General features: G+C 60.8%; 106 protein-coding genes (2 of these 106 running past the window's edge). 57 read left to right on the top strand and 49 right to left on the bottom strand.

Going from position 1 to position 112854, the window contains the following annotated elements; translation table 11 throughout:
- Positions 1–1582, bottom strand: partial view of a TonB-dependent siderophore receptor gene (locus tag CWC48_RS28625; RefSeq protein WP_100490980.1) — the 5' portion only. It extends 572 nt beyond the left edge of the window; 1582 of the gene's 2154 nt are visible here — the first part of the coding sequence; it begins with the start codon at positions 1580–1582; its stop codon lies beyond the left edge, outside the window.
- Between the two features lie 184 nt (positions 1583–1766).
- Between CWC48_RS28625 and CWC48_RS28620 the strand changes: the two genes are divergently transcribed.
- Positions 1767–2546, top strand: a complete 780-nt coding sequence (locus tag CWC48_RS28620; RefSeq protein WP_058425756.1) for an acetoin reductase — start codon at positions 1767–1769, stop codon at positions 2544–2546.
- A gap of 121 nt (positions 2547–2667) precedes the next feature.
- Here the strand turns inward: CWC48_RS28620 and CWC48_RS28615 are convergent, their stop codons facing one another.
- Complete coding sequence (locus CWC48_RS28615; protein ID WP_100490979.1) at positions 2668–4530, bottom strand: sigma-54-dependent Fis family transcriptional regulator; 1863 nt, start codon at positions 4528–4530, stop codon at positions 2668–2670.
- 298 nt (positions 4531–4828) lie between these two features.
- Here CWC48_RS28615 and CWC48_RS28610 point away from each other — a divergent pair, with 298 nt between their 5' ends.
- The 3 genes from CWC48_RS28610 to CWC48_RS28600 are packed head-to-tail and all read left to right on the top strand — an operon-like array spanning position 4829 to position 7952.
- Positions 4829–5809, top strand: a complete 981-nt coding sequence (locus tag CWC48_RS28610; protein WP_078048017.1) for a thiamine pyrophosphate-dependent dehydrogenase E1 component subunit alpha — start codon at positions 4829–4831, stop codon at positions 5807–5809.
- A 23-nt stretch (positions 5810–5832) separates the two neighbouring features.
- Positions 5833–6852: an alpha-ketoacid dehydrogenase subunit beta gene (locus CWC48_RS28605; RefSeq protein WP_071490080.1), complete on the top strand. Its 1020-nt coding sequence runs from the start codon at positions 5833–5835 to the stop codon at positions 6850–6852.
- The gene (locus CWC48_RS28600) at positions 6849–7952 is read left to right on the top strand and encodes an acetoin dehydrogenase dihydrolipoyllysine-residue acetyltransferase subunit (protein ID WP_099493795.1); all 1104 of its coding nucleotides are present in this window, start codon (positions 6849–6851) and stop codon (positions 7950–7952) included. Before CWC48_RS28605 ends, CWC48_RS28600 begins: the two co-directional genes overlap by 4 nt.
- 54 nt (positions 7953–8006) lie before the next feature.
- Here the strand turns inward: CWC48_RS28600 and CWC48_RS28595 are convergent, their stop codons facing one another.
- Positions 8007–8903 carry a helix-turn-helix domain-containing protein gene (locus CWC48_RS28595; RefSeq protein ID WP_100490978.1) on the bottom strand — a complete coding sequence of 299 codons (897 nt, stop codon included), beginning with the start codon at positions 8901–8903 and terminating at the stop codon, positions 8007–8009.
- A 139-nt stretch (positions 8904–9042) separates the two neighbouring features.
- Here CWC48_RS28595 and CWC48_RS28590 point away from each other — a divergent pair, with 139 nt between their 5' ends.
- Genes CWC48_RS28590 through CWC48_RS28580 form a run of 3 tightly spaced genes read left to right on the top strand, consistent with a single transcriptional unit; the run spans position 9043 to position 12802 of the window.
- A complete protein-coding gene (locus CWC48_RS28590) occupies positions 9043–10401 on the top strand; it encodes a glutamine synthetase family protein (protein WP_078048020.1) in 1359 nt (452 codons plus the stop codon).
- Positions 10402–10424: 23 nt separating this feature from the next.
- Entirely contained in the window at positions 10425–11513 is a 1089-nt protein-coding gene (locus CWC48_RS28585) for a polyamine ABC transporter substrate-binding protein (RefSeq protein WP_078048021.1), read from the top strand.
- The gene (locus CWC48_RS28580; protein ID WP_100490977.1) at positions 11510–12802 is read left to right on the top strand and encodes an FAD-binding oxidoreductase; all 1293 of its coding nucleotides are present in this window, start codon (positions 11510–11512) and stop codon (positions 12800–12802) included. The genes CWC48_RS28585 and CWC48_RS28580 overlap by 4 nt, the downstream gene beginning before the upstream one ends.
- A gap of 120 nt (positions 12803–12922) precedes the next feature.
- On the opposite strand, the gene CWC48_RS28575 is transcribed toward CWC48_RS28580, so the two are convergent.
- The gene (locus CWC48_RS28575; protein WP_100490976.1) at positions 12923–13816 is read right to left on the bottom strand and encodes a LysR substrate-binding domain-containing protein; all 894 of its coding nucleotides are present in this window, start codon (positions 13814–13816) and stop codon (positions 12923–12925) included.
- A gap of 113 nt (positions 13817–13929) precedes the next feature.
- Between CWC48_RS28575 and CWC48_RS28570 the strand changes: the two genes are divergently transcribed.
- From CWC48_RS28570 to CWC48_RS28560, 3 genes are read left to right on the top strand one after another with little or no spacing between them, the layout of a single operon-like run.
- A complete protein-coding gene (locus CWC48_RS28570) occupies positions 13930–14934 on the top strand; it encodes an aldo/keto reductase (protein WP_100490975.1) in 1005 nt (334 codons plus the stop codon).
- Positions 14935–14951: 17 nt separating this feature from the next.
- Positions 14952–15749 (top strand): SDR family NAD(P)-dependent oxidoreductase, encoded by a 798-nt coding sequence (locus CWC48_RS28565; RefSeq protein ID WP_100490974.1) that lies wholly within the window; start codon positions 14952–14954, stop codon positions 15747–15749.
- A 29-nt stretch (positions 15750–15778) separates the two neighbouring features.
- A complete protein-coding gene (locus tag CWC48_RS28560) occupies positions 15779–16195 on the top strand; it encodes an SRPBCC family protein (RefSeq protein ID WP_078048026.1) in 417 nt (138 codons plus the stop codon).
- A 159-nt stretch (positions 16196–16354) separates the two neighbouring features.
- Here CWC48_RS28560 and CWC48_RS28555 read toward each other — a convergent pair whose 3' ends face one another.
- Together CWC48_RS28555 and CWC48_RS28550 are read right to left on the bottom strand one after the other, a co-directional pair.
- Positions 16355–17746 (bottom strand): HAMP domain-containing sensor histidine kinase, encoded by a 1392-nt coding sequence (locus CWC48_RS28555; RefSeq protein WP_078048027.1) that lies wholly within the window; start codon positions 17744–17746, stop codon positions 16355–16357.
- Complete coding sequence (locus CWC48_RS28550) at positions 17724–18407, bottom strand: response regulator transcription factor (RefSeq protein WP_010564812.1); 684 nt, start codon at positions 18405–18407, stop codon at positions 17724–17726. The genes CWC48_RS28555 and CWC48_RS28550 overlap by 23 nt, the downstream gene beginning before the upstream one ends.
- Before the next feature lie 437 nt (positions 18408–18844).
- Between CWC48_RS28550 and CWC48_RS28545 the strand changes: the two genes are divergently transcribed.
- Entirely contained in the window at positions 18845–19750 is a 906-nt protein-coding gene (locus CWC48_RS28545; protein WP_099493444.1) for a hypothetical protein, read from the top strand.
- A gap of 598 nt (positions 19751–20348) precedes the next feature.
- Here CWC48_RS28545 and CWC48_RS28540 read toward each other — a convergent pair.
- Positions 20349–21257, bottom strand: coding sequence for a MurR/RpiR family transcriptional regulator (locus CWC48_RS28540; protein ID WP_012723775.1), 909 nt, complete (start codon positions 21255–21257; stop codon positions 20349–20351).
- Between the two features lie 284 nt (positions 21258–21541).
- Between CWC48_RS28540 and iolC the strand changes: the two genes are divergently transcribed.
- From iolC to CWC48_RS28475, 14 genes are all read left to right on the top strand, one after another.
- Positions 21542–23479 (top strand): 5-dehydro-2-deoxygluconokinase, encoded by a 1938-nt coding sequence (gene iolC / locus CWC48_RS28535; RefSeq protein WP_100490973.1) that lies wholly within the window; start codon positions 21542–21544, stop codon positions 23477–23479.
- 165 nt (positions 23480–23644) lie between these two features.
- Complete coding sequence (gene iolE / locus CWC48_RS28530) at positions 23645–24538, top strand: myo-inosose-2 dehydratase (protein WP_100490972.1); 894 nt, start codon at positions 23645–23647, stop codon at positions 24536–24538.
- Entirely contained in the window at positions 24535–25323 is a 789-nt protein-coding gene (gene iolB / locus CWC48_RS28525) for a 5-deoxy-glucuronate isomerase (protein ID WP_078048031.1), read from the top strand. Before iolE ends, iolB begins: the two co-directional genes overlap by 4 nt.
- Positions 25324–25349: 26 nt before the next feature.
- Positions 25350–26171 (top strand): TIM barrel protein, encoded by an 822-nt coding sequence (locus CWC48_RS28520; protein ID WP_099493440.1) that lies wholly within the window; start codon positions 25350–25352, stop codon positions 26169–26171.
- A gap of 130 nt (positions 26172–26301) precedes the next feature.
- Positions 26302–28233, top strand: a complete 1932-nt coding sequence (gene iolD, locus CWC48_RS28515; protein ID WP_100490971.1) for a 3D-(3,5/4)-trihydroxycyclohexane-1,2-dione acylhydrolase (decyclizing) — start codon at positions 26302–26304, stop codon at positions 28231–28233.
- 18 nt (positions 28234–28251) lie between these two features.
- Positions 28252–29262: a Gfo/Idh/MocA family protein gene (locus tag CWC48_RS28510; RefSeq protein WP_100490970.1), complete on the top strand. Its 1011-nt coding sequence runs from the start codon at positions 28252–28254 to the stop codon at positions 29260–29262.
- A gap of 153 nt (positions 29263–29415) precedes the next feature.
- Complete coding sequence (locus CWC48_RS28505) at positions 29416–30444, top strand: Gfo/Idh/MocA family oxidoreductase (protein WP_100490969.1); 1029 nt, start codon at positions 29416–29418, stop codon at positions 30442–30444.
- A 127-nt stretch (positions 30445–30571) separates the two neighbouring features.
- On the top strand, positions 30572–30748 hold the full coding sequence (locus CWC48_RS30440) for a hypothetical protein (protein ID WP_163033238.1): 177 nt from the start codon (positions 30572–30574) through the stop codon (positions 30746–30748).
- A gap of 48 nt (positions 30749–30796) precedes the next feature.
- Positions 30797–31726 (top strand): sugar ABC transporter substrate-binding protein, encoded by a 930-nt coding sequence (locus tag CWC48_RS28500; protein WP_078048036.1) that lies wholly within the window; start codon positions 30797–30799, stop codon positions 31724–31726.
- Positions 31727–31791: 65 nt separating this feature from the next.
- Positions 31792–33345, top strand: coding sequence for a sugar ABC transporter ATP-binding protein (locus tag CWC48_RS28495; RefSeq protein ID WP_078048037.1), 1554 nt, complete (start codon positions 31792–31794; stop codon positions 33343–33345).
- Between the two features lie 26 nt (positions 33346–33371).
- A complete protein-coding gene (locus CWC48_RS28490) occupies positions 33372–34394 on the top strand; it encodes an ABC transporter permease (RefSeq protein WP_016975559.1) in 1023 nt (340 codons plus the stop codon).
- 338 nt (positions 34395–34732) lie between these two features.
- Entirely contained in the window at positions 34733–35137 is a 405-nt protein-coding gene (locus tag CWC48_RS28485) for a TraR/DksA C4-type zinc finger protein (RefSeq protein ID WP_010564800.1), read from the top strand.
- 137 nt (positions 35138–35274) lie between these two features.
- Positions 35275–36915: a methyl-accepting chemotaxis protein gene (locus CWC48_RS28480; protein ID WP_371857057.1), complete on the top strand. Its 1641-nt coding sequence runs from the start codon at positions 35275–35277 to the stop codon at positions 36913–36915.
- A gap of 115 nt (positions 36916–37030) precedes the next feature.
- Entirely contained in the window at positions 37031–37234 is a 204-nt protein-coding gene (locus CWC48_RS28475; protein ID WP_028615868.1) for a hypothetical protein, read from the top strand.
- 7 nt (positions 37235–37241) lie between these two features.
- On the opposite strand, the gene CWC48_RS28470 is transcribed toward CWC48_RS28475, so the two are convergent.
- From CWC48_RS28470 to CWC48_RS28460, 3 genes are all read right to left on the bottom strand, one after another.
- Complete coding sequence (locus tag CWC48_RS28470) at positions 37242–37478, bottom strand: DUF2789 domain-containing protein (protein ID WP_078048039.1); 237 nt, start codon at positions 37476–37478, stop codon at positions 37242–37244.
- A 67-nt stretch (positions 37479–37545) separates the two neighbouring features.
- On the bottom strand, positions 37546–37776 hold the full coding sequence (locus CWC48_RS28465) for a hypothetical protein (protein ID WP_078048040.1): 231 nt from the start codon (positions 37774–37776) through the stop codon (positions 37546–37548).
- Between the two features lie 110 nt (positions 37777–37886).
- On the bottom strand, positions 37887–38162 hold the full coding sequence (locus CWC48_RS28460; RefSeq protein ID WP_100490967.1) for a hypothetical protein: 276 nt from the start codon (positions 38160–38162) through the stop codon (positions 37887–37889).
- Positions 38163–38580: 418 nt separating this feature from the next.
- Between CWC48_RS28460 and CWC48_RS28455 the strand changes: the two genes are divergently transcribed.
- Both CWC48_RS28455 and CWC48_RS28450 read left to right on the top strand, forming a co-directional pair.
- Positions 38581–39030: a hypothetical protein gene (locus tag CWC48_RS28455; RefSeq protein ID WP_177409513.1), complete on the top strand. Its 450-nt coding sequence runs from the start codon at positions 38581–38583 to the stop codon at positions 39028–39030.
- Positions 39031–39163: 133 nt separating this feature from the next.
- The gene (locus CWC48_RS28450; protein ID WP_100490966.1) at positions 39164–40180 is read left to right on the top strand and encodes an ABC transporter substrate-binding protein; all 1017 of its coding nucleotides are present in this window, start codon (positions 39164–39166) and stop codon (positions 40178–40180) included.
- 129 nt (positions 40181–40309) lie between these two features.
- Here the strand turns inward: CWC48_RS28450 and CWC48_RS28440 are convergent, their stop codons facing one another.
- Positions 40310–42436 carry a TonB-dependent siderophore receptor gene (locus tag CWC48_RS28440; protein WP_100490965.1) on the bottom strand — a complete coding sequence of 709 codons (2127 nt, stop codon included), beginning with the start codon at positions 42434–42436 and terminating at the stop codon, positions 40310–40312.
- Positions 42437–42531: 95 nt separating this feature from the next.
- Positions 42532–42921, bottom strand: a complete 390-nt coding sequence (locus tag CWC48_RS28435) for a DUF2946 domain-containing protein (protein WP_078048045.1) — start codon at positions 42919–42921, stop codon at positions 42532–42534.
- 93 nt (positions 42922–43014) lie between these two features.
- Here CWC48_RS28435 and CWC48_RS28430 point away from each other — a divergent pair, with 93 nt between their 5' ends.
- Positions 43015–43452 (top strand): DUF3995 domain-containing protein, encoded by a 438-nt coding sequence (locus tag CWC48_RS28430; protein WP_078048046.1) that lies wholly within the window; start codon positions 43015–43017, stop codon positions 43450–43452.
- 7 nt (positions 43453–43459) lie between these two features.
- Here the strand turns inward: CWC48_RS28430 and CWC48_RS28425 are convergent, their stop codons facing one another.
- The 6 genes from CWC48_RS28425 to CWC48_RS28400 all read right to left on the bottom strand — a co-directional run bounded on the left by CWC48_RS28425 (position 43460) and on the right by CWC48_RS28400 (position 50844).
- A complete protein-coding gene (locus tag CWC48_RS28425; RefSeq protein WP_100490964.1) occupies positions 43460–43843 on the bottom strand; it encodes a hypothetical protein in 384 nt (127 codons plus the stop codon).
- Positions 43840–44256, bottom strand: coding sequence for a hypothetical protein (locus CWC48_RS28420; RefSeq protein ID WP_100490963.1), 417 nt, complete (start codon positions 44254–44256; stop codon positions 43840–43842). The genes CWC48_RS28425 and CWC48_RS28420 overlap by 4 nt, the downstream gene beginning before the upstream one ends.
- Positions 44257–44412: 156 nt before the next feature.
- Complete coding sequence (locus CWC48_RS30995) at positions 44413–44955, bottom strand: hypothetical protein (protein ID WP_371857056.1); 543 nt, start codon at positions 44953–44955, stop codon at positions 44413–44415.
- Between the two features lie 60 nt (positions 44956–45015).
- Positions 45016–45309, bottom strand: a complete 294-nt coding sequence (locus CWC48_RS28410) for a hypothetical protein (protein ID WP_100490962.1) — start codon at positions 45307–45309, stop codon at positions 45016–45018.
- 365 nt (positions 45310–45674) lie between these two features.
- The gene (locus CWC48_RS28405) at positions 45675–46091 is read right to left on the bottom strand and encodes a hypothetical protein (protein WP_100490961.1); all 417 of its coding nucleotides are present in this window, start codon (positions 46089–46091) and stop codon (positions 45675–45677) included.
- A 7-nt stretch (positions 46092–46098) separates the two neighbouring features.
- Positions 46099–50844: an RHS repeat-associated core domain-containing protein gene (locus CWC48_RS28400; protein WP_100490960.1), complete on the bottom strand. Its 4746-nt coding sequence runs from the start codon at positions 50842–50844 to the stop codon at positions 46099–46101.
- A 253-nt stretch (positions 50845–51097) separates the two neighbouring features.
- On the opposite strand from CWC48_RS28400, the gene CWC48_RS28395 reads away from it, so the two are divergent.
- Positions 51098–53602: a TonB-dependent siderophore receptor gene (locus CWC48_RS28395; RefSeq protein ID WP_099493950.1), complete on the top strand. Its 2505-nt coding sequence runs from the start codon at positions 51098–51100 to the stop codon at positions 53600–53602.
- 59 nt (positions 53603–53661) lie between these two features.
- On the opposite strand, the gene CWC48_RS28390 is transcribed toward CWC48_RS28395, so the two are convergent.
- Positions 53662–54243, bottom strand: a complete 582-nt coding sequence (locus CWC48_RS28390; protein ID WP_100490959.1) for a TIGR00730 family Rossman fold protein — start codon at positions 54241–54243, stop codon at positions 53662–53664.
- Between the two features lie 80 nt (positions 54244–54323).
- Positions 54324–55709, bottom strand: a complete 1386-nt coding sequence (locus CWC48_RS28385; protein ID WP_100490958.1) for a PLP-dependent aminotransferase family protein — start codon at positions 55707–55709, stop codon at positions 54324–54326.
- Between the two features lie 183 nt (positions 55710–55892).
- Between CWC48_RS28385 and CWC48_RS28380 the strand changes: the two genes are divergently transcribed.
- Both CWC48_RS28380 and CWC48_RS28375 read left to right on the top strand, forming a co-directional pair.
- Positions 55893–56333, top strand: coding sequence for a carboxymuconolactone decarboxylase family protein (locus CWC48_RS28380; RefSeq protein WP_100490957.1), 441 nt, complete (start codon positions 55893–55895; stop codon positions 56331–56333).
- A 91-nt stretch (positions 56334–56424) separates the two neighbouring features.
- Positions 56425–56754, top strand: coding sequence for a hypothetical protein (locus CWC48_RS28375; protein WP_078050907.1), 330 nt, complete (start codon positions 56425–56427; stop codon positions 56752–56754).
- Between the two features lie 4 nt (positions 56755–56758).
- On the opposite strand, the gene CWC48_RS28370 is transcribed toward CWC48_RS28375, so the two are convergent.
- Positions 56759–57658, bottom strand: coding sequence for a LysR family transcriptional regulator (locus CWC48_RS28370; protein ID WP_078048052.1), 900 nt, complete (start codon positions 57656–57658; stop codon positions 56759–56761).
- 109 nt (positions 57659–57767) lie between these two features.
- On the opposite strand from CWC48_RS28370, the gene CWC48_RS28365 reads away from it, so the two are divergent.
- From CWC48_RS28365 to CWC48_RS28345, 5 genes are all read left to right on the top strand, one after another.
- Entirely contained in the window at positions 57768–58820 is a 1053-nt protein-coding gene (locus tag CWC48_RS28365) for an AbrB family transcriptional regulator (protein WP_100490956.1), read from the top strand.
- Positions 58821–58886: 66 nt separating this feature from the next.
- Entirely contained in the window at positions 58887–59582 is a 696-nt protein-coding gene (locus CWC48_RS28360; protein WP_100490955.1) for a fumarylacetoacetate hydrolase family protein, read from the top strand.
- A gap of 36 nt (positions 59583–59618) precedes the next feature.
- Positions 59619–60527 (top strand): AraC family transcriptional regulator, encoded by a 909-nt coding sequence (locus tag CWC48_RS28355; protein WP_099493944.1) that lies wholly within the window; start codon positions 59619–59621, stop codon positions 60525–60527.
- Positions 60528–60601: 74 nt separating this feature from the next.
- Complete coding sequence (locus CWC48_RS28350) at positions 60602–61048, top strand: GNAT family N-acetyltransferase (protein ID WP_078048056.1); 447 nt, start codon at positions 60602–60604, stop codon at positions 61046–61048.
- A gap of 4 nt (positions 61049–61052) precedes the next feature.
- Positions 61053–61313 (top strand): hypothetical protein, encoded by a 261-nt coding sequence (locus CWC48_RS28345; RefSeq protein WP_100490954.1) that lies wholly within the window; start codon positions 61053–61055, stop codon positions 61311–61313.
- A 258-nt stretch (positions 61314–61571) separates the two neighbouring features.
- Here the strand turns inward: CWC48_RS28345 and CWC48_RS28340 are convergent, their stop codons facing one another.
- Complete coding sequence (locus CWC48_RS28340) at positions 61572–62516, bottom strand: sensor domain-containing diguanylate cyclase (protein WP_100490953.1); 945 nt, start codon at positions 62514–62516, stop codon at positions 61572–61574.
- 247 nt (positions 62517–62763) lie between these two features.
- Between CWC48_RS28340 and CWC48_RS28335 the strand changes: the two genes are divergently transcribed.
- Positions 62764–63012, top strand: a complete 249-nt coding sequence (locus CWC48_RS28335) for a DUF1652 domain-containing protein (RefSeq protein ID WP_078048059.1) — start codon at positions 62764–62766, stop codon at positions 63010–63012.
- Here the strand turns inward: CWC48_RS28335 and CWC48_RS30435 are convergent.
- On the bottom strand, positions 63009–63149 hold the full coding sequence (locus CWC48_RS30435) for a hypothetical protein (RefSeq protein WP_177409459.1): 141 nt from the start codon (positions 63147–63149) through the stop codon (positions 63009–63011). The genes CWC48_RS28335 and CWC48_RS30435 overlap by 4 nt on opposite strands.
- A gap of 213 nt (positions 63150–63362) precedes the next feature.
- On the opposite strand from CWC48_RS30435, the gene CWC48_RS28330 reads away from it, so the two are divergent.
- The 5 genes from CWC48_RS28330 (at position 63363) to CWC48_RS28310 (ending at position 66164) form a co-directional block, all read left to right on the top strand.
- Positions 63363–63674, top strand: a complete 312-nt coding sequence (locus tag CWC48_RS28330) for a YXWGXW repeat-containing protein (protein WP_078048060.1) — start codon at positions 63363–63365, stop codon at positions 63672–63674.
- A 15-nt stretch (positions 63675–63689) separates the two neighbouring features.
- On the top strand, positions 63690–64274 hold the full coding sequence (locus CWC48_RS28325; protein WP_100490952.1) for an RNA polymerase sigma factor: 585 nt from the start codon (positions 63690–63692) through the stop codon (positions 64272–64274).
- A complete protein-coding gene (locus tag CWC48_RS28320; RefSeq protein ID WP_100490951.1) occupies positions 64264–64695 on the top strand; it encodes a hypothetical protein in 432 nt (143 codons plus the stop codon). The genes CWC48_RS28325 and CWC48_RS28320 overlap by 11 nt, the downstream gene beginning before the upstream one ends.
- Positions 64692–65159 carry a periplasmic heavy metal sensor gene (locus CWC48_RS28315; RefSeq protein ID WP_099493938.1) on the top strand — a complete coding sequence of 156 codons (468 nt, stop codon included), beginning with the start codon at positions 64692–64694 and terminating at the stop codon, positions 65157–65159. Before CWC48_RS28320 ends, CWC48_RS28315 begins: the two co-directional genes overlap by 4 nt.
- 291 nt (positions 65160–65450) lie before the next feature.
- The gene (locus CWC48_RS28310; protein WP_078048064.1) at positions 65451–66164 is read left to right on the top strand and encodes a transporter substrate-binding domain-containing protein; all 714 of its coding nucleotides are present in this window, start codon (positions 65451–65453) and stop codon (positions 66162–66164) included.
- Here the strand turns inward: CWC48_RS28310 and CWC48_RS28305 are convergent.
- Entirely contained in the window at positions 66150–66512 is a 363-nt protein-coding gene (locus CWC48_RS28305) for an NUDIX hydrolase (protein ID WP_078048065.1), read from the bottom strand. The genes CWC48_RS28310 and CWC48_RS28305 overlap by 15 nt on opposite strands.
- Before the next feature lie 127 nt (positions 66513–66639).
- Here CWC48_RS28305 and CWC48_RS28300 point away from each other — a divergent pair, with 127 nt between their 5' ends.
- Positions 66640–67620: a Gfo/Idh/MocA family protein gene (locus CWC48_RS28300; protein WP_099493936.1), complete on the top strand. Its 981-nt coding sequence runs from the start codon at positions 66640–66642 to the stop codon at positions 67618–67620.
- Between the two features lie 37 nt (positions 67621–67657).
- Positions 67658–68287, top strand: a complete 630-nt coding sequence (locus tag CWC48_RS28295; RefSeq protein WP_100490950.1) for a ribonuclease T2 — start codon at positions 67658–67660, stop codon at positions 68285–68287.
- On the opposite strand, the gene CWC48_RS28290 is transcribed toward CWC48_RS28295, so the two are convergent.
- Positions 68284–68721, bottom strand: a complete 438-nt coding sequence (locus tag CWC48_RS28290; RefSeq protein WP_078048068.1) for an Rrf2 family transcriptional regulator — start codon at positions 68719–68721, stop codon at positions 68284–68286. The genes CWC48_RS28295 and CWC48_RS28290 overlap by 4 nt on opposite strands.
- 144 nt (positions 68722–68865) lie before the next feature.
- Between CWC48_RS28290 and CWC48_RS28285 the strand changes: the two genes are divergently transcribed.
- Positions 68866–69738, top strand: a complete 873-nt coding sequence (locus CWC48_RS28285; protein WP_100490949.1) for an NAD(P)/FAD-dependent oxidoreductase — start codon at positions 68866–68868, stop codon at positions 69736–69738.
- Here the strand turns inward: CWC48_RS28285 and CWC48_RS28280 are convergent.
- Entirely contained in the window at positions 69728–70426 is a 699-nt protein-coding gene (locus CWC48_RS28280) for an SDR family oxidoreductase (protein WP_078048070.1), read from the bottom strand. The two genes, CWC48_RS28285 and CWC48_RS28280, sit on opposite strands and share 11 nt — an antisense overlap.
- A 118-nt stretch (positions 70427–70544) precedes the next feature.
- Here CWC48_RS28280 and CWC48_RS28275 point away from each other — a divergent pair, with 118 nt between their 5' ends.
- Positions 70545–70979 (top strand): helix-turn-helix domain-containing protein, encoded by a 435-nt coding sequence (locus tag CWC48_RS28275; RefSeq protein WP_078048071.1) that lies wholly within the window; start codon positions 70545–70547, stop codon positions 70977–70979.
- Positions 70980–71032: 53 nt separating this feature from the next.
- Positions 71033–72721 carry a phospholipase D-like domain-containing protein gene (locus CWC48_RS28270; protein WP_100490948.1) on the top strand — a complete coding sequence of 563 codons (1689 nt, stop codon included), beginning with the start codon at positions 71033–71035 and terminating at the stop codon, positions 72719–72721.
- Here the strand turns inward: CWC48_RS28270 and CWC48_RS28265 are convergent.
- From CWC48_RS28265 to CWC48_RS28255, 3 genes are all read right to left on the bottom strand, one after another.
- On the bottom strand, positions 72714–73307 hold the full coding sequence (locus CWC48_RS28265) for a TetR/AcrR family transcriptional regulator (protein WP_100490947.1): 594 nt from the start codon (positions 73305–73307) through the stop codon (positions 72714–72716). The two genes, CWC48_RS28270 and CWC48_RS28265, sit on opposite strands and share 8 nt — an antisense overlap.
- Positions 73308–73371: 64 nt before the next feature.
- Positions 73372–74214 carry an alpha/beta fold hydrolase gene (locus CWC48_RS28260; protein ID WP_078048074.1) on the bottom strand — a complete coding sequence of 281 codons (843 nt, stop codon included), beginning with the start codon at positions 74212–74214 and terminating at the stop codon, positions 73372–73374.
- A gap of 132 nt (positions 74215–74346) precedes the next feature.
- Positions 74347–74595 carry a hypothetical protein gene (locus CWC48_RS28255; RefSeq protein ID WP_177409458.1) on the bottom strand — a complete coding sequence of 83 codons (249 nt, stop codon included), beginning with the start codon at positions 74593–74595 and terminating at the stop codon, positions 74347–74349.
- Positions 74596–74726: 131 nt separating this feature from the next.
- Between CWC48_RS28255 and CWC48_RS28250 the strand changes: the two genes are divergently transcribed.
- On the top strand, positions 74727–75314 hold the full coding sequence (locus CWC48_RS28250; RefSeq protein WP_078048075.1) for a LysE family translocator: 588 nt from the start codon (positions 74727–74729) through the stop codon (positions 75312–75314).
- Here the strand turns inward: CWC48_RS28250 and CWC48_RS28245 are convergent.
- The 11 genes from CWC48_RS28245 to gloB form a co-directional block, all read right to left on the bottom strand.
- The gene (locus CWC48_RS28245; RefSeq protein ID WP_252994033.1) at positions 75256–76149 is read right to left on the bottom strand and encodes an AraC family transcriptional regulator; all 894 of its coding nucleotides are present in this window, start codon (positions 76147–76149) and stop codon (positions 75256–75258) included. The two genes, CWC48_RS28250 and CWC48_RS28245, sit on opposite strands and share 59 nt — an antisense overlap.
- A gap of 133 nt (positions 76150–76282) precedes the next feature.
- Complete coding sequence (locus CWC48_RS28240) at positions 76283–78745, bottom strand: TonB-dependent receptor (RefSeq protein ID WP_100490946.1); 2463 nt, start codon at positions 78743–78745, stop codon at positions 76283–76285.
- Between the two features lie 96 nt (positions 78746–78841).
- Positions 78842–79792, bottom strand: coding sequence for a FecR domain-containing protein (locus tag CWC48_RS28235; protein WP_100490945.1), 951 nt, complete (start codon positions 79790–79792; stop codon positions 78842–78844).
- Positions 79789–80310 (bottom strand): sigma-70 family RNA polymerase sigma factor, encoded by a 522-nt coding sequence (locus CWC48_RS28230; RefSeq protein ID WP_078048079.1) that lies wholly within the window; start codon positions 80308–80310, stop codon positions 79789–79791. The genes CWC48_RS28235 and CWC48_RS28230 overlap by 4 nt, the downstream gene beginning before the upstream one ends.
- Before the next feature lie 185 nt (positions 80311–80495).
- On the bottom strand, positions 80496–82097 hold the full coding sequence (locus tag CWC48_RS28225; RefSeq protein ID WP_100490944.1) for an ABC transporter ATP-binding protein: 1602 nt from the start codon (positions 82095–82097) through the stop codon (positions 80496–80498).
- A gap of 1 nt (position 82098) precedes the next feature.
- A complete protein-coding gene (locus CWC48_RS28220; protein ID WP_012723835.1) occupies positions 82099–83118 on the bottom strand; it encodes an ABC transporter permease in 1020 nt (339 codons plus the stop codon).
- Between the two features lies 1 nt (position 83119).
- Positions 83120–84196 (bottom strand): microcin C ABC transporter permease YejB, encoded by a 1077-nt coding sequence (locus CWC48_RS28215; protein ID WP_078048081.1) that lies wholly within the window; start codon positions 84194–84196, stop codon positions 83120–83122.
- Complete coding sequence (locus tag CWC48_RS28210) at positions 84197–86035, bottom strand: extracellular solute-binding protein (RefSeq protein ID WP_099493926.1); 1839 nt, start codon at positions 86033–86035, stop codon at positions 84197–84199.
- Positions 86032–87861 carry an extracellular solute-binding protein gene (locus tag CWC48_RS28205; protein ID WP_099493925.1) on the bottom strand — a complete coding sequence of 610 codons (1830 nt, stop codon included), beginning with the start codon at positions 87859–87861 and terminating at the stop codon, positions 86032–86034. The genes CWC48_RS28210 and CWC48_RS28205 overlap by 4 nt, the downstream gene beginning before the upstream one ends.
- Positions 87862–88155: 294 nt before the next feature.
- Positions 88156–89571, bottom strand: coding sequence for a lytic transglycosylase domain-containing protein (locus tag CWC48_RS28200; RefSeq protein ID WP_100490943.1), 1416 nt, complete (start codon positions 89569–89571; stop codon positions 88156–88158).
- 98 nt (positions 89572–89669) lie between these two features.
- The gene (gloB, locus tag CWC48_RS28195) at positions 89670–90437 is read right to left on the bottom strand and encodes a hydroxyacylglutathione hydrolase (RefSeq protein WP_078048085.1); all 768 of its coding nucleotides are present in this window, start codon (positions 90435–90437) and stop codon (positions 89670–89672) included.
- Between the two features lie 65 nt (positions 90438–90502).
- Here gloB and CWC48_RS28190 point away from each other — a divergent pair, with 65 nt between their 5' ends.
- The 5 genes from CWC48_RS28190 (at position 90503) to CWC48_RS28165 (ending at position 95599) form a co-directional block, all read left to right on the top strand.
- Positions 90503–91261, top strand: coding sequence for a class I SAM-dependent methyltransferase (locus CWC48_RS28190; protein WP_078048086.1), 759 nt, complete (start codon positions 90503–90505; stop codon positions 91259–91261).
- Positions 91262–91291: 30 nt separating this feature from the next.
- On the top strand, positions 91292–91744 hold the full coding sequence (gene rnhA, locus CWC48_RS28185; RefSeq protein ID WP_003173571.1) for a ribonuclease HI: 453 nt from the start codon (positions 91292–91294) through the stop codon (positions 91742–91744).
- A gap of 82 nt (positions 91745–91826) precedes the next feature.
- Positions 91827–92567, top strand: a complete 741-nt coding sequence (gene dnaQ / locus CWC48_RS28180; protein WP_177409512.1) for a DNA polymerase III subunit epsilon — start codon at positions 91827–91829, stop codon at positions 92565–92567.
- Between the two features lie 186 nt (positions 92568–92753).
- Entirely contained in the window at positions 92754–95009 is a 2256-nt protein-coding gene (locus CWC48_RS28170) for an Orn/Lys/Arg decarboxylase N-terminal domain-containing protein (RefSeq protein WP_078048088.1), read from the top strand.
- An 8-nt stretch (positions 95010–95017) separates the two neighbouring features.
- The gene (locus CWC48_RS28165; RefSeq protein ID WP_099493921.1) at positions 95018–95599 is read left to right on the top strand and encodes a GNAT family N-acetyltransferase; all 582 of its coding nucleotides are present in this window, start codon (positions 95018–95020) and stop codon (positions 95597–95599) included.
- Positions 95600–95655: 56 nt separating this feature from the next.
- Here CWC48_RS28165 and CWC48_RS28160 read toward each other — a convergent pair whose 3' ends face one another.
- Positions 95656–96564 carry a LysR substrate-binding domain-containing protein gene (locus tag CWC48_RS28160; RefSeq protein WP_078048090.1) on the bottom strand — a complete coding sequence of 303 codons (909 nt, stop codon included), beginning with the start codon at positions 96562–96564 and terminating at the stop codon, positions 95656–95658.
- A 109-nt stretch (positions 96565–96673) separates the two neighbouring features.
- Between CWC48_RS28160 and CWC48_RS28155 the strand changes: the two genes are divergently transcribed.
- Entirely contained in the window at positions 96674–97015 is a 342-nt protein-coding gene (locus CWC48_RS28155; protein WP_078048091.1) for a hypothetical protein, read from the top strand.
- A gap of 61 nt (positions 97016–97076) precedes the next feature.
- Here CWC48_RS28155 and CWC48_RS28150 read toward each other — a convergent pair whose 3' ends face one another.
- A complete protein-coding gene (locus CWC48_RS28150; protein ID WP_016979714.1) occupies positions 97077–97313 on the bottom strand; it encodes a hypothetical protein in 237 nt (78 codons plus the stop codon).
- Between the two features lie 227 nt (positions 97314–97540).
- Between CWC48_RS28150 and CWC48_RS28145 the strand changes: the two genes are divergently transcribed.
- A complete protein-coding gene (locus CWC48_RS28145; RefSeq protein ID WP_100490941.1) occupies positions 97541–98098 on the top strand; it encodes an NADPH-dependent FMN reductase in 558 nt (185 codons plus the stop codon).
- Positions 98099–98212: 114 nt separating this feature from the next.
- Here CWC48_RS28145 and poxB read toward each other — a convergent pair whose 3' ends face one another.
- Both poxB and CWC48_RS28130 read right to left on the bottom strand, forming a co-directional pair.
- Positions 98213–99937, bottom strand: coding sequence for a ubiquinone-dependent pyruvate dehydrogenase (poxB, locus tag CWC48_RS28135; protein ID WP_078048093.1), 1725 nt, complete (start codon positions 99935–99937; stop codon positions 98213–98215).
- A gap of 77 nt (positions 99938–100014) precedes the next feature.
- Entirely contained in the window at positions 100015–101247 is a 1233-nt protein-coding gene (locus CWC48_RS28130; RefSeq protein ID WP_100490939.1) for an NADH:flavin oxidoreductase/NADH oxidase family protein, read from the bottom strand.
- Positions 101248–101318: 71 nt separating this feature from the next.
- Between CWC48_RS28130 and CWC48_RS28125 the strand changes: the two genes are divergently transcribed.
- Positions 101319–101723, top strand: coding sequence for a MerR family transcriptional regulator (locus CWC48_RS28125; protein WP_100490938.1), 405 nt, complete (start codon positions 101319–101321; stop codon positions 101721–101723).
- 40 nt (positions 101724–101763) lie between these two features.
- Here CWC48_RS28125 and CWC48_RS28120 read toward each other — a convergent pair whose 3' ends face one another.
- From CWC48_RS28120 to CWC48_RS28105, 4 genes are all read right to left on the bottom strand, one after another.
- Positions 101764–102258: a DUF934 domain-containing protein gene (locus tag CWC48_RS28120; RefSeq protein WP_048727764.1), complete on the bottom strand. Its 495-nt coding sequence runs from the start codon at positions 102256–102258 to the stop codon at positions 101764–101766.
- Positions 102242–103900 carry a nitrite/sulfite reductase gene (locus CWC48_RS28115; RefSeq protein ID WP_100490937.1) on the bottom strand — a complete coding sequence of 553 codons (1659 nt, stop codon included), beginning with the start codon at positions 103898–103900 and terminating at the stop codon, positions 102242–102244. Before CWC48_RS28115 ends, CWC48_RS28120 begins: the two co-directional genes overlap by 17 nt.
- A 404-nt stretch (positions 103901–104304) precedes the next feature.
- A complete protein-coding gene (locus CWC48_RS28110; RefSeq protein ID WP_099493915.1) occupies positions 104305–104523 on the bottom strand; it encodes a DUF2970 domain-containing protein in 219 nt (72 codons plus the stop codon).
- A gap of 94 nt (positions 104524–104617) precedes the next feature.
- On the bottom strand, positions 104618–109333 hold the full coding sequence (locus CWC48_RS28105; RefSeq protein WP_256581766.1) for a dermonecrotic toxin domain-containing protein: 4716 nt from the start codon (positions 109331–109333) through the stop codon (positions 104618–104620).
- Positions 109334–109789: 456 nt separating this feature from the next.
- On the opposite strand from CWC48_RS28105, the gene CWC48_RS28100 reads away from it, so the two are divergent.
- Positions 109790–110239 carry an NEL-type E3 ubiquitin ligase domain-containing protein gene (locus tag CWC48_RS28100; RefSeq protein WP_157806789.1) on the top strand — a complete coding sequence of 150 codons (450 nt, stop codon included), beginning with the start codon at positions 109790–109792 and terminating at the stop codon, positions 110237–110239.
- 97 nt (positions 110240–110336) lie between these two features.
- On the opposite strand, the gene metH is transcribed toward CWC48_RS28100, so the two are convergent.
- On the bottom strand, positions 110337–112854 hold the 3' portion of the coding sequence (metH, locus tag CWC48_RS28095) for a methionine synthase (protein WP_099492623.1). It continues 1193 nt past the right edge of the window; only the last 2518 of its 3711 coding nucleotides appear in the window; its start codon lies off the right edge, out of view; the stop codon is at positions 110337–110339.

Genomic DNA, 112854 nt, shown 5'->3' with positions numbered 1-112854 from the left:
TCACCCCGGCTTCGATTTGACGTGAGGTGGTGGGCGCCAGGGTTTCGCCGTCGTTGGTGGTTGTCCACGGCGCCTGGCCGCCCAGGGACAGGCCTTTGTTGTAGCTGGTGTAGAGCGAGATATTTTCGACCGGCTTATAGATCAACGACGCCTGCGGCAGGAACACGTATTGCTGGGTGTGGCGTACCTGGGCGCCAGAGGTGCCGTCGAAGGCTTTTTCGTCCAGGCGCACTTCGCGGCCACCGAGGATGGTTTGCCATTGCTCGTTGAGGCGGATGCGGTCGGTGACGAACAGGCCGTACTGGCGACTGTCGAGGTTGCGATGGCTGTCGTTCAGCGGCTTGTCGGTGGGGGTGAAGGTTGGGGCGTCGACGTTGATGTTGGTGCTGCCGATGTATTCGTTGACCGACTTTCGCTTGTCGACCACTCGGCGAAAAGCGCTGGTGCCAAAGGTCAGTTCATGGCCCAGGTTGCCCGTGTTGAACAGCCCGGTCATGGCTGCCTGCACTTCGTCGTCGCGGCGGGTGTCGTCGGGGCTGCGGTAGTCGTAGACGTCATAGTCGCCGGTGGGGCTGAAGAAGGCGGTGCCGCAATCGGCCACGTAGAAGCAACCATAGGCAAACGAACTGTAGTCATCGATCACCACCTTGCTGCGCGCTGCGCTCACGCTGCCTTTCCACTGATCATTGAAGCGGTATTCAAACTTGCCGTTGAGGTTCAGCGAGTCGATACCCACTTGCCTGGACCCACTCTGGTGGCCCAGCAATTTCTTCGGCGAGGCATCGTGTGGCACCTCGGTGCCGCCCAGCAGTTGGTAGCCCGGCACCGAGCGTTGCTGTTTGTCCTGGTATTCGGCGTCCAGTTGCAATACGGCATCGGGGCTGATGTTCCAGTCAAAGGCCAGGGACACAAAATCGCGCTGGCCATTGGCGTGTTCCACATAGGAATTGAGGTCTTCATGGGCCACATTGGCGCGCAGGCCGAACTGTTGCTCGCTGCCAAACCAGCCGCCGACGTCGGTTGCGATATAGCCGCTGCCGCGATCGTCGGTGGAGACGGTCACCGAACGCACATCTTCCGGGCGCTTGGTCACGTAGTTGATCACGCCGCTCGGCTCGGAAATTCCGCTCTGCAGGCCCGCCAGGCCCTTGAGCACTTCCACCTGCTGCTTGTTTTCCAGGGCAACGTTCTGCTCGCCGGTGATGGTGCGCCCATTGATCTTGTAGCTGCTGGCCGCATTCAGCGAAAAGCCGCGCACCACAAAGTTTTCGTAGTAACCGATGGGCGCATAGCTGTCGCCCACCGAGGCGTCGTTGCGCAGCACTTCACTGAGCAGGCGCGCCTGCTGGTCCTTGATCAGTGCGGCGTTGATCACGCTGATCGAGGCCGGCGTATCGAGCAGCGGCGTATCGTCGAAGCCGCCCACCGAAGCGGTTTCACTGCGGTAGCCGGACTCATCCTGGCCTTGGACCTTGACCGCCGGCAGTTCGATTTCAGCCGCCAGGCTGTTGCCGATGCCGCCGCTGAGCAGCAGACCGAGGGCGAAACGTGAGGTGACGACGGGACGAAAACGCAAAACCATGGGGGCAGGGCCTTAAAGCGCGGGCGGGGGGCGCATAAGCTAGGCATAAGTGCGCACTTTTACAAGAATGATTCGCACCTTGAGACATCCCGTCTCAGGCCGCATGCCAATCCATGTGCACCTCGACAGCCCGCAGCGCACCTGCGATAGACAAGGCTTCCCTCATCAATTGCAGGAGAACGCCATGAGTATTGCTGGAAAAGTCGCGCTGGTGACCGGCGCCGGGCAGGGCATTGGCCGGGCCATCGCCTTGCGCCTGGCACAGGACGGTGCCGATATCGCCCTGGTGGACATCAATGGCGCCAAGCTCGAAGCCGTGGCCGCCGAAGTCGTCGCGCTGGGCCGCAAGGCCTCTGTGTTCGTCGCTGACGTGTCCAAGCGCGAACAGGTGGTGGCGGCGGTGGAGCATGCGCACCTGACCCTGGGTGGCTTCCACATCATCGTCAACAATGCCGGTGTGGCGCAGATCGATTCGCTGTTGGACGTCAGCCCGGAACAGGTCGAGCGCACCCTGGGCATCAACGTGCAGGGCGTGTTGTGGGGCATCCAGGCCGCCGGTAAGAAATTCAAGGCGCTCAAGCAGAAGGGCAAGATCATCAACGCCTGCTCCATCGCCGGCCATGAAGGTTTTGCGTTGCTGGGGGTGTACTCGGCCACCAAGTTTGCCGTGCGTGCCTTGACCCAGGCGGCGGCCAAGGAGTTGGCGAGCGCCGGGATTACCGTAAACGCCTACTGTCCGGGCGTGGTGGGCACCGATATGTGGGTCGAGATCGACAAGCGCATGGCCGAGATCACCGGCGCCGAAGTCGGTGCGACCTACAAGAAGTATGTGGATGGCATCGCCTTGGGCCGGGCGCAGACGCCGGAGGATGTGGCGGGGCTGGTCGCGTACCTGGCCGGGCCGGATGCGGACTACATGACCGGGCAATCGCCGCTGATCGACGGTGGCCTTGTCTACCGCTGACAGGTACTCAGTCCAATGTGGGAGGGGGCTTGCCCCCGATAGCAGTGTGTCAGCGCTGGAAGTATTGACTGATTCACCGCCATTGGGGCAAACCCCCTCCCACCGTATTGACCCCGTTGAATCAGCGAGTTTTGTTGGGCATGTCGATGCCCAGTCGGGTGACGCGGCGGTACAGCGTTGCACGGGAAATCCCCAGCGCCTGCGCGGTCGGTAACGGCTTCCAGCGATGGCGAATCAGCGCATCCAGCACCACCTGGCGCTCGGGGCTCACGCTCGCTTCAACCATCTCCAGTACCCGTTCCCCACGCACTTCCACCGGCAAATCCGCCACCTGCACCGTCCCGCCCTCACACACCGCACAGGCATACGCCAGCACATATCGCAGTTGCCGCACATTGCCCGGCCACGCGTACCCCAACAGCAACTCCAATGCCGCCTGGCCGATACCCACCGTGATACCGCTGTTGCGCGCTTCCTGTTCCAGCAAACGGTTGATCAGCGCCAGTTTGTCGGTGCGCTCGCGCAGCGGCGGCAGGCAGAAGCGCGCGCAGCCGAGGCGAAAGTACAGGTCCTCGCGAAAGCGGCCCTCATTGACCAACACCGACAAATCGCGGTGACTGGCGCAAATCACCTGGATATCGACGGTGCGGGTTTTCGCCGCGCCCAACGGTGCCACTTCACCTTCGGCCAGCACCCTCAGCAGGCGCGTCTGCAGGGCCAGAGGCATGTCGCCGATTTCATCGAGGAACAAGGTGCCGCCATCGGCCCGCACCAGCAGCCCGGGCATGCCTTTGCTGGCGGCGCCGGTAAAGGCGCCGGCCACATAGCCGAACAGCTCGCTCTCAATCAGGTTTTCCGGAATCGCCGCGCAGTTCACCGCCACGAACGGCCCACCGCGCCGGGCGCTGCGCTCGTGCAGTTGGCGGGCGAAGACTTCCTTGCCGGCGCCGGTTTCGCCTTGCACCAGTACCGGCAGGTTGCGGTCCTTGACCCGCACGGCCAGGCGCAGGTGTTCTTCGACACGGGCATCCACCAAGGGCACCAGCGGCGCTCGCGCCTGTTTGCGTCGGGGCGCGTTGACCCGCACGTGCAGCGCACCCGGTTCTCCCAGCCAATGCAGTTGCTGGGTGGACTGGTCGGTGACGGCGCGCAAGGCGCTCAGGTCGAACACCTCGCCGATGTGCGCCGGCACCTGGCCAAAGCGCCGGCGCAAGGCCTGGCGCGCCTTGCTGTTCAAGGCCAGCAGGCGGCCGTCCTGGTCCCAGGCCAGCAGCAGGTCGGGCTGGCTGTCCACATAACCCGGTGTGCTGTGGGCTTGCAGCACCCAGTGCTGCTGGGCGCTGTGCATGAAGAAGGCGTTCTCGATGGCCTCGGCACTGTGCGCCACCAACTGGCGTATCAGGTGCTGGCTGCGGCGGTCATCCGGCGATTTGAGCGCCGAGGCGTCCATCACTCCCAGCAGGTTGCCCTGGGGATCGAAGATCGGCGCGGCGGAGCAGGTCAGGCCGATGAAGGCTGCACGGAAGTGGTCGCGTTTGTGCACCGTCACCGCCGATTGACTGGTGAGCACGGTGGCCACGCCGCAGGTGCCTTCTTCGGCTTCCGACCAGCAGGTGCCGAGGTACAGGCCAGCCTTGCGGCAATCGCTGCGGATCGAGGCGTCCACGCGGTGGTCGATGGTCTGGCCCTGGGCATCGGTGAGCATCACGCAGTAGTCGGCCTGGCGCACACGGTGATGCAGTTGCCCGACGGCTTCGCCGGCAATGCGCATGAACAGTTCGGCGCGTTCGCGGCATTCCTTGAGCAAGGGTTCGCTGAGGATGCGTGGCCCCTGCAGGGAGCCGGGGTCCAGGTGGTGTTGCTCCATGGAGCGCCGCCACGAATCGAAGATCAGCGACGGCACCGGCGCCTGGGGCAGGCGGTCGGCATTGCGGACCACGCGACTGACGCAGTCGACGTGCTCCCTGGAGTTCGCGGCGAGCATAAGGCCTCCGGTTCTCGGTCTTTGTTGTTATGCCCGCCATTAAGCGCGCATGCGTCGGGCGCGACAAGCGCGGCCTGACCAACAGCCCGGCATGAGACGCAGCGTCTCAAACCGGCTGAGATGCCGCCTTCGAGTCGCAATGCCGCGTCTCATTCTGCGATCCCGGCCGGGTTGCGACAACCGCTCTGGATCAAGGTTATGCCAGGTTTTTTACAGCCTTGGCACAGGCTGTGCTGAAGGCCCTGTAGCTGACCACGATCAGCCTTCTGTGTGCCGAGACAACCTGGAGAACAACAAGATGTCCACTCACCTGTCCACCGATCAACTGCTGCATGCCTACACCGTGATGCGCACCATTCGTGATTTCGAAGAACGCCTGCACGTGGAATTCGCCACCGGCGAGATCCCCGGTTTTGTGCACCTCTACGCCGGCCAGGAAGCCAGTGCCGCCGGAGTCATGGCTCACCTCAACGATGAAGATTGCATCGCCTCCAACCACCGTGGCCACGGCCATTGCATCGCCAAGGGCGTGGATGTGTTCGGCATGATGGCCGAGATCTACGGCAAGAAAACCGGTGTGTGTGGCGGTAAAGGCGGCTCCATGCACATTGCCGACCAGGAGAAGGGCATGCTCGGCGCCAACGGCATTGTCGGCGCGGGTGCGCCGTTGGCGGCCGGTGCGGCGCTGGCCTCCAGGCTCAAGGGCAGCCAGGGCGTGGCCGTGGCGTTCTTTGGCGACGGTGGCTCCAACGAAGGTGCGGTGTTCGAAGCGATGAACCTGGCCTCGATCATGAAACTGCCGTGCCTGTTCGTTGCGGAAAACAACGGCTATGCCGAGGCCACCGGATCCGGTTGGTCGGTAGCGTGCAAGGACATCGCCGAGCGTGCCGTGGGGTTTGGCATGCCGGGGGTGATTGTCGATGGCAATGATTTCTTCGCCGTGCACGCAGCGCTTGGTGTTGCCGTGGAACGTGCGCGCAAGGGCGACGGGCCAACCTTGGTCGAAGTGAAATTGAGCCGCTTCTACGGCCATTTCGAAGGCGATGCACAAACCTATCGCGGCCCCGATGAAGTGAAGAACCTGCGGGAGCACGCCGATTGCCTGGCGCTGTTCCGCCAGCGTTGCAGCACTGAAGGCTGGCTGGACGCGGCGCAATTCGAGCGCATCGATGGCGAGGTCGCCCAGCTCATCGACGACGCCGTGCGCCTGGCCAAGTCGGATCCCAAGCCCCAGGCCGCCGACCTGCTCAGTGATGTCTACGTCGCCTACCACTCATAACAACAATTCGTGGAGAGAATTTCATGGCTCGCAAAATCAGCTACCAGCAGGCAATCAACGAAGCCCTGGCCCAGGAAATGCGCCGCGACCAGAGCGTGTTCATCATCGGCCAGGACGTGTCCGGCGGCACCGGTTCCCCTGGCGAGCAGGACGCCTGGGGCGGTGTGCTTGGCGTGACCAAGGGCCTGTACCCGGAGTTTCCCGACCGCGTGCTCGATGCGCCGCTGTCCGAAGTCGGCTACGTGGGCATGGCCGTCGGCGCTGCCACCCGTGGCATGCGCCCGGTGTGCGAACTGATGTTCGTCGACTTTATCGGCTGCTGCCTCGACCAGTTGCTCAACCAGGCCGCCAAGTTCCGCTACATGTTCGGCGGCAAGACCACCACGCCGCTGGTAGTGCGCGCCATGTACGGCGCCGGGCTGCGGGCGGCCGCCCAGCATTCGCAGATGCTCACCTCGATGTGGACACACATTCCCGGCCTCAAGGTGGTGTGCCCGGCCACGCCCTATGACGCCAAGGGCATGTTGATCCAGGCGATCCGCGACAATGACCCGGTGATCTTCCTCGAGCACAAGATGCTCTACAGCCTGCAGGGCGAAGTGCCCGAAGAGCTGTACACCGTGCCTTTCGGTGAAGCCAATTTTGTCCGCGAGGGCAGGGATGTGACCCTGGTGACCTACGGGCGAATGGTGCACATCGCCCTGGAAGCCGCGACCAGCCTGGCGCGACAAGGCATCGATTGCGAGGTGCTGGACCTGCGCACCACCAGTCCGTTGGATGCCGACAGCATCCTCGAAAGCGTGGAAAAGACCGGGCGCCTGGTGGTGATCGACGAGTCCAACCCGCGTTGCTCGATTGCCACCGATATCAGTGCATTGGTCGCCCAGCAGGGTTTTTCTTTCCTGCGCGCGCCAATCGAAATGGTCACCGCGCCGCACACGCCGGTGCCGTTCTCCGATGCGCTGGAAGACCTGTACATCCCCAACGCCGCGAAGATCGAAGCCGCGGTGCTGAAGATCGCCGACAAGAGGAATGCCGCATGATCCATACCTTGACCATGCCCAAGTGGGGGCTGTCGATGACCGAGGGGCGCATCGATGTCTGGCTCAAGCAACCCGGCGACCGGGTGGAGAAGGGCGAAGAAGTGTTGGACGTGGAGACCGATAAGCTCTCCAGCAGTGTCGAGGCGCCGTTCAATGGCGTGCTGCGCCGTGTGTTGGCACTGAGCGACGAAACCCTGCCGGTGGGCGCGTTGCTGGGGATTGTGGTGGAGGGCGAAGCCACCGAAGAGGAAATCGATGCGGTGATCGACAGCTTCAATGCCGGGTTTGTCTCCAGCAGTGCCGAAACCGAAGCTTCGGGACCGAGTGCGCAGAAAGTCGAGATAGGCGGGCTTCTGTTGCGCTATCTCGAGCTGGGCGAGGGTGGCACGCCGTTGGTACTGATTCACGGATTCGGGGGGGATCTGAACAACTGGCTGTTCAATCAACCGGTATTGGCCGCCGAACGCCGGGTAATCGCCCTGGACCTGCCAGGGCATGGCGAGTCGGGCAAGCAACTGCGTAGCGGCGATGCCGAGGAACTGAGCCTTGCGGTGCTGGCCTTGCTCGATCACCTCAGGCTCGACCGCGTACACCTGGCCGGGCATTCCATGGGTGGGCTGGTCGCACTGACCGTTGCCGACCAGGCGCACGCGCGTGTTGCCTCATTGACCCTGATCGCCAGCGCCGGCCTCGGCCAGGAGATCAACGGCGATTACTTGCAAGGGTTTGCCGACGCCAGCAACCGCAATGCCCTCAAGCCGCCACTGACCCAACTGTTCAGCGACCCCGCGCTGGTGACGCGGCAGATGCTGGAGGACATGCTCAAGTTCAAGCGCCTGGAAGGGGTAGACAAGGCGCTGCAGCAGCTCAATACCGCGTTGTTCGAGGGCGGACGACAGAAGCTGGACTTACGTCATCGCGTGGGCCGGCAGCCGAGCCTGGTGATCTGGGGCAGTGACGATGCGATCATCCCCGCCCGGCATGCCGAGGGGTTGGATGCCCAGGTGGAAATTCTGCCGGGGCAGGGGCATATGGTGCAGTTGGAGGCGGCGGAGCGGGTCAACCAGGTGATGGCCGCTTTTCTCAAGTCCCAACCTTGAAATACAGCCCAATGTGGGGGGGGGTAAGCCCCTTCCCACCATTTGGATTGGGTTTCAAACGCAACGCTTCAGGGTTTCGCTTGGAAGCTCTTTGAACAGGGCGCGGTAGCTGCTGGAAAACCGCCCCAAATGCCAGAACGACCAATTCATCGCCACCTCGGCCACGGTGGTCCCGGTTGAATTGAGCAACTCCCGCCGCGCCCCATTCAACCTGCGCAAGCGCAACCACTGCGCCGGGCTCATCCCGGTGTAGGTCTTGAACCCCTGTTGCAATTGGCGCAACGGCACCCCGGCGATCTGCGCCAGTTCCAGCAGGTTGACCGTTTCGTCCGGCGCGTCTGCTGCCCATTCGCCGATGCGCGCCATCAACCGGCGCTCTTCACTGCGCCGCTGCAACGAGTGACGGTCCAGGCACACGCAGGCGTTGTCGAGGATAAACAGGCAATCGTCGAGCAGTTGCTGGGTGAGGGCGTCGCGGCTGGCGGGGTCGATCTCGGCGGACAGGCGGGTGAGGGTGCCACTCAACCAACGGCTGAACAGCGCGTTCTGCTGGCAGGTCAGCGGCGCCATGAACAAACCTTCGAGTTTCGCCACATCCAGGCCGTGGCGCTGCACGAACTGCGGCCCGAACACCACCGCCACTTCACGGTAGTTTTCCGGGGTGATCCAGGTGTTGCGGCTTTCGCCATTGAGCAGGTATAGCGCGTTGTCGCTGCCGTCGAAACAGAACGCCAGAGCGCCGGCAGGCGCGTTGAAATGCTGCTCCACGCGGGTGTTCATGCACTCTTCGTACACCTCCACACCTTGCAGGTCGAGGTAGCGGATTTGCCCGGCAAAATGCCCGGGAGACATCTGCTGGTACTGCTGCACCCAGCCGGGGGTCGCACTGCATTGGGCGGCCACATCACCGGTGGTGAAGGCCTGTACGCGCAAAGCTGTTGCCTGTGTCATGGGAAACCTGGGCGCACTCTATTGGTGCGTTGTGGGTCGTGCAAAGTGGATAGATGCTGCCGTGCGGCGGCCTCAAGATAGACCTCAATGCGCCAGGAGTACAAGCCGGCGCATGCCCCCCACCCATGACGAGGTCCTTATGAACGCCCCCTTCGATCAGCTGTCCGCCTGGCTGAAAGAACACAAGATTACCGAAGTCGAATGCGTGATCAGTGATTTGACTGGCATCGCACGCGGCAAGATTGCGCCCACCAACAAGTTCCTGCATGAGCGAGGCATGCGCCTGCCGGAAAGTGTGCTGCTGCAAACGGTAACCGGGGACTTTGTCGACGACGATATCTACTACGACCTGCTCGACCCGGCCGACATCGACATGATCTGCCGCCCGGTGTCCAACGCCACCTACGTGGTGCCATGGGCCATCGAGCCCACCGCGATTGTGATCCACGACACCTTCGACAAGCAGGGCAACCCCATCGAGCTGTCGCCGCGCAACGTGCTGAAGAAAGTCCTGCAGCTCTACACCGACAAAGGCTGGCAGCCGATTGTCGCGCCGGAAATGGAGTTCTACCTGACCCAGCGCTGCGAAGACCCGGACCTGCCGCTGAAAACACCGATTGGTCGCTCCGGCCGCGCCGAGACCGGGCGCCAGTCGTTTTCCATCGACGCGGCCAACGAATTCGACCCGTTGTTCGAAGACGTCTACGACTGGTGCGAAGCCCAGGGCCTGGACCTCGATACGCTGATCCACGAAGACGGCCCGGCGCAGATGGAAATCAACTTCCGCCACGGTGACGCCCTCGACCTGGCCGACCAGATCACCGTGTTCAAGCGCACCCTGCGCGAGGCCGCGCTCAAGCACAACGTGGCCGCGACCTTCATGGCCAAACCCGTGGCCGACGAGCCGGGCAGCGCCATGCACCTGCACCAGAGCGTGGTCGACATCGCCACCGGCAAGCCGGTGTTCGTCGACGCCGAGGGCAACAAGAGCCAATTGTTCCTGCACCATATCGGCGGCCTGCAGAAGTACATCCCCAAGCTGCTGCCGATGTTCGCGCCCAACGTGAACTCGTTCCGCCGCTTTTTGCCGGATACCTCGGCACCGGTGAACGTGGAGTGGGGCGAAGAAAACCGCACTGTCGGCCTGCGCGTACCCACCTCCAGCCCCGACGCCATGCGTGTGGAAAACCGCCTGCCCGGCGCCGATGCCAATCCCTACCTGGCGATTGCCGCTAGTCTGTTGTGTGGCTACCTGGGCATGGTCGAGCAGATCGAACCGAGCGCACCGGTGGAGGGCCGCGCCTACGAGCGCCGCAACCTGCGCCTGCCATTCACCCTCGAAGATGCGCTGGCACGCATGGAGGACTGCGACACGGTCAAGCAGTACCTGGGCGATAAATTCGTGCGTGGCTACGTCGCGGTCAAACGCGCCGAGCACGAGAATTTCAAGCGGGTGATCAGTTCCTGGGAACGTGAGTTCCTGCTGTTGAGCGTCTAAAAAACCAATAAAGGGGTGTCGATATGCGTCTTGTGAAACAGCTTCTCCCGCTGGCCCTGGTGGCCGCGTTCAGCAGCACCAGCCAGGCAGCGCCGACGGTCAGCGTCTACAACTGGACCGACTACATCGGCGAGACCACCCTGGCCGACTTCCAGGCCAAGACCGGGATCAAGCCGATCTACGACGTGTTCGATTCCAATGAAACCCTGGAGGGCAAGTTGCTTGCCGGGCGCACCGGCTATGACGTGGTAGTGCCGTCCAACCACTTCCTGGCACGCCAGGTAAAGGCCGGTGCGTTCCTCAAACTCGACCGTGCGCAGTTGCCCAACTTCAAGAACCTCGACCCCAAGCTGCTCAAGCTGCTGGAGAAAAACGACCCAGGTAATGCGCACTCGGTGCCCTACCTGTGGGGCACCAATGGCATCGGCTACAACGTCGACAAGGTCAAGCAGGTGCTGGGCATCGACCACATCGATTCGTGGGCGGTGCTGTTCGAGCCCGAGAACATCAAGAAGCTCAACCAGTGCGGCGTGGCCTTTCTCGATTCGGCGGATGAGCTGTTCCCGGCGATCCTCAACTACATGGGCAAGGACCCGCGCAGCGAGAATCCCGAGGACTACAAGCAGGCCGAAGCCAAGCTGCTGACGCTGCGGCCGTACATCACCTACTTCCATTCCTCCAAGTACATCTCGGATTTGGCCAACGGTGATATCTGCGTGGCATTCGGTTATTCCGGCGACGTGTTCCAGGCCGCCAACCGCGCCAAGGAAGCCAAGAACGGCGTGAACATCGCTTATTCGATTCCCAAGGAAGGCTCCAACCTGTGGTTCGACCTGCTGGCGATTCCCGCCGACGCGAGCAACCCGAAAGAAGCCCACGCCTTCATTAACTATCTGCTCGACCCTGAAGTGATCGCCAAGGTCAGCGCCTCGGTGGGTTATGCCAACGCCAACCCCGCCGCCAAGGCCTTCATGGACCCGGAACTGGTGAACAACCCCGAGGTGTACCCGCCGCAGGAAGTACTCGACAAACTCTATATTTCCACCACGCCGACCCCGGCGACCATGCGCCTGATGACCCGCGCCTGGAGCAAAGTGAAGACCAACAAATGATTCAATCGACTGACCACGCCCGGTCCTACTACCGGGCCACGGCCAACGCCCTGGTGGAGCGCCCGGCACTGGGCGCCGACCTGACTGCCGACGTGTGTGTGATCGGCGGCGGGTTCACCGGCGTCAACACCGCCATCGAACTGGCCCAACGTGGGCTCTCGGTGATCCTGCTGGAGGCCCGGCGCATCGGCTGGGGCGCCAGCGGGCGCAACGGCGGGCAACTGATTCGCGGCATCGGCCATGACGTGTCGGGGTTTGCCAAATACGTGGGCGAGGAGGGCGTGCGCTACCTGGAACGCGCTGGCATCGAGTCGGTGGCGCTGGTGGGCGAGCGCATTCGCGAGCACAGCATCGACTGCGACTTGCGCTGGGGCTTTTGTGAGTTGGCGAATACGCCGGCGCAGTTCGCGGCGTTCAAGGACGAGCAGGCGCACTTGGCGCAACTGGGGTACACCCATGAAACCCGCCTGGTCGGTGCGCAGGACCTGCAACAGGTGGTCGGTTCGACCGTGTATGCCGGGGGGCTGGTGGACATGGGCTCCGGGCATTTGCATCCGCTGAACCTGGTACTGGGTGAGGCGCGGCTGGCCGAGTCCCTTGGGGTGCGGATCTTCGAGCACACCGAGGTGCTGGAACTGCTCCACGGCGACACGGTTCAAGTCCGTTGCGCCGGCGGTACGGTGCGCGCCGCCAGCCTGGTGCTGGCCTGCAATGCGCACCTGGAGGAACTGGAACCGCGCTTGAGCGGCAAGGTGCTCCCGGCGGGCAGCTACATCATCGCCACCGAGCCGTTGTCGGAAGACGTGGCCAACCAGTTGATCCCGCAGAACCTTGCGCTGTGCGACCAGAAAGTCGGCCTGGATTACTATCGATTGTCCGCTGACCGCCGCCTGCTATTCGGCGGCGCCTGCCATTACTCCGGGCGCGATCCGGTGGACATCGCCGCCTATATGCAGCCGAAAATGCTCAAGGTGTTCCCGCAACTGGCCCATACCGCCATTGAGTTTCAGTGGGGCGGGAAGATCGGCATTACCGCCAACCGCTTTCCGCAGGTGGGGCGCTTGAAGCAATACCCGAATGTGTTTTATGCCCAGGGCTATTCCGGGCATGGGTTGAACGTGACCCACTGGTGCGCAAAGTTGCTGGCCGAAGGTATCCACGCCGGCCACAGCACGGGCCTGGATATTTTCAGCCAGGTGCCACACATGACCTTTCCCGGCGGCAAGGCGTTGCGTTCGCCGCTGCTGGCGTTGGGGATGTTGTGGTATCGCCTGCGGGAGGTGATCTAACCGACACCACCATCCTAATGTGGGAGCGGGCTTGCTCGCGAAAGCGATCTTTCAGTGACACATGCACTGACTGATCCACCGCATTCGCGAGAAAGCCCGCTCCCACAGTTTTGAACGGCGTCAGGCCTTGGGTTCGGTTAGCACTTTGCGGAAGGTTTCCACCAGTGGCCGCAGGTTGATCCGATGCCACGCTGCCCACAATGGTGTGGTGTAGCTCAGCCACGGCAACTCCCGCAACACCACACCGGGTGGGGCATTGCGGCTCAGGCCTTTTTGTACCATCGCCACGCCCAACCCCGAAGCCACCAGGCCCAACGCGGTAAACGGTTCACCGGCTTCCATGGGGATCTGCGGGGTGAAGCCGGCGCGAATGCAGGCGGCCACAAAGTCGTCGGCGGGGTTGGCGCCAGGTTTGCGTTGCACGCCGATCCACTCCTGGCCGGCCAGGTGCTCGGGCAACAACTCGCTTTGATGGGCCAATGGATGGTGCTCGGGCAACGCCAGCAGCATGGGCTCGTCCAGCACTTGCCGTGCGATCAGGTCCGGGTCGTCGGCAGCCGGTGGTTCGCCGACCAGGGCGATGTCCAGGCTGCGTTGGCGCAGGCCTTCGAGTTGTTCCAGCGACGGCAGGTTATACAGCTTGATATGCACGGTGGGGCGGTCGTCGCGCAGGATGCGCAGGGCATTGGGCAATACACCGGCATGCATGGCGTTTTCGATATAGCCGATGCACAGGCCACCTTCTTCACCACGGCCCAGGCGCTTGCCCAGGGATTCCAGGCGATTGGCGTGGGTCAGCAAGGCCCTGGTTTCAGCCAGGAAAGTCTGGCCGTCGCGGGTCAGGCGGATGCGTTGCTGGCTGCGTTCAAACAGGGTCAGGCCCAGGCGTTCTTCAAGCTGGGCGATCTGCCGGCTCAGCGGCGACTGCGAGATGTGCAGGCGTTCGGCTGCACGGCCGACGTGTTCTTCTTCGGCGACCACTTCGAAGTAGCGCAGTTGGCGGAGATCGATCATGTTAGACCTACGAGGACTCAAGTTGGTCGCAGTATGTCTTGGACGGTCCGATCTCTGCAATCTAGGATCTGCTCAACGGTCACAGCGACCCCTGCACCCATTGAGGATCCACCATGAGCTTGAAAGATAAACTACCCGGCCAACTCGGCTTTGGCACCGCACCGCTGGGCAACATGTTCCGCGCCATTCCTGAAGACGAGGCCCAGGCCACCGTGGAGGCTGCCTGGAGCGCCGGCGTGCGCTATTTCGACACCGCGCCGTTCTACGGCTCGGGCCTCTCTGAAATCCGCCTGGGCCAAGCTCTGTCGCAGTACAACCGCGATGATTTCGTGCTCAGCACCAAGGTCGGCCGGGTGATTCTCGACGAAATCGAAGCAAGCCCCCGTGACCTCGGCGAAAAAAGCGGTGTGTTCGAACACGGTCGCCCGAACAAGATGGTCAACGACTACAGCGCCGACGCGACGATGCGCTCGATTGAAGACAGCCTGGCCCGCCTGAAAACCGATCGCCTCGACATCGTGTGGATCCATGACATCGCCCAGGACTTCTACGGCGACCAGTGGCTGGAGTACTTCAACCAGGCCCGTACCGGTGCGTTCAAAGTGCTGACTCGCTTGCGCGAAGAGGGCGTGATCAAGGCCTGGGGCCTGGGTGTGAACCGCGTCGAGCCGTGCGAGCTGACCCTGGACCTGACTGAAGCGCAACCCGACGGCTTTTTGCTGGCCGGCCGCTACACTTTGCTGGACCACGACCGCGCCCTGCAACGCTTAATGGATGCGGCCCTGGCACAGAACGTCGAGATCGTCGTCGGTGGCCCCTACAGCTCCGGCATCCTCGCCGGTGGCGCGCACTTTGAGTACCAGCCAGCCAGCCCGGCGATCATCAGCAAGGTTGAGCAGATCAAGGCGATTGCCCAGGCGTTTGGCGTGAGCGTAAAGGCCGCCGCGCTGCAATTCTCCCTGGCGCATCCGGCCGTGGCTGCGGTGATCCCAGGCGCCAGTCGTCCGGGGCGGATTGCCGAAGACGTTGCGGCGTTGTCAGAGAAGATCCCGGCAGCCTTCTGGCAGGCCCTGCGCGATGGCCGATTGATTTCGGACCGTGCACCACTGCCGCTTTAACTTCAGGAGTTCAACCCATGAAAATCGATGTAAGCGGCAAAGTGGCCATCGTCAGCGGCAGCACGGCTGGCATAGGCCTGGGCATCAGCCAGGCACTCGCGGCATCCGGCGCTACTGTGGTGGTAATCGGGCGTGAGGCCGGCAAGGTCGATGACGCACTGGCGAGCATCCGCCAGGCCGTCCCCGATGCGGACCTGCGTGGGCTGGTGGCTGACCTTGGCACAGCCGAGGGCGCAGAAAAACTCTTCGCCGCCGAACCGCGTGCCGACATCCTGGTCAACAACCTGGGCATCTTCAACGATGTGGATTTCTTCGAGGCCCCGGACAGCGAATGGACACGCTTTTATGAGGTCAATGTGATCTCCGGTGTACGCCTGGCGCGGCATTACGTGCCGGGCATGGTCGGGCAGGGTTGGGGGCGGGTGATCTTTCTGTCGTCGGAGTCCGGCGTGGCGACACCGGCGGACATGATCAATTACGGCGTGACCAAGAGCGCCAATCTGGCGGTGTCCCATGGCTTGGCCAAGCGCCTGGCGGGCACCGGTGTGACGGTAAACGCGGTGTTGCCTGGCCCGACCTTTACCGACGGCCTGGAGCAGATGCTCAAGGACGCGACACAAAAATCCGGGCGCAGTGCGCGGGACGAGGCGGATGTGTTTGTACGTAATGCGCGGCCGACGTCGATCATCCAGCGCGCGGCGAATGTAGATGAAGTCGCCAACCTGGTGGCGTACATTGCTTCACCCCTGTCGTCTGCAACCACAGGTGCTGCATTGCGGGTCGACGGCGGTGTTGTCGACAGCATGGCCATCTGAATTGTTTTCTATTTTCTGGAGTAATTAACGTGGCAACAGCGTCTTCTGTAATTGAAATCCCGGTCTCGGCCGATCAGGTCTGGCAATTGGTCGGTGGCTTCAACAGCCTGCCGGACTGGCTGCCGTTTATCGTCAAGAGCGAGCCAAGCGATGGCGGCCGCGTGCGTCACCTGCAAACCGCCGACGGTGGCGTGGTGGTGGAGCGGTTGCAGAGCTTTGATAACGTTGGGCGCACCTACAGCTACACCATCGAGCAGTCACCGTTCCCGGTGAGTGCTTACCTGGCGACATTGCAGGTTGAGGCCTTGACCGAAACGTCGGCGAAAGTGACCTGGTCGGGTGTGTTCACGCCGGCGACGGGGACTACGGATGCGGCGGTGGAGGAATTGTTTGCCGGTGTCTACAGCGGTGGGCTTGAGGCGTTGCGCGCCAATTTCCCAGACTGAAACCGAACCTGTGGTGACTGGGTTTTGTGGTGAGCGGGCTTGCCCCGCGCTGCCCCGCGCAGCAGCCCCAAAAATCTTGGGAGCGCTACGCACTCCAGCGCGAGCAAGCTCGCTCACCACAGCAAGCCCGCTCACCGAAGTAAATCTCAACAGCGCAAGCTATTCGGGCATGAGCTGCTGGCGGCATTCCAGGACTAATCTGGCACCGCCTTGTTCACTGGTACCCACTTCCAACTTGAACCCATGCAAGTTGATGATCGCCGCCACAATCGACAAGCCCAACCCGAAACCGCCTTGCTGGTCGCTTTCATCCACGCGATAGAAGCGCTGGAACACTGCGTCACGTTCCGCCGCCGGGATGCCCGGTCCGGAGTCGTGCACTTCGATGCGTGTGCTGCCGGCGTCATTGACCCCACGCAGAATCACCTCGCCGCCCGGTGGGGAGAACTTGATCGAGTTGCTCAGCAGGTTGGACAGGGCTTCGAACAACAGGGCGCGGTCGCCGGTGATCCACGGCAGGGATTCCGGGGTTTCGAGGCGCAGTTGCAGTTCGCCTTCTTCGGCCAGCGGCAGGTAGAAGTCGTGCAACTCGCGCAACAGCGGCAGCGGGTCCATGACCAAAAAGCCTGAGCGGCGCTGGTGGTCTTCCAGTTCGGAGATACGCAACAGCCCGCGAAAGCGCGCCATCAGCGTATCGGTTTCGGCAATCGCGTCATCCAGTTTCACCGCGTAGTCCGACTCCGCCTCGGCCTCCTGCTTGATCCGGTACAACTGCGCGCGCAAGCGTGTCAGCGGGGTGCGCAGGTCGTGGGCGATGTTGTCGCACACGCCCTTGACCTCGTTCATCAGCTTTTCGATGCGGTCGAGCATGGCGTTGACGATGGCGGCGAGCATGTCCAGTTCGTCGCGCCGATTGGACAGCGGCAGGCGGTGGGTGAGGTCGCCGGCCACGATGGCTTCGGCACTCGCCTGAATCCCACGGATGCGTCGCAACGGACGGCGGCGCAACAAGTGCCAGCCGGCGGCGCCGGGGATAATCGTCAGGGACAGTGCCCACAGTAATGCGTGCCAGATGATGCGGGTTACGCCGAACAACGAACCGTTGGCCCGCACCAGCACCAGCCAGCGGCCGTCGTCGGTATGGGTGGCCACGGCGTCGCAGCTGTCCTTGGGCAGTTTGGGGTCGTTGGATTCCACGCAATTGGCCAGGGCGTGGATTTTGCCGTCCAGGGGAAGGTCCGGCGGAATCGCGCGGATCGGCCCACTGAGCGGGCGGAACTGCTCATCGAACAGCCCGTAGGCGTCCACGCCCTTCATGTCGAAGGTCATGCTGGTGGTCAGGGCTTCCACCAGTTCCTCGCCGTCGAAGCGCTGGAACAGGTGCTGGCGCTGCATCAGCGAATGGCGCGACAGGTCGCCCAGGTAACCCGACACCTCGTAATACAGCACCCCCATGAGGATGCAGCTCCAGGCCACGAACAACGAACTGTACAGCGCCAGCAAGCGGCTGCTGGAGGAGCGCCAGCCTTTAGAGGGGTTCAGCAATGACATAACCGGAACCTCGTACCGTGCGGATCAGCGGCGTGAGGCCTGGTGGGTCGATCTTCTTGCGCAGGCGACCGATGTGCACGTCGATCAGGTTAGTGCCGGGGTCGAAGTGATAGCCCCAGACTTCTTCGAAGATCATCATCCGCGACAGGATCTGCCCGGTGTTGCGCATCAGGAATTCCAGCAACTTGTATTCGGTGGGCAGCAGGCTCAGGGGCTGATCGGCGCGACTGGCTTCGCGGCTGATCAGGTTCAGCTCCAGGTCCGCGACACGCAGGGCGGTTTCGAATTCCTTGACCGTGCTTTTGCGCCGTAGCAGCACTTCGACGCGGGCCGCCATCTCGTCCGAGGCGAACGGCTTGGTGAGGTAATCGTCACCACCGGCGCGCAGGCCGCGCACGCGCTCGTCAACGTCGGAGAGGGCGCTGATCATCAGGATCGGCGTGGAGACGCCAATGGTGCGCAGTGTCGTGACGATGGCGAGGCCATCGAGTTCCGGCAGCATGCGGTCGAGGGTGATCAAGTCGTAGTCCCCGCTCACGGCGCGGACCAGGCCTTCGCGGCCGTTGTCTACCCAGTCTACGTCCAGTCCATGGCTACTCAGCTCGGCGACGATCTCGCGGGCCGTTACGGCGTCATCCTCGATGGTCAAAATACGGGTCATGGGATTACCTTTCACACTGGAAGACCGCATTCGCCGGCAAGCCGGCGCCTACAGAAGTACGGGCATTTTGCCAAGAAATGGCTGAACGCTTCCTAAATAAAACTTCATGTTGGCAAAACTGACACAGATTTCATCCATTGGCACAGGTCACTGTGGGAGACGGCTTGCCGGCGATCGCGGTCTATCGCTCAACTATCGGGTCGGTTGGAATGGCGCTAGCACCGGCATACCGGCCCCTGCAGGTTGGTGGCTGGCGTGAGATTGCATTACGCCCGCCTTTTGCGGTGATTTCTTGCAAGTTGCATGGTGTAGGTTAGTTCAATTTACTTAAGTTATTGAAATATAAGGACTTTAAATTTTGCGCCGACTGGCATGGTGCCTGCACTGTCCCTTTTGAGACTTGTAACACTATTTTTCTGCCTTGGAGCAAAACAACAATGATCACATCCTCATCCACGCTGCAAGAATCGAGCTCGCTCTCCGGGGTTTCCTGGGGGGCGATTTTTGCCGGGGCTGCCGCCGCGGCCGCGCTGTCGCTGATCCTGGTATTGCTGGGTTTCGGCCTGGGCTTTTCGGCGGTGTCGCCGTGGGCTGACAGCGGTATCAGTGCCAAGGGCCTTGGCATTTCCACGATTGTCTGGCTGGCGTTTACCCAGATCGTCGCGTCCGGGCTGGGCGGTTATATCGCCGGCCGGTTGCGGGTGAAGTGGGCCAACATGCACGGTGATGAGGTGTACTTCCGCGACACTGCCCATGGCTTCCTGGCCTGGGCGGTTGCCACGCTGATCACCGCGGTGCTGGTGGTGGGCTCGGTCAGCAGTGTTGTCAGCGGTGGTGTGAAAGCGGGTGCCAGTGTTGCCGCCGGCGCGGCCAGCGGTATCACTCAAGCCGCTGGCAGTGCAGCCAAGGGCGTCAACGGTGGCGATTTCGACTATTACGTCGACAGCCTGTTCCGTGATGATCGCCCGGTTGCCGTCAGTGATGACGCCGCCCATGGCGTGGTTGCCCGCATCTTTACCCGCACCCTGAGCAACGATGGCCAACTGGCCCCTGAAGACCGTGCCTACCTGGCCCAGTTGATCAGCCAGCGCACCAACCTCAGCCAGGCGGACGCCGAAGCGCGTATCGACAAGGTCTATGGCGATGCCCGTAAAGCTGTCGAAGACGCCAAGCTCAAAGCCAAGCAAGCCGCTGACACCGCCGCAAAAGTCGCTGCCTATACCTCGCTGTGGACCTTTGTTGCGCTGTTGATCGGTGCATTCTTCGCCAGCTTCGCAGCCACCTTTGGCGGTCGCCGTCGCGATGCCGTGGTGTATGTCGAAACCGAACACTTCGTACGTTAATTCAAGGAGAACATCATGCGCTCATTACTGCTTTGGTTCCTCGGTGTGCCTATTCCGGTGATCATTTTGATTGCGATCTTTATGCACTGATAGCACGTCTTAATCGGTAGAAAATGTGGGAGTGGGTTTGTTTGCGAAAGGCGTGTATCAGCGACTCATGAGTTGGCTGATACGGCGCTTTCGCGGGCAAGCCCGCTCCCACATTTGGTTTTGTGCAGGGTCAGCCAGCTTGTGACCAGTAGGGGGATCCAGATGTTCGTCAGGCCCTTACGCGGTGTGCGGATAATCACCTGCACATCCGAGAGGCGCGGCTAAGCCGTTATTAACCATTGGGCCAGCACGCGGCCGTGATAGCGGATCTGTGCCAGGGTCAGCGCGGTGTAGCCAATGATCACCGCAGGCGGTTGCCCAGCATACCAAGCGGCGAAACAGGTTCGCGCCGAGCATGTAGGCGCTGATGGTAGCGGCGAACACCAGGGCGTACGCGGTAGCCGTCAGATGGAAGCCCCGTTGCAGCGCACGTTCAGGCCTGTCCCGGCAGCGTCATCCCAACCCCTAACGCTGAGCAATAAATGTGGGGACCTTCAGAGGCCCATGCTCAGTCATCAAATCCAACCTGCTCATGAATCTCATCCACCTTCAATTCCAACCGATACGCCACCGCAATAAACAACGCCTGGCACAAGCACAACGTGGCGCTCAACGAACGAAACGCAAACGACGACCCCTCATTCACCAACAGCACGGCGTTCGCCCGCTTGGCCAGTGGCGATAGATTGCTGTCGGTGATGATCAGGGTCTTGGCCTGATGGTGCTGGGCGATGCGCAGGCAGTGCTGGGTCTCTTTTCCATACGGCGTAAAGCTGATCGCAATCACTAGGTCATTGGCGCGCACGCTGCGCATCTGCTCGCGGTAGCTGCCGCCCAGGCCTGAAATCAGGTGGATGCGCTTGTTGGTGTGCTGCAGGTTGTAGACCAGGTAATCGGCCACCGCAAAAGAGCGGCGCACGCCGACTACGTAGATATTGTCGGCATTCACCACCAGGTCCACGGCTTTGTCGAACGCGACATCATCCAGCTCCAGCCCCAGACGCTCGATGCCGGACAAGGTCGCGTTGACGCATTCGCGCGCCAGGTCACCGCCGCTGGCCTTCTGCGATTTGTTGGCGATCATGCTGCGGATGCGTTGCTGGTAGTTCTGCACCGGCGTGGTCTTGTGGGTGTAGGCCTCGCGGAACAACGCCTGCATCTCACTGAAGCCACTGAACCCGAAGCGTTGCGAGAAACGCACGATGGCCGACGGGTGCACTTCGCACTCGCGGGCGATGTCGCTGATGCGGTCGACCATGATCCGGTCGCTCTGCTGGCTCATGTAGCTGGCGATGCGCTTGAGCTGGCGCGGCAGGCTTTCGTATTCGTCGGTGATCAGCTGCAACAGGCGCTCGGCATTGATCGGAGGGCTGGCGATAGAGTCTTCCAGGGTGGTCTCGGGATCGGTGCGGGACATGGGCAATCCTTCTGGCGTTGTTGTCTGTTGCGCTGATGGGTGGCGCAAGTCTACAGGGTAGGCGCAAAAAAATACCCCGGCATCACGGCCGGCGTGGCCTGCTGAAACGATGCACTGCGGTGGGAGTGCCGTTGTACAAGCTTAATGGAAAAAATATTCCAATGAAAAAATATCTGGAATAAATATTGATTGGCGTCGCCGGACGTTCTAGTCTGCTCCCACCAAGAGCGTTTGCCATCGCCACGGCGGCACAACGCAGGCTGATAAAAATAACAGGAGCCAGCATGGGCCAGACTCGTTTTGCCAGTGGGCGTCAATTGGATCTGATTTGCCTCGGGCGCCTGGGCGTCGACCTCTATGCACAGCAAGTGGGTGCGCGGCTTGAGGACGTGTCCAGCTTCGCCAAGTACCTCGGCGGGTCCTCCGCCAACATCGCCTTTGGCACCGCACGGCTTGGGCTCAAGTCGGCGATGCTGAGCCGGGTGGGCGACGACCACATGGGGCGTTTCCTGGTGGAGTCCCTGGCCCGCGAAGGCTGCGATGTCAGCGGCATCAAGGTCGACCCGGAACGCCTCACCGCCCTGGTGTTGCTCGGCCTCAAGGACCGCGAAACCTTCCCCCTGGTGTTCTACCGCGAAAACTGCGCCGACATGGCCCTGCGCGCCGAAGACATCAGCGAAGCCTTTATCGCCTCCAGCAAGGCGCTGCTGATCACCGGCACGCATTTCTCCACCGACGGCGTGTACAAGGCCAGCATCCAGGCACTGGATTACGCGGCCAAGCACAACGTCAAGTGCGTGCTGGATATCGACTACCGCCCAGTGCTGTGGGGCCTGGCAGGCAAGGCCGACGGCGAAACCCGCTTTGTGGCCGATCAGAATGTCAGCCAGCACGTGCAGAAAATCCTGCCGCGCTTCGACCTGATCGTCGGCACCGAAGAAGAATTCCTGATCGCGGGGGGCAGTGAAGATTTGCTCAGCGCGTTGCGTAACGTGCGTGAGCTGACCCCGGCGACCCTGGTGGTCAAGCTCGGCCCGCAGGGCTGCACGGTGATTCACGGCGCCATCCCCGCACGCCTGGAAGACGGCGCCATCTACCCCGGTGTGCGCGTGGAAGTGCTCAATGTGCTGGGGGCCGGCGATGCGTTCATGTCGGGGTTCCTCAGTGGTTGGATCAATGACGCCAGCGATGAGCGCTGCAGCCAGTTGGCCAATGCCTGTGGCGGCCTGGTCGTGTCGCGCCATGCGTGTGCTCCGGCCATGCCGACACCCGCGGAGCTGGAGTACCTGTTCAACAGCCCGGTGCCGATTACCCGTCCGGACCAGGACGTGACCCTGCAACGCCTGCACCGCGTGACAGTGCCGCGCAAGGCCTGGAGGCAGCTATTCGTGTTTGCCTTCGACCACCGCTGGCAACTGGTGGACCTGGCACAGAAGGGCGGCCAGGACCCGGCGCGCATCAGCGATGCCAAGCAACTGTTTATCCAGGCCATCGAACGCGTCGAGAAAAAACTCGCCGAGCAAGGTGTAGAAGCCGATGTCGGTCTACTGGCCGACCAACGCTTCGGCCAGGACGCGCTCAACGCCGCCAGCGGTCGCGGTTGGTGGATCGCACGCCCGGTCGAGGTGCAGAACTCTCGGCCGCTGGCGTTCGAACACGGTCGCTCGGTGGGCAGCAACCTGATTGCCTGGCCCCAAGAGCAAATCATCAAATGCCTGGTGCAATTCCACCCGGATGACGAGCCGATGCTGCGCCTGGAGCAAGAGGCACAACTCAAGGCGGTATATGAGGCGTCGATTGTCAGTGGCCATGAACTGCTGCTGGAAGTCATCCCGCCCAAGGATCACCCGTCCACCTACCCGGATGTGCTCTACCGCAGCCTCAAGCGCCTGTACAACCTGGGTATCTACCCGGCGTGGTGGAAGATCGAGGCGCAATCGGCCGAAGACTGGAAAAAGCTCGACGAACTGATCCAGGAGCGCGACCCGTACTGCCGTGGCGTGGTGTTGTTGGGCCTGAATGCGTCGGCGGAATTTCTCGCTGACGGTTTCCAGCAGGCCAGCCAGAGCACCACCTGCCGTGGCTTTGCCGTGGGCCGCACGATCTTCCAGGAACCGAGCCGCGCGTGGATGGCCGGGGAGATTGATGACGAGACCTTGATCCAGCAAGTCCAGGCCACCTTCGAACAGCTCATTAACGCCTGGCGCAGTGCTCGGACCTAAGCACAGCTCCAGATAGGGAATGCAATCAAATGTGGGAGCGGGCGTGCTCGCGAATGCGGTGCATCAGCTACAAATTCTTTAACTGATACACCGCATTCGCGAGCACGCCCGCTCCCACATAAAGCAGCTCTCATGCAACTTTGAAAAACAATAAAAGGTGCAGCCATGCCCGCAATCCGAATTGGCATCAACCCGATCTCCTGGAGCAACGACGACCTGCCGGCCCTGGGCGGTGAAACCCCCTTGAGCACCGCCCTGAGCGAAGGCAAGGAAATCGGCTACGAAGGTTTTGAACTCAACGGCAAGTTCCCCAAGGACGCCAAGGGCGTCGGCGACGTATTGCGCCCTTATGATTTGGCGCTGGTTTCCGGCTGGTACTCCAGCCGCCTGGCCCGGCGCTCGGTGGCTGAGGAGATCGAGGCCATCGCCGCGCATGTCCAGTTGCTCAAGCAGAACGGCGCGACGGTGCTGGTCTACGGCGAGGTGGCCGATTCAATCCAGGGCTCGCGCATTCGCCTGATCGAACGCCCACGTTTTCACAGCGAACAAGCCTGGCAAGACTACGCCGACAAGCTCACTGAACTGGCGCGCTTCACCCTGTCCCAGGGCGTGCGCCTGGCGTACCACCACCACATGGGCGCCTATGTCGAATCCCCGGAAGACATTGACCAACTGATGCGCCGCACCGGTCCTGAAGTCGGCCTGCTGTTTGACTCGGGTCACTGCTACATGGGCGGCGGCGAACCTATAGAGGTGCTGCGCAAACACATCGACCGCATTTGCCACGTGCACTTCAAGGACGTGCGCAAACCGGTGGTGCAACTGGCGCGCAACCAGATGTGGAGCTTTCCCGACTGCATCGTCAACGGCACCTTCACCGTGCCCGGCGACGGTGATATCGACTTCGCCGAATTGCTCGATGTGCTGCTGGCCGCCCAGTACCAAGGCTGGCTGGTGGTGGAGGCCGAGCAGGACCCCGCCGTGGCCCCCAGCTATATCTATGCGAAAAAAGGCTACGACACCTTACGTGCGCTTCTGAACGAGAGGGCCGGACAATGAGCTTGTTGGTCAAAAGCAGCAAACGCGGGAAAACCATGGTCGCCCTCGAAGCCGGGCGCCTGGAGTACGTGGGCTTTGCCGCCTACCGCCTGAGCCTGGGCGAAACCCTGCCGGTCAGCGCCGGCGACCAGGAGCTGTGCCTGGTGCTGCTCAGTGGGCGGGTGAACATCGAAGGCGAAGGCTTCAACTGGCAGAACCTCGGGGATCGCCATTCGGTGTTTGAAGAAAAATCCCCCTTCGCCGCCTACCTGCCGCCGGGCACCGATGCCCAGGTCACGGCCTTGAGCGATGTGCAGATTGCCGTGTGCGCCGCCCCGGGCGGCGAGGGCTACGAGCCACGCCTGATCCGTCCGGAAAACTGCAAGCGCAGCGTGCGTGGCAAAGGTGCCAACACCCGCTACGTGTGCGACATCCTGCCCGACAGCGAGCCGGCCCATTCGCTGCTGGTGGTGGAGGTGCGTACTCCGTCCGGGCATTCGTCGAGCTACCCGCCGCATAAGCACGACACCGACGACCTGCCGCACCAGAGCTTCCTTGAAGAGACCTACTACCACCAGATCAACCCACCCCAGGGCTTTGTGTTCCAGCGGGTGTACACCGACGACCGCAGCATCGACCAGGCCATGGCTGTGGAAAACAGCGACCTGGTGGTGGTGCCCAAGGGGTATCACCCGGTCAGCGTCCCGTATGGCTACGAGTCCTATTACCTCAATGTCATGGCCGGCCCCAAGCGCGCCTGGCACTTCCACAACGACCCGCAGCACAGCTGGCTGCTGGACCTCTAATCAGCGGTTTTGGACGGAGAACAACAATGAAGTCGCCTCTACGTTTTGCCCTTAACCGCATGGTCGCCCCCCATTTGTCCCTGCCGGATTTCATTCAGTTGGCCGCCACGCTCAAGTGCGATGCGATCGAGATCCGCAACGACCTGGCGGACAAACAAATCGAATTCGGTACCCCGGCCAGCCGCGTGCGCGAACTGTGCGCGGTGCAGGGCATCACCGTGCTGTCGATCAACGCGCTGTACCCCTTTGATGTGTGGAACGACGAACGCCGGGCCCAGGCGATCAAACTGGCGACCTATGCCCGTGAATGCGGCGCACAGGGCCTGGTGATGTGCCCGTTCAATGAGCCGGGCGACACGCGCAGCGAAGCCCAGCGCGCGGCCGGGTTGCGCACGGCCTTGAGCGAATTGGCGCCGATCCTGCGCGAGTACGGGGTTCTCGGCTTTATCGAGCCCCTGGGTTTTGAAGAGTGTGCCCTGCGGCGCAAGCGCGTGGCGGTGGAGGCGATCAAGTCCATTGGTGGGCTGGATGTGTTCCGCCTGGTGCATGACACCTTCCATCATCATCTGGCCAGCGAGCATGAGTTCTTCCCGGAACTGACTGGCCTGGTGCATATCTCCGGCGTGGAAGATGCCGAGGCGCCGCTGAACGCGATTCGCGACGGCCACCGCGTGCTGGTGGGCGAGGGTGACATCCTCGGCAACGCGGCGCAGATCGACACCTTGCTTAGCACCGGCTACAGCGGCTACCTGTCATTTGAGCCGTTTGCCGAGAGCGTGCACGGCCTGGCCGATATCCAGCAAGCGTTGGGCGCGAGCATTGCCCACCTGGAAAAGTCCCTGGCATAACGCTAACCAAAGGTAGGCGCTGGCTTGCCGGCGATAGCGATCGATCAGATATGAATTCATTGTCTGACCCACCGCTATCGCAGGCAAGCCAGCTCCCACACTGGAGTTGTATTCACTCAAGGTGCAAGTGATGACCACAACACGATTGACCATGGCCCAGGCCCTGGTGAAGTTCCTGGATAACCAATACATCGAAGTCGATGGCGTGCAGAGTAAGTTTGTCGCCGGGGTGTTCACTATTTTCGGCCACGGCAACGTGCTGGGCCTGGGCCAGGCCCTGGAGCAGGACAGCGGCGACCTGGTGGTGCACCAGGGCCGCAACGAGCAGGGCATGGCCCATGCTGCCATCGGTTTCGCCAAGCAGCACCTGCGCCGCAAGATCTACGCGTGCACCGCCTCCGTAGGCCCGGGCGCCGCCAACATGCTCACCGCCGCTGCGACCGCCACGGCTAACCGCATCCCGTTGTTGCTGTTGCCCGGCGATGTCTACGCCAGCCGCCAGCCCGACCCGGTGCTGCAACAGATCGAACAGTTCCATGACCTGAGCATCAGCACCAACGATGCCTTCCGCTCAGTCAGCAAGTACTGGGACCGCATCAACCGCCCCGAGCAGTTGATGACCGCCGCGATCCACGCCATGCGCGTGCTCACCGACCCGGCCGAAACCGGCGCCGTGACCCTGGCATTGCCCCAGGATGTGCAGGCCGAGGCCTGGGATTATCCGGATTATTTTCTGCAGAAACGCGTGCACCGCATCGAGCGTCGCCCGGCGACCGCCGCGATGATCGGTGATGCATTGGCGGCGTTCCGCGGCAAGCGCAAGCCGCTGATCATCTGCGGTGGCGGCGTGAAGTACTCCGGCGCCAATGCCGCGCTGCAAGCCTTTGCCGAACGGTTTGATATTCCCTTCGCGGAAACCCAGGCGGGCAAGAGCGCCGTGGTCTCCAGCCACCCGCTGAACGTCGGCGGGATCGGTGAAACCGGCTGCCTGGCGGCGAATCTGCTGGCGCCCGAAGCGGACCTGATCATTGGGATCGGCACGCGCTACACCGACTTCACCACCTCGTCCAAATCGCTGTTCAAGCACGCAGACGTGAAGTTTCTCAACCTCAATATCAGCCCCTGCGACGCGCTGAAACTCGACGGTGTGCAGGTGCTTGCCGACGCGCAGGTCGCCCTGGAAGCGCTTGCCGATGCCCTGGGGGATTACCGTTCCGGCTGGGGCGAGCAGATTGTTGAGGCCAAGGCGCAGTTGGAGGCCGAAGTGGACCGTGTGCATCAGGTCGAATATGCCGGCGACGGGTTTGTGCCCGAGGTCGACGACCACCTGGATCGCGCGGTGCTGCGTGAATTTATCGAGCTGACGGGCTCGTGCCTGACCCAAAGCCGCGTGCTGGGTGTATTGAATGAAACCCTGGCCGACGACGCCATCATCGTCGCCGCCGCCGGCAGCCTACCCGGCGACCTGCAGCGCGCCTGGCGCAGCAAGGGCGTGAACACCTACCACGTCGAGTACGGCTATTCGTGCATGGGCTACGAGATCAACGCCGCCCTCGGCGTGAAACTCGCCGAGCCGAGCAAAGAGGTCTACGCCTTGGTCGGCGACGGCTCCTACATGATGCTGCACTCGGAGCTGGCCACCTCGATCCAGGAGCGGCGCAAGATCAACGTGGTACTGCTCGACAACATGGCGTTCGGCTGCATCAACAACCTGCAGATCGGCAATGGCATGGACAGCTTCGGCACCGAGTTCCGCTTCCGCAACCCCGAGAGCGGCAAGCTCGACGGCGGCCTGGTGCCGGTGGATTTCGCCATGAGCGCGGCGGCCTACGGCTGCAAGACCTACAAGGTCAGCACCGTGGAGCAACTCGAAGCGGCGCTGGCGGATGCGCGTACTCAAACGGTTTCGACGCTGATCGATATCAAGGTGCTGCCCAAGACTATGGTCCACGGCTACCTGTCGTGGTGGCGGGTAGGCGTGGCGCAGGTGTCCACCAGCGAACGCACGAATGCCGCCGCGAAAAAACTCAACGAACACCTGGCGAAGGCCCGGCAGTACTAATAACAAGAGGAGTGTTGTATGTCTTTGAAGCTTGGAGTGATTGGTACGGGCGCCATTGGCCGGGACCATATTCGTCGTTGCAGTCAGACCCTGCTCAACAGCCAGGTCGTCGCCGTGACCGACATCAACCTTGAACAGGCCGCCAAGGTGGTGGCGGACTTGAAGCTGGACGCCGAGGTGTACCCCGACGGCCATGCGTTGATCAACTCGCCGCAGGTGCAAGCGATCCTGGTGACCTCCTGGGGCCCGAGCCACGAAGAGTTCGTGCTCGCCGCCATCACCGCCGGCAAACCGGTGTTCTGCGAGAAACCCCTGGCGGTCACTGCCGAGGGCTGCCGCAAGATCGTCGATGCCGAGGTGGCCTACGGCAAGCGCCTGGTGCAGGTCGGTTTCATGCGCCCCTACGACGAAGGCTATCGCGCCCTCAAAGCCGTGATCGACAGTGGCCAGATCGGCGAGCCGTTGATGCTGCATTGCGCGCACCGCAACCCCACGGTAGGTGAGAACTACAAGACCGACATGGCGATCACCGACACCCTGATCCACGAGCTGGATGTGTTGCGTTGGCTGCTCAACGATGACTACGTGTCGGTGCAAGTAGTGTTCCCGCGCAAATCCAGCAAGGCCCTGGCGCACCTGCGTGACCCGCAGATCGTGCTGCTGGAAACCGCCAAGGGCACGCGCATCGATGTGGAAGTGTTTGTGAACTGCCAGTACGGCTATGACATCCAGTGCGAAGTGGTGGGGGAGACCGGCATCGCCAAGCTGCCGGAGCCGTCCCAGGTGCAATTGCGCAGCGGGGCGAAGCTGTCCAACGCGATTCTGATGGACTGGAAGGACCGGTTTATCGGGGCCTATGACGTGGAGTTGCAGGCGTTTATCGACAGCGTTCGCGCCGGCCAGGTGGGTGGGCCTTCGGCGTGGGATGGCTTTGCGGCGGCAGTGGCGGCGGATGCGTGCATCGAGGCGCAGAACAGTGAGCAGATTGTGAAGGTGAGCCTGCCGGATCGCCCGCACTTCTACGGCTGATTCACTGAAGAAACCCGGTTAAAAACTGTGGGAGCTGGCTTGCCTGCGATGGCGGTTCATCAGTGTCAGATTCATTGCCTGACACACTGCTATCGCAGGCAAGCCAGCTCCCACAGTTGAATTGGGTTTCCAGTTTAAATTAGGAGTGTATGTATGCGAATTGGACTGGTTGGCTACGGCCACGGAGGGCGCTTCTTTCATGCGCCGCTGATTGCAACACTGCCCGGCGCCACGTTTGTTGGCGTAGTAACTCGCTCACCTGAACGCCGCCAGCAGTTGGCGACTGACCATCCCGGCCTCAAGGCTTTCGATTCCATCGGCCAGATCGTCGAGGCGGGTGTCGACGCCTTGGTTATTTCCACCACCCTCAAAGGCCGCCCGGCCCTGGTGCTGGAAGCCATCGAACACGGCGTTACCGTGGTCAGCGACAAACCCTTCGCCGCCAACGCCGAACAGGCCCAGGCGCTGATCACCGCGGCCGAGCGCCAGGGCACGCTGCTCAGCGTGTATCAGAACCGGCGCTGGGATTCGGACTACCTGACCCTGCGCAAGCTCATCGACGCCGGGGCACTGGGCAAAATCAGCCGCTTTGAATCCCGCGTGGAACGCTACAGCCCGCAAGCCGTAGGTAACGCCAGCGGTGGTGGCTGGCTGCGCGACTTGGGCAGCCATTTGGTCGACCAGGCGTTGCAACTGTTCGGCCCGGTAGATCGAGTGTTCGCCCAGCTGCATTACACCGCCGAACACCCCACGGTGGATCACGGCTTCTTTGTCTCCCTGACTCATGCCAACGGCGTGATCTCCCATCTGTGGGGCAACGCCTTGCAAAACAGCCAGGCACCGCGTTTTCGCGTCAGTGGCTGCGCAGGCTGTTACACCGTCGAAGGCCTGGACGGTCAGGAGGAGGCGCTAATGGCCGGCAAGTCGCCGAAAACCGAAGGTGAGCACTGGGGTGCCGAAGAACATCGACGCTGGGGCTGGTTCGAACAAGGTTCTGAGCGTGAGCGAGTACCCTCGGAAAAGGGCTGCTGGACGCAGTTCTATCGGCAGTTGCAACTGGCCGTGCAAGGGCAGGGGCCGTTGCCGGTGGACGCCTATGACGCGCTGGAAACCACCCGTATATTGGACGCCGCACGCCTGAGCGCCGAGCGCCAGCAGGTGGTTTCAACAAAAATAGAATAAAATTCTAAAACAGGTTGATATGGAAATTATTTTCCAATAAAGTCTTTTCCAGGTTGCATAAAGTACGTTCGGACTCGATCCGCACGGCTCAACAAAAACAAGATCAAAAACAACCAGGTACCGTCAGATGAAAATCTTCAACGCTGTACTGCGAGTTTTACGCCCTGCCCACACGCCACGCGGTCTGCCCCGCGCCCGGCCGTTCTACTTCTCCTTCCTTAATGTGCTGTGCGTCGAAAACCAAGGCGCGCTGGTCTGCTGTATTCCAGGTGCACCGGTGGTCCGGCTGCCTGCTGAGCTCTGATAAACGCAACGTCCAAAAAACCAACAAGAAAGTGGAGACAGACCGTTCATGAAGACCCCGATCCGTTTTACCGCGCTGGCCTTGTCCATGCTGCTCGCCAGCGGTGTTGCCTCGGCTGCCGACCTGAAGATAGGCGTGAGCATGTCCGCCTTCGATGACACCTTCCTCACCTACCTGCGCGAAGACATGGACAAGCAAGCCAAGTCCTATCCCAAGGGCGATGGCGTACAGCTGCAGTTCGAAGACGCCCGCGCCGATGTGGTCAAGCAGTTGAGCCAGGTCGAAAACTTTATCAGCCAGAAAGTCGACGCGATCATCGTCAACCCGGTGGATACCGCGTCGACGGCCAACATCATCAAGGCCGCCACCGCAGCGAAAATCCCGCTGGTGTTCGTCAACCGTCGTCCTGACAGCCCGACACTGGCACCAGGCGTCGCGGCGGTGACCTCCGATGACGTCGAGGCCGGCAAGCTGCAGATGCAGTACATCGCCGAAAAGCTTGGCGGCAAAGGCAACATCGTGATCCTGCTGGGTGACTTGGCAAACAACTCCACCACCAACCGTACCAAGGGTGTGAAGGAAGTCCTGACTAAGTACCCAGGCATCAAGATCGAGCAGGAACAGACCGGTATCTGGCTGCGTGACAAGGGCATGACCCTGGTCAACGACTGGCTGACCCAGGGCCGCGACTTCCAGGCGGTGCTGTCGAACAACGACGAGATGGCGATCGGTGCCGCCATGGCGCTGAAATCGGCGGGCAAGAAGGGCGTGTTGATCGCCGGTGTCGACGGCACGCCGGACGGCCTGAACGCAATCACCAAGGGGGACATGACCGTGTCGGCCTTCCAGGACGCCAAGGGCCAGGCGGACAAGTCGGTCGAGACGGCGCGCAAGATGGCCAAGAACGAGCCTATCGAGCAGAACGTAGTGATCCCGTTCCAGCTGATCACCCCGGACAACGTCAAAGACTTCAAGTAGCCCCTACATAACAACAATAAGCCGGCAGGGCGGTCGTGCCCGCCTTGCCGATGGAGTACCTCCTTATGCTCGCTCAAGCCGCTGTCTCACAGCCCCCCGGCATCCAGCCGTTGCCGCTGGACGAACCCTACCTGTTGGAAATCGTCAACATCAGCAAAGGCTTCCCCGGCGTCGTGGCCCTGGCCGACGTGCAACTGCGGGTACGCCCCGGCACAGTACTGGCGCTGATGGGCGAGAACGGTGCGGGCAAGTCGACGCTGATGAAAATCATCGCCGGCATCTACCAGCCCGACGCTGGCGAGATTCGCCTGCGCGGCAAGCCGATTGTGTTTGAAACGCCCCTGGCGGCCCAGAAGGCCGGGATCGCGATGATCCACCAGGAACTCAACCTGATGCCGCACATGAGCATCGCCGAGAACATCTGGATCGGCCGCGAGCAACTCAACAGCCTGCACATGGTCAATCACCGCGAAATGCACCGCTGCACGGCCGAATTGCTGGCGCGCCTGCGCATCAACCTGGACCCCGAGGAACACGTGGGTAACCTGAGCATCGCCGAGCGGCAGATGGTCGAGATTGCCAAGGCCGTGTCCTACGACTCCGACATCCTGATCATGGATGAGCCGACGTCCGCCATTACCGAGAAGGAAGTGGCCCACCTGTTTTCGATCATTGCCGACCTCAAGTCCCAGGGCAAAGGCATCGTCTACATCACGCATAAAATGAACGAAGTGTTCGCCATCGCCGATGAAGTGGCGGTGTTCCGCGACGGCCACTACATCGGCCTGCAACGTGCCGACAGCATGAACAGCGACAGCCTGATCTCGATGATGGTCGGCCGTGAGCTGAGCCAGCTGTTCCCGGTGCGCGAGACGCCCATCGGCGACCTGCTGCTGTCGGTCCGCGACCTGCGCCTGGACGGGGTGTTCAAGGACGTCTCCTTCGACCTGCACGCTGGCGAGATCCTTGGCATCGCCGGGCTGATGGGCTCGGGCCGCACCAATGTGGCGGAGACCCTGTTTGGCATCACCCCAAGCGACGGCGGGCAGATTGAACTGGACGGTAAAGCGGTGCGTATCAGCGACCCGCACATGGCCATCGAGAAAGGGTTTGCCCTGCTGACTGAGGACCGCAAGCTCAGTGGCCTGTTCCCGTGCCTGTCGGTCCTGGAAAACATGGAAATGGCCGTGCTGCCGCATTACTCGGGCAACGGCTTTATCCAGCAGAAAGCCCTGCGTGCGCTGTGCGAAGACATGTGCAAGAAGCTGCGGGTGAAAACCCCGTCCCTTGAGCAGTGCATCGACACCTTGTCCGGCGGCAACCAGCAGAAGGCCTTGCTGGCACGCTGGCTGATGACCAACCCGCGCCTGCTGATCCTTGATGAACCCACGCGGGGCATCGACGTGGGCGCCAAGGCCGAGATCTATCGCTTGATCTCGTTCCTGGCCAGCGAAGGCATGGCGGTGATCATGATTTCTTCCGAATTGCCCGAAGTGCTGGGCATGAGCGACCGGGTCATGGTGATGCACGAAGGCGAATTGATGGGCACCCTGGACCGCAGCGAAGCGACCCAGGAAAAAGTCATGCAGTTGGCCTCCGGGATGACCGCAGTCCACTGACGTACAGAATAAGAAGGTGATGGGTTATGAACGCAATAACGGATAACAAGCCTGCGACGGTGCCAACCAAAAGTCGTCGACGCATGCCCACCGAGCTGAGCATCTTTTTGGTGCTGATTGGCATCGGCCTGGTCTTCGAGCTGTTTGGCTGGATCGTGCGGGACCAGAGTTTCCTGATGAACTCCCAGCGCCTGGTGCTGATGATTCTGCAAGTGTCGATCATTGGTCTGCTGGCGATTGGCGTGACCCAGGTCATTATCACCACGGGGATCGATCTGTCCTCCGGTTCGGTGCTGGCGCTGTCGGCGATGATCGCCGCGAGTTTGGCCCAGACTTCCGACTTTTCCCGTGCGGTGTTCCCGAGCCTTACCGACTTGCCGGTGTGGATCCCGGTGGCGATGGGGCTGGGCGTCGGGCTGCTGGCGGGGGCGATCAACGGCAGCATCATCGCTGTCACCGGCATTCCGCCGTTCATTGCGACCCTGGGCATGATGGTCTCGGCCCGTGGCCTGGCGCGTTACTACACCGAAGGCCAGCCGGTGAGCATGCTCTCGGACTCGTACACGGCCATCGGCCATGGCGCGATGCCGGTGATCATCTTCCTGGTGGTGGCGGTGATCTTCCATATCGCGCTGCGCTACACCAAGTATGGCAAGTACACCTACGCCATCGGCGGCAATATGCAGGCGGCGCGTACCTCGGGGATCAACGTCAAGCGCCACTTGATCATCGTGTACAGCATCGCCGGTCTCTTGGCTGGCCTGGCGGGTGTGGTGGCCTCGGCACGTGCCGCCACCGGCCAGGCCGGCATGGGCATGTCTTATGAGCTGGATGCGATTGCTGCGGCAGTGATCGGCGGTACTAGCCTGGCGGGCGGGGTAGGGCGCATCACCGGCACCGTGATCGGCGCGCTGATCCTTGGGGTGATGGCCAGCGGGTTTACCTTTGTCGGTGTGGATGCGTACATCCAGGACATCATCAAGGGCCTGATCATTGTGGTGGCGGTGGTGATCGACCAGTACCGCAACAAGCGCAAGCTCAAGCGCTGAGGCGCAGCGGCAAGCCTCAAGCCTCAAGCTGCAAGCATGCTGATGTTTGCAGCTTGTCGCTTGCCGCTTGCGGCTTATAGCTGCTTCACGAACTTTCCTGCTATAAACGCACTCCGATAACCATTCGCCAAGCCCGTCCTGGTGCCTTTTGGGGTTATCTGGGAAAAAATGCCTGTCATTTCAGTTGCTGCGCCCTCAAGTCGGCCTTAGACTGCCGCCCCTCGTAAATTGAGTGCCGGGTGGCGCTTGGAATGGACGGCGCCTTTCCGAGACCTGCAGAGGTCGGCCGGAACGCTCCCTTATTCGCCTTAATGCACGTATTTTTTATAGAGAAATCAATGACAAAGGAAAAGTTGCTGGCCATGCCGGCGGATGACTACATGAATGCCGAACAGCACGCTTTTTTCGAGCAGTTGCTGCAAGACATGAAAGTGGAACACCACGAGCGCATTGAACAGAACCGTATCGCCATTGAAAGCCTGGATACCCCGGCCGATCCGGCTGACGCCGCTTCCGTTGAAGAAGAGCGTACCTGGCTGGTCAACGCAATCGACCGCGACCAGCGCATGCTGCCGCAGCTTGAGCGCGCACTGGAGCGCATCAAGGAAGATTCCTTTGGCTGGTGCGATGACAGCGGCGAGCCGATCGGCCTCAAGCGCCTGCTGATCAGCCCGACCACCAAGTACTGCATCGAAGCGCAAGAGCGCCACGAGCAGATCGACAAGCACCAGCGCCAAGCCTGATGCGTTGAAGCTGGGGGATCGCCACGCGGTTCCCCAGGGAAAGACCCGTTACACCCCGTCTATTGATCTGCTGCAAGCTACCCCACTAAAGGCCCATGGATAATGGCCCGATAGTGGCGTTTAATGCATGAACAATAATGACAAGCAGTGGGGTAACGACGATGGCTGGAGACGGATCTCTGATGGGCGCAGCAGTGCCACCGCAACCGGTGGTGCGCGGGTTGCCCGGCTGGCTCACGCCGTTCTTGCAGAGCACCGCCCTGGTGCTGGTACTGTTGGGCCTGGCGCTTGCCAGCCTGCCACTCTACGTCTGCTTGCCACTGGCGCTGCTGGTGATCTGGCTGCCTCGGTTGAAAAGTCGCACGCCGGTTATTGCCTCCTCCGAAGGCGTCGATGCCATTGGCGAGCTGACGCGCGACCTGTCCTACACCACCAGCCATAACGCATTGTCCGCCGCCGGCGTGGCCTATTCGGTCAAGCAGCTGGCTGCCCGGTTGCAATCACAGTTGAGCGCCGCCAAGCAGATTGTCAGCAGTGCCGAGGTGATGATCGGCACCGAAAAGATCACCTCCCAACTCAGTCGCGAAGCGCTAGGCGCTGCCAGCCAGGCCCACCGGCGCAGCACTGAAGGCCGCGAGGTGCTGGCCCAATCGATCACGCGTATGCACCAGCTCAGCCAGCGCGCGAATGCCAGCCGTGAACTGATCGAAGCCTTGAGTCAGCGCAGTGAGGAAATCCAGCGGGTGACCCTGGTGATCCAGTCCATCGCCAGCCAGACCAATTTGCTGGCGCTCAACGCGGCCATTGAAGCCGCACGGGCCGGTGAACACGGGCGCGGGTTCGCGGTGGTCGCCGATGAAGTGCGCGGGCTCGCCGGGCGAACAGCCACGGCCACTGATGAAGTGGGCGTGATGGTCGCGGATATCCAGCAACGCACTGCCCAGGTGGTGGAACAGATTCGCCAGCTCTCGGCCGACCTGCACACCGGCGTCGAGCAGGTGGAGCACGCTGGCGAGCAACTGCAAAATATCGCCAGCCTGGCGGCGGATGTGGAAGGCCAGGTTAATGAAATCGCCCAGGGCACCGACACCAATCGCACGCAACTCGACAGCCTGTTCCATGCCGTGGAGCAGATGCGCAGCGACCTGGCCGTCAGCGATCAGCAAACCCGTCAACTGGCTGACGCTGCCGTGCAGATGGAAGGCCAGGCCGAAACCATCAGCGAGCGCCTGGCCGAAGTCGGGCTGGATGACTACCACCAGCGCATCTACGACCTGGCGCGTGAAGGCGCAAGCCGGATTGCCGCGCAGTTCGAAGCCGATGTGCAGCAGAACCGCATCAGCCTGGACGACCTGTTCGACCGCAGCTACACGCCGATCGCCAATACCAGCCCGAGCAAATACCACACCCGCTTTGACGGCTACACCGACCAGGTGCTGCCGGCGATCCAGGAGGCACTGTTGCCACGGCATGAAGGGTTGGTGTTTGCCATCGCCTGCACGCCCCAGGGCTATGTGCCGACGCACAACAAGGCGTTCTCCCACGCGCTGACCGGTGATGCGCAGGTGGATGCCGTGCAGAACCGCACCAAGCGCAAGTTTGAAGACCGCACCGGGATCCGCTGTGGCAGCCACCAACAGGCCGTTCTGCTGCAGACCTATACCCGTGACACCGGCGAACTGATGCACGACCTGTCGGTGCCGATCATGGTCAAGGGCCGGCATTGGGGCGGCTTGCGCCTGGGCTATAAACCCGAGGTAGCAAAAGGCGGACGATAGGGATTATTGCTGTTTATGCAATGGAGCTATTCCGGGGATAGCTTTTTCCAACTGGAGGAAAACCGTAGCATGGCCAACATTGTTAGCCAGCTAACTAATGCTGCGGAGAAGCTTCATGCAAAACAAAGTCGATGTCGCCGTGATGATTGGCAGTGGCGTTCCCGAAACCTTGCGTGCGCTGGGTCAGAAGGCTTGCTGGGTGGTGTTGCTCAACGGTGAGCAGCGCGGCACGGCGTTCGCCAGTCGCGATGAAGCGGAGGAGTGCAGGGCTGCCTGGCAGGCGCTGTTGCGCCTGGAGCAGTCAGACAGCCTGCATTGACGCCGACTCAGTTCGCTTGATGCAGGCGTTGGTTCAGTTCATCCACGGCAATCGCCCATTCGGCATCGTCGCGAAGCTCTTCCTTGAGAAAACTCGCTTGTTGCGCCGACCAGAACGGTGCATCGATGAGCTTCACATCTTCAGGCAATGGATGGGCAACGATAAACGCATCGATGCCGTCTGGGGTTGAATCCAGGCCCAATTGTTCAAACAGGGTTTCAAGGGTGGGGATTGGCGCGTCCATTTGGTTCTCCATGCAGGGTGGTCGTTATGCATGGGAGGGTTGTGGCGCAGCAGAGTTCTATCGGATCTCAGGAATTCAGGGCCCCGGCGTCCACGGCAGTCTTTAACGCCTTGGCGGCGTCCTTGGCGGCGATGGCAGCCGCGTCGACAGTTTTGAACCAGCGGTCTTTTTCCACCTGGTGGGTGGTGACAGTGGTCAGCGGTGGCTTGGCCCGCATTACGATCACAGCTTGGAATTCGCCGTCTACTTCCCTCGCGTCGCCATGGATGAAAAATTCGCCGATATCAAATTCCGTCACGTAGAGCCTTCCCTTGGAGATAACTGCACTGGTGAAACCTGGCCCGGCGGGCACAAACTTCAGTGGACGGGCCAGTATGGCAGTTGTTGCGGGTCGGCGGCGCAGTTAAGTTAATGGCCTGACGAAACGATTGCTCCGTGGGCTGTCTGCAGCATTGCTTCAAGTTTCTTGGCCAGCTCGCAGGCCTTGACATGGTCGCTGCGAAAGCCTTTGATTCGGCCGCTGAGCACTTCGCGGATGTGGAAGAAGTTTCTACCGGCAGGCACGACTTGGTAAAGAACCGAATCCGAGTACCCATCAGAGCCATTCAAGCGGTAGTATTGGGCTTCGTCCTGACGGGATGGACGGGTGTGCGAAGACATAGCGCTGTAGGTTGGTCGTTGCATGGCCTGCTCCTTTCGGTCGATCCGGGTAATGTGATTGCAACGCTGTGGGTGGTTTTGCTCTGTGCTGCTGTTTTAGTATTGTCGTCGGCGGTCAACACCCAGTTCCGTGGCAGGTGTGTCTTTTTGTGTTGGCATGTCGGAACACTGCATTTTTAATTGGGTTTTTCTCTGAAGTTGGTCAGCCCGTATTCTCGGGCCGTTGAACCTGTGATCTCCTGTGATGCCTGATGACCTTTACAAAGGTCCATCGCGTACGTCTGTACTAGTCTTATGGCGCGACAGCGGGATTTTCTTCAGTTTTTTTCAAACAATGCGTTGTGTGATCGTGCCGTAACGGCCGTTTTTTTGTGCTGCCCGCTCTGGCGGACGGCGCTCTTTTCGATGTGGGGGCGTTTCCTTGGCAGTCAGTAATCTGGATATGCACGCGTTGTTCGTGCTGGGTGATTTGCGCGCAAAGTTGGTCAAACAGTTTCAATCCCGTTTTGTTTACATTACCGAACAGACGCCGGAAGGCATCTACATTGCCGAAATCGACACTGAAGCGGCGATGGTGGTGGACGACAAGCCTCGCCTTGAACTCAAAGTCGGCGACCACTTCCGCGCGGCGGTATTGCCCAGTCGTGAAGGCGGCAAGTTCGAGTTGAAGTTCCGCGACATCAAGTTGACCGTCTATGGCCTGGGCGACTACGCCTTTGTGTCCTCGACCGAAGGCCAGGGCATTGTGTTCAAGGAAGGCCACAGCGTGATGCTGGTGTTCGCCGCCAACGAGCAGTTGCAAGAAGGCCTGACCAAAACCCTGAAAGCCGTGACCGGCAAGGCCGCCAAATGGCGCAAGGGTGAACTGGTCACGTTCAAGGCCAGCGAGTAATCAGCAAAAACCGCGATCACCCGCTATCTCCCGGAACCTCTACTACAGTTGAGTTGACTTAACTATTCAGAGGCTTCGCGCATACGCAGCAAAGCCGTCCGCCATTGGCTGCGATATCGCGAGGTGCGAAGGCATGAAAGGATTGAGAACACTATTGGCTGCGTCCCTGACGACCCTGGGGCTTTCAGTGGCGACGCTGCCGGTTAACGCCGCCCAGGCACCGATACATTTTGCCGACCTGAACTGGGAAAGCGGCAGCCTGATCACCGAAGTGCTGCGGGTGATTGTCGAGAAGGGTTACGAGCTGCCCACCGACACGTTGCCGGGTACCACCATCACCCTGGAAACCGCCTTGGCGAAGAACGACATCCAGGTGATCGGCGAAGAGTGGGCCGGCCGCAGTCCGGTGTGGGTCAAGGCTGAGGCCGAAGGCAGGGTGGTGGGCCTGGGCGATACGGTCAAGGGTGCAACCGAAGGCTGGTGGGTGCCGGAATACGTGGTCAAGGGTGACCCGGCCAAAGGCATCAAGCCCCTCGCCCCCGAGCTCAAGAGCGTGAAGGACCTGGCGCGCTACAAAGACGTGTTCAAGGACCCGGAATCCCCAGGCAAGGGGCGCTTCCTCAACAGCCCGATCGGCTGGACCTCGGAAGTGGTCAACAAGCAGAAGCTCAAGGCCTATGGCTTGGATGACAGCTACGTGAACTTCCGCAGTGGCTCGGGCGCGGCACTGGATGCCGAGATTGCCTCATCGATCCGCCGGGGCAAGCCGGTGTTGTTCTACTACTGGTCGCCGACGCCGCTGATGGGGCGCTACAAGTTGATCCAGCTGGAAGAACCACCGTTCGATGCCGAGGCGTGGAAGACCCTCACGGATGCGGATAACCCTGATCCGAAGCCGACGCGATCGTTGGCGTCCAAGTTGAGCATCGGCGTTTCTACGCCGTTCCAGAAGGAACACCCGCAGATCGCCCAGTTCTTCGAGAAGGTCGAATTTCCGATTGACCCGCTGAATAAAGCCCTGGCGACCATGAGCGAAAATCACACCGCCCCTCGGGAAGTGGCCCAGGTGTTTCTCAAGGAACATCCCGAGGTGTGGAAGGCGTGGTTGACCGAGGATGTGGCACAGAAGGTTGAGGCCAGCCTGAAATAAGCTCGGACCTCACGGCCTGGTGAATGTGGGAGCTGGCTTGCCGGCGATGCAGGCGACTCGGTACCTCAGGTGTACCCAGGTGATGCCATCGCTGGCAAGCCAGCTCCTACAGTGGTTTGTGTTTGAATGTCAGAACCGGGTTTGTACCGCCACCTCAAAGGTTCGTGGCGAGCCCAGGTAATAGGCCGGCGATACATGCGCGAACTCGGCATACACTTCATTCGTCAGGTTGCGCACCCGGCCCGTCACCGAGGTGTGCGAGTCGACCTTATAGCGTAGGAACGTTCCGAACAGCGTATAGGCCGGCACTGTCTGGGTGTTGGCATTATCCGCGTACACCTCGGCGACATACCGCGCGTCCACCCCCCCTTGCCAGTCCTCGGCAAAGTCATACGTCAGCCACAGGTTGCCCACGCGCTTGGGCACGTTAGTGGGCGTGTTGCCCTTGCGCGAGACCACTGCGCCACTGGCGATTTTCTCGTTGAAGTCATCGTACTCGGCATCGACCCAGGCGAAGTTGCCCTCTGCCAGTAGCTTGGGCGTGATGCGCAGCGAGCTGGCCAACTCGATACCCTTGGATGATTGCGCGCCGACCGGAATGCTGTTGGTCGGATCCTGTGGGTCGGTGACGGCAAAGTCCTTGCGCTCGATCTTGTACGCGGCAACGGTGGCCGATCCACGACCGTCCAGGTAGTCGAACTTGCTGCCCACTTCCCACTGTTTGCCGGTCGAGACATCGAACACTTGCGTCGTGGTAGTCGGTTGCTCGGCCGCAGTGCTGTATTGCACATACACATTGGCCGATGGGATGAACTGATAGGTCAGGCCCACGCGGCCAGTCACCGGGTCCCAGTTGCGCTTGAAGTGGCGAGGGTTGGTAGCGGTTATCGCGCGATGGTTGGTGACGTCCAGGTCAATGGCGTCATAACGCAGGCCAGTCAGCAGTGAGAGTTTGTCAGTGAGGCCCAGACGATTCTCCACGAACAGCGCCTTGGTGGTGACTTCGTTGGTCTTGTCCTTGCCGAACTTCTCTCGGGTTCGCGGGATGTCGTAGAAGTGGCCGGGGTCGAAGTTGTTCGGGTCTACCGTGCTGTTGCCGGGCACATTCAGCGGGGTGTTGGTGGTGCTGTTGACCTTGTACTCGAAACCGCCAGACCAGGTGGTCGACAGGCCAAAAATACGGTCGTCGTGTCGCAACTCGAACTGGTTGCCGTTCTGCTCGCCCTGATGACGCACTTGGTAAGCCGTCGAGCGGTTCACCGCGCTGTTGTCGGCGTTGTACTGGTAGGTTTCCAGGTTGCGGTAATCGCGTTGGCTGTCCAGGTGATAGAGGGTGTTTTTCAGCGTGGTGCTGTCGTTGAGACGATAGTCGATGATCGAACGCGCCCAGATCGTGCGCTGCTCGTAGCGGCCGTCGGCGACGTTGTAGTTGTTGAAGCGGTTGTGCTTGTCGATCTTCAGTTCGCCCGCCTTGGGGTTGAGCACCGGCGTGCCCCAGTAGGGACTGTCTTCGTGCTCGTCCTGGTATTCCAGCGCCAGGGTGTGGGACAGGTTGGGGGTGAGGTCGCTGAGCAGGGAAAACGCCAGGCTCCAGGCCTCGCGCTGATCACGGTCGATATAACTGTGGTTGGTGTTGCGGCTGACATCCAGGCGGGCGTAATGCTGCACCTCGGCACCGGGTTCGGTCAGGGCATGATTGACCCCGAAAGCCATGCCGGCAGTGTCGTAGCTGCCATAGGTGAGTTGGCCTTCGGCCGCCTGTTCCTCACGGGTCGCCAGCTTGGTCACGTAGTTGAGCGAACCGCCCACGGAGCCTGCACCGTTGATCAGCGAGGAGGGGCCGCCCACCAGTTCCACCCGGTCATAGATCCACGCATCCACGGGACGGGCCAGGCCGGTCGCGACGTTGATGCCGTTGAACATCTGGGTGATCTGGCTGCTGGTAAAGCCACGGTAGGAGACAAACCCGCCAAACCCCGGTGGGGCGCTGGCGTTGACGCCGGGCAGGGTATTGGCCGCGTCGCGGAAGGTCTTGGCGCCATGGCGCTCGATATCATTGCGATTGGCGATGGCCACCGACGCCGGGGTTTCCCGCACGCTCAAGCCCAACCGCGACGCCATACCACTGGATTGGTCCAGGGCCAGGCCGGGTTCGGCGGCTTGTTCGCCATCAATGGTCGTTGGGGCCAACTCAAGGGCCCAGGCGCAGACAGGCAGGCAGCCGAACAGGCCTGCCAACAGAGGTAGATGTTTCATGGTTGAATCCTGAAAAACTTGGCTTGAAAACAACGCACAGCCGCCCGTACTTCCTTGCGGAAACGGTGCTCAGTGCAGATCAAAACGCGAAGGAATCAGGCGAACGCAGGTGGCGCGCGTGGATTAGCCGCGGGCCAGGTGAAGCGGGCAGGGATGTCAGCAGCCAGGACAATGGCTGGCGGTGGGGCGTGGGGTTGTGGCAATACGGCCACATTCAGGCTGGAACTCAGGGCCGGGCCCATGCCACCGGTGGAACACAGCGGGCAACCAAACGCCTTGGACAGCGTAGGCACATTCTCTTCAGTGGAGTTGGACGGCTTAGGCGCCTGGGTACGCGGGTCCACCGTACAAAACTGACCGCCGATGCCATTGAGCTGCATCCCGACCATCTGCCCATGACCGATACTGCAGGCGAACACATTGAACAGGACGCAGCTGTAGAGCATCCAGGCAATGAGCGAGCGGTCGGCACGGGCGATTTTCATGGGGCGGCACTTTACCATCAGCCGCCGACGAAATGCCTGCAAAAAATCTCAGGGCGACTATCCTGTTTCGCACCTTTTCAGGGAGAGCCAGCCATGAGCTTTGTTGTCGCACGATGGATTGTCGGGGTTTTTACCTGCATCAGCATGGTCCACCTGTACTGGGCCGCCGGCGGCAAACTCGGCAGCCTCGCCGCCATCCCCCAACTGCCCGGCGAATTCGCCAGCGGGCCAAAGCCCGCGTTCAAGCCCTCGGCGCTCGGGACCTTCCTGGTCGCGATGGGGCTGGTGGCCATTGCCTTGCTGGTGTGCCTGCGGGCGGGGCTGTATTTCTCGGCGGTGTCTCACGGGGCCTTACAGTGGGGGATCAGCGCGATTGCGGTGGTGATGTTTGCCAGGGCGATTGGGGATTCGGAGTTGGTGGGGTTTTTCAAGAAGGTCGGTGGTTCGCGGTTTGCGAGGTTGGATACGTATTTTTACTCGCCGCTGTGTTTGGTGTTGGGGGTGGGGTTGTTGGTGGTGGCGTGGGGGTGAACAGGCCTTAAGTGTTTGTGGGGTATAGGTGGAGTTTAGTTGTGGTTACTTGAACAAAATCTGATTGTTGAGGGTGCTGCTCTTCAATGTCAATTAGAATTATCGCCTGGCCTAGTTTTAAAACGGCGTGATCGTTGTCAAGATCATGGATTAGTCTGGCGATTATTTGAGTTGTATTTTTGGAGAAAGTGATCAGTGGTGTTCTGGGTGGAGAAGGGATAATGTTCTTATGCCAGCAAAGGACTTCATCTATATCCATCTCTACATCCGGAGTGTCGCCAATATTAGGTGCTGTGCCGTTCCAAAAGGCAATGCCATTTCCGTTCGTTGAATAAAATTTCACGATTACCTTGTTATGGTCTTCATGTGTTTGGTTTATTTTTATCTTCATAAAAGCCTCGCGATATCCAAGTCTCCTTCAAATGACATGCAAGCAATCCACGTCAATGATCTCGAGACGATGTAGGTGTATTGAGGAATTGTTGAGAAAATCCTAAGCGCTTTCTCTATGTGCTTTAGGCTTACGGAGTAAGCCTCGTCACAGGCTGAGTCGCCAATGAAAATCGGATTCTCGCTAGTGAGCTTCTGAACTTCCTCAGCTAGGTGTGATATCGCTAAGTCTGATGATGAACGTCCAAGGTTCATACTCGTTTCTAATTTTTCCCAAGCAACTTTACTCACCGAAAACGGCACGATGTCATTGATTGTGTTAACCAATGATGTGTGATCAGCCTCAGGCAGGATGGCGAATTTTATGTTGAGCGCGTTTAAGTCGGTCGTGACTTCTTTGTCGTAATAATTCATGTCATTGGAAAACTTTAGGTTTTAAGTATTGGTTTCTGAGTTGCCTTAAAAAAGTTAATGAGGTCTCTCTTTTTTTGCCAGGCAAAACATTCATGTAGGCACCACTTAAATGTGTCTGTATTTCTGTTGGTTTTCTCTATGCGCGGAGGTGGATGTTCAATCATTGCGTTCTCTACTCGGTGAGCCATTCTCACTCACATACATTTGTTTTATGATTTTTCGCTGGGCAATCAAGTTCATGCTGTATGAAGTACAGGTTGGACGTTGAACCGGGGATTTTTTGGCTTTTCCCAATTTCAGGTACTCGAGGAACTCATGCTCTAGGTACCCTTCGTCGGTGTATTGTTTGTATTTATGCGGTAGCTCACAAGCGTAATTATATAATCGCCAAATATCAAATCCGTCGACCCTGTCATCAGGCCCGTAATCAAAATCGATGTATAGGTTAGATAGGTAAACGCAACAGCCAATGCCGTGCAATTCGTAAGTCACGTCTTTGGTGACAGAGCCTCGTTGTGGAATTTTTCCGGAACGCCATAACCTCAGAATGTTTTTAGTTCCGAAGTATCGTTCGAGTAGTTCCGTTGCTTCATACACATGGTTCAGATATTCCGATATCAGGGTTTCTAATGTATGGGTTTGCACTGTGCTAGTGTTTCCAGGCTGAGGGATTGACTTAGTTGGATGGGGGGTGAGCATTTATTTTTTTGCCGAACCTTTTTCGTATTGCCTGGCATAAGTAAATCTTAATCTTTAGTGTTATGCGGGCTTCCAGAATTTTAAACCTTGTATGTGGCGCTCTAAGTCATCCATGTCGTCGTCTCCCAAAGTTGTATCAAATCCTGCGGTGATTAGTCCTCTCACCTTAGCGAGTCTTGATGTGATTCGAGCGTTGTCAATAAAATCAGTGGTGGCACGCTGATACTCCTCAGAAGACTTGTCAATATAGTAAGCGCCTATTTTTCGTAGTGAAACCAGTATGAGTTCGATCTCTGTCAACGCATTCAAGGCGTCCTCTCCGGAGATTGTTATTCTTTTGTTTGCATCCAGCATTTCACTTTCTCCTAAGAAAGTAGGATTTAGCATTGCAGGGGGAATATTCCTACCTCGGAGGAGTATTCGGGGGTGGAGAGTGTGGCGCGCGGGTTTATCTGCTCAGCCGGATGATATTGAGCCTTCGAAGCGGTGCTCATAGTGAGGGGGAAATTTTCAGTTTGTGTACTCCCTCATTTCTGCTGAGCACTTTTTTGTTTTGTGGTGAGCATGCTTGCCCTGCGTCGGGCTACGCAGCAGCCTCAAAACAGACATGCTGATTGACCTGAAGTACCCACTGACTGCACGGGGCTGCTTCGCGGCCCAACGCGAGCAAGCTCGCTCACCACAGGGGGACGGTGCTGCCTTTGAGAGTGGTGTTGGTGTCACCAAGTTGACTGGTCTTCGAGGCTGGCTTTTTGAAGGTCTTCTTTCCAGACCTCGTTGGCGAGTCGATAGATGTCGGCGAAGAAGCCTCGGGGGTCGGCTATTTCTGTTTCGTTCCAAGCCATGGTTATGTACTTGTCGTAATCGTTCTCAAATTCTTTCGAAAAGTTAAAGTCGGGGTTGTCTAGTGCGTCTTTGAGAGCAGAAATCAATATAAAACGATGCCTGTAGGAAAGGTGCATAAGGTCTTTCAGGATGAAAGAAATTATGATTTTTTCCCTGTCTTGATGATTGTTAGGGTCATGCTTCCATAGCTCTTTTCCAACCGTTTCCTCAAGGTCGTATATCGATAAGGCTCCTAATAAATGAGAGACATTAGGAGCGTATGGTGTGTCCATGAATGGGGATTTCAGCATGATCTGCTCACTTCGGGAAAGCGGTGAATGGTCGAGTCGGATTGTGTCGATCAAATCTGATTTCTGCTCTGTCCATGTTTTCAATGTATCTGGGGTTGTTCAAGTCCCCGTTATTAGGTTTATAGCCTCGCCCGGCCCCAGGCAGTTCGACCACTACCACTGGGTTGCCTGCATTATCCAAACCTGTGGGAGATGGCGAATCGCCCTGCATCCTGCCCAGGGCCTTGTTTATAGCGTGGAGTTGCATTTTCCAAGATTTAAATTGGGAGCTGGAGCTGATATACCCGCTCTCCCCAGTCGTTGGATTTGTTCCATCAATAGATCGTTGTTTTAACGCGCTATCTGGTATCTCTGGGCCATGCTTTTCAACCGTATGCATATCGTATTCCTGCTCCCAGCTCAGCACCCTTCGTTTTGCATTTGCCTCTGTCAGTGCATCTATTCTCGACTGTCCATTAGTTCGCGGTAGTTGAGGTAGAGCAGGTGCGCCTTCATCGACGTTAGGCCTCCGAAGGGTAGAAGGAACATTAGGTTTACACTCGTCGCCAGGGCAGCTACTCAAGCCCAGCGGATCTACCCATCCCGTAGGATTGGGCACGTACCGGTACGCATTTATCCCACCCGCCAATTTCACCGGGTCTGGCGTGAGGTATCGACCAACATCTGGATTGTAGTAGCGATGGCGGTTGTAGTGCAGTCCGCTTTCTTGGTCGAAGTATTGGCCTTGGAAGCGCAGCGGGTTGTCGACTTTTCCTATGTCGAGACGGGTGATTTCACCGTAGGCGCGGTAGTGCGCTGACCAGACGATTTCGCCATTCGGGGCGGTGAGTTCCTGTGGGGTGCCGAGGTGGTCGAGTTGGTAGTGGTAGGCCTTGGTTTCCTTTGGGCCGAAGCCTTCCAGCAGGGCCAGCGGGCGGAAGCTGTCCGGTTCGTAGAGGTAGCTGCGGTGGCGGTTCGCGTGGTGCTCGGCGATGAGTTTGTCGCCCTGCCAGAAGAACTCAGTCGTGATGCCGTCGACGGTTTTACTGATACGCCGCCCAAACGCGTCGTAGCGATAGCTAGCGGTCTGGCCATTGGGCGTTTTAATGCCGATCAGCCGATGCTGGCAGTCGTAACGGTATTCGGTGACGAGTTGATGGCTTTTGCCGCGTCGTTCGCGGATGAGGTTGCCGAAGGCGTCGTAGTCGTAGTGGTGGTCGCCCTGGATCATCAGGCGGTTGCCGGCGACGATGTCGGGGCCGGGGCGGTTTTGCATGAGCAGGTTGCCAGCGGGGTCGTGGCCGAAGCGTTCTTGCTCGTCTTGGGTGTGGTCGGCGCGGGTGAGGCGGCTTATTGGGTCGTAGTGGTAGCGGTGATCGCCTTTGCGGGTGTCGAGCAGGCGAGTGAGGTTGCCGGATTTGTCGTAGTCGTAGTGGCGGCGGTATAGCGGGCCTTCGGCGTCGTTGATGCTCTGGGTGAACAGGCGTCCCTGGTGGTCGTGTTGGTAGTGGCTGAGCAGTTGGCCTTGTTGGCGTTGCTGTTCCTGGCCAGCTTTGTAGAGATGAGATGTAAGGATTTCACCGTTCAGTTCGACGGTGGCGAGGTGACCGCCTTTGTCGTGATTGAACGTGAGGCGGTTGTTGTCCGGCAGGCGTAGGTTTCGAAGGTTGCCGCAGGCGTCGTAGCCGTAGCGCAGGGTGCCCCAGCCTTGGTGTTCGGCGGTGAGGCGGTTTTGAGCGTCGTATTCGTAGGCCAGGGCCCAATGGCCATCTTCGACGCTTAGGAGGTTGCCCTGGCGGTCGTAGGCGTAATCAACCTTGTTGCCGTCAGGTAGGGTTTTTCTTACGAGCCGACCGGCATGGTCGCGCTCGTAGCGGGTAACCAACTGACTGCCGTCATCACCGTGTTCGGTCTTTTCCTGCAGGTTGCCATTGAGGTCGTAGACGTAAGCGGTGCGCTGACCATCAAACCCGATTTCCTGCTGGATCAGGCCGTTAGGGTGGTAAGCGAGTTTGTAGGTCTCGCCGACTTCATTCTTGATCTCGGTCAGCAGCAAACGCGCATTGTCGTAGCGGTAGTTGACCTGGCTACCATCGGCATTGATACGTCGGCTGATCAGGTGCAGGCCGTCGGCATATTCGTAACGAGTAACGTGCCCCAGTTCATCGCGCTCGGCGGTGATTTTTCCGTAGGGGTTGTAGCTGTATTCCCTGAACTCGCCGCCTGGCTGCACAACGCGAATCAACCGACCCACGCTGTCCCACTGATACTGGGTCAGCGCGCCATGTTCATCCTCTCGCGCAATCTGTCGCCCAAGATCGTCATAGTGATAACGCTTGATCCCACCATTGGGCAACTGCTCCTCAAGCAACTGCCCACGCTCATTCCACACCAGTCGCTGACAGCTATGATCCGGGTACCAAACCCCAACCAGCTGCCCGTATTTGTTGTAGCTGTAGTCAGTCACATGACCGTCAGGATCGGTCTTGCGCGTTACATCGCCTTGATCATTGCGCTCATACTTCCAAACCGCCTGACCCCGCCTTACAACCCGTAAGAACCCGTTGTCATGTTCGTAGGTCGTCGGCTCATCATCCCCCGGAAACAACGCCACCAAGCGCCCAGCTTCGTCGTACTGATACGCCGTGATCGCGCCCAGCGGATCCTGCTCAACCGTCAGCCGCCCGTTGTCATCGTAGGACTTGAAGTGCTCGGCCCCGTCCGGATCCACCCGCTGCACCAGCCGTGCGCGCTGGTCATGCACGTAGACTTCCTGGCTGCCATCGGCGTTAAACACCGTGACCTGCCCGTTGTCGTCCCAGGCATAGCGCGTGTCCATCTGCAAAAAGCTCGCCCAATGCCGGACACATCGGGCCGCCTTGCCAGCCCGTTCCCACTCCCAGTAGAAACTCGCCCCACCGGCCAAGCCGCGTTCAAGAATGACGTGCTGATCGTCGTACCGATAAACCTCGCTTTCGCCGACAGCGTTAGTCGCTGAAATCAGTCGGCCAAGGTCGTCATAGGCGTAGGAAACAACCGTCTGTTCCGTCACCCAAACATACGGACCCACGTCCACGATGCGTTGAATTTGGTAGTCCACCGCCGCAATGCGGCCCGACGCGTAGCGCAACAACAGCGAGCGCCCCACACCGTTATCCAGCCGCTCAATACGCCCCAGAAAATCCCGGGCAATACGCAGCCGGTTGTCATACGCGTCGCTGATCGCCGTCAGCACACCGTCGCGAAAGTGGTAGAAACGTGACGCCTGAGCCAGCACCAGTTCATCGGGCAACGACCCCAAATAGATCGCCGCTTCAGCCAGGCTATTGGTGATTGCGGGGCGGGAAACCGTGGGCAAGGGCAGGGTGGTCGAGCGATTTTCATGATCGGTCCACACCACCGAATCACCGGAAACACTCAGCCGATGGGCCAGCGAGTGGCTCCAGCCAAACCCCAGCCCGCAATCCATTTCCACCGCGCTGGTGCGGTACAACCGGGTCCACTCAAACGGCAAAATGCCGTCCAACGCCCCATCGGTGAGGGTCAGCAGTTCTTCGCCCGTGACCATCGACACCGGGCAGCCGTTAGTGGCGGTCTTGTCCGAAGGCGCGGCCGCATTCCCAGCCGGATTCTTCGCAACAGCCGGCACGTCATCCACAGGCTCTTTCTGCTTCAGCACCGCGTTCTGCCGCGCCTTCCAGCGCATCTGCATCGTGCCTTGCTTGAGCCCGCCGACCACCCCGCGGACCGCGACCGCCTTATAGCGATCCACGGCCTGCATGAACTTCGTCAGGATTGCCAAAAGCCCCTTAACAAAGCCCACCGCCGCATCAAGAATCTGCGCCCCATACTTGACCAGCCGCAGACTCAAATACGCCACACCCGCCGCCGGCAAGGCGATGGTCAACACCACGCCAATCACCAGGTCGATCAGCAGCGACACCACAAACCCAGCCGCCACTTTCGCTATTTCGCTGGGTGGCAATGCATCCAACCAGATCATCGCCGTGCGCAACATCAGGTACAGCGCGGCCTCGTCACTGGCCAGCAACATGGCCTGCTCCATGACCTTGGGTGCATCGGTCGCGAGCTGCGCCAACTTGGCTGCTTCGGTGCCCAACTGTTCGACGAACTTCAGCGGGTCTTCAAGAATCGCCTGCACCAGCTTGATGCTGTCCCACACGTCGCGAATCGCCGCCCAACTGCCCGCCAACAGGCCGCTGCCAATCGCACTGGCGGTCGAGCGTTCCCATTGGGGTTTAAAGCCAGACCATTGCTCCCGAAGCCACCGCTCCAGGTCGCCGGTCAGCCCGGCGTAAGAGGTAAACAGGGCCTCGACCTGTTCCTCGGACACGCCACCCTGCACCCGCACCTGGTAGCGCCCACCCGCCGCGCAGTGGTGCGAACCCTTACCCTGTTCATCCAGCATGATCACGGTGGAACTGCCGTCATCCAGGCCGATGACCTCCACCGGGATATTGCCGATCGGCACGTCATACACCGACTCGAACAGGCTCTCGATCTTCAGTTCGCCGCCCATTGGGCACTGGCTCACGGTCGAGAAATCAGCATCTGCCATGCTCACCGAGCGCTGTGAATCCCCCACTCGCAACACCCGGTCCATCCCCAGCAGCGACGGCATGTCCAGCCCATGGCTGACTGAATCCAGCGCGCGCGAATACCAAGTGCCCATTTGCTGGCGATAAATCACCAGGCTCTGGTGAAAGCCATTCAGTTCATGTTCGATCAGGGCAATGTGGGCAGCGTGGGTCATCCGTGACGTCCGGGCAGAGGGCAAGGCGTCGGAGCATGCCGCAGCAAAAAGCGTCTGGATGAGCGGTTGAGAAAATCAGAAAACGCCGACTACCCAGGGGGAAAAACCGCGAGAAACCCACCCAAAGGGCTACACGAATAAGCGACAAACCTGATTGCGTCATCGCTTCTCAAATAAAAATCGCTCGCATCCTTGCCCGATTTCCCGACGTGGCCGTCATGGTTAATAGAACCTCCCTTACGCAGGATTTCCCATGTCGCGCCTTGCTCGTCCCTTGCATCCACTGGCTTTGTCAGTGGCGATGGCTTTTGCCGCTGTGCCGTTGCTGACCGTCCAGAGCTCCTTTGCCGAAGAAAGCACCAGCAGCGCCGAGCGCAGTTTTTCAGTTCCCGCCGGAGATTTGAGCCAAGCGCTCAATAGCCTGGCCGAGCAGGCAGGCTTGGTGCTGGCCTTCGATGCAAGTCTGACCCGTGGCAAGCGCAGCAAGGGTTTAAAAGGACAATACGCCACCGACGTGGCACTGAATCAACTGCTCGCCGGCAGTGGCCTGCAAGCCTTGAAGATTTCCGCCGACCGCTATCGCCTGGAAGCCATCCCGGACAACGGCGGTGCCATGGAGCTGCAGGCCACCACCATCAGCGGCGCGTACCAGAGCGAAAGCCCGACCGGGCCGGTGGCCGGCTATGTGGCCACGCGCAGTTTGTCGGGCACCAAGACCGATACCGCGCTTATCGAAACCCCGCAGTCGATTTCCATCGTCACCAAAGACCAGATGCGCGCGCAGAACGCCGAGAGCCTTAATCAGATCCTGCGCTACAGCGCCGCCGTCATCCCGGAAACCCGTGGCGCCACCGCGTCGCGTCTCGACCAGTTGACCATCCGTGGTTTCTCCCCGGCCACCTACCTTGACGGCCTGCGCATGCCATCGAGCCGTGACGCCTTGCCGCAGAAAGACGCCTTCGACCTAGAGCGCGTGGAAGTGCTGCGCGGCCCGGCATCGGTGCTGTACGGGCAGGGCACGCCGAGCGGGGTGATCAACATGGTCAGCAAACGCCCGCTGGACACACCGTTTCATGAAGTGGGTGTGGAATACGGCACCTTCAACAAGAAGCGCACCACCTTTGACTTGAGCGGCCCGCTGGATGATCAGGGGGTGTATTCCTACCGTGTGGCCGGGCTTTTCGACGATGCCGATGGCCAGGTGGAGCACACCGAGACGCGCCGTCAGTCGCTGTCCAGCGCGTTCACCTGGCGCCCGGACGACGCCACCTCGTTGACCCTGCTCGGGCATTTCCAGAAGGACCCCAAAGGCGCGTCCTACGGCTCGGTGCCGGCCTGGGGCTCGGTGCTGCACAGCCCGACCGGTCGCAGCATCGATGTGGATTTCTACGACGGCGAAAAGAACTTCGAGAAGAGCGACCGCGAGTACTACTCCATCGGCTGGGCGTTCGAGCATCATTTCGATGACGTGTGGACCGTACGCCAGAACGCGCGTTACCTGCGCAGCGAAGGCCAGTACCGCAGCCTCTACAGCAACTATCTGCTGACGGATTACCGCACTATCCGCCGTTCGACCATCGCCAGCGATGTCGACCTGGATGCCTACACCCTCGACAACCAGCTGCAGGCCAAATTCGACACCGGCCCCTTGCAGCACACCTTGTTGATGGGCCTCGACTATCAGAACACCAGTACCGACACCAAGTCGGGTTCCGGCGTGTACACCGCCGGCCCGTCCCTGGATATTTTCAACCCGGTCTACGGCGCGGCGGTGCCGGTGCCGGCCTACACCACCGACGGCACCTCGCGCAGCGAACAGACCGGTGTGTACTTGCAGGAACAGATGAAGTGGGACAAGTGGGTGCTGCTGCTGGGCGGTCGTTATGACTGGGCCAGCACCGACAGCAGCACCAAGACCCTTCGTACCGGTGCCAAGTCCGAGTCGTCTTTGGACAGCAAGGCGTTCACTGGCCGTATCGGCCTGGTCTATCTCTTCGATAATGGCCTGGCGCCGTATGCCAGTTACGCGGAGTCGTTCAATCCGCAGTCGGGTACCGGTTACGGTGGTTCGGTGTTCAAGCCGACCGAAGGCAAGCAGTATGAAATCGGTATCAAATACCAACCGCCGGGCAGCAACAGCTTTATCACGGCGGCGATCTTCGACCTGCGCCAGACCAACGTGCTGACCACCGACCCGGACCCCACCCATTTGTGTGGCACCGGGCGCTGCCAGAGCCAGGACGGCGAAGTGCAGTCCCGTGGTTTTGAGCTAGAGGGCAAGGCCAGCCTCAACGATAACCTGGACATCACTGCGGCCTATGCCTACCTGGACAACCGCATCAGCAAGTCGAACAACACCGTGCGTTATGCGCCCATCAGCGATATCGGCGTAGGCCCGGCCATTGCCGCCGAAGGTACCACCACCTACGGTGTGCCGCGCCATACGGCCTCGGCGTGGGCCGACTACACCTTCCACGACGGCACCCTCAAGGGCTTCGGCGCCGGCGCGGGTGCGCGTTACGTCGGGTCTTCTTGGGGGGATACCGCCAACACCCTCAAGGTGCCGGGCTACACCTTGTTCGATGCCGCCGTGCACTATGACATCCCGAACATTACTAGCCTGAAGGACAACCTGCGCCTGGCGCTCAACGCCACCAACCTGGCGAACAAAGAGTATGTCGCGTCCTGCTACTCCTATTCGTGGTGCTGGTATGGTTCGCAGCGCACCGTGCAGGCGAGCGCCACCTACCAGTGGTGAGATAAGAAAAAGGCCTTGGCGCAAGGATTCGGGAGCAGCATCGCCAAGGCCGAAACGGGTTAATGCCTGGCGGGCTCGATCCACTTGTTGACCACCGGCGCCTGCCACTGCCCAAGGGCATCGAGCAGGGCGCCGGGGTTGTCTTCGACGATCAGCATTTGGCGGTGTTCGGCCTTCATGAAACCTTCCCTGACGGCATGTGCGAACACGCTGCGCAGCGGTGCAAAGAAATTGGCCGTGTTCAAGCAGGCCACGCCTTTTTGATGCTCGCCCAGTTGGGTCAACGTCATCGCTTCCAACACTTCTTCGAAGGTGCCGAGGCCACCGGGCAGGGCGATGAAACCATCGGCCAGTTCGCTCATGCGCGCTTTGCGGCTGCGCATGTCCGGCAGGGTTTCATAGGCGCTGAGCCCCGGTTGCAGGTGCCCAAGGTCATGCAGCAAGCGGGTGATGATGCCGATCACTTCGCCACCTTCGGCCAGCGCACTGTCGGCAATCACACCCATCAAGCCCTTGGCGCTGCCGCCGTAGACCAGTCGAATGCCACGCCGGGCGATTTCTCGACCCAGGGCCTTGGCGTCCTCGGCGTACTGGGGGCTTGCGCCGACATTGGAACCGCAAAAAACCGTGATACTGCGCATCGGAACTCCTGGTTGGGGGAGGGCGTGGCAGTTTCATGCTTGGTTGCTGTCACGGACAGCGCCAAGAAAGGCCCGGGCAACTAGGCCATCAGGCATGCCAGGATGCGCCGCCCCAAGGCTTCAGCGCGGGCCTGGGAGTCGATATTGGCAAAGCCCAGCAGCAAGCCGGGACCGGTCTGCTGCACCACACCCCACTCGCTCAATGCCTCCGCGTAGATACCCTCGTCCGCCAGTTTCTGCACCAGCAGGCGGTCTGATTGCGGCGCCTTGAGTCGTAGGATTAGGTGCATGCCGCCAGGCTGCGCATCGATGGAAACATGTTCGCCCATTGCCTTGCGCAAGCCGTTGGCAGTTGCCTCGCGCCGTTCGCTATACAGCTTGCGCATGCGTTGGATATGCCGGGCGAAATGCCCTTCGGCGATAAAGCTGGCGACGATTGCCTGCGTCAGTTCCGGGCAATGGCCGAGGAAGCTTTGGCTGACCTGTTCGAAACGCGCCACTTGGGCCGCAGGCACCACCAGATAGGCCAGACGGATGCCGGGGAACAGCACTTTGCTGAAGGTGCCGGCGTAGAGCACCCGGCCATCGCGGTCCAGGCTCTTGAGGGCAGGCAACGGGCGGCTGACATAGCGGTATTCGCCGTCATAGTCGTCCTCGATGATCCAGGCGTGTTCGCGTCGGGCCCAGTCCAGCAGGGCCAGGCGGCGCGGCAGCGACAGGGAAGCGCACAGCGGGCTTTGATGGGCCGGCGTGACAATCACTGCGCGTGCGGTGCTGGTGGGGGACACGCACAGGCCATCCTGGTCCACCGGAACGGGGGTCGTGTTGATTTGCAAGAACGACAGCAGCGGACGCGTCGGCGGGTAGCCGGGGTCTTCGACCAGCACCTCGTCGCCGGGTTTGAGCAAGGCATGGGTGATCAGGCTCAGGGTGTTGCGGTAGCCCGAGGTGACAAAGATCTGCTCCGGAGCGCAGTGAATGCCCCGGGCCACTTGCAGGTAGCTGGCGATCGCGGTGCGCAGCGCGGGCAGGCCGCCGATTGGCGGGTTGGCCATGTCCGCCAGTTGCGTGGCACGCACGCAGCGCGCGGCGATTTTCGACCAGATCTTGCGGGGGAAGGCGTCCAGGGCCGGCAGGCCCATCTGGAAGGGCAGGACCTGCGCCTGTTGCCGTACGGCCTTGTAGGGCGTGATGACCACCGGCGTGGGCTGGGCGCTGGCAATGCCGTGGGCAACCACCGTGCCTGCCTGGCCACGGGGTTCGAAGTAACCCTCGGCGGTCAGCAAGGCGTAGGCGTTGTCGATGGTGCCCCGCGCCACGCCCAGTTCCTTGGCCAGCGCCCGTGCGGCCGGGACGCGCTCGCCCGGCTTGAGCAACCCCTCGGCAATCGCGCGGCGAAACCGCCAATACAACTGGCGGTAGATCGGCTCGGTCGAGCCAGGGTCTGGGGGTGGCAGGGTATGCATGGGAACGATCTCCAGGTCGCGGCTGCCCTCACTGTAGTCGCTTCATGACCTATGCCCAAGTGCCATAACCGGATGTGTTGACTGGGCCATCATGGTCCAGTCGCCATGGCTGTTCATGGCCCTTCAGGGGTGGGCCATGGCGCGGCAACATGGTGCCTTCACTCAACCTAAACAGGATTCATCATGACCACTCGCCTCGACTACACCCAAGCATCCCCGGAAGGTTACAAGGCTTTCGGCGGCGTTTATGTCTACCTGCAAAACAGCGGCTTGCCCAAAGCGCTGATCGACCTGGTCTACCTGCGCGTGTCGCAGATAAACGGCTGCGCATTCTGCATCGACATGCACTCGCGTGACCTGCTCAAGCAAGGCCTGGCCGTGGACAAGCTGGTATTGGTGCCGGTGTGGCACGATGCCCGCAATGTATTCACGCCCCGTGAGCGCATCGCCCTGGCCTTTGCCGAAGCCGTGACCCGCAGCGATGTGTCGGACGCGGATTACGCAGCGGCCGCCGCCGAGTTCAGCGCCAAGGAACTGGCCGACCTCACGTATGGCATCGCGTTGATGAATGCCTTCAACCGCCTGGGCGTCACCTTTCGCACCACGCCTGCTGCGGCCCACTGAAACTTGCGCAATAAGGCAATTTAATGGCCCCTTTGTAACAAAATCCTCGCCAGAATCGCTTTTATTTTCAGGTGGTTAGGTGAGGATGCAAATGCGCTCTGTTGGAATCATGCTGATCGCCTGTTCCCTGGCCGGCGGCGCGGCTGCCGTGCAGGCACGGGAGCTGCGCGAGGGTGACAAGTACATGTGCAGTTGGGGCGCCGGGACTGCCGCCAGGGCCCAGGAACTCAAGTTATCTGGAGTGTCGTTGTACGCGGCGCGGCAGAAGATCCAGACCATGAAATTCAACAAATCGTGGATGCGCATGATGGCCATGGGCATCACCGAACAAACCTACGACAGCCGCTCACGGCTCAAGCCCGAGGCGATTCGCCAGGGGTTCTATCAGGATTGCGTGCGCTACAAGGTCGCACGCAAATAACCCCTTAGCGCGACAGCGGCGAGCTGGCGTCCTCTTGGAAATACTGCTTTGCCGTTTCAATGAACCGCCGATTGGCCTGGGACAGGTATTCACTGGCGCGCCAGCACAGGTTGAAGTGCATGAACTGCGCCGGCTCGAATGACACGCCGACCAACCCCGGCTCCTGCTCCTGAACCGAACGCAGCAGGGTCGACACGCCCATCCCGCTGCGCGTCGCGGTAATCACCAGTGGCACAAAGTTGCTCTCCAGGGCGATGGTGAAACGCACGCGAGCGTTGCTGCAAAACGCATCCAGCAGATGGCGTTGCAGGAAGGTGTTGTCGAACACCAGCATCGGTTCACCCTGCAGGCGTTGCGCCGAAATGGATGGCGCGCCCGCCAGCGGATGCTGTTCGGCCATGCACAGCACCATCTCATCGCTGCCCAGCAACACCGATTCCCACGCCGGATCAACCCGCCGCGACTCCAGCAGCGCCACGTCGATGTCCCGCGTAGCCAGGCGTTCGCTGATGTCATCGGCACTGCCTTCCACCACATGCATGGCAATGCCTGGGTAACGCGTGCGAAATTGCATCAGCAGTTCGGGAATATGGCGGATGCCATACATGGGCGGCACGCCGACGCGGATCTCGCCGCTGTGCAGTTGGGTAAGGTCCTGCAATTCACGTCGGGCGCCGGCCAGTCCTTCCAGGCACGCTTCGGCACGCGCCAGGAACAACTGGCCTTCGGCGGTCACGCTGATCTGCCGCGTGGCGCGGTTGAACAGCGCTACTCCCAATTCGTCTTCCAGCCGGCTCACCGCCATGCTCAGCGCCGGCTGTGCCACGTGCAACGCGTGGGCGGCCTTGGTAAAGCTGCCTTGGCGGGCGATCTCGACGCAGTACTCCAACGCTTTCAGGTTCATACGGGCTCGCATAACAAACTGTGATGACTGGTTTCACAAATGGATATTTTCTGTGATGAAGGCGAGTCTATAACCTGTCGGCATTCTTCTCCACGCCGAGTGCCACACCATGCACAACTTTCGACCTTATTGGCTTGTCACCCTGATCGTCGGTGCTTTGGGCGGCAGCCTTGCCAGTTGGGCGGGGTGGCCGTTGCCCTGGGTGATCGGCTCGCTGGTGGCGGTGATGCTGACGCGCTGCGCCGGCAGCCTGGTGCCGGAAGTTCCCCATGGTCGCCAAGCCGGGCAACTGATTGTGGCGGTCGCCATTGGCTGTCATTTCACCTTGCCGGTAATGCAGCAGGTGGCGGCCCACCTCGGGCTGATCGTCACGGCCGTGTTGCTGACGCTGGTGCTTGCGCTGTGTTCGGTGCTGGTCCTGCATCGCTGGGGCGTGGGGTTCGGCACGGCGTTTTTTGCCCTGATGCCCGCCAACTCCAGCGAAATGGTGCACCTGGGCCGCCAACGCCAGGCAGACACCAGCTTTATCGCCGCCGCCCACAGCATCCGGCTGCTGCTGATCCTGCTGACAGTCCCTGCTGTCGCCACCTTTGGCATGCCCGCCGTGGCTGCCCCTGTGCCCTTGCCGGTGATCTGGCCGTGGCTGATCTTCATTCTGGCGATGGGCTGGCTGGCGGCCCTGGGTTTCAAGCAGTGCAAGCTGCCCAACCCGTGGACGTTCGGACCGTTCCTGATCTGCGCGGTGGGAGTGGGCTGCAATCATTTGTTGATGAGCATGCCGGGCTGGCTCAGTGGCAGCGGGCAGTTGTTGATCGGCTGTGCATTGGGCGTCGCGTTTGACCGCAGTTTCTTTCGCCGCGCACCAGGGCTGCTGGCCAAGGTGATGCTGTTATTGGTCGTGTCGGTGGTCACCACCGCCGTGGTTGCCTGGGCGCTTGGCGCCGGGTTTGGCGTACCCTGGCTGTCGCTGGCCCTGGGCATGATGCCTGGCAGTGCGCCGGAAATGAGCCTGACCGCCGAAGCCCTGGGGCTGGCGGTGACCCTGGTGACGGCGATGCAAGTGATCCGCATGCTGCTGATCCAGGCGGCCTGCCTGCCACTCTATCGCCTGCTCAACCCGCAGCCGCAGGTGCAAGCGCCGGTCAGTGCAAAATCTGCGTAAGCCTGTCCAACTTTGCCCCGGCGACCCTGGCCATACTGGCGCCAGGTAAACGAAGAGGCACAGGCCATGACTGATTACGTATTCACCCCCGCGCCAATCCCATCCCTCGCGGTAGAAGGCAGCGAGGCGCGCTTCCCGCTGCGCCGTGTGTTCTGCGTGGGCCGCAACTACAGCGAACATGCACGCGAGATGGGGCATGACCCGGACCGCGAGCCGCCATTCTTCTTCATGAAACCTGCAGATGCGGTGGTGCCGGCGCACGGGGTGATTGCCTACCCGCCGTTGACTGCCGACCTGCACCACGAGGTGGAACTGGTGGTGGCCATCGGCAAGGACGGCGTGGATATCAGCCCGGACCAGGCGCTTTCCCACGTCTGGGGGTATGGCCTCGGCATCGACCTGACCCGCCGCGACCTGCAAGCCCAAGCGAAAAAACACGCGCGTCCGTGGGAGTGGGCCAAGGCCTTTGACGAGTCTGCGCCCACCACGGCACTGCGTCCGGTTAGCGCGGTCGGGCACCCGTCCAGCGGCAAGATCTGGCTCAAGGTCAATGGCGAACAGCGTCAGGTGGGCGACCTGGCCGACCTGATCTGGTCTGTCAGTGACGTGATCAGCCATGCCTCGCGATCCGTCGCGCTCAAGGCCGGCGACCTGATCTTCACCGGCACGCCCGCAGGCGTTGGCGCGTTGCAGCCGGGCGATGTGGTCACCGCCGGCATTGATGGCATCGGCGAGTTGCGTTTCACCCTCGGCCAGGGTTGAGGCTACAGTGGTGCCCAGGCCACACGAGAGACCGTTATGCCAGGCACCCGCGTCACCACCTATGGCATGGAACAGCGCAGCGACCGTCCCGACTTCTACATCCGCGACAAACGCGGCAGGGCGGCGCTGACCCATCCCCATCGCCATGAGTACTTCCAGATCCAGATCAACCTCGGCGGCGACACCGTGCAGCATATCGGTGGCGCAGTGCGGCCGTTTCCGCGCAAGGCCCTGGCGTTTATCCTGCCTCATCGCTTGCATGTGATTCCCCATCCCGCGGATGGCGAGTTCATGTTGATCAACTTCAGCCAGGCGTTTTTCCTGCCGCAGCTGACCTGCGACCCCTTGGACCTGGAAGACATCCCCATCGGCCAGGCGCCTGAGCTGTCGCCGTTTCGTTTCCAGGAACAGTTGGATTTCATCCTCGATGACACGGCGTTCGAGCAGGTGCAAACCTGGCTCACCCACATGCGTGAACTGGATGCCCAGCGTACCTTCGGCGCCCGTGAGCGCCTCAAGGGCTACCTGTTTCAACTGGTTGGCCTGGTCTGCGAACAGTACGCCGAGCCCCTGCAAGCCTTCGCCGCCAACAATGCCACCCGGCGTGGGCGCAAGGATGCACTGGCGCGCGTGCAGGGGTATATCCGCGAGCACCTGCATGAGCCGACGCTCAACCTGACGGACGCGGCCGCCGCCGCATTCCTGTCCCCCAATTACCTCACCCACCTATTGCGCAAGGAAACCGGCAAACCCTTCTCGCAACTGGTGCTCGACCGACGCATGCAGTTGGCGCGCACCTTGTTGCTCAACAGTGCGCAGCTGATTGGCGCCATCGCGCACCGCTGCGGTTTTACCGATGAGGCGTACTTTTCCCGGTGTTTCCGCAAGGCCCATGGAGTGACGCCTGGGCAGTTCCGTCGCCAGCAGCATGGCGAGGCTCCGTAGGGCGTTTTACAAATCCACGACATTCACTGTGTTTCTATTTGCATACAATTGCGTCCTTCATCCGGGAGGCCAGTATGCAAACCCTGATCCGCACAGCGACACAGGACGACGTCGACACGCTTTTCGCCATTCGCACCTCGGTGGTGCAAAACCATTTGAGTGTCGAGCAAATGGCCGACCTGGGCATCACGCCACAGGTGCTGGCCGACAGCATCCGCGCGGCGCCTTGCGTATGGATCGCAGAAGTGGATGGCCAGCCCGCGGGGTTCAGCATGGTCGACCTGGCCGGGGGCGAGGTGTTCGCGATGTTTGTGTTGCCGACCCACGAGAACCTGGGCCTGGGCCGTCAATTGATGGCGGTGGCCGAGGCCGCGCTGTTTGAGCACCATGAGCGGCTGTTTCTGATCACTGACGGACGCGACGGCATACGGGCCAACGGGTTCTATCAGCGGCTGGGCTGGGCGGTGGTCGGCCAGGTCGAGGGTGGCGACGTGCGTTACGAGAAGAGCAGGGCGCCGTAACGTCATGAACGCGCCCGAGTCGCCGTCCTCCAACAGCTTTCGCTACTTCGTCGTCGGCGTGCTGTGCGTTGCGGTGTTGCTGGGTGTCTATTTTGTTTGGCTCAATGCCGAGGTCGACCGCGAGCGGGACGCGGCCAATGATCGCCTGGCACTGTGCAGGCAGGTGGAAAGTGTGGCGCGTTCGGTACTGCCGCACAGCATTGAGGCCGAAGACACGTGTACGCATTTAAAGGGGCGTGTATCAAGAAGTGCGACAACGCAATAACCCTTTTTAATAAGTGGAAATATCACCGGTAGTTGCACCAAAAAGTGGCATTTATATACCTGGCCACCTTAAAAAAGGTGTGGTTATTGAATGACTTACAGCGCTTTTAATCCGACGAAAGGATTAAATTAATCTTGTGACGGCTTTTATCACTCGATACTATAGCCGGGCGTTCACCTCCCACGGTTTATGCATTTTTAAATCCCAAGTTTCCATCAGCTACTTGGGATTTTTTTTGCCTGCGATTTGACCTCTGCGTCACACTTCGCCGTCAGCGAATGCTGCACGCATTCGCCCAGTGCGTTTGGCCTGGTACAGCAATTTGTCGACCTCTTCGACAAACTCCAGCATCGGCGTATCAGGTTTGACGATGCGCGTGCCGACGCCGAGGCTCAGGGTGAGCAAGTTCGACACCGTCGAATAGCCGTGCTCGATCTGTTGCTGACGGACCAGATGCAGACAGCGTTGCGCCACTTGCCTGGCTGATTGCGCATCGGTTTCCGGCAACAACCACACAAATTCCTCACCGCCGATACGTGCAATGAAATCCCGTGGCCGGTTGGCCGCCTGGGACAGGGTGTTCGCCACGTGCCGCAAGCATTCGTCGCCCTTGATATGGCCGTAGTGGTCGTTGTACTGCTTGAAAAAATCGATATCCAGAATGATCAACGACAGCGGCAACTGGCTGCGCTGGGCGCTGGCCCATTCGCGTTCCAGTACGGTGTCGAACATACGCCGGTTGGCGATGCCGGTCAGGCCATCCTGGTAGGAGTATTCCTCAAGTTGTTTTTGCAGGCGCACCAGGTGTTCTTCGGTCTTCTTGCGCTCGCTGATATCGAACATGAAGCCGATCAAGGCCTCGACCTCACCGTCCTTGCGCACCACGTGCACCACATCGCGAATCCATACGTAGTCGCCATTCACCGTCAGCGCCCGGTAGTCCGCCTCATGGTCCACCCCGGCGCGCGATTGCGACACGCAGAAGTTCACCACATAGTCGCGGTCGTCGGGGTGCATGCGCTCGACCCAATCGTCCACGCTGACCCAGCTTTGCGGCGCCCAGCCGAGCAATGTCTCGATCTGCGGGCCGATGTAGCTGAAGGTCATGGTCGGCCAATCGATGCGCCAGGGGATGGCCTTGGTCGACTCCAGCAAGGTCTTGTACACATCGCTGTCGGGCTGGCTCGGAGGGTCGATGCTCATGGTGGGCTGCTCAGGATGATGGCGAAAAGCCAAGAGCCTCTTTCGATCCTGGCGTCGAGTCAAGTGCTCGCCGCAGCAGCAGACGAGAGGTCCAAAGGCAGGTTTTCTGGCGCCAGTGATTCGACGTTTCCAGGGCGAAATGAGGCCTGGCTAACACTTTTGCATGAATCGCTACATGCCCCGTAAAACCTCATCTACTCTGTCTCCATCACAACTACCGGGTGAGGCCCAGGGAAGGGGACTTATCATGATTTCAATCGTTGAATTCAACCGCATCATGGCCTCGGGGTTCCTGCCGCTGACGTGCGACTGCACGCTCAACAGCGACGGCTCGTTGCGCATCAATATCTTCGAACCGGTGTCCGGCCGGGTCGAGCTGTTACTGACGGGTGTGTCCCCCAACGGTTTGGACAGCATCCGTTCCATCTCAAACCTGATTGGCGAGTTGCGCACCGAGATCAAGGCTGGGCGCCGTGGGTTTGCGGCGGTGGGCTAGCCGTTGACGGTGTGGCTCGGCGCATCGAGGGCGCCGTAATAACGCCAGCAGCAATGGCGGTGTTCCGGCACGATCACGCAGCCGCTCAGGCTGACAATCAGCAGTGCGGCAACCAGCATGTAAAGTCGGCGGTACATGGTGTTTCCTCTTGGGTTGATCAGCGTTAATCCTTCAACGCCGCCACGTGGGTAAATCCGTCGCCAAGCTTTCAAACATTTCATCAAGCCCCGCCATCCCCTGGGCAATACTGCTCCCGTAAATAATCCGCGCGTTCTGCGACGGATTTTTCGCCACCCGCCGTTCAACCCATCAGCAACCTGCACTGTCGCCCGTTGCATGAAGGAGTTGCCATGAGACCCCTGGCCAAATTGCGTTTTGCCTTGCTTGCTCCGCTGGCCCTCGCCGCGTTTGTCAGCACCCCTGTGTTTGCCCAGACCGAAATCATCATCCGCCAGGCGCCACCGCCGCAACGCGTGGAAGTGATCCCTGTGGAGCGCCCCGGTTACGTCTGGGACCGCGGGCACTGGCGCTGGGAAGGGCGTGGCTACGCCTGGGAGCCTGGTCATTGGCAACCGGTGATGCGCAACGCGCGCTGGGAGCCCGGCCACTGGGAGGCCCATGGCCCCAATTGGTACTGGCGTGAAGGGCATTGGATCCGCTGACCGAGAATTGCCCGATTGAAAGACACTGATCCGGACGTTGAACTGCTTGCACGTATCAGCAACAACGAGCCTGCGGCCGTCAACGAAATGGTGACGCGCAAACTGCCGCGTCTGCTGGCGCTCGCCAGCCGGATCCTGGGGGATGCCGATGAGGCCAAGGACGTGGCCCAGGAAAGCTTCCTGCGCATCTGGCGCCACGCGGCCAGCTGGCGCAGTGGCGAGGCGCGCTTCGACACCTGGCTGCACCGGGTCGCGCTCAACCTGTGCCATGACCGCTTGCGCCGGCGCAAGGAGCGCCCGTTGAGCGACGACGACACGGCGGCGTTGGTCGACACCACGCCGTCCCTGGACGAACAGTTGGAAGCCGCCGACCGCAGCGCTCGCATGGCCGCCGCGTTGGCGGCGTTGCCCGAGCGCCAGCGTGAAGCGATTGTGTTGCAGTACTACCAGGAGCTGTCGAACATCGACGCCGCGGCCCTGATGAATATCAGCGTCGAGGCACTGGAGAGCCTGCTGTCGCGGGCCCGGCGCCAGTTGCGCAGTCAACTTGCCGACACACCCGGGCTTGCCCGCCCAGGAAGGGGACATCATGACACCTGAACGATTTGCTTATCTGGCCGACGCCTACGGGGCCAATCTAGAGCGCTGGCCATTGGCAGAGCAAGGCGCCGCCCAGGCGCTGCTCGACAGCGGTAATGCCAGTGCGCGCGAAGCATTACACGCCGCTGGCTGGCTGGATGCCCAACTGGACAGCCATCAACTGGCCTTTCTCGACCCGGCACTGACCCGGAAGATTCGCCAGTCTGCGCCGCGTCGCGCGTCGTTCTGGTCGCGTTATGCCGGTTGGTTGTCGCCTGCGGGGCTGGTGGGGGTGGGCATTGCCGGCATCGTCACCGGCATGCTGGTGGCGTCCATGAGCGTGCCGCTGCCGATGGTGTCCGCCGAGGTGTTGCCCAGTGTGTTTGATCAGGGCGATGCGCAGGTCATCTTTTCCGTCAACGCCGAGGACACCGAGCAATGAGCGCCCAATCCCTGAAGCCGTGGTTGCTTGTCTCGGTGCTGCTCAATGTGTTTTTGATCGGCGGGGTGGGCGGTGGGTGGTACCACTGGGTGGCGAGTGCCAAGCCGGTGGAGGCGGTGGTCAACCAGCATGGGTTGCGGCAGGCGATGGTCAAGTTGCCCCCGGAACGGCGCAAGGAATTGCGCGCATTGCTGCGGCAGAACCGTGCGGACAGTCAGCCGTTGGTGATGGCGGGGCGGGAAGCGCGGTTGGGGGTGATCAAGCAACTGGAGGCGCCGACGTTGGACCGGGATGTGTTGGTGACGGAGTTAGCCAAGGCGCGGGAGGCGGATATGGCGTTGCGGGCGTTGGTGGATTCAACGTTGGCGCAGTTTGCCGCGACGTTGCCTCGGGAAGAACGGCAGAGGTTGGTGGAGGCGTTGTATTTGCGGGGGCAGGAAGGAGGGAAGAAGCCTCGGTCTTGAGTACAGGATTACGGCCAGCGTGTTTGACGGGGCGCCTAAGATCAAGACCAAACAGCAAGAGCACGCCGGCCTGTGTGGTTGGATCATAAGCAGGTACGTGTAGGCGCTTGCTTGCCGGCGATGCTAGCGCCTCGGTGATGCGGCCAAGTGGATTCAGGGCTGCTTCGCAACTCTGCACTTGGACTGCCTTGCACCTCGACGCGTTGCAAGCGCTTGGGTACCTTGAGCACGGCGGCGTGCTGCCGTTTGTGATCCGCAAGACCTTGCAACGAACCCGCCCAGGAGCGCTCGATGATTGATCCCGCTGTACTGCAACAATTGGCCCCCGATGGCGTGCTGCGTGCCGCCATCAACTTCGGCAACCCGGTGCTGGCGCAACGCGGCGCGGGCGGTGAGCCACAGGGGGTCTCAGTGGCGTTGGCCAAGGCCTTGGCTGAAGAGCTGGGTGTCGAGTTGGCGCTGATCACCTTCGAGGCGGCGGGCAAGGTCTTTGCTGCGCTGGCCGAGGATGCCTGGCGCGTGGCGTTCCTGGCCATCGAGCCGGTGCGTGAGCAGGAGATCGCGTTCAGCGCACCCTACGTGGCGATCAAGGGCACCTACCTGGTGGCGACGGATTCGCCCTTTACCCACGTCGCCCAATTGGATGCAGCGGGTCGACGCATCGCCGTCGGCCAAGGCGCAGCCTACGACCTGTACCTGAGCCGTACGGTGGCGCACGCCGAGTTGGTACGGGCGCCCACGTCGGCGGCCGCGGTGGACTGGTTTATCGCGCAAGAGCTGGATGCGGCGGCGGGGGTGCGGGACTTTCTGCGCACCCGGGTGAGCGCACAATGGCGCCTGGTCGAGGATGACTTCATGACCATCCGCCAAGCCATGGCAGTACCGGTGGCACATGCAGCCGCTGCCGCGTTCGTCAGATCCTTTGTCGAACGGCAGAAAGAGAATGGTGGGGTAAAGCGAGGTCTCGAGGCCAGCGGGCAGAGCGCTGAATTACAGGCGACGTAGGAAGGATTTGACGATGTGCCGGGTGGCGTCGGTGGTGTCCAGGTCGTCCATGGCGCCATAGGGATGCCACTGGCAATCGATTATTTCATTGCAAGGCTTTGCATCGGCGAGGTTTACCACCGAAGCTTCGAACACGTGGTGCACGGTGTCGCGCGCCTTGAGCTCCTGCAGGTACAGCAAGCCGTCCACGTTCAACCCGGTCTCTTCTTCCAGCTCGCGGGCCGCCGCGCCGACCGGACGCTCGTTGCGTTCGACCTTGCCCCCCGGCAGCGCCCATTTTGATCTGGCCTTGCGCACGAAGAGGATATGCCCCTCGTGTTCGCAAATGACCGTGGCCCTAATTTTCATCGTCTGTGCCCCCGCAGTGGGATGAGTGTCATAAAAGTGTAATGCAATTGTCATGCTAAGTGGTTATGGCGCTGACGTGTGGGGATGTGGATACTGCCCGATTGATCAAAACGGACGAGGAGAGCAGATGAGCACCGTACGCTGGGGCATGATCGGCTGTGGCAGTGTCACTGAATTGAAGAGTGGACCCGCTTTCTACAAAGCGCCAGGTTCGGCGTTGGTGGCCGTGATGGGACGCCGTGAAGAGGCGGTGCGCGATTATGCGGCACGCCACGGCATCGCGCGCTTCTACACCGACGCCCAGGCACTGATCAACGACCCCGAGGTGGACGCGGTGTACATCGCTACGCCGCCGGACAGTCACCTCGAATACAGCCTGATGGTCGCGGCGGCCGGCAAGCATTGCTGCGTCGAGAAGCCCATGTCCCTCAATGCCGAGCAAAGCGCTTTGATGCAGCGCACCTTCGAGCGCGCCGGGTTGCATCTGTTTGTCTCCTACTACCGGCGTTCGCTGCCGCGCTTCCAGCAAGTGCGTGATTGGCTACGGGACGGGCGGATTGGTGAACTGCGCCATCTGACCTGGACCCTGTGCAAACCACCGGGCGCCGACGATGCCAGCGCCGCCAACTGGCGCACCGACCCGGCCATTGCCGGCGGTGGCTACTTTGCCGACCTGGCCAGCCATGGGTTCGACCTGTTCCAGTACCTGGCCGGCGACATCATCGAAGTCTCGGGCTTTACTGCGCGACAAGCCGAGCGCTATGCGGCCGAGGACGCCGTGACGGCGTGCTGGACCTTCAGTTCGGGCGCACTCGGCATGGGCTGCTGGAATTTCGTCGCAGACCGCCGTGAAGACCAGGTGGAGCTAATCGGCAGCCGTGGGCGCATCCGCTTCTCGGTCTTCGAAGACCAGCCCCTGCACCTTGAAGGTGAAACCAACGAGGTGCTGGAAGTGCCGTGCCATGCGCATATCCAATGGCACCACGTGCTGGCGATGAACGCGCATATTCGCGGCGATGCCGAGCACCCGTCACTGGGCATCGAGGCGTTGAAGACCGATCGCATCCTCGACAAGGTGCTACAACGTAACCCCAATCATCCGGGGTAAGCGCGATAGGGTTGTTGTTTTTGGAAGGAACGGACGGATGAAATACTGGATGGCGTTGTGGCTGGTACTGGCCACAAGTGCAGGGGCGGCCCCGCGTACCCAAGGTACGCCGGGTGAGTTTGATTTTTATGTGTTGTCGCTGTCGTGGTCGCCGACCTTTTGCCTGACGCACCCGGACAATGAACAGTGCTCGGGCAAGGGCTACGGTTTTGTGTTGCACGGCTTGTGGCCGCAGTACGCACGGGGAGGGTGGCCGGCCTCATGCGCACCCCAAGCGCAGTTGACTCACGAAGCGATCGAGAAGGGCGCGGCCCTGTTCCCGACCCGGTCGCTGCTCAAGCACGAATGGGCCAAGCACGGCACGTGCACGGGGCTGGAGCCGTTGGCCTACCTGGAAAAAACCGACCAGGCATTGGGCGTGGTGACTATTCCGCAGCCGTTGCAGCCGTTCAATACGCCGCCGTCGCTGCAGGCCAGTGAGATCGAGGCGTTGTTTCGCGAGAGCAACCCGCGCATGGGCAACCATGGGCTGGCGGTGATCTGCAAAGGCAAGGTGCTGTCGGAGGTGCGGGTGTGCCTGACCAAGGACCTGGCGTTCGCCGGTTGCCCGCGTAGCGTAAAAACCCAGTGCCGCGACGGCGATATCCGCATCCCCGCCCAGCGCTAAGGCAGCATCGCCACGCGATAGCGCTCGTCAAAATCTTCGGCCAATTGCGCCAACGTGACCTCGCCCAGGCGCTTCAACAGCAGCGCCTGGGCTTGCTCGAAGGCGTCCGTCAGCGCGGCGTTCACCGCTTGTTCCACCAGGCATTCCGGGTGATCAGTGGACAGGCCGATGGCAAATATCGACGGCGTGCCCAAGGCGTTGTGAATCTCCAGCAAGGTGATTTCACTCAACGGCTTGCCCAGGCTCCAGCCACCTTGATGGCCTTTTTCCGAGCGGACGTAGCCCTTTTCCTTGAGCAGCCCGAGTGTGCGCCGCACCACCACCGGGTTGGTGCCCAGCATCTGCGCGATGGTTTCCGACGTGGCGCGCTCTTCATGGCGACCCATATGGATCAGCACATGCAGCATGCGCGAAAGACGGGTGTCGTTTCTCATCAAGGGACCTCGGGTCAATTCAGCGCACAGTATCCTTCGCAACCTGAAAAGTTGCGAGACTCTTGACGGCGTATTTTTACGTAACTTATGGTGTGTCGTGAAAGCGCCCGGATAACCGGGGGCACACCGCATGGGGTCATTTTCATGATGTACGACGTAATCATCGTGGGCGGCAGCTACGCTGGCCTGTCCGCCGGCCTGCAATTGGCACGGGCGCGGCGCCAGGTGCTGGTGATCGATGCCGGGCAGCGGCGCAACCGCTTTGCAGCCACGTCCCACGGGTTTCTCGGTCAGGACGGGCAGACGCCAGCGATCATCGCCGCCGAAGGTCGTAGCCAGTTGATGGAGTACGCGACGGTCACGTGGGTGCAGGACCGCGTGGTTGAGGCCGAAGGCTTCAGCGTGCGCACCGAACATAACGGTACCTTTGAAGGCAAGCGCTTGATCCTCGCCACGGGTGTGGTCGACGTGCTGCCCGACATCGAAGGCCTGGAAGAACGCTGGGGCAAGCACGTATTCCACTGCCCTTACTGCCATGGTTATGAGCTGGATCAAGGCCGCATCGGGGTACTCGCGACCTCACCGCTGGCCATGCACCACGCGCTGATGCTGCCGGACTGGGGCACCACCACCTTGTTTACCAATGGCGTGTTTACCCCGGATGCCGAACAGCAGGCGCAGTTGGACCGTCGTGGTGTGCGTGTGGCAAGCGGGGCGGTACGAAGGATTTGCGGTGCGCGTGCCGACCTGGAATTGGACGATGGCCGGGTGTTCAATCTCGACGGTCTCTTCACGATGTCTCGCACGCACATCAGTCCATTGGCTGCACAGTTGGGGTGTGAGTTGGCCGACGGCCCCACTGGCCGTTACCTGCTCACCAATGACATGCGCCAGACCTCCGTGCCTGGTGTGTTTGCCTGTGGCGATGCCTCCCTCGCCGCGGGTTCCGTGGCGCTGGCCGTGGCCGAGGGCGTGCGCGCCGGGGTGGGCGCGCATTTTTCCTTGATCAGTGGTTGAGGTAGACCGGGCTGGCAGTGGACAACGAGGCTTTCACCGCATGGGTCATGTCGGTGATCAGCACTTCTTCGCGGTCTTCGCTCAGGGCTTGCAGGGTGAGGGCGACGACTTCCTGCGGCGTGCTTTTGGGTGCTTGCACATCGGCGACCATGTCGGTGTCGATGTAGGCCGGGTGCACGCCGATGACCAGGGTGTTCTGCTCGCGCAACTCGCCGCGCAGGCCGTTGGTGAGGCCCCACTGGGCCGACTTGGAGGTGCTGTAGCCACCGGTGCCGGGAGGGCTCAGCCAGCTCAATACCGACAGCACGTTGATCAACGCGCCGCCGCCTTGCTTGGCCAGGATCGGCGCAAAGGCACGGCTGACGCGCAGGGTGCCAAAGGTGTTCACGTCAAAGTGCTGCTGCAGGTTCTCGACGCTGTCTTCGGCCAGCAACGAGCCGTACTTCAGGAACCCCGCGTTGTTGATCACCACGTCGACATCCGTGCAGTGCTCGGCGGCACGCTGCACGCTGGCCGGGTCGGTGATGTCCAGTGCAATCGGGGTGCTGCCGGGGATGTCGACGCTGTTGGGGTCACGCGCGCCGGCATAGACCTTGGCTGCACCGCCTTCCAGCAAGGCGTTGACGAAGGCTTTGCCCAGGCCGCGATTGGCGCCGGTGACCAGTACTACTTTTCCACGAATGTCCATGATGCGCTCCAGCCTGCGAAATAAGGGATGAATTTGGTTTAATAATGAAACCGTTTTTATCCTGAGCCTGTTGGTCCTATAATGCAACCTAATTTTACGCCTGCCTGGAGGGCCGACGATGAAACGCAAATGCCTGGAAGGCGACGGCTGCCCGGTGGCTCGCGCCTTGGACGTGGTGGGTGACTGGTGGACGTTGCTGATCATTCGCGACGCCTTCGCCGGGGTGACGCGCTTCGGTGATTTCCAGAAGCACCTGGGCGTGGCAAAAAACATCCTCGCCACACGGCTCAAGGACATGGTCGAGCAGGGCCTGTTGCACACCAGCGAAGTCGGCGCGCGCAGCGAATACCAGCTCACTGACAAAGGCCGCGCGCTCATGCCGGTGCTGGTGACACTGGCGCAATGGGGCCAAGCCTTCACTGAGGCCGAGCATGTCAGCGCCCAGGTGCTGGATGCGCGCTCGCTCAAGCCGCTGCGTAACGTGCAGATCGTTGCCGAGGATGGGCGGGTGTTGGGCATCGGCGATATCGTCACGCAATCGCCACTGGCTTGATGCCGCACAGGCGCTAGACTCTAAGGAACGTCTCCCATTGGAAGGGACATCACTTGAGCGCCGATTTCGAGAGCAAGACAACATTCCAAGGGTTGACCTTCAAGCTGTACCGAGGAGAGGGCGCTGCACTGCTGGCATTCGACCTGGCCCCCGACCTCGCCACCGTCGATTTTGTCGGCTTCAGCATCGAAGTGCGTTACCCCGGCAGTACGCACTGGGGCGTGCTGCACAACCGGTTGCACTTCGACTACCCACCCACGCCCGAGCGCCCGCGTACTTTTCCGTCCACCGAGGCGCCGTTCCAGAAATTTCGCTGGATCCATGTGCCCAGCGAGATCCTGCCGGGCTATTACCGCTACCGGGTCACCGCCTGCTACATGGGCGCCGACGGCGTGCTGAGCAAGGGTGTGGGCGTGGAGGGGCAGGTCAGCCTCGAAGCGCAAACCCTCAACCAGTTCGTGAATATCGGCTTCACCCGAGGTTTTGCGTCGTCCCAGGCGTACGGCGACCGTTTCGATAATGAAACACGTATCCTGCCGCCGGCTCGCTCTGCACCCAGCGCCTACCTGGCGTTGGACATGGCGCCGTTCGAACGCAATTACCAATGGCTGGGGTTCGAGGCACGGCAGTTGATTCTGCAGGTGCTGGATCAAGTGGCCAACGACCCCGAGCTGACCCTTGATGCACTGATCTACGAAAGCAAGGAGCCCGACCTCCTGCGCCGCCTGGAACACCTCGGCCCGCGCCTGCGCGCAATCATCGATGACCATGGCGACCAGGGCGCCGCCGACAGCTGTGAAAGCCTCAGCGCCACGCGCTTGAGCGCAGCCGGGGCGCAGGTCAAACGCTTGCATTTTTCCAGCCAGCAGCACAATAAGGTGCTGATTGTGCGCCGCGCTGGCAAGGCGATCCGCGTGCTGGGCGGCTCCACCAACTTTGCCCTGCGTGGTTTGTATATCCAGGCCAATAACGTGCTGTTGTTCGACGATGAAAGGGTCGCGGGCAAGTTTGCAGAGGTATTTGATGTTTACTGGCATTCGCCCGCGATGTTCCGCCAGCATCCGCTCGCGCAAAAGTGGTGGGTGGTGCGCGACGAGCCGGGCTCCAAAGTGTCGTTGTGCTTTGCACCCCATGCTGACAGCGCATTGTCCCTGGACCCCATCGCCACCAGCATCGAAAACGCCACCAGCTCGGTGCTGTATTCCATCGTGTTCCTCAGCCTGATCAACGGCAAAGTGCGCACCGCGCTGGATGAGTTGATGCGGCGCGCGCTGTTCTCCTATGGCGTGGCCCAGCGCACCGGCAAGCTGGCGGTGCGCAAGCCGGACGGCTCGGTGGGGCTGCTGCCGTTCGCTTACCTGGCGAGTAACGCGCCGGCGCCGTTCAGGTCGGAATGGTCGGGCAATGCGGGGAACATGGTACACAACAAGTTTGTGGTCACCGACTTCAACGGCACCAACCCCACGGTGTACACCGGGTCATCCAACCTGGCCGGGGGCGGGGAGAAGAACAACGGCGACCACCTGATCCGCATTGAAGACCGCAAGGTCGCCGTGGTGTATGCCATCGAGGCGTTGCGCCTGTTTGACCACTTCCACTTTCGCGTCAATGCCAGCCAGCCCGGTGCGCTGCAGACCCTGCGCCTGGCCAAGCCACCGGCAGCGGGGCAAAAAACCTGGTTTGAAGCCTACTACCGACCCGGTCATGTGAAGGCGCGGGACCGCGAGTTGTTCGTCAAATAGGCTGGGGTTGGCCATCCACCAACTGCTGGAACAGCGGCGTCAGCAGGTCGACCAACACCTGGGGATCGGCCTTGGCCAGTGCCGACAGTTCGAGCATCTGGCGCATCACCTGGAACCCGGAAACCAACGCCATCACCAGTGCCGCGCGCTCCTCGTGGTGAGCGCCCTTGAGGGCAGCGGCCATGGTCGCCTGGTGACCTTTTTCCACCTGTTCGCGGCCGATGATGGCGGCGCGTTTGCTGGAAGCCGAGTGCAGCATGATCAGGAAACCTTCCAGCGGCGTGCTGCCGGCTTCGGTGATGCTGACCAATGCGGTGGCGAGGGTGCGTCCGAGATTTTGCGAAGGGAGGTTGCCTTCGGTGAGGATGATGGGGGTGGCCATGGTGTCGGCGATCACTTCGGCAAACAGCTGCTCCTTGGAGCTGAAGTAGCGGTTGACCAGCATCGCGGTCACCCCCGCGCCGGCGGCGATTTCACCTACGCCGGCGCCGTCATAGCCCGATTGGGCGAACGCTTTGCGCGCGGAGAGCAAGATGGCTTCGCGCGTGACGGCGGCGTTGCGCCGTCGTGGGATGGGGTTGGGCATTGGCGTCCTGACGTGGCTGGAAACGGTGGGCGCGCAGGTGATGCGCGCCGACAGGGTACAGGGTCTATTTGCCGTCGAGGAAGCCCAGCAATGCCGCATTGAACAACGCCGGGTCCTGCAGGAAGGCAAAGTGGCTGGTATTGGGCAGGATCAACAGGCCCGCACCGGGAATGGTCGCGGCCATGTACTCGGTGTGTTCGCGCTTGATCGCCTCGTCATGGTCGCCATCGGCAATCAGGATCGGCGTCTTGATGCTTTGCAGTTGCGCGTCGGTCCAGTTCGGTTGGCTGGCCCACATATGGCTGATCTGTTCGACAAACGCGTCGTACTCTTTCGGCGTTGGCGACAGCTTGCCGTACTCCTTGCCCGCGCGTTCGATGAAGGCCGCGAAGGTCGGGTTCTTCTCGACGCCATCCTTCACCCCGGCAGTCTGGGTGTTGGCGGCGAAGGCGAACACTTTGCCGATACGGTCCGGGTGACGCAGGGCCAGGTCGATGCCGATGATGGCGCCGTCGCTCCAGCCGACGATATCGGCGCGGGGGATTTTCAGGCTGTCGAGCACGGCGACCACGTCGTCGGCCATCAGGTCGTAGCCGTAGGGTTTGTCGTCCCGCGAGCTACGCCCGTGGCCACGGCTGTCGATACTGATCACCGTGTGCTTGGCGGCCAGCGCCTTGACCTGGTTGCCCCAGTAATCGGAGTTGGACAAACCACCGTGCAGCAGCACCACCGGCGAGCCATGGCCGGTGCGGGTGTAATAGACCTTGATGCCGTTGACGGCGGCGTAGCCGCCCTTGGCGCCGGCCACGGGGGCGGGCGTTGGCGGCAGGGTTTCCCAGCGTTCAGCGGCTTGGGCCGCAGAAAAACACAGCATCAGGCAGGCGGCTGCCAACAGGCGACGTGACATAGCGGTTCCTTTTTTGTGTTGAGGAGGGCTGAACTCTAGCATCGGCTGCGGCCCGGCAAATACGCATTTTTGCCTATCAAAACCTGCCGTTCGAAAGAAAAAAATGCAGTTATATCAATGGAATAAAAGCGTCTAAAGCCCCTTGCGGGCAATCAGGCTGTTGGCACAATCGATCAGCGTTTCGCGGGCCGGGCGTGTTTGCCAGCCGAGCATGACGCGGGCTTTTTCGGTTGTGTGGCGATGTTGGCGGCCGAGGTTGGGGGTCAGGCCGCGCAGGAGCGGATCGAAACGTGCCAGCAGGCGCAGCAGCCAATCGGGGATATTGCGGGTGGGCACCTGGCTGGCCGCTTCGTCTAGATGGTCACGCTGCAGTTGGGACATGTCGGCCATCCACGGGAATGGCGGCGATCGTCTACAAAATAATTCGACGAGGGTTATTTTGTTCAATACCCCGCTCTTGTTGCGCTTTACCGTGGGCCCATCGTCACTCGTTCGAATAAAAAGGAATTGCAATGAGCTTGATCGTTTCCATGGCTGCGTTTGCGTTGGCCACCTCCATCACACCGGGACCTGTGAATGTGGTCGCCCTGAGTTCAGGGGCGCGCTTCGGTTTTGTGGCCAGCCAGAAACACGTGTTTGGCGCGGCGGCGGGCTTCACCTTGTTGCTGGTATTGATCGGCCTGGGCTTGCATGAAGTGCTGCTGCGCTGGCCGATCCTGACTCAGTTGATCCAGTGGGGCGGGGTGGTCTTCCTGCTGTACATGGCCTGGAAGCTGGCAGTGGACGATGGCCGGCTGGATGCCGATGGCACCGCCACCGCGCCGTCGATGCTGTATGGCGCGGTCATGCAATGGCTCAACCCCAAGGCATGGCTGGCCTGCGTCGCGGGGATGGGGCTGTTTGTGGCCGACGGTGATGCGCAGCAAGTGTGGCTGTTCGCGAGCCTCTACCTGGTGATCTGCTACCTGTCGGTGGCGTGCTGGGCCTATGCCGGGACTTTTCTGCGCCGCTACCTGGGCAACCCCCAGGGCGTGCGTGTGTTCAACCGCTCAATGGCCGCGTTGCTGGTGGCCAGTGTGGGTTATTTGCTGATGGCTTGAGCAGGTCGCGGTACTGCCCGGGCGTGGCGGCGAAGTGCAGCTTGAACGCGCGCTGGAAATGCGCCTGGTCGGCAAAGCCGGCGGCCAGGGCGACCTCGGCGATCAGCTCGCCGTTACGCAACTGGGCGCGGGCAAACTGGATACGCTGGTTCACCAGGAACGCATGGGGCGTCAGCCCGTAATACTGCTTGAACGCGCGAATCAGGTAGGACGGCGATAACTCGGCAGCCAGGCAGATATCTTCGAGTTTCAACGCCTGGGTGCAATGGGCGCGGATGAACTCGGCGGCCCGTTCCAGCTTGTGGTTGACCTCACGTGGCGGCGTGTCGGAGGGGTTGAGGCGCTGTTGCACTTCACTGAAGTAACTCACCAGCGCACTTTGCTTTTGCAGGTGTTCGGCTTGCGTGTCCACCAGTGTGCGGTAGAGCGCCAACAGCCCGCGATACAACACGGGGTCGCACGTGTAAGGGGTGTTGAACGCTCGATAGCCCTGGTCGGTGCTGAACCCCAGTTGGTATTGCAGGTCGGTCAGCCAGGGCGTATCGAGGTACAGCATCTGATAAGACCAGTGCTCGTTATCGATGGGGTTGCAGGCGTGCACATCGCCCGGGTTCATCAACACCACGGTGCCGGCGCTGATCTGGAAGGTCTGCGCGCCGTAGTGGTAATAGCTGCGCCCCAGGGTCACCGCACCGATGGAGAAGTGCTCGTGGGCGTGCCGACCGTAGGTGACCTTGCGTCCGTCGGCGATGGTGCGCGCTTCGATGAACGGCAGGCGCTCGTCGCGCCAGAACTGCGGCGCGTGCGCGGGATGCATGGGGGTGTTCGGCAGCATGGTGGCGGTTCCGTCCCTTGAGAGATCGAAGGAGGATCATTGCACAGGCTGCCACAAGTTTCAGGTGCTTAAGCGCGGCTGCTGCACGTTTGGCAAGAGAGCAAGCTCCCTTGCCACAGGTTAGCGTTCGAACCTAGAAGTCCCACTTGGTCGCCAATTGGAGGCTACGCGGTTCGCCGTAGAAACCGGTGCCGAAGTTGCCCAGGCCCGTGTAGTACGTTTTGTCGAACAGGTTCTTCACGTTGAGCGTGGTGCTCAGGTGGTCGTTGAAGCGGTAGCGCGCCATCAGGTCCACCAGGTAGTAGCTGTCCTGGGTGATGCGTGAGTTGTGGCCGAAGTTGACCGTGTCATTCGGGTCCGGCTGGAACACATTGCCGAAGAATTCGCTCTGCCAGTTCACGCCGCCGCCGACGGTGACGTTCTCCAGGGCGCCGGGCAGGCGGTAAGTGCTGAACAGGCGCACCACTTGCTGTGGCGTGGTGGTTTGCAGCACCGAGCTGTAGACGTAGCCGTCATTGGCGTCGCGGGTGTGTTGGTAAGTGTAGCCGGCGGAGACGTTCCAGCCGTCCAGCACTTCACCCGACAACTCCGCTTCGAAGCCCTTGGTGGTGGCGCCGGCGATGGCGCGGTACACCGAGTCGGTCTCGAAGCCCGAGACGTACTCGGCAACATTGTCCTGCTCAATGCGAAACGCTGCAAAGCTGGCGTTGAGGCGGCCGTCGTAGAACGCGGCCTTGATCCCGGCTTCGTAGGTATCGCCTTCGATCGGATCAAGCAGTTTGCGGTCGGCGTCCTTGCTGGTTTGCGGGCGGTAGATCTGGGTGTAGCTGGTGTACACCGACCAGGTGTCGTTGAGGTCATAGACGATGCCGGCGTACGGCGTGACCACGCCGCTCTGGTGGTAGGTGGTGCGGTTGTCGGCCTTGGTCGGGTCGTAGAAGTCGGTGGTGTCGGTGCCGCTGAACGTGCTCACGCGGGTGCCGAGGATCACCGACAAATCATCGGTGGGTTTCAGGCGCGTGGCCAGGTACGCCCCGGTCTGGCGCTGCACGATATCGTTCTGGCCGCTGCGCGGGATGTCCGGCTTGGCGTATTCGCCGTGCCAGTCGAAGATACTGCCGCCCACTGGTGGGTAGATCGAGCCGTACACCGGCACGTCCTGTTTAGAGCGGGTGGCCATGAAGCCCATGATCAACTCGTGCTCGCGGCCAAACAGGCTGAACGGCCCACTGAGGTTGACGTCCAGGGTGTTCTGCACCTGGTCGCCCTTGTACTTGCCCATGAACATGTACATGTTCTCGCCGCTGACCGGGTCCGGGTTGCCACCGCTGGCGGACGCGAGCAGGGTGTCGTGCTGGCTGCGCTTGCGGTCGAGGCTGACCTTGAGCGACCAGTCATTCGCCAGCTTCTGCTGCACCGAGGCGAAGAGCGTCTGGTTGGTGAAATCGCGGCGGCTCCAGTCGGCGGCTGGGTTGAACGAACGCGAGAAGTGGGTGCGCGAACCGTCGCTGAAATACATCGGGAAACCGGTCCAACTGGCGCCGCGTGAGCGCGTGTCCTGCTGGTCGATGCCGAAGGTCAGCAGGGTGTCGGGCGTCAAGTCGGCTTCGAGGATGCCGTAGGCGATGTCCTTGGTGTGCTGGTAGTGGTCCAGGTACGACTGGCGGTCCTGGTACACGCCGACAAAACGCCCGCGCACATTGCCGGACTCGGTCAGCGGGCCGGAAAGGTCGCCTTCGGTGCGGTAGTTGTCCCAGGAACCGAAGGTCTGGGTCACTGAGGCCTTGAACGCCGCCGTGGGTTTCTTGCGGATCAGGTTGACGGTGGCCGACGGGTCGCCGGAGCCGCTCAGCAGGCCGGCCGAGCCCTTGATGATTTCCAGGTGGTCATACACCGCCATGTCGGTGCTGGTGGTGCCGTAGTCATACACGCCGTCGTAGGTGGAGTTGACGCCGTCATACTGGAAATTGGTGATCGGCAAGCCCCGGCTGGAGAACTCCCAGCGCTCGCTGTCGTAGTTCTGCACGCTGACGCCAGGGGCGCGGCGCAGGGTGTCGGCGATGTTCGTGGAGCCCTGGTCGTCCATCTGCTGGCGGGTGATCACCGTGACCGATTGCGGGGTTTCGCGCATCGACAGCGGCAGGCCGGTGGCCGACGCCATGGAACCGGTGGTGTACGAATGCGTGTCTTCGGTGGTCGCGCCCAGGCCCTGGCCGGAAATCGTGGTGGCGCCCAGCTCCAGGGCGCCGCTGTTGGCTGGAATCGGCTCCAGCACGTAGCTGTTGTTGCCCTGGGCGACGGCCTGCAAGCCACTGCCTTGCAACAGGCGCTGCAAACCGCTGGCGGGGGTGTAGCTGCCATTCAGGCCGGGGCTGGTTTTACCGGCGGCGAGGTTGTTGTGGCCTGCGATGAAAAGGCCGGACTGCTCGGCAAAGCTGTTCAACACACTGACCAGGGAGCCGGCGGCGATCCGGTAGCTGCGAGTGGCTTCCTGGGTGGCGGCTGATTCGGCGGCGTAGGCCGCCGGCGCGCCGAGGCAAAACAGCGACGTGGCCAGCGCCAATGGGCGCAGCGCAAAACGAGCAGGTTGCGACATGAAGGGTTCCCTTTGGATCAAATCGATCGGCGAAATAGAGCGTCTGCAGGGTTAACCGAACGAGTGTGGGAAAAGGGAACTGACATTTAGCGTTTTTTACTTTGGCCCGACAGCGACCCACCAGGGCATCGGCCTGTCGACGCGAATCGGCAGCGCCGCTTGCAACAGGTGCAGGGCGTGATCGCTGTCGATCAGCGGGAATGAACCCATCACCGGCAGTTGCGCCACAGCCGGGTCGCAGCCCAGGTGGCCGGGGCGATAGCGGTTGAGTTCGGCGATCAATTGGCCCAGCGGGAGGTCGTCCGCCAACAGCACGCCACGGCTCCAGGCTTCACGGGCCGGGGAGGCCGGTGCAGTAGGGGCGAAGCCGTCGCGCGTAAAGGACACCTGTTGACCGGCTTCGAGGATGCGTGCCTGCGCGTCGTGCGTGGTGACCTGCACCCGCCCTTCGAAGACGTTGAGCTGGGTGTGATGCTCGCCGTGCAGCACACTGAAACGTGTCCCCAGCGCCTGCATACGCCCGTGTTCGGTGTCCACCAGGAAGGGCCGGCTGGCGTCCTTGGCCGTGTCGATCAGCACTTCGCCAAAGCGCAACTGCAACAACCGTTGTAGCCCATCAAAACGCACATCCAACGCACTTAAGGCGTTCAGCCACACATGGCTGCCATCGGCCAGCAGCGCATCGCGCGTCTCGCCGCTGCCGGTGGCGTAGTCCGCACGCCAGCCGCCAACCAGTCGAGGCAGGGCGGTCGTGCGCCAGGTGCCCCAGGCCAGTGTCGAACCGGCACACAGCACCAACAGCGTCTTGAGGGTCTGGCGCCGCGAACTGCGCAACGCCCGGCTGGCGCCTTGGGGTTGTTCCATCAAGGGCGCAAAGCGTTGGCTGACCCGCTCGACATACTGCCAGGCCGCCAGGTGCTCGGGGTTCTGTGCCACCCAGGCTTGCCAACGCTGGTGCTCCTGGTTGCCTCCCGGGTCCTGCAGGCGCACGTACCAGTGCGCCGCCTGCTCCAGGCTGGCATGGCTGAGGGTGCCGGAAGTGTTCATTGCACCAGCATCCCGTCGAGTTCGGCTTCAAGGATGGCGCAGTGCAGAAGGGCCTGGGCCATGTATTTCTTGACCATGCGTTCACCCACGCCCAGGTGCTCGGCGATCTGTTTGTAAGGCTGGCCGTGCAACTGGGCGAGCAGGAAGGCTTCGCTGACTTTCTTCGGCAGGCGCGCGAGCATGGCGTCTACTTCGTAGAGGGTCTCGACGATGATTGCGCGTTGTTCCGGTGAAGGTTGGATGGCTTCCGGGCACAGGGCCAGGCTCTCCAGCCAGGCTTTTTCGAGCTGACGGCGGCGCCAGTGGTCGATGCACAAGCCACGGGCGATGGTGGCCAGGTAGGAGCGCTGGCGCAGGTGATCGGTCTCGACCGGAGGCCGGTTGAGGATACGGATAAACGTGTCGTGGGCCAGGTCGGCGGCATCCCAGCGGTCGTTCAAGCGGCGCCGTAACAGGCCGAGCAGCCAGCTGTGGTGGGTGCCATAGAGGTGGGTGAAAGAGGTCGACACGATTTCCATCCAGCGCAAAAGGATTGGCGTAAATAAGAATTGGTCGCGATTAAAGCAAAGGGGGCGCGTGCGCGCAAATGATATTGAAAGGCTGTTATGGGGGAGCGGGATTGCCCGCGATGGCGGCGCATCAGTCGATGAATGTATAGGCTGGCCCGCCGCTAACGCAGGCGAGCCAGCTCCCGCATTTTGGGTCAGGCGGGTACGAGGAACGCGGCCTCCAGCAGCTGACGGGTGTAGGCATGCTGCGGATCGGCGAAAATCGCCTGGGCATCGCCTTGCTCCACCACCTGCCCATGTTTGACCACCATCAACTGGTGACTCAAGGCTTTGACCACCGCCAAGTCATGGCTGATAAACAGGTACGTCAGGTTGTACTTGGCCTGCAGGCTGCGTAGCAGTTCCACCACCTGGCGTTGCACCGTGCGGTCGAGGGCCGAGGTGGGTTCGTCGAGCAGGATCAGGCGTGGCTTGAGCACCAGTGCGCGGGCGATGGCGATGCGTTGGCGCTGGCCGCCGGAGAATTCGTGGGGGTAGCGGTGCCGGGATTCCGGGTCCAGGCCCACCTCCTTGAGTGCTGCGATAATCGCGACTTCCTGCTCGGCCGGTGTACCCATCTTGTGGATGCGCAGGCCTTCACCGACGATCTCGCTGACGCACATGCGCGGGCTCAGGCTGCCGAACGGGTCCTGGAACACCACCTGCATTTCCCGGCGCAGCGGGCGCACCTGCTGCTGGGTCAGCTTGTCCAGTTGCTGGCCTTCGAAGCGGATCCCGCCCTTGCTGGCGATCAACCGCAAAATCGCCAGGCCCAGGGTGGATTTGCCCGAGCCGCTTTCGCCAACGATGCCCAGGGTCTGCCCCTGGGGCAGGCTGAAGTTGATACCGTCCACCGCCTTGACGTAGTCGACGGTGTTGCGCAAAAAGCCTTTCTTGATCGGGAACCACACCTTGAGGTCATCGACTTCCAAAAGCGGCGCGCCCACCGCGTTGTTGGCGGGCCCGCCACTGGGCTCGGCCGCAAGCAGTTCCTGGGTGTAGGGATGCTGGGGCGACTGGAACAGCGTCTCGCAGTCCGCCTGTTCGACGATGCAACCCTTCTGCATCACGCACACGCGGTGGGCAATGCGCCGCACCAGGTTAAGGTCATGGCTGATCAACAGCAGCGCCATGCCCAAGCGAGCCTGCAACTCCTTGAGCAATTCCAGGATCTTCAGTTGCACCGTCACATCCAGCGCCGTGGTCGGCTCATCGGCAATCAGCAGTTCTGGCTCATTGGCCAATGCCATGGCGATCATCACCCGCTGGCGCTGGCCGCCGGACAACTCATGGGGCAGGGCCTTGAGGCGCTTGTGCGGTTCGGGAATGCCCACCAGTTCCAGCAACTCCAGGGTGCGCTGGGTGGCGACCTTGCCGGTGAGCCCCTTGTGCAGGCCCAGCACTTCATTGATCTGCTTCTCGATGTTGTGCAGCGGGTTCAAGGAGGTCATCGGCTCCTGGAAGATCATCGCAATGCGGTTGCCGCGAATGTGGCGGATGGTTTTTTCTTTCAGCGTGAGCAGGTCCTGCCCGGCATAGTTGATGGTGCCGGAGGGGTGCCGCGCCAGCGGGTAGGGCAGCAGGCGCAGGATCGAGTGGGCCGTCACCGATTTGCCCGAGCCGCTTTCGCCCACCAGCGCGATGGTTTCGCCGCGCTTGATGTCGAAGCTGACGTTGTTCACCACACGGTGGTGATGGTCGCCCGTGACAAACTCGACGGAGACGTCGCGGATTTCGATCAGATTGTCCTGATTCATCTCATTTCCTCGGGTCGAAGGCATCGCGAGCGGACTCGCCGATAAACACCAGCAAACTCAACATGATCGCCAGCACGGCAAAGGCACTCATGCCCAGCCACGGCGCTTGCAGATTGGATTTGCCTTGGGCCACCAGTTCACCCAGCGATGGCGAGCCAGCCGGCAAACCAAAGCCGAGGAAGTCCAGGGCGGTGAGGGTGCCGATGGCGCCGGTGAGGATGAACGGCATGAAGGTCATGGTCGACACCATCGCATTCGGCAAAATGTGGCGGAACATGATCGCGCCGTTCTGCATGCCCAGGGCCCTGGCGGCGCGCACGTATTCCAGGTTGCGTCCGCGCAGGAACTCGGCGCGTACCACGTCCACCAGGCTCATCCACGAAAACAGCAGCATGATCCCCAGCAGCCACCAGAAGTTGGGCTGCACGAAACTGGCGAGGATGATCAGCAAGTACAACACCGGCAACCCGGACCATATTTCCAGGAACCGCTGCCCCGCCAGGTCGACCCAGCCGCCATAGAAGCCCTGCAAGGCCCCGGCGATCACGCCGATGATCGAGCTGAGCACTGTCAGCGTCAGGGCAAACAGCACCGACACACGGAAGCCGTAGATGACCCGCGCCAGTACGTCGCGGCCTTGGTCGTCGGTGCCCAGCAGGTTCACGGAAGAGGGCGGCGCCGGGGCGGGCACCTTGAGGTCGTAGTTGATGCTCTGGTAGCTGAACGGGATCGGCGCCCATAAGGTCCAGGCGTCCTTGGCCTTGAGCAGTTCCTGGATATACGGGCTCTTGTAGTTGGCTTCCAGCGGGAACTCGCCGCCAAAGGTGGTCTCTGGGTAGCGCTTGAGCGCCGGGAAGTACCAGCCACCGTCGTAGTGCACGGCCAGTGGCTTGTCGTTGGCGATCAGCTCGGCGCCCAGGCTCAGCACAAACAGGATCAGGAACAACCACAGCGACCACCAGCCACGTTTGTTGGCCTTGAACCGTTCGAACCGGCGGCGATTGAGGGGGGATAGATTCATCTCAATGCTCCCGGCTGGCAAAGTCGATACGCGGATCGACCAAGGTGTAGGTGAGGTCGCCGATCAGTTTCACAATCAGCCCCAGCAGGGTGAAGATGAACAACGTGCCGAACACCACCGGGTAGTCGCGGTTGATCGCCGCTTCAAAGCTCATCAGGCCCAGGCCGTCGAGGGAAAAGATCACCTCCACCAGCAGCGAACCGGTGAAGAAAATGCCGATAAACGCCGAAGGGAAGCCGGCGATTACCAGCAACATCGCATTGCGGAACACATGGCCGTACAGCACGCGGTGGTTGGTCAGGCCCTTGGCCTTGGCGGTGATCACGTACTGCTTGTTGATCTCGTCGAGAAAGCTGTTCTTGGTCAGCAGGGTCATGGTGGCAAAGTTGCCGATCACCAAGGCCGTGATGGGCAGCGCCAGGTGCCAGAAGTAATCGAGGACCTTGCCGCCCCAGCTCAGCTCGTCGAAGTTGTTCGACGTGAGCCCGCGCAAGGGGAACCAGTCCAGGTAACTGCCACCGGCAAACACCACGATCAACAGGATCGCAAACAGGAACGCCGGGATCGCGTAGCCGACGATGATCGCCGAACTGGTCCACACATCGAAATGGCTGCCGTGCCGCGTGGCCTTGGCGATCCCCAGGGGGATGGACACCAGGTACATGATCAGCGTGCTCCATAACCCGAGGGAGATGGACACCGGCATCTTTTCCTTGATCAGGTCGATGACCTTGGCGTCACGAAAGAAGCTGTCGCCGAAATCCAGCTGGGCGTAGTTCTTGACCATGATCCACAGGCGTTCCGGCGCCGATTTGTCGAAGCCGTACATCTTCTCGATTTCCTTGATCAGCGCCGGGTCCAGGCCCTGGGCGCCTCGGTAGCTGCTGGAACCGGCCACCGACACCTCGGCACCGCCGCCGGCAATGCGGCTGGTGGCGCCTTCAAAGCCTTCGAGCTTGGCGATCATCTGTTCCACCGGGCCCCCGGGGGCGGCCTGGATGATGACGAAGTTGATCAGCAGGATCCCGAACAGCGTGGGGATGATCAGTAACAGGCGGCGAAAGATATAGGCCAGCATTTAATCGCCTCCGCTCGCCGGATCGGCGTGGGTGCTCGTGTCTAGGGGAATGGCAGGCTTGGCGTCGGGTTTGGCCCACCAGGTGGCCGTGCCGACGTCGTAGCGCGGCGGGACTTTGGGGTGGCCCAGGTGGTCCCAGTACGCGACGCGGAAGGTCTTGATGTGCCAGTTCGGGATCACGTAGTAGCCGAACTGCAACACGCGGTCCAGGGCCTTGGCATGCGCCACCAGGCTTTTGCGCGAATCGGCGTCGATCAGCTCTTCCACCAACTGGTCGATGGCCGGGTCCTTGAGGCCCATGTAGTTGCGGCTGCCAGGTTTGTCGGCGCTGGAAGACTTCCAGAACTCCCGTTGTTCATTGCCCGGCGAGGTTGACTGCGGGAAGCTGCCCACCAGCATGTCGAAGTCCCGCGAGCGAATGCGGTTGACGAACTGCGAGACGTCCACCCGGCGGATCACCAGGTCGATCCCCAGGTCAGCCAGGTTGCGCTTGAACGGCAGCAGGATGCGTTCGAACTCGGTCTGGGCCAGCAGGAACTCGATTTTCACCGGCTTGCCAGTGGTGTCGACCATCTTGTCGTCGACGATGCGCCAGCCGGCTTCCTGCAGCAGTTGGTAGGCTTCGCGTTGCTGTGTGCGGATCATGCCGCTGCCGTCGGTCTTGGCCGGTTCGAACGCCTGGGTGAAGACTTCGGGCGGGATCTTGTCGCGCAGGGGCTCGAGGATTTTCAGCTCATCTGGACCTGGCAGGCCGGTGGCGGCCATCTCCGAGTTTTCGAAGTAACTGCGGGTGCGGGTGTAGGCACCGTTGAACAGCTGCTTGTTGCTCCACTCGAAATCCAGCAACAGGCTGATGGCCTTGCGCACCCGCACGTCCTGGAACATCGGTTTGCGCATGTTGAACACGAAGCCCTGCATGCCGGTGGGGTTACCGTTGGGGATTTCTTCCTTGATCAGGCGACCCTGGGCCACCGCCGGGATGTTGTAGGCGTTGGCCCAGTTCTTGGCGCTGAATTCCAGCCAGTAGTCGAACTGCCCGGCCTTCAAGGCTTCCAGGGACACGGTGCTGTCGCGGTAATAGTCGGTGATGCGGTTATCGAAGTTGTAGAAACCCTTGGCGACCGGCAGGTCCTTGGCCCAGTAGTCTTTGACCCGCTCGTAGCGGATCATGCGCCCGGCCTTCACCTCGGCGACCTTGTACGGCCCGCTGCCCAGCGGCACTTCAAGGTTGCCCTTGGCGAAGTCGCGGGTCGCCCACCAATGCTTGGGCAATACCGGCAGTTGGCCGAGGATCAGCGGCAATTCGCGGTTATTGGTGCGCTTGAACTTGAACAGCACCTTCAGCGGGTCCTCGGCGACCACTTCGTCGACGTCGGCGTAATAGGTGCGGTAGATCGGCGAGCCTTCCTTGATCAATTCCTGGAAGGTAAACACCACATCTTCGGCGCGGATCGGGTGGCCGTCGTGGAAGCGTGCTTCGGGGCGCAGGTAGAAGCGCACCCAGCTGTTGTCCGGGGCTTTTTCGATCTTGCCGGCGACCAGTCCGTACTCGGTGATGGGTTCATCCAGGCTTTGCATGGCCAGGGTGTCATAGATCAGGCCGAGGTTGTCGGCCGGTACGCCCTTGCTGATGTAGGGGTTGAGGCTGTCGAAACCACCCATGGCCGACTCTCGGAACGTGCCGCCCTTGGGCGCATCCGGGTTGACGTAGTCGAAGTGCTTGAAGTCGGCGGGGTATTTCGGTGGCTCGTTGTAGAGCGTCAACGCATGTTGCGGGGCGGCTTGGGCCACGGTGCACAGCAGCAGGCCGCCGAGCAGGGCAGTACGCAAAGACATCATTGGGCTTTCTCCGAAGCTTTCAGCCACCATGCGCTCAGGCCCAGGCTGTAGGGCGGCGTGGTGACAAAGGCGAACCGGTTGCGGTACGCCAAGCGATGATAGTTGAGGTACCAGTTGGGAATGCTGTAGTGCTGCCACAGCAGTACCCGGTCCAGGGCACGGCCGGCGGCCAGTTGTTCCTCGCGGGTCTTGGCAGCCAGCAGGTGTTCCAGCAGGTGATCGACAACCGGGTTGGCGATGCCTGCGAAGTTCTTGCTGCCCTTGATCGCGGCCTGGCTGGAGTGGAAATACTGCCACTGCTCAAGGCCTGGGCTCAGGGTCTGGTTGAGGGTGATCAGGATCATGTCGAAGTCGAATTGATCCAGGCGTTGCTTGTACTGGGCGCGGTCGACGGTGCGCAGGCGCGCGTCGATGCCGATGCTGATCAAGTTCTCGACGTAGGGCTGCAGGATGCGCTCCAGGTTCGGGTTGACCAGCAGGATCTCGAACCGTAGCGGTTGGCCGTCCTTGTTGAGCAGGCGCTGGCCGGAAAGTTTCCAGCCGGCGTCGCTGAGCAGCGCCAGCGCACGGCGCAGGGTTTCGCGGGGGATGCCACGCCCATCGGTCTGGGGCAAGCTGAACGGCTGGGTAAACAGGTTGGCCGGCAACTGCTCGCGGTAGGGCGAGAGCATCAGCCACTCATGGCCGGTGGGCACACCGGTCGCGGCGAATTCGCTATTGGGGTAGTAGCTCAAGGTGCGCTTGTAGGCGCTGCTGAACAGGGTGCGGTTGGTCCATTCGAAGTCGAACATCAGCCCCAGGGCTTCACGCACCTTGGTCTGGCTGAAGGTGGGCCGCCGGGTGTTCATGAACAGGCCCTGGCTCTGGGTCGGGATCTGGTGGGCGATCTGCGCCTTGATCACGTCGCCACGGTTCACCGCGGGGAAGTTGTAGCCATTGGCCCAGTTCTTGGCCTGGTGCTCTATGTAGATATCGAACTCGCCGGCCTTGAAGGCTTCGAAGGCCACGTCGCTGTCGCGGTAGAACTCCACCTCGACCTTGTCGTAGTTATAGAAACCCTGATTGACCGGCAGGTCCTTGCCCCAGTAATCCTTGACCCGTTCGAACACCAATTGCCGGCCAGGCGTGACTTTGCTGATGCGGTACGGCCCGCTGCCCAGTGGCGGTTCAAAAGTGGTGGCCTTGAAATCGCGGTTTTTCCAATAGTGTTGGGGCAATACCGGCAACTCGCCCAGGCGCAGGATCAGCAACGGGTTGCCGGCGCGCTTGAACACAAAGCGGATGCGGTGCCGGTTGAGGATATCCACCCGTGCCACTTCCTGCAGGTTGGTGCGGTACTGCGGGTGGCCTTCGGTCAGCAGGGTGCGATAGGAAAACGCCACGTCATAGGCGGTGATCGGCTTGCCATCGTGAAAGCGCGCTTCCGGGCGCAGGTTGAACACCACCCAGCTGCGGTCCTCGCTGTATTCCACCGACTGGGCGATCAACCCATAGCTGGAGGTGGGTTCATCGCCGGAAGGCGCGTACAGGCCGGTGCCGACCATCAACGGCTCGTTCAGCTCATTGACGCCGTATTGCAGGAAGTTGGGCGTGGAAACCGGGCTGGAGCCCTTGAAGGTGTAGGGGTTGAGGGTGTCGAAGGTGCCAAAGGCCATGACCCGCAATGTCCCGCCTTTCGGCGCTGCAGGGTTTACCCAATCGAAGTGGGTGAATTTGGCCGGGTACTTGAGGCTGCCGAACTGTGCATAACCGTGGCTTTCGGTAATCGTCGCGTTCGCAGCAAAGCTCAAGGCCAGACTTATTAGTAGAAGGAGGGGACGCTTCAAGTCAGGGATCCGATCCAGGCGGCTTGGGCTTTATGATCGGTACAGTAACAGCTTGTTCCGGTTGGAAAAAGCCGGTCGGCTGACGGAGATTCCATGTGGCGCTGGCTTGCGTGGTGAGCGGGCTTGCTGTGGTGAGCGGGCTTGCCCCGCGCAGGGCTGCGCAGCAGCCCCGTTGGCTATACGCATTGTTCCAGACAAAATGCATTGCATGGTTTTAGGGCTGCTGCGCAGCCCAGCGCGGGGCAAGCCCGCTCACCACAAAGCCCGCTCACACAAACAAGCTTTGTTTGTCAGTCAGCGTGGCCCGGAAACCACCAGCATCTGCCCCGGCTTGAGCGCCTGGCCGGTACGCGGGTTCCAGCGCTTGAGATGTTGCATCTCAACGTTGAAGCGCTTGGCGACGATGTACAGCGAGTCGCCTTTCTTGACCTTGTATTGCACCGGCTTCTTGCTGTCGGCCTTGGCCACCAGCTTGCGCGTGTCCTGCATCACCAGGGTCTGGCCGACCTTGAGGGCCTGGCCGTTGAGCTTGTTCCAGCGCTGCAGGTCATGCACATCGACCTTGTTGGCCTTGGCAATCAGCGTGAGGTTGTCGCCACTGCGCACCTTGTAGCTGCGGGTACGCCCGGCCACGCGCGCGGTCTCGACTTCGTCGAACACCTGCTTTTTAGGGCGCATCGCCAGCAATTCTTCCGGCTTCATCGTCGAAAGGGTGCTGGTGAGCAATTGCGCCTTGGAGCTTGGCACCAGCAAATGCTGAGGGCCGTCCAGGGTGGTGCGTTGCTTCAGGGCCGGGTTGAGCTGGAACAGTTCGTCTTCGTCGATCTCGGCCAGCGCGGCAACCCGGGACAGGTCCATGCTTTGCTTGACTTCAACCACTTCGAAGTACGGTGTGTTGGCAATCGGGTTGAGGTTGACGCCATAGGCCTCGGGCGCCAGCACCACCTGGGACAGCGCCAGGAACTTGGGCACGTAGTCCTTGGTTTCCTGGGGCAGCGGCAGGTTCCAGTAGTCGGTCGGCAGGCCGAGCTTCTCGTTGCGCTCGATTGCCCGGCTCACCGTGCCTTCGCCAGCGTTGTAGGCGGCCAGGGCCAGCAGCCAGTCACCGTTGAACATGTCGTGCAGGCGGGTCAGGTAGTCGAGGGCGGCGGTGGTGGAGGCGGTGATGTCACGGCGGCCATCGTAGGCGCGGGTCTGGCGCAGGTTGAAGTAGCGCCCGGTAGAGGGAATGAATTGCCACAAGCCGACCGCATCGCTGCGCGAATAGGCCATCGGGTTGTAGGCACTTTCAATCACTGGCAGGAGTGCCAGCTCCAGGGGCATGTTGCGTTCTTCAAGGCGTTCGACGATGTAATGAATGTAGAGACTGCCGCGTTCCCCGGCATTCTCCAGAAAGGACGGGTTGCTGGCGAACCACAGGCGCTGTTGCTCGATGCGCGGGTTGACGCCTACGCCGTCCTGCAATTGAAAGCCGCGTCGCATGCGTTCCCAGACGTCCTGGGGGGCCTCGGGAGTTGGCTTTTCCGACAGCCAGATGACGGGTTTCTGTTTGATCTTGGCGCTGAGGTTAGGCTTGGGTTGCACGGTGGATTGTGCGGTGAAATTGCTTGATTGGCAGCCCGCCAGTGTGGCGGACACAGCCACCGCCACAGCTTGAGCCAGGCGGGTCAATGCGTCTGAATGGTTGGATTTACGAATAGATGACGACATTGGCTGGAAGTAAGTTCCGGGCAAAAATGTCGGGCGATTCTAGAAACCCGATTGGTTCCGGTCAACCATTCAGAAATTACGTATCAGATTGCATCCCGTTAGAACTTATCTTTCCAAGCCCTCAAGCTAGCAAACACCTCGGCCCCAGAGCGGTTGTCGCGGCCATTCCGTTCGTCCGCTTTTTGTTTAACGGATGTTTCAGCGGTGCGCAAAAAAGGGTTGGTGCGTTTTTCCAGGGCTAGATTGGAAGGCAGCGTGATCTCGCCACGCGCCCGAAGTTGGCGGACAGTTTCCACCCGTTCGGCGATATCGGCATTGTCCGGTTCCACCGCCTGGGCGAATTTGAGGTTACTTTGGGTGTATTCGTGGGTGCAGTACACCCGCGTGTCGGCGGGCAGGGCGGCCAGACGCTCAAGGGAGGCGTACATCTGTTCCGGCGTGCCTTCGAACAAGCGCCCGCAACCGGCGGCGAACAGGGTATCGCCACACAACAGCACGCCCGGGTGATAAAAGGCGATATGGCCCAGGGTGTGGCCGGGCACTGTATAGATGTCAAAGTCCCAGCCGAGCACGGTGATGCGGTCGTTGTCGTTGAGCGCCACGTCCCGTGCCGGGATCTTCTCGTTGGCCGGGCCGTACACCTTGGCGTCGGTTTCGCCTTTGAGTTGTTCGACGCCGCCGACATGATCATGGTGGTGGTGGGTGATCAGGATGTCGCTGAGGCTCCAGCCAGGGTTCTGCTCGAGCCAGGCCAGCACGGGGGCGGCGTCGCCAGGGTCGACCACGGCGCAGCGTCGGGTGCTTGGGTCCTGTAACAACCATATGTAGTTATCGGTGAAGGCGGGCAGGGCACTGATCTGTATCATTCTTCGATTCGCCAAGCTGAACACATTGGTGCATCTTAGAACGTCTAGGCGAGTTGGAGAATGCAATGACTGATAAAGCGTTCGCCCAGGCCGATCCTGAGTGGCTGGCCTTGATCGGTGCAGCCCGCGAATGGCTGTCCGGTCCCATCGGGCAATTTCTGCTGGACGAAGAACGGCGCATGCTCGAAGACGAGTTGGGCCGGTTCTTTGGTGGCTACCTGGTGCATTACGGTCCTTCGGCCGAAACGCCGCCGTCCGCGCCGCAGGTGCAGCGCAATGTGCGCCTGGGGGCACCGTTGCCGGGGGTGGAGATTGTCTGTGAGGAGCAGGCCTGGCCGCTCAGCGAACACGCCGCTGACGTGGTGGTGTTGCAGCATGGCCTGGATTTCTGCCTGTCGCCCCACGGCTTGCTGCGCGAAGCCGCGAGCAGCGTACGGCCAGGGGGCCATTTGCTGATTGTGGGGATCAACCCCTGGAGCAGTTGGGGCCTGCGCCATGTGTTCGCCCACGACGGCCTGCGCCAAGCACGCTGTATCTCGCCGCAACGGGTGGGCGACTGGCTGAACCTGCTGGGCTTCGCGCTGGAGAAACGCCGCTTCGGGTGCTATCGTCCGCCGCTTGCGTCAACCAAGTGGCAAAGCCGCCTCGCCGGCTGGGAGCGCCGCGCAGGTGCCTGGCAATTGGGCGGTGGCGGCTTCTATCTGCTGGTGGCACGCAAGATCGTGGTTGGGCTGCGGCCGGTGCAGCAGGTGCGCCGCGAGCCGATGGGCAAGCTGGTGCCCATGCCGATGGCCAAGGTCAACCGCAAGCAAAGCGATGCATGACCCTCTTCTTGAATGAATACCGAGTGACCGATGACCGATAGCGTAGAACTCTTCACCGATGGCGCCTGCAAAGGCAATCCGGGCCCTGGCGGCTGGGGCGCGTTGCTGGTGTGCAAAGGCGTGGAGAAAGAGTTGTGGGGCGGTGAAGCCAATACCACCAACAACCGCATGGAGCTGATGGGCGCCATTCGTGGCCTCGAAGAACTCAAGCGCCGCTGCAACGTGCTGCTGGTGACCGACTCGCAATACGTGATGAAGGGCATCAACGAGTGGATGGTCAACTGGAAGAAGCGCGGCTGGAAGACCGCCGCCAAGGAGCCGGTGAAAAATGCCGACCTGTGGCAACTGCTCGATGAACAATGCAATCGCCACGACATCACCTGGAAATGGGTGCGCGGCCACATCGGCCACCCCGGCAACGAACGCGCCGACCAGTTGGCCAACCGAGGCGTGGACGAAGTGCGCGGCTACAAGCAGAGCTGATGGCGACTCACGTGTTAATATCGCGCGCCTTGATTCACACCACACCGCACACCACACCGTTGAGAGCTGAACCCTGATGGCCATCCGATCTGTTGTACTCGATACCGAAACCACCGGCATGCCGGTGACCGACGGCCACCGGATCATTGAAATCGGCTGTGTCGAACTGATGGGTCGTCGTCTCACCGGTCGTCACTTCCACGTCTACCTGCAACCGGACCGCGACAGTGACGAGGGCGCGATCGGCGTCCACGGTATCACTGACGAATTCCTCAAGGGCAAGCCGCGTTTTGCCGAAGTCGCCGATGAGTTCTTCGAATTCATCAACGGCGCCCAACTGATCATCCATAACGCGGCGTTCGACGTCGGCTTCATCAACAACGAATTTGCCCTGATGGGGCAAACCGATCGCGCAGACATTTCCCAGCACTGCTCGATCCTCGACACCTTGATGATGGCCCGTGAGCGTCACCCGGGCCAGCGCAACAGCCTGGATGCCTTGTGCAAACGTTATGGCGTCGACAACTCCGGCCGTGAACTCCACGGCGCCTTGCTCGACTCCGAGATTCTCGCCGACGTCTACCTGACCATGACCGGCGGGCAGACCAGCCTGTCCCTGGCGGGTAATGCCAGCGATGGCAGCGGCTCGGCGGAAGGCTCGGGTAACCGACCTTCGGAAATCCGCCGCCTGCCGGCTGATCGCAAGCCCACGCCGATTATTCGCGCCAGTGAGCAGGACCTGGCCGAGCACCTGGCACGGCTGGAAGCGATCGCCAAGTCGGCGGGTGCGCCGGCGCTGTGGACCCAACTGACCCAGCAATAACCCATCCTCCCTGTAGGAGCCGGCTTGCCGGCGATGAAGCCCTTGAACCCTGCGATAGGTTCGGGGCCGCCATCGCCGGCAAGCCGGCGCCTACAGAGGGTGTGTTGCCTGTTCGAAATCTTCATTCGCCACATCCGCTTCCAGCTTCTACCCTTGAGTGCATAGCCCTCAGGACTACAAGCGCTGATGTATAAAGACCTGAAGTTCCCCGTCCTTATAGTGCACCGCGACATCAAGGCCGACACCGTTGCCGGTGACCGGGTCCGAGGCATCGCCCGAGAGTTGGAGCAAGAGGGCTTCAGTATCTTTTCCGCAGTGGACTACGCCGAAGGCAGGCTGGTGGCTTCTACCCATCACGGCCTGGCGTGCATGCTGATCGCCGCCGAAGGCGCCGGCGAGAATACCCATCTGTTGCAGAATATGGTCGAGTTGATCCGGCTTGCGCGGCTGCGGGCGCCCAATTTGCCGATCTTCGCGCTGGGCGAGCAAGTCACCCTGGAGAATGCGCCGGCGGACGCGATGAGCGAGCTCAACCAACTGCGCGGGATCCTTTACCTGTTCGAAGACACCGTGCCGTTTCTCGCCCGGCAAGTCGCTCGCGCGGCCCGTACTTACCTGGATGGCCTGTTGCCGCCGTTCTTCAAGGCGCTGGTGCAGCACACCGCGGATTCGAATTACTCCTGGCACACCCCCGGCCATGGCGGCGGCGTGGCCTACCGCAAGAGCCCGGTAGGGCAGGCGTTCCATCAGTTCTTCGGCGAAAACACCCTGCGTTCGGACTTGTCGGTGTCGGTGCCCGAGCTGGGTTCGCTGCTCGACCACACCGGGCCGCTGGCCGAAGCCGAGGCCCGCGCGGCGCGCAACTTTGGCGCTGACCACACTTTCTTCGTCATCAATGGCACCTCCACCGCCAACAAAATCGTGTGGCATTCCATGGTCGGGCGCGATGACCTGGTGCTGGTGGACCGCAACTGTCACAAGTCGGTGCTGCACTCGATCATCATGACTGGCGCCATTCCGTTGTACCTGTGCCCGGAACGCAATGAGCTGGGGATCATCGGCCCGATTCCCCTGAGCGAATTCAGCCCTGACGCGATCCGCGCCAAGATCGACGCCAGCCCGCTGACCCGTGGTCGTCCGCCCAAGGTGAAGATGGCGGTGGTCACCAACTCCACCTATGACGGCCTGTGCTACAACGCCGAGTTGATCAAGCAGCAGTTGGGCAATAGCGTTGAGGTCCTGCACTTTGACGAAGCCTGGTACGCCTACGCGGCGTTTCATGAGTTCTTCGCCGGCCGCTACGGCATGGGCACTTCGCGCACGCCGGACAGCCCGCTGGTGTTCACCACCCACTCTACCCACAAGCTGTTGGCGGCGTTCAGCCAGGCCTCGATGATCCATGTGCAGGACGGCGGCGCGCGCCAACTGGACCGTGACCGCTTCAACGAAGCGTTCATGATGCATATTTCGACATCGCCGCAATACAGCATCATTGCCTCGCTGGATGTGGCCTCGGCGATGATGGAAGGCCCGGCTGGGCGCTCGTTGTTGCAGGAAATGTTCGACGAGGCCCTGAGCTTCCGCCGTGCCCTGGCCAACCTGCGCCAGCACATCGCCGCCGAGGATTGGTGGTTTTCCATCTGGCAGCCGCCGTCGGTGGCGGGTATCGACCGGGTTGTCACCGCCGATTGGCTGTTGCACCCGCAGGACGACTGGCATGGCTTTGGTGATGTCGCCGAGGACTACGTGCTGCTGGACCCGATCAAGGTGACACTGGTGATGCCCGGTCTCAACGCGGGCGGGGCCCTGAGTGATTGCGGGATTCCGGCGGCGGTGGTCAGCAAGTTCCTTTGGGAGCGTGGCCTGGTGGTGGAAAAGACTGGGCTGTACTCCTTCCTCGTACTGTTCTCCATGGGCATTACCAAAGGTAAATGGAGTACCTTGCTCACCGAGTTGCTGGAGTTCAAGCGCAGCTACGACGCCAATGTCAGCCTGGCCAGTTGCCTGCCATCGGTGTTCGCCCAGGGCCCGACGCGCTATCAAGGCCTGGGCCTGCGCGACCTGTGCGATCAATTGCATAGCTGTTACCGTAGCAACGCCACCGCCAAGCACCTCAAACGGATGTACACCGTTTTGCCGGAAATCGCGATGAAACCCGCCGACGCCTACGATCAGTTGGTCAGGGGTGAAGTGGAGGCGGTCTCCATCGACGCCTTGCCAGGGCGCATCGCAGCCGTGATGCTGGTGCCTTATCCGCCGGGCATTCCACTGATCATGCCGGGCGAACGCTTTACCGAGTCGACACGCTCGATCATCGATTACCTGGCCTTCGCCAGGACCTTCGATAGCAGTTTTCCCGGTTTTGTCGCCGATGTTCATGGGTTGCAACACGAAGATGACGGCAGTGGTCGTTGTTACACTGTCGATTGCATCAAGGGTTAAGGATGTTTATGCAAGCTGTAATGAACCCGAAATACCCGGGGCTCAGTGTACGGGTCGCCGACGAAGGCTTTGATGCCTACGTGTGGGGTAATGACTTCAGCTTTGAGGTCAGTGCCTACGGTGAGCCGCAGATGGGCAAGCGGGTCGACCAATGGCCTGTGGAGCGCATCCTGCCGTACCGCAAGTGCTATGGCATTGACCCGGAGGAGTTCGCCAGTTTTCGCGACGCACCCGACAGCGCGATCTTCATGGCTTACCTGGACGACCGCCCGGTGGGGCATATCGTGGTCAGCACCAATTGGAACGGCTTTGCCCATGTCGATGAATTGGCCGTCGCCTTGCCCGCCCGGCGTCACGGGGTGGCCAAGGCGTTGCTGGATGTGGCGCAGTTCTGGAGCCGCAAGAAAAACCTGCCCGGCATGATGCTCGAAACCCAGAACAACAACCTCGGCGCCTGTCGCTTGTACGAGCGTTGCGGCTACGTGATGGGCGGCATCGACCACCTGCGCTATCGCGGCATCGATCCGCAGACCCGCGAAGTGGCGATTTTCTGGTATCGGATGTTCAAGACAGAAGTCGATGCGACCTGACGGGTAACCTGCAGGCGCCGGCTTGCCGGCGACAGTCGTCCACGATAACGCAGGGCCTACAACGGTCTTGAGTCGCTGGCCAACAACCCTTCAGCCTTCTGCGTCACGATCTCCAGCAACGCATTCAACGCCGGGGAGGTCGCGCCGTCCTTGAGGGTCAGCGCATACAGGCTGACCATGATCGGCGGCGACACCGGGCACGCATCCAGCCCGGCCTCGCGCGCGCCAAACGCGGTGAACGGGTCGACCACCGCCAGGCCTTCTCCCGCCTCTACCATGCTGCGCATCATCTGATAGGTCTGCACGCGCGTTTGCACCACCGGCAGCGGGCGCAAGGCTTGCAGCTTGGCGTCCAGCAGGCGGCTGAGCGGGTCCTGGCCCTCCAGGCCGATCATCGATTGGCCCGCCAGGTCCTGCAGTGCAATGTACTTCTGCTTGGGCTTGAGCCAGCCATGGGGCGCCAGCAGTTGCAGTTTGCCCTGGGCCAGCACACGGCTGTGGATCTGCGGGTGTTCCGGGTCATGCAGGCTCAATCCCACATCGGCTTCGTGCAGCAGCAGGCTCCTGACGATCTCGCGGGTCGGTTGGCTGGACAGGTTGCAGGGGGTGTCCTGGAAGCGTCGGCGCAGCACTGCGATGCTTTGCGGCAACAGTTGATTGGCCAGGGGCGGCGTACAGAGCGCGCGCAGGGTCGGGGCATGATGGTTTTTCAAACGGCTGGCCAGGCGTTGCACCGGCTCCAGTGCCTCGTACACATGGGCGATTTCTGCCTGCAACTCCAGGGTTTCCCGGGTGGCCTGCAGGCGCCCGCGCACGCTGGCGAACAACATAAAACCCAATTGCGCCTCGGCCTCCTTGAGCGCCGCCTCTACATCGCCCACAGGGAGTTGCAACCACTCGGCGGCCAGGCCTGGGTGTCCGGTCTGCAAGATGGCCTGAATCACTTCGATATGACGTAAACGCATCGCCGGAGTCTATGTGCAGCGGCCCGGGGATTCAATAGAATGGCTGCGCTGATCATCAACGACCAAAGCCGGCTACCGGCGTTAACAACAAAAACAGGTCTGGTCTCATATGCCTCTACCCTCGATCCTCGGGGTAACGGCCAAGCAACTGCTGGTCCTGGTGACCGTGGGGTGCGTGGCTGCTTATCTCGTCAACACGCAAAACGAAACCCCGCCGGAAAACCTGGCACTTGAAGCGTTTATCCGTTCCCAGGAACAGGTCGTCGAACAAGTGGGCGCGGTGCTGGGGCTTGAATTGGTCAGGCAGGTGGTTGCGCATCCCGGCTATAACACCGTGGGCTACCAACGTTCGATGTATGCCGTCGAAGGCGAGCGGGGGCGGTTGATGGTGACGCTGAAGAAGACAGAAGGGGAGCCGGTGATTGAAGTCACCGAGATTCGCCGGCCGTGATCACCCCAGCCCAGTCAACGCCATCAATGGCCAGGACTGAGCAGGTGGATAGGGCGGGATCTTATGACGCGAGAGTGGTTTGCGACTCGCGCACAAGAATAGTGCCCGATTGGATCAACTTGAATTCGTCGCCTTCCAGTTTCTCTACACGATCGCCAATGGCCAGCTTGTAGGTGGTGGTAGGTGCCGAGCCAGCCAGGTCGCCTTGCGCCGGGTTGGATTCCTGGAACTCATGCACCGAATACACGCGTCCTTCTGCGTCTCTGGCATGAAACTGTCCGACTAGTACTGCTGCCATCTGTTTAGAACCTCTGGAGATAAACACTCGATTTGCGGTTCTGTAGACCGTCATGGAGCGGGGTAGTTTACTTACGGAATAAAAATACTATTCGCTGATCTTTTCAGATGATTCCTACGCATCACGCTGCGAAGCAAACAGCCTGGGGATTATCAAAACCCGCTGGTGAACACGCCGCGAAGACTCTATAACTACAAGCTCCTTTAGTCAGACGTCGGGAAACCCCAATGAGCAAGGTCTACACCGTAGCCGTCCTGGTTGGCAGCTTGAGAAAAGACTCGATCAACCGCAAGGTCGCGCTGGCATTGGCCGAATTGGCCCCTGCCAACCTGAAGTTGAGCATTGTGGAAATTGGCGATTTGCCGCTCTACAACGAAGACATTGACGGTGCGACATCGCCGGCAGCCTACAGTACTTTCCGTCAACACGTGAGCTCATCCGACGCGGTGTTGTTCGTGACCCCGGAATACAACCGCTCTGTCCCGGCGCCGCTGAAGAACGCCATCGACGTCGGGTCACGTCCCTACGGCAAGAGCGCCTGGAGCGGCAAGCCAGGCGCGATCATCAGCGTGTCGCCGGGTGCGATTGGTGGGTTTGGCGCCAACCATCACCTGCGCCAGTCTCTGGTGTTCCTTGATGTATGGTGTATGCAGCAGCCAGAAGCTTACCTGGGGGGCGCGGGCAACGTGTTTGACGACGCCGGCAAGGTGTCGGAAAAGACCAAGCCGTTTCTGCAGGCGTTCATTGATGCCTACGGTAAATGGGTGGAAAAACAGCACGCTTGATTTGCAACGAGATCAAATTGTGGGAGCGGGCTTGCTCGCGAAAGCGGAGCGTCAGTCGATGTATTTATCAACTGACAGCTTGCATTCGCGAGCAAGCCCGCTCCCACATTGGGTTCAGCGCAGCCAGTTGGTGCGCGCCAGTTCGATCACTTCATCGCCACGGCCGCTCATCACCGCCTTGAGCATGTACAGGCTGAACCCCTTGGCCTGCTCCAGCTTGATGGTCGGCGGCATCACCAGTTCCTGGGTGGCGGTGACCACGTCTACCAGCACCGGGCCGTCATGGGCCAGGGCGCGGCGCAGGGCCGGTTCCAGGTCTTCGGATTGCTCCACGCGGATGCCGAGGATACCCATGGCGTTGGACATGGCGGCGAAGTCCGGGTTTTTCAGCTCGGTGCCAGCATCCAGGTAACCTGCGGCTTTCATTTCCATGGCGACAAAACCCAGCGACGAGTTATCGAACACGATGACTTTCACCGGCAGATTCAGCTGCGCCAGTGAGATGAAATCCCCCATCAACATGGCAAAGCCGCCGTCACCGGACATCGAGATCACCTGGCGATCCGGGAAAGCCGCCTGCGCACCAATCGCTTGGGGCATGGCGTTGGCCATCGAACCGTGGTTGAACGAACCGATCAGGCGACGCTTGCCATTCATCTTCAAATAGCGCGCCGCCCACACGGTCGGCGAACCCACGTCAGCGGTGAAGATGGCATCGTCATCCGCCAACTCGCTGAGCAGGCGCGCGACGTATTGCGGGTGGATCGGCCGATTGGCCTTCGACGGTTGAGCCAGGTCGTCCAGCCCTTGACGGGCCTTTTCGTAATGCTTCAAGGAGGTTTCGAGAAAGCTGCGATCGGTCTTGCGCGTCAAGCGCGGCAACAGGGCGCCGATGGTTTCACTGACATCGGCGGCAATGCCCAGGTCCAGCGTGGCGCGACGGCCCAGGGCCTGGGGGTTGCGGTCAACCTGAATGATCTTGGCGTCGGTGGGGTAAAACTGGCGGTAGGGAAAGTCCGTGCCGAGCATGATCAACGTGTCGCAGTCGAGCATGGCGTGGTACCCGGAGCTGAAGCCGATCAGGCCGGTCATGCCCACGTCGAACGGATTGTCCCACTCCACATGTTCTTTGCCGCGCAGGGCGTGGACCACGGGAGCGCCGAGGGTGTCAGCCAGGGCCACCACTTGATCATGGGCGCCGGCGCAACCGCTGCCGCACAGCAGGGTGACTTTCTGACTGCTTTCAAGGATCTCGGTGAGGCGTTGCAGGTCCGGGTCGGCGGGCAGCGTGCGCGGTGCGTGCAGGGCTGGCCAGGGCTTGAGCTTGTCCTCGACTTCCAGCAGCGACACGTCGCCCGGAATCACCACCACCGCCACACCACGATTGAGGATCGCCGAGCGCATGGCGCGGTGCAGCACATGAGGCATCTGCTCGGGGTTGGTCACCAGTTCGATAAAGTGGCTGCACTCCTTGAACAGTTCCTGTGGATGGGTTTCCTGGAAGTAGTTGAGGCCGATCTCCGAAGACGGGATCTGCGCGGCAATCGCCAGCACCGGCACATGGTTGCGATGGCAGTCGAACAGGCCATTGATCAAGTGCAGGTTGCCTGGCCCGCAACTGCCGGCGCACACAGTCAACTCACCCGTGGCGGCCGCCTCGGCACCCGCAGCGAATGCCGCCACTTCTTCGTGACGCACATGCATCCACTCGATGCTGTCCATGGTGCGCAGGGCGTCGGTGAGGCCATTGAGGCTGTCGCCGGTCAGGCCCCAGATGCGCTTGATGCCCGCCTGTTCAAGGGTGGTCGCCAATTGCTGGGCCAGGTTGATTTTCGCCATGAAGAACTCCAATCGTCAGTGAGGTTAAAAACTGCTGATCAATAGGGGACAGTTCGATCACGGCGGATGTTCATCCTTTAATGTGAAGATTGCGTCATGGCTGCCCGGTACTGCCGGGTACGCCGCGCCAGAAACCATTGGTCACGCACCAACGCCATGCACGGCGCAACATTGGCTTTGGGCAAATGGCCGCGGCTGAGGCGGCGCATCTGGTAGCGCACCACCGCGAGGATGGCGAGGGAGGCCAGGGGTTTGCGCTTCCAGTCGATGGGCTTGAGTTGCGGGTTGGGGTCGCGGCCTTCGCGCCAGTGCTGGATCAGTTGCGGCTCCAGGGTCAGGGCCGTGGCGATCCCGGCCATGGCGACGCCGCTGTCCAGCACCTGTTGCACGATGGGCAGGCGGCGAATGCCGCCGGTGACCATCACCGGCATCTTGGCGATGGTCGCCAGTTGGCTGGCGAACTCCAGGAAGTACGCCTCACGTGCCAGGGTGCGACCGTCACGTGCTTCACCTTGCATGGCCGGCGCTTCGTAACTGCCACCGGATAACTCCAGCAGGTCGATGGGCAACGGGTTGAGCATTTCGACCACGGCGAGTGCGTCGGCTTCTGCAAAGCCGCCCCGTTGGAAGTCGGCAGAGTTTAGTTTGACGGCGACACAAAACGACGGGCTGACGTTAGCGCGCACTGCACGAATCACTTCCAGCAACAGCCGCGCGCGGTTCTCCAGGGAACCGCCCCAGCGGTCGGTGCGCTGATTGCTCAGCGGTGAAAGGAACTGGCTGAGCAAGTAGCCATGGGCACCGTGGATCTGCACGCCGGTAAACCCGGCTTGCTCGGCCAGGCGTGCGCTGGTGGCGAAGCGCTGGATCACGTCCTGGATGTCGTCTTCGGTCATGGCCTTGGGCGTGGCAAACATCTTCGAAAAACCGCCCAGGTCGAGCGCCACGGCGGACGGTGCAATGGCCTGCTGGCGCAGGTTGGCCGGCGTCTGGCGACCTGGGTGGCTGAGTTGTACCCAGAAGTGCACGCCGTTGTCGCGCGCCACGTCGGCCCACTCGCGAAAGCTCGCCAGGTGCTGCTCATCCTCAAGCGCCACGCCGCCGGGGCCGGTCATGGCGCGGCGGTCGACCATCACGTTGCCGGTGATCAACAAGCCGGGCTCGCCCTGCGCCCAGGCCTTGTACAACTGCTTCAATTCGCGCGACGGCGCCTGATTGCCATCGGCCATATTTTCTTCCATCGCGGCCTTGGCGATGCGGTTGGAGAGGACTTGACCATTGGGCAATGGCAGGGCTTCAAAGGGTGACATTGGTTGACTCCTGAGCGGGGGAGGCCTCAGGCTAAGCTTAAAGTTAACTTTAATGTCAAGCAGGGGCGGTGATGAATATTGGTGAGCTGGCAAAGCAGAGTGGGTTAGCGGCTTCGCGGATCCGCTTTTATGAGGCTGAGGGGCTGATCAGCCAGGTGGGGCGCCAGGCCAATGGTTACCGACGATATGCGCCGCAGGCTCTGCAAACCCTGCAACTGATCCAGAGCGCGCAACAGGCAGGCTTTACCTTGCAGGAACTCAAGGCACTGATGCCGGCGCCGGGCGAGCACAAGCGCGAAGAGTTGATCGAGGCATTGGAGCGCAAGGTCGCGCAGATCGAAGAGATGCAAGCGCAGTTGGCGCACAGCAAGGCGCAATTGCTGGGAGTGATCGAAGCGGTACGGGCGCAGCCGGAAGGTGTGCCCTGCAGCATGGGGCAAAAGCAGGTGCTGGCGTCGATCAAACGCGAAGCGTAAAAAAGCCCTGGCATGCCAGGGCTTTTTCATACGCCAATACTCAGCGACGACGGAACAGCGGCAGTGGTTCATCCGTGGCGGCCTGGTACGTCACCGAGAAGTCCTTGAGGCTTTCCAGCGCTTCGTACGGGTCTTTGTCGGCGCGCAGGGCGAAGGCATCGAAGCCGCAGCGGCGCAGGTAGAACAACTGGTCGCGCAGCACGTCACCAATCGCGCGCAGCTCGCCTTTGTAACCGTAACGGTCACGTAGTAGGCGTGCGTTGGAGTAGTTGCGGCCGTCGGTGAAGGCCGGGAAGTTCAGGGCGATGACCTGGAAGTGTTCCACGTCGTCACCGATCTCTTCGGCTTCTTCATCGGCGTCCAGCCACACGCCCAGGCCGCCGTCGCGGGCCTTGAGGGCGTGGCCGTGTTCGCGCCACAGGGCCAACGGCACGATCAGGTCGTCGCAGTTGGAGATACCGTCGAAGCTCGCGTCCTTGGGCAGCAGGTGCCAGGTTTCATCGAGGACTTCGTTGTTCTTAATGATTCGCTGCATAGACGCGCTCCTTGAACAGGTCGATGCCGATGCGCTGGTAGGTGTCGATGAAACGCTCATCTTCGGTGCGCTGTTCGATGTACACATCGATCAGCTTGCCGATCACCTCGGGCATGGCTTCCTGGGCAAAGGACGGGCCAAGGATCTTGCCCAGGCTCGCATCGCGGCTGGCGCTGCCACCCAGGGACACTTGGTAGAATTCTTCGCCTTTCTTGTCCACGCCCAGGATGCCGATGTGGCCGACGTGGTGGTGACCACAGGCGTTCATGCAACCGGAAATGTTCAGGTCCAGCTCGCCGATGTCGAACAGGTAATCCAGGTCGTCGAAACGGCGCTGGATCGATTCGGCGATCGGGATCGACTTGGCGTTGGCCAGGGAGCAGAAATCGCCGCCCGGGCAGCAGATGATGTCGGTCAGCAGGCCGATGTTTGGCGTGGCGAATCCGCCTTCGCGCAACTCGCCCCACAGGGTGAACAGTTGGCTCTGCTCAACGTCCGCGAGAATGATGTTCTGCTCGTGGGAAGTGCGCAGTTGACCGAAGCTGTAGCGGTCGGCCAGGTCGGCGACGGCGTCCAGCTGCTTGTCGGTGATATCGCCCGGTGCAACACCGGTAGGTTTCAGCGACAGGGTCACCGCGACATAACCCGGCTTCTTGTGCGCCAGGGTGTTGCGGCCACGCCAGCGAGCGAAACCCGGGTGCTCTTTATCCAGCGCTGCCAACTCGGCGTCCTGATTGCCCAGGGCCTTGTACTCGGGGTCGACGAAGTGCTTGGCGACGCGGTGCACCTCGGCTTCGGTCAGGGTGGTCTGGCCGCCGCGCAGGTGTTCCATCTCGGCGTCGACCTTCTGGGCAAACACCTCAGGGGTCAGCGCTTTGACCAGGATCTTGATCCGGGCCTTGTATTTGTTGTCACGACGGCCATAGCGGTTGTAGACCCGCAGGATGGCGTCGAGGTAGCTCAACAGGTCCTGCCACGGCAGGAACTCATTGATAAAGGCACCGACCACCGGCGTACGGCCGAGGCCGCCACCTACCAGTACGCGAAAGCCCAGCTCGCCGGCTGCGTTGTGCACCGGCTCCAGGCCGATATCGTGCACTTCGATGGCGGCGCGGTCCGAGGTCGAGCCATTGACGGCGATCTTGAACTTGCGCGGCAAGTAGGCGAACTCAGGGTGGAAGGTGGTCCACTGACGGATGATTTCGCACCAGGGGCGTGGGTCGATCAGCTCGTCGGCGGCAACACCGGCGAATTGGTCGGTGGTCACGTTGCGCAGGCAGTTGCCGCTGGTCTGAATGGCGTGCATCTGCACGGTGGCCAGTTCAGCCAGGATGTCCGGCACATCTTCCAGCGCCGGCCAGTTGAACTGTATGTTCTGGCGGGTACTGATGTGGGCATAGCCTTTGTCGAAGTCGCGGGCAATCTTGGCCATCATGCGCATCTGGCGCGAAGTCAGTTGGCCATAGGGCACGGCCACCCGCAGCATCGGCGCAAAGCGCTGAACATAAAGGCCATTTTGCAGGCGCAGAGGGCGGAACTCTTCTTCGCTCAGTTCACCTGCTAGGTAGCGTCGGGTCTGATCACGGAACTGCTTGACGCGGTCCTCGATGATGCGCTGATCGTATTCGTCGTATACGTACATATAGGTCCTGTTCTCGGCAAATCTGCGCGCACGGCCGCGCACTCCCAACGGAGCCGGCGCACGATACCAGTTTGCGTTTATGCGCAAAAGTGATGTTTGAGTATATGCAAATAACCAAATTGACTAATGAGAACGGTTATCGCGATACCCACATTTGTCATGCGGGCAATCATCGACTTTACTGTGATCGTGTCTGAACGTTATCACCTATAAAACCGACAAGAGGCGATGCGATGAGCAATTCGACAAAAGCCCGTAAACCCGACAGTACCGTGGACGCCTGGGCCATTCTGTTCTTGATAATCCTGGTGGTTGGGACTGCCGTGTTCTGGGTCAGCCACCAGTAGTCATAGAGACGGACCCCTGTAGGCGCTGGCTTGCCAGCGCCTACAGTCAGGTTGGGTTCACACGCCGGCCAAGTGCAATACCAGTTGCACGATGCCAAACAGCGTCAGCGCAAACACCACCGTAAACAAAATTCCCAGGATCACAAAGTGGCTGGGCTTGCCGTGGGTGAAATCCCGCGCGCGGTTCTTGCCGCTTTGCACGCCAAACGCGGCGGCCATGACGCTGTGGAGCATCTGCCAGAAGCTCGGCGGTTTGTTGTCGATTGGATCGTCCATACAGCCCTCGTCAGCAAGATCATGCTACAGAGCATAGACAATCTGTCATCCAGCACCTCATCGTTCACCCACGAAGCGCGCCCCAACTTAGCCTCTATAATTGCGCCAGCTTGAAAAACAAATCGTTATCCAGCGGCGCTTTGATCACGGCTCTTTCCAGGTAAATCACTTCACGGTTATTCGCTCGCGCCCGTTCGATCAATTCTTTGAGTGTGTAGGGCCGATCCTCTACGGTCTTCAAATGGCCGAAGGTACTTTGCTGGACGGGGGTGTCGACGGAGGGGTAATGGAAGTGGGCGTACCACAAAATGGTTTCCTCGTACGGTTTGCCTTGCGCAATTTTACTTTTATCGCGCACGGTATATTCGTCGAGGAAGTCGCCTGCCTTCAGTGGGACGCGACGTTTAGACAAGTTTATATCGACGCACTTGTTTTTCCACAGGTAGTCAACTTTGAACGCTTGAGGACGCTGCTTCAGGTAGCCTTTACTGCGCGCCTCAGCGGCCAACGTTTTTAAGGCATTCGACTCGGCACGGTAATCGTTGATCAGTTCAGTGGCCTTTGAGGCGGTGCTGTGTTCGCGTTGAATTTCATCGGCCAACGCGTCCATCTTGTTCGCGTGCTGGGTCAGCATGTCGTCCCAGTCCAATGGGGTTACGTCTTCGCGTTCCGAGGGGTTTTCCAGCTTTTTCTGTTGGGCGCGTATCGTGTGCTCAATCCCCGCTTTTTGAGCGATCAGGGTGCGTGCATCGCCTGTTATCTTTTTCAACGAACGTGTGACCTTTGGTTTGGGCGGTTCGACCGGCGCGGCCGTGACAACCTTGACCCATACCCCTTCACTGGCGTGTTCGTGGTAGGTGGCAATGGGTTGGTCGGTGATAGGGTCTTTGATATCGACAAAATTGCCGGGTGCGTCAGGCTGACTGGGGCGTAACTCACCAATCAGGTGTTGATTGTCGCGGGTTTTGATTACTCTGCGGTTGGCGTTTTTGGGGCGTTTGGCTTTTTTGGGCTCTGGCAAGGGGGCGATTGCTTCTTCAGCCCGGATCAAATCGGCTAACTGTTTTTCTGCGTTCGAACGCATCTCGCTGAAGAGATCCAGAAGCGGCGCTCGATACTGCTCGCGCAGCAACCGGGATTTCATTTCAGCTAACGAGTTAACTGCATTTCCCATTCGCTCAAGCATGTGAAGCAAATTGCCGAGCATCGCAATTTGATCGGACGGTGAATAGCCGCTGACCGAATTGACTTCCTTATAATAAGTGAGGACTTTGACGGCGGCATTGCGGTCCATAAGTTCGCTGCCGAAGTGTCGCTCCGCGGGAATGTCCGTTTCAATCGCACGATTGATGATCAACTCATTCAGCGTTAAAAATTGGTAAAATATTACGCGCGCTTTGGACATGTCATACGACGTTGGCAAATAACTCTCAAATCTCTCACGCAGCGGCCCTGAGTCCTCCAGCGTGTATTCGATTATTTCTGCGCTTATTAACATGCCCTCGAAACACTCCAATCGTAGCGTCGCGCTTTCGATTAAATCATCGTAGCTAACTGTATCCCTTTTGAGCAGTTCGCTATCGATGCGGAGCAAGTATTCAGGATAGCTTTCCCCCATCGGGCTGCTTAAGGTGAGATTGATGTAGTCATTATCGAAGTCATAAGATGACACGTTAAACTGGAAATTATACTCAATCATCCGATCTTGTATGTCTTTATAGTCCACGGCCGTCCTGTCCATGTCTATTAGTTTGCTGGCCTTTACTGAAACCTGCGTGCACTCCATTGCAAATAAAGCCGCCTTTTCCTTATAGATATCGACTGTGACTGCCCAGTGGCGTTGGGCAAGTCTCATGTCCTGTTGCCTTTGTAGATGGCGTTCTCTGATTCTGGGAATCAGTTCGGGAAGTAGTTGGGGATTCTTGTACCTTTCCAAATCCTCTCGCACTAAGCGCATGCTGGTTTTCATTTGAGCCCCGGCAGTGCGCGCTGCGTCATAAAGCTGTTGGGTAGTGGCATACTTTTGTGCCGCATCTAGACTAAAGGTTTGCAATTCCGAACGCAGTTGATCCAGATTTTCTTGGCGTTTTGTCTTCCATTCCGTTATTCGCCCTCTAGGCATGCCACCCTCCAACCGTGCCTGACGGTCCAGCCGCCATTTTCCCAGGTCGTCGCGGGTCAGTTTGAAGCCCGGATGGTGTGTACGCTGTGGGTCAACCAGGTAAACATCGCCGAAACCCGGCACCACGCTGACTTGGAACAGCAGGCCGCCGACACTGGCGTGCCAGGCATCGCCGATACGGTATAGCCCCTTGAGGCGGCCACTCGTTTCTGGCGGCAAGGACGATGGCCACGGCACATGCACGGCGAGCAAAGCTTTCAGCAAGTTGGCGCCCGCCTTGGGGCTGGCAATCGAGCGGGTGAATTCCAATGCGGTATGGCCTCTCGCTGGAGGCTCTCCCGGCAACGCCACGGTGCCCTGTCGAACCTGAGCGACTCCCGGTTGAGCGGGCATGCCTGCAATACGGCGCAACGGCTTAAGGTGCAGAAGGTGATCGTGTTCCTCCAGCTTCGGCAAAGGTTTTGCGGCTCTTTCAGAGGGGGTGGTGCCATGCATCAGCACCATTGCGATATTAAGTAGCAGGTCGATCAGTGCCAACTCGCGGCGGGTGGGTTCATCACTGTCAAGGCCCTCCAAGTCCTCTTGCAGGCTGCTGACCAGTACCAGGAACCAACCCGCCAACATTAAGGCCCCCCGCGCCAGCGGTAACAGCAGGGTGTTAAACAACAGCCAGGCCCCCTCCATCATGACGGCCCAGCGGCTTTCGCTGTTGGACACAGACGCTCTATCCGCCACGTCAACCAGGGCGCGGGCGGTACTGCCGAACAAATGGTTGAGCAACTTACCGTTGACTTGCGACTGTAACCATTCTTGCGCCCCTTCATCGATGGACAGCGTCGCGGGGGCAGGCTTTTCGCGGGTAACGAACTCATCTCCGGGCAGGAATCTGATGATGTGCGGCTCCTTGATCCCGCCGTGGTCGTAGACCGCACGCGCTTTGTCGCTCAGCCAGGTCAGTACGCTGGTTTGCAAGGCGCCTGGGCTGGCGAGTGCGTCCAGCAAGGCCTGACGCGTCGAGTATTGATGAAGGGCTTCGTCGTATAACGGGCGATACAGCAGGTGCGGTCCTTGATGACTGTCGCGGGGCTCGATCACGAAGAAATTGTTAACGATATCGGGTGGGGCACCGGCTTTTCGGCACAGGCCCAGGGGGCGCAGGACGATCTCCTGACCGTCGACGACTCTGTCGGCGGGTGTATAGCCCATCAATGCTTTTACATACCGATAGCCGGTGGTGGTCACGCCGTATTGCTGCCTGATCGCATACTCCAATGCCTGTATCGGCAGCTTGACCTTGAGCTCGCGGGTAAACAACCGTTCCCGGCGGCGTGCTTCGGCGGTGTCAGACAGCAACATCTCCTTGATCTTCTGTGGATAGTGGGTGCCGATGTCGACGCGCTGGATCAAGCCGGCGCTACCCAGCAAGTAGGTCTCGTTGAGCCAGTCCGGCAGAGCCTTGGTGCCTTTCGCAGAGAGCGTAAGCGTTCCTTTGGGCTTACCGGCGAGATTCTTCACGGCCAGCTCCGTCAGTGACATCTGTACATGCTCGATAAAGCCAGAACCGCCTGGGTAGCCTGCGGCCACTGCAAAGTCCAATATCACATCGTCGGGATCAAAATCAGCATGATCGGCCTGCATTTGTTTGCGCAGTGCGTCGCGGCTGAAGCCGTGGATAGTCTCAATACCCTCGTTGAACGAACGGCCCTGCTTCTGTTTCACCACTAGCGCCATATCCTGCAAGTGGCGCAGGTAGGCAAAGCGGTCATCGGCAGTCGCTTGCGCGAGGTGTTCGGGAAGCTGATCGTTGATCGTTTGCAGCTGCGTGGCAGGCGGCACAGGCACAGTGGTGAAATGCAAGGCTGGATCCGTGAGCGTATCCAGAGTGAGGGTCAGTGCCTCTTCACTTTGACCCTGGAATGACAGCGCCGCCAGGTCTTCCAGTTGCTGATTGAGGATAAGTCCGGCCTGGCGTTCAAACACATTGCCTTCAGGCTCGTTGCGCCGCCAGGTCACGCTGTCGCACTGGAACTGGCGCTGCATTCGACTGCCCCAGCTTTCACCAAAGGCGTCAATCGAATCAAACGGCTCGATGACGCCGGCCACGCTGTACAGCAGCACCTGCTTGTCGCGAACCAGCAACAGGTCGGGCGTGAGCAGGCATTCTTCTTTCCCATCTTTGGATAGCGTGGTTTCAATGAAATAGACATAGGTGATGGGCGTGGAACGCGGCAGACGCTCCAGAAGTTCTGGCCAGGTGGCAGTGACGGTCAGCATGTCCCGTTGTAGGTCGGTCAGGCCTGAGTGGCCTGCTGCTGTGGCAGTCATCTGGCCGTTGAGAAACTCGCCCAGCCATTGCCAGCGGCTTTGTCCATGGCTGTCGATTGCGCTCCAATAGTCGGCCAGGGCTTGCTGGAAATAGAGGTAGAGCGATTCGGGCAACTCGTCGATGATTTGCGCAATGACCTGCATATCAATTGGAGGGGGGGCAGAAGGCTCGAGGGTCGTGGGTATTTGCTGCGTAAGGTAAAAGGGCAGCTCCCTGCGCGAGCGCAAATCCAGCAGTTGCGGGTTCACGACATGCGCGATAGCGATGTTTATCAGCAGTGGGTAGGTATAACTGCCGGAGGGCGTAGGGCTCGCCAGCCTGGTCGTGAGAAGGTCCAGTTCCAGAGTCCGGTAACGCTCCATGATACGGTCGCGCAGGGTATTGAATACTACCGAGAACAAAGAGGGGCGGGAGGAGAAGCGCTTATGGATTGCCTGGGCGGGTATCTGGCTGGAAGCAGCGGGTGATGGGGGAGGGTGGGGGTGGGCATGGCTAAATCCTTTTTCCTGTAGATCCCGGTATTGCTTGGCTGCCGGGTCAGCAGATCGATAATCGGTCTGCGACAGGAAATCGTATTTTTTTGCAGTGAATGCGGTAAGGCGCTACCGCAACGGGCCCTGGGTGCTTAGCCCGTGACAACAGTGCACCGCTTTGAAGTGCATCGGGGGTGGTTTTCTGAAGCTTATTCTTAACGCATCAGGAGTCTGTTTACGCAAATACGTCGCCTGAAACTGGCAAGCGCCAAACTGACAGCCACAGAGTTAAATGGGTTGCTGAGTCAGTTTACTGGGGACGGCCGTATATTGCTGGAGGTCGAGGTGTATGAGTTCAATGCCCTGCGCGAGGTGGACCCCACTCACAAGTGCCGCGCCCTGCTGAAACTGTCCAGGGGGTTATTCCGTCTGGCTCAGTTGGAAGCGATCGCCCTCGAACGCACTCGGCTCAACCCCCACATCGACCCTGCGGAAATTCGCCTGGCCTACCGCGTCGGCTTAGCCCAGCGGCTGGAACTGCCGAGGCAGCCCCAAGGCATGATTTATGAACATCTGTCTGGGGTGAAAACAACGGACCTGGACGTGGCCTATCAAAAGATTCTTGAACTGGAGCAGACACCTGCATTCTGCGAGCAACTGACTGCGCGCCCGTACTGGAAAGAGTACTTGCAGGAGAAATATCCCGACGACTTCGCGACGCGGCAACACATCCGTCAAGACAAGGCCTCGGCATTGGAAGATCAATACCCCGGGTTTAGCCCGGAGTACTTCTAGGAAATTGGCGTCCTGGATAAGGCCAACGAGGCCGAGCAGCAGGCATTGATGAATGAACTGTCAGCGCGGGAAATCGCCGCGCTGGGTAGTTAGCCGATCAGTTGTCATACCCCAGGTTCGGCGCCAGCCAGCGCTCGGTCACGCTGAGGTCCTGGCCTTTGCGCGCGGTGTAGCTGGTCACCTGGTCCTTGTCGACCTTGCCCACCGCAAAATACTGCGCCTGCGGGTGGGCGAAGTACCAGCCGCTGACCGCTGCTGCCGGGAACATCGCGTAGTGTTCGGTGAGGAACACGCCACTGCGACCGGCGTGCATTTCGCGGGCCTCGGGGTCGAGCAGTTGGAACAACTGGGCTTTCTCGGTGTGATCCGGGCACGCCGGGTAGCCTGGGGCAGGGCGGATGCCGCTGTACTGCTCCTTGATCAGCGCCTCGTTGTCCAGTTGCTCGTCCTTGGCGTAGCCCCAGTGTTCTTTACGCACTTGTTGGTGCAGCCACTCGGCGCAGGCCTCGGCCAGGCGGTCGGCCAGGGCCTTGACCATGATCGAGTTGTAGTCGTCGCCGGCGTCCTGGTAGGCCTTGGCGACTTCTTCGGCGCCGATGCCGGCGGTGGTGATGAAGCCACCGATGTAGTCGGTTACGCCGCTGTCCTTGGGCGCGACGAAGTCCGCCAGGGAGAAGTTCGGCTTGCCGTCGGTCTTGATGATCTGCTGGCGCAGGTGATGCAGCCGCGCAATCGGCTGGCCATCGTCGCCGTAGACTTCCAGGTCATCGTCCTGCACCTGGTTGGTCGGCCAGAAGCCGAACACGGCACGGGCGCTGATGAGCTTTTCGTCGATCAGCTTCTTGAGCATTTCCTGGGCATCGGCGTACAGCGCGGTGGCGGCTTCACCGACCACTTCGTCTTCGAGGATGCGCGGGAACTTGCCGGCCAGGTCCCAGGAGATAAAGAACGGCGTCCAGTCGATGTATTCGGCCAGCACCTTGAGGTCGATATTGTCCAGCACCTTGGCGCCGGTAAAGGTCGGCACCACCGGGGTGTAGGTGCTCCAGTCGAACTGCGGCTTCTTGGCGATGGCCGCCGGGTAGCTCAGGCGCTCGGTGCGCGCGCTGCGGTTGGAGGTGCGCTCACGCACTTCCACGTACTCTTCGCGGGTACGCTCGACAAAGCCGGCCTTGAGCTCCTTGGACAGCAGTTGCGTGGCCACACCCACCGCGCGCGAGGCGTCGGTGACATACACCACGGCATCATTGCTGTACTTGGGCTCGATCTTCACCGCCGTGTGCGCCTTGGACGTGGTGGCGCCACCGATCATCAGCGGCAGGTAGAAATCCTGGCGCTGCATCTCGCGGGCCACATGCACCATCTCGTCGAGGGACGGCGTGATCAGGCCGGACAACCCGATGATGTCGCACTTCTGCTCCTTGGCCACCTGCAGGATCTTCTCCGCCGGCACCATTACGCCCAAGTCGACGATGTCATAGCCGTTGCAACCCAGTACCACGCCGACAATATTCTTGCCGATGTCGTGTACGTCGCCCTTCACCGTGGCCATCAGGATCTTGCCCTTGGCTTCCGGCTTGTCGCCTTTTTCCAGCTCGATGAACGGGATCAAGTGGGCCACGGCCTGTTTCATCACTCGGGCGGATTTCACCACTTGGGGCAGGAACATTTTGCCGGCGCCGAACAAGTCGCCGACGATGTTCATGCCGGACATCAGCGGGCCTTCGATCACTTCGATCGGGCGCGCGAACGACAGGCGCGATTCCTCGGTGTCTTCAACGATGTGGGTGGTGATGCCTTTGACCAGTGCGTGTTCAAGGCGCTTGTTGACGTCCCAGCCACGCCATTCCTCGGTCTCGGCTTCCTTGACGCTGCCGTCACCCTTGTACTTGTCGGCAATGGCGAGGAGGGCATCGGTGCCTTCCGGGGTGCGGTTGAGCACCACGTCTTCCACGGCGTCGCGCAGCTCGGTCGGAATCTGGTCGTAGATCTCCAACTGGCCAGCGTTGACGATACCCATGGTCAAGCCGTTGCGGATCGCATACAGCAGGAACACCGAGTGGATCGCCTCGCGCACCGGGTTGTTGCCCCGGAACGAGAACGACACGTTGGACACGCCGCCGGAGGTCAGCGCATACGGCAGTTCGTCACGGATATAGGCGCAGGCATTGATGAAGTCGACGGCGTAGTTGTTGTGCTCCTCGATACCAGTGGCGACCGCGAAGATGTTCGGGTCGAAGATGATGTCTTCCGGTGGGAAGCCCACTTCGTTGACCAGGATGTCGTAGGAGCGTTTGCAGATTTCTTTCTTGCGCGCCTCGGTGTCGGCCTGGCCGGCTTCGTCGAACGCCATTACCACCACCGCAGCGCCGTAGCGCTTGCACAGCTTGGCGTGGTGGATGAACTGCTCCACACCTTCCTTCATGCTGATGGAGTTGACGATGCCCTTGCCCTGGATGCACTTCAGGCCAGCTTCGATCACGTCCCACTTGGAGGAGTCGATCATGATCGGTACGCGTGAGATATCAGGCTCGCCGGCAATCAGATTGAGGAAGGTCACCATGGCCTTCTTCGAATCGAGCATGCCCTCGTCCATGTTGATGTCGATCACCTGG

The sequence above is a fragment of the Pseudomonas sp. S10E 269 genome (assembly GCF_002798465.1).
GTDB lineage: Bacteria > Pseudomonadota > Gammaproteobacteria > Pseudomonadales > Pseudomonadaceae > Aquipseudomonas > Aquipseudomonas pergaminensis.
Note: the sequence above shows the minus strand (reverse complement) of the source record. Positions and strands in the feature narration are given on the sequence as shown.

What these genes read in the sequence shown, in the direction of transcription:
- CWC48_RS28225 (WP_100490944.1), bottom strand. Translation starts at nt 82,097, where the DNA reads ATGAATCAGGACAATCTGATCGAAATCCGCGACGTCTCCGTCGAGTTT.
- CWC48_RS28285 (WP_100490949.1), top strand. Translation starts at nt 68,866, where the DNA reads ATGATGTACGACGTAATCATCGTGGGCGGCAGCTACGCTGGCCTGTCC.
- CWC48_RS28335 (WP_078048059.1), top strand. Translation starts at nt 62,764, where the DNA reads ATGATTTCAATCGTTGAATTCAACCGCATCATGGCCTCGGGGTTCCTG.
- CWC48_RS28605 (WP_071490080.1), top strand. Translation starts at nt 5,833, where the DNA reads ATGGCTCGCAAAATCAGCTACCAGCAGGCAATCAACGAAGCCCTGGCC.
- CWC48_RS28275 (WP_078048071.1), top strand. Translation starts at nt 70,545, where the DNA reads ATGAAACGCAAATGCCTGGAAGGCGACGGCTGCCCGGTGGCTCGCGCC.
- iolC (WP_100490973.1), top strand. Translation starts at nt 21,542, where the DNA reads ATGGGCCAGACTCGTTTTGCCAGTGGGCGTCAATTGGATCTGATTTGC.
- CWC48_RS30995 (WP_371857056.1), bottom strand. Translation starts at nt 44,955, where the DNA reads ATGCTCACCCCCCATCCAACTAAGTCAATCCCTCAGCCTGGAAACACT.
- CWC48_RS28400 (WP_100490960.1), bottom strand. Translation starts at nt 50,844, where the DNA reads ATGACCCACGCTGCCCACATTGCCCTGATCGAACATGAACTGAATGGC.
- CWC48_RS28435 (WP_078048045.1), bottom strand. Translation starts at nt 42,921, where the DNA reads ATGAAAATCGCCCGTGCCGACCGCTCGCTCATTGCCTGGATGCTCTAC.
- CWC48_RS28170 (WP_078048088.1), top strand. Translation starts at nt 92,754, where the DNA reads ATGTATAAAGACCTGAAGTTCCCCGTCCTTATAGTGCACCGCGACATC.
- CWC48_RS28450 (WP_100490966.1), top strand. Translation starts at nt 39,164, where the DNA reads ATGAAAGGATTGAGAACACTATTGGCTGCGTCCCTGACGACCCTGGGG.
- CWC48_RS28370 (WP_078048052.1), bottom strand. Translation starts at nt 57,658, where the DNA reads ATGAACCTGAAAGCGTTGGAGTACTGCGTCGAGATCGCCCGCCAAGGC.
- CWC48_RS28150 (WP_016979714.1), bottom strand. Translation starts at nt 97,313, where the DNA reads ATGGCAGCAGTACTAGTCGGACAGTTTCATGCCAGAGACGCAGAAGGA.
- CWC48_RS28265 (WP_100490947.1), bottom strand. Translation starts at nt 73,307, where the DNA reads ATGCCCAACCCCATCCCACGACGGCGCAACGCCGCCGTCACGCGCGAA.
- CWC48_RS28260 (WP_078048074.1), bottom strand. Translation starts at nt 74,214, where the DNA reads ATGTCACGTCGCCTGTTGGCAGCCGCCTGCCTGATGCTGTGTTTTTCT.
- CWC48_RS28405 (WP_100490961.1), bottom strand. Translation starts at nt 46,091, where the DNA reads ATGCTGAAATCCCCATTCATGGACACACCATACGCTCCTAATGTCTCT.
- CWC48_RS28160 (WP_078048090.1), bottom strand. Translation starts at nt 96,564, where the DNA reads ATGCGTTTACGTCATATCGAAGTGATTCAGGCCATCTTGCAGACCGGA.
- CWC48_RS28235 (WP_100490945.1), bottom strand. Translation starts at nt 79,792, where the DNA reads ATGAACACTTCCGGCACCCTCAGCCATGCCAGCCTGGAGCAGGCGGCG.
- CWC48_RS28350 (WP_078048056.1), top strand. Translation starts at nt 60,602, where the DNA reads ATGCAAACCCTGATCCGCACAGCGACACAGGACGACGTCGACACGCTT.
- CWC48_RS28520 (WP_099493440.1), top strand. Translation starts at nt 25,350, where the DNA reads ATGAAGTCGCCTCTACGTTTTGCCCTTAACCGCATGGTCGCCCCCCAT.
- CWC48_RS28355 (WP_099493944.1), top strand. Translation starts at nt 59,619, where the DNA reads ATGCCAGGCACCCGCGTCACCACCTATGGCATGGAACAGCGCAGCGAC.
- iolD (WP_100490971.1), top strand. Translation starts at nt 26,302, where the DNA reads ATGACCACAACACGATTGACCATGGCCCAGGCCCTGGTGAAGTTCCTG.
- CWC48_RS28495 (WP_078048037.1), top strand. Translation starts at nt 31,792, where the DNA reads ATGCTCGCTCAAGCCGCTGTCTCACAGCCCCCCGGCATCCAGCCGTTG.
- CWC48_RS28365 (WP_100490956.1), top strand. Translation starts at nt 57,768, where the DNA reads ATGCACAACTTTCGACCTTATTGGCTTGTCACCCTGATCGTCGGTGCT.
- CWC48_RS28330 (WP_078048060.1), top strand. Translation starts at nt 63,363, where the DNA reads ATGAGACCCCTGGCCAAATTGCGTTTTGCCTTGCTTGCTCCGCTGGCC.
- CWC48_RS28550 (WP_010564812.1), bottom strand. Translation starts at nt 18,407, where the DNA reads ATGACCCGTATTTTGACCATCGAGGATGACGCCGTAACGGCCCGCGAG.
- CWC48_RS28470 (WP_078048039.1), bottom strand. Translation starts at nt 37,478, where the DNA reads ATGGACGCGCCAATCCCCACCCTTGAAACCCTGTTTGAACAATTGGGC.
- CWC48_RS28575 (WP_100490976.1), bottom strand. Translation starts at nt 13,816, where the DNA reads ATGATCGATCTCCGCCAACTGCGCTACTTCGAAGTGGTCGCCGAAGAA.
- CWC48_RS28245 (WP_252994033.1), bottom strand. Translation starts at nt 76,149, where the DNA reads ATGCTGCCGAACACCCCCATGCATCCCGCGCACGCGCCGCAGTTCTGG.
- CWC48_RS28460 (WP_100490967.1), bottom strand. Translation starts at nt 38,162, where the DNA reads ATGCAACGACCAACCTACAGCGCTATGTCTTCGCACACCCGTCCATCC.
- CWC48_RS28115 (WP_100490937.1), bottom strand. Translation starts at nt 103,900, where the DNA reads ATGTACGTATACGACGAATACGATCAGCGCATCATCGAGGACCGCGTC.
- CWC48_RS28120 (WP_048727764.1), bottom strand. Translation starts at nt 102,258, where the DNA reads ATGCAGCGAATCATTAAGAACAACGAAGTCCTCGATGAAACCTGGCAC.
- CWC48_RS28310 (WP_078048064.1), top strand. Translation starts at nt 65,451, where the DNA reads ATGATTGATCCCGCTGTACTGCAACAATTGGCCCCCGATGGCGTGCTG.
- iolE (WP_100490972.1), top strand. Translation starts at nt 23,645, where the DNA reads ATGCCCGCAATCCGAATTGGCATCAACCCGATCTCCTGGAGCAACGAC.
- CWC48_RS30440 (WP_163033238.1), top strand. Translation starts at nt 30,572, where the DNA reads ATGAAAATCTTCAACGCTGTACTGCGAGTTTTACGCCCTGCCCACACG.
- CWC48_RS28125 (WP_100490938.1), top strand. Translation starts at nt 101,319, where the DNA reads ATGAATATTGGTGAGCTGGCAAAGCAGAGTGGGTTAGCGGCTTCGCGG.
- CWC48_RS28215 (WP_078048081.1), bottom strand. Translation starts at nt 84,196, where the DNA reads ATGCTGGCCTATATCTTTCGCCGCCTGTTACTGATCATCCCCACGCTG.
- CWC48_RS28580 (WP_100490977.1), top strand. Translation starts at nt 11,510, where the DNA reads ATGATTCAATCGACTGACCACGCCCGGTCCTACTACCGGGCCACGGCC.
- CWC48_RS28295 (WP_100490950.1), top strand. Translation starts at nt 67,658, where the DNA reads ATGAAATACTGGATGGCGTTGTGGCTGGTACTGGCCACAAGTGCAGGG.
- CWC48_RS28425 (WP_100490964.1), bottom strand. Translation starts at nt 43,843, where the DNA reads ATGAAGATAAAAATAAACCAAACACATGAAGACCATAACAAGGTAATC.
- CWC48_RS28380 (WP_100490957.1), top strand. Translation starts at nt 55,893, where the DNA reads ATGACCACTCGCCTCGACTACACCCAAGCATCCCCGGAAGGTTACAAG.
- CWC48_RS28230 (WP_078048079.1), bottom strand. Translation starts at nt 80,310, where the DNA reads ATGGAAATCGTGTCGACCTCTTTCACCCACCTCTATGGCACCCACCAC.
- CWC48_RS28485 (WP_010564800.1), top strand. Translation starts at nt 34,733, where the DNA reads ATGACAAAGGAAAAGTTGCTGGCCATGCCGGCGGATGACTACATGAAT.
- CWC48_RS28220 (WP_012723835.1), bottom strand. Translation starts at nt 83,118, where the DNA reads ATGAATCTATCCCCCCTCAATCGCCGCCGGTTCGAACGGTTCAAGGCC.
- CWC48_RS28240 (WP_100490946.1), bottom strand. Translation starts at nt 78,745, where the DNA reads ATGTCGCAACCTGCTCGTTTTGCGCTGCGCCCATTGGCGCTGGCCACG.
- CWC48_RS28455 (WP_177409513.1), top strand. Translation starts at nt 38,581, where the DNA reads ATGCACGCGTTGTTCGTGCTGGGTGATTTGCGCGCAAAGTTGGTCAAA.
- CWC48_RS28315 (WP_099493938.1), top strand. Translation starts at nt 64,692, where the DNA reads ATGAGCGCCCAATCCCTGAAGCCGTGGTTGCTTGTCTCGGTGCTGCTC.
- CWC48_RS28145 (WP_100490941.1), top strand. Translation starts at nt 97,541, where the DNA reads ATGAGCAAGGTCTACACCGTAGCCGTCCTGGTTGGCAGCTTGAGAAAA.
- CWC48_RS28155 (WP_078048091.1), top strand. Translation starts at nt 96,674, where the DNA reads ATGCCTCTACCCTCGATCCTCGGGGTAACGGCCAAGCAACTGCTGGTC.
- CWC48_RS28615 (WP_100490979.1), bottom strand. Translation starts at nt 4,530, where the DNA reads ATGCTCGCCGCGAACTCCAGGGAGCACGTCGACTGCGTCAGTCGCGTG.
- CWC48_RS28610 (WP_078048017.1), top strand. Translation starts at nt 4,829, where the DNA reads ATGTCCACTCACCTGTCCACCGATCAACTGCTGCATGCCTACACCGTG.
- CWC48_RS28210 (WP_099493926.1), bottom strand. Translation starts at nt 86,035, where the DNA reads ATGATGTCTTTGCGTACTGCCCTGCTCGGCGGCCTGCTGCTGTGCACC.
- CWC48_RS28565 (WP_100490974.1), top strand. Translation starts at nt 14,952, where the DNA reads ATGAAAATCGATGTAAGCGGCAAAGTGGCCATCGTCAGCGGCAGCACG.
- poxB (WP_078048093.1), bottom strand. Translation starts at nt 99,937, where the DNA reads ATGGCGAAAATCAACCTGGCCCAGCAATTGGCGACCACCCTTGAACAG.
- rnhA (WP_003173571.1), top strand. Translation starts at nt 91,292, where the DNA reads ATGACCGATAGCGTAGAACTCTTCACCGATGGCGCCTGCAAAGGCAAT.
- CWC48_RS28110 (WP_099493915.1), bottom strand. Translation starts at nt 104,523, where the DNA reads ATGGACGATCCAATCGACAACAAACCGCCGAGCTTCTGGCAGATGCTC.
- CWC48_RS28500 (WP_078048036.1), top strand. Translation starts at nt 30,797, where the DNA reads ATGAAGACCCCGATCCGTTTTACCGCGCTGGCCTTGTCCATGCTGCTC.
- CWC48_RS28395 (WP_099493950.1), top strand. Translation starts at nt 51,098, where the DNA reads ATGTCGCGCCTTGCTCGTCCCTTGCATCCACTGGCTTTGTCAGTGGCG.
- CWC48_RS28280 (WP_078048070.1), bottom strand. Translation starts at nt 70,426, where the DNA reads ATGGACATTCGTGGAAAAGTAGTACTGGTCACCGGCGCCAATCGCGGC.
- CWC48_RS28390 (WP_100490959.1), bottom strand. Translation starts at nt 54,243, where the DNA reads ATGCGCAGTATCACGGTTTTTTGCGGTTCCAATGTCGGCGCAAGCCCC.
- CWC48_RS28250 (WP_078048075.1), top strand. Translation starts at nt 74,727, where the DNA reads ATGAGCTTGATCGTTTCCATGGCTGCGTTTGCGTTGGCCACCTCCATC.
- CWC48_RS28200 (WP_100490943.1), bottom strand. Translation starts at nt 89,571, where the DNA reads ATGTCGTCATCTATTCGTAAATCCAACCATTCAGACGCATTGACCCGC.
- CWC48_RS28555 (WP_078048027.1), bottom strand. Translation starts at nt 17,746, where the DNA reads ATGTCATTGCTGAACCCCTCTAAAGGCTGGCGCTCCTCCAGCAGCCGC.
- CWC48_RS28410 (WP_100490962.1), bottom strand. Translation starts at nt 45,309, where the DNA reads ATGCTGGATGCAAACAAAAGAATAACAATCTCCGGAGAGGACGCCTTG.
- CWC48_RS28585 (WP_078048021.1), top strand. Translation starts at nt 10,425, where the DNA reads ATGCGTCTTGTGAAACAGCTTCTCCCGCTGGCCCTGGTGGCCGCGTTC.
- CWC48_RS28420 (WP_100490963.1), bottom strand. Translation starts at nt 44,256, where the DNA reads ATGAATTATTACGACAAAGAAGTCACGACCGACTTAAACGCGCTCAAC.
- CWC48_RS28385 (WP_100490958.1), bottom strand. Translation starts at nt 55,709, where the DNA reads ATGCATACCCTGCCACCCCCAGACCCTGGCTCGACCGAGCCGATCTAC.
- CWC48_RS28620 (WP_058425756.1), top strand. Translation starts at nt 1,767, where the DNA reads ATGAGTATTGCTGGAAAAGTCGCGCTGGTGACCGGCGCCGGGCAGGGC.
- CWC48_RS28305 (WP_078048065.1), bottom strand. Translation starts at nt 66,512, where the DNA reads ATGAAAATTAGGGCCACGGTCATTTGCGAACACGAGGGGCATATCCTC.
- iolB (WP_078048031.1), top strand. Translation starts at nt 24,535, where the DNA reads ATGAGCTTGTTGGTCAAAAGCAGCAAACGCGGGAAAACCATGGTCGCC.
- CWC48_RS28190 (WP_078048086.1), top strand. Translation starts at nt 90,503, where the DNA reads ATGACTGATAAAGCGTTCGCCCAGGCCGATCCTGAGTGGCTGGCCTTG.
- CWC48_RS28490 (WP_016975559.1), top strand. Translation starts at nt 33,372, where the DNA reads ATGAACGCAATAACGGATAACAAGCCTGCGACGGTGCCAACCAAAAGT.
- CWC48_RS28510 (WP_100490970.1), top strand. Translation starts at nt 28,252, where the DNA reads ATGTCTTTGAAGCTTGGAGTGATTGGTACGGGCGCCATTGGCCGGGAC.
- CWC48_RS28540 (WP_012723775.1), bottom strand. Translation starts at nt 21,257, where the DNA reads ATGTCCCGCACCGATCCCGAGACCACCCTGGAAGACTCTATCGCCAGC.
- CWC48_RS28320 (WP_100490951.1), top strand. Translation starts at nt 64,264, where the DNA reads ATGACACCTGAACGATTTGCTTATCTGGCCGACGCCTACGGGGCCAAT.
- CWC48_RS28600 (WP_099493795.1), top strand. Translation starts at nt 6,849, where the DNA reads ATGATCCATACCTTGACCATGCCCAAGTGGGGGCTGTCGATGACCGAG.
- CWC48_RS28290 (WP_078048068.1), bottom strand. Translation starts at nt 68,721, where the DNA reads ATGAGAAACGACACCCGTCTTTCGCGCATGCTGCATGTGCTGATCCAT.
- CWC48_RS28440 (WP_100490965.1), bottom strand. Translation starts at nt 42,436, where the DNA reads ATGAAACATCTACCTCTGTTGGCAGGCCTGTTCGGCTGCCTGCCTGTC.
- CWC48_RS28570 (WP_100490975.1), top strand. Translation starts at nt 13,930, where the DNA reads ATGAGCTTGAAAGATAAACTACCCGGCCAACTCGGCTTTGGCACCGCA.
- gloB (WP_078048085.1), bottom strand. Translation starts at nt 90,437, where the DNA reads ATGATACAGATCAGTGCCCTGCCCGCCTTCACCGATAACTACATATGG.
- CWC48_RS28255 (WP_177409458.1), bottom strand. Translation starts at nt 74,595, where the DNA reads ATGTCCCAACTGCAGCGTGACCATCTAGACGAAGCGGCCAGCCAGGTG.
- CWC48_RS28130 (WP_100490939.1), bottom strand. Translation starts at nt 101,247, where the DNA reads ATGTCACCCTTTGAAGCCCTGCCATTGCCCAATGGTCAAGTCCTCTCC.
- CWC48_RS28375 (WP_078050907.1), top strand. Translation starts at nt 56,425, where the DNA reads ATGCGCTCTGTTGGAATCATGCTGATCGCCTGTTCCCTGGCCGGCGGC.
- CWC48_RS28340 (WP_100490953.1), bottom strand. Translation starts at nt 62,516, where the DNA reads ATGAGCATCGACCCTCCGAGCCAGCCCGACAGCGATGTGTACAAGACC.
- CWC48_RS28545 (WP_099493444.1), top strand. Translation starts at nt 18,845, where the DNA reads ATGATCACATCCTCATCCACGCTGCAAGAATCGAGCTCGCTCTCCGGG.
- CWC48_RS28505 (WP_100490969.1), top strand. Translation starts at nt 29,416, where the DNA reads ATGCGAATTGGACTGGTTGGCTACGGCCACGGAGGGCGCTTCTTTCAT.
- CWC48_RS28165 (WP_099493921.1), top strand. Translation starts at nt 95,018, where the DNA reads ATGCAAGCTGTAATGAACCCGAAATACCCGGGGCTCAGTGTACGGGTC.
- CWC48_RS28105 (WP_256581766.1), bottom strand. Translation starts at nt 109,333, where the DNA reads ATGGAGCGTTACCGGACTCTGGAACTGGACCTTCTCACGACCAGGCTG.
- CWC48_RS28590 (WP_078048020.1), top strand. Translation starts at nt 9,043, where the DNA reads ATGAACGCCCCCTTCGATCAGCTGTCCGCCTGGCTGAAAGAACACAAG.
- CWC48_RS28360 (WP_100490955.1), top strand. Translation starts at nt 58,887, where the DNA reads ATGACTGATTACGTATTCACCCCCGCGCCAATCCCATCCCTCGCGGTA.
- CWC48_RS30435 (WP_177409459.1), bottom strand. Translation starts at nt 63,149, where the DNA reads ATGTACCGCCGACTTTACATGCTGGTTGCCGCACTGCTGATTGTCAGC.
- CWC48_RS28480 (WP_371857057.1), top strand. Translation starts at nt 35,275, where the DNA reads ATGACAAGCAGTGGGGTAACGACGATGGCTGGAGACGGATCTCTGATG.
- CWC48_RS28475 (WP_028615868.1), top strand. Translation starts at nt 37,031, where the DNA reads ATGCAAAACAAAGTCGATGTCGCCGTGATGATTGGCAGTGGCGTTCCC.
- CWC48_RS28300 (WP_099493936.1), top strand. Translation starts at nt 66,640, where the DNA reads ATGAGCACCGTACGCTGGGGCATGATCGGCTGTGGCAGTGTCACTGAA.
- CWC48_RS28345 (WP_100490954.1), top strand. Translation starts at nt 61,053, where the DNA reads ATGAACGCGCCCGAGTCGCCGTCCTCCAACAGCTTTCGCTACTTCGTC.
- CWC48_RS28595 (WP_100490978.1), bottom strand. Translation starts at nt 8,903, where the DNA reads ATGACACAGGCAACAGCTTTGCGCGTACAGGCCTTCACCACCGGTGAT.
- CWC48_RS28430 (WP_078048046.1), top strand. Translation starts at nt 43,015, where the DNA reads ATGAGCTTTGTTGTCGCACGATGGATTGTCGGGGTTTTTACCTGCATC.